This window comes from Actinomadura luzonensis (genome assembly GCF_022664455.2).
Taxonomy (GTDB): domain Bacteria; phylum Actinomycetota; class Actinomycetes; order Streptosporangiales; family Streptosporangiaceae; genus Nonomuraea; species Nonomuraea luzonensis.
In genome coordinates, this window is the sequence record NZ_JAKRKC020000001.1 from 1,132,499 (window position 1) to 1,242,376 (window position 109,878).

The 109,878-nt window shown below is 71.8% G+C and carries 113 protein-coding genes, 3 tRNA genes and 2 pseudogenes (2 of these 118 only partly in view); 52 read left to right on the forward strand and 66 right to left on the reverse strand.

The window, feature by feature from the left end; genetic code table 11:
* The 6 genes from MF672_RS05300 to MF672_RS05325 form a co-directional block, all read left to right on the forward strand.
* A protein-coding gene (locus MF672_RS05300; protein WP_242381049.1) for a Wzz/FepE/Etk N-terminal domain-containing protein crosses the window boundary here: on the forward strand, positions 1 to 958 show its 3' portion. Its footprint begins 431 nt before the window's first position; 958 of the gene's 1,389 nt are visible here — the last part of the coding sequence; the start codon falls outside the window, past its left edge; it ends in the stop codon at positions 956 to 958.
* 389 nt (positions 959 to 1,347) lie between these two features.
* Positions 1,348 to 2,592: a hypothetical protein gene (locus MF672_RS05305; protein ID WP_242381050.1), complete on the forward strand. Its 1,245-nt coding sequence runs from the start codon at positions 1,348 to 1,350 to the stop codon at positions 2,590 to 2,592.
* On the forward strand, positions 2,589 to 3,491 hold the full coding sequence (locus MF672_RS05310; RefSeq protein WP_247815167.1) for a hypothetical protein: 903 nt from the start codon (positions 2,589 to 2,591) through the stop codon (positions 3,489 to 3,491). Before MF672_RS05305 ends, MF672_RS05310 begins: the two co-directional genes overlap by 4 nt.
* A complete protein-coding gene (locus tag MF672_RS05315; RefSeq protein WP_242376227.1) occupies positions 3,488 to 4,342 on the forward strand; it encodes a sulfotransferase domain-containing protein in 855 nt (284 codons plus the stop codon). Before MF672_RS05310 ends, MF672_RS05315 begins: the two co-directional genes overlap by 4 nt.
* The gene (locus MF672_RS05320; protein ID WP_242376226.1) at positions 4,330 to 5,625 is read left to right on the forward strand and encodes a lipopolysaccharide biosynthesis protein; all 1,296 of its coding nucleotides are present in this window, start codon (positions 4,330 to 4,332) and stop codon (positions 5,623 to 5,625) included. Before MF672_RS05315 ends, MF672_RS05320 begins: the two co-directional genes overlap by 13 nt.
* Positions 5,622 to 6,548 (forward strand): sulfotransferase, encoded by a 927-nt coding sequence (locus tag MF672_RS05325; RefSeq protein WP_242376225.1) that lies wholly within the window; start codon positions 5,622 to 5,624, stop codon positions 6,546 to 6,548. Before MF672_RS05320 ends, MF672_RS05325 begins: the two co-directional genes overlap by 4 nt.
* Here MF672_RS05325 and MF672_RS05330 read toward each other — a convergent pair.
* The 12 genes from MF672_RS05330 to MF672_RS05385 all read right to left on the reverse strand — a co-directional run bounded on the left by MF672_RS05330 (position 6,481) and on the right by MF672_RS05385 (position 18,220).
* A complete protein-coding gene (locus tag MF672_RS05330; RefSeq protein ID WP_242376224.1) occupies positions 6,481 to 7,347 on the reverse strand; it encodes a WecB/TagA/CpsF family glycosyltransferase in 867 nt (288 codons plus the stop codon). The two genes, MF672_RS05325 and MF672_RS05330, sit on opposite strands and share 68 nt — an antisense overlap.
* Positions 7,348 to 7,751: 404 nt before the next feature.
* On the reverse strand, positions 7,752 to 8,660 hold the full coding sequence (locus tag MF672_RS05335) for a glycosyltransferase family 2 protein (RefSeq protein WP_242376223.1): 909 nt from the start codon (positions 8,658 to 8,660) through the stop codon (positions 7,752 to 7,754).
* Positions 8,657 to 9,559, reverse strand: a complete 903-nt coding sequence (locus MF672_RS05340; protein WP_242376222.1) for a sulfotransferase — start codon at positions 9,557 to 9,559, stop codon at positions 8,657 to 8,659. Before MF672_RS05340 ends, MF672_RS05335 begins: the two co-directional genes overlap by 4 nt.
* Positions 9,560 to 9,684: 125 nt before the next feature.
* Entirely contained in the window at positions 9,685 to 10,947 is a 1,263-nt protein-coding gene (gene cysN, locus MF672_RS05345) for a sulfate adenylyltransferase subunit CysN (protein WP_242376221.1), read from the reverse strand.
* On the reverse strand, positions 10,947 to 11,861 hold the full coding sequence (gene cysD, locus MF672_RS05350; protein WP_242376220.1) for a sulfate adenylyltransferase subunit CysD: 915 nt from the start codon (positions 11,859 to 11,861) through the stop codon (positions 10,947 to 10,949). Before cysD ends, cysN begins: the two co-directional genes overlap by 1 nt.
* A gap of 20 nt (positions 11,862 to 11,881) precedes the next feature.
* Positions 11,882 to 12,646 (reverse strand): 3'(2'),5'-bisphosphate nucleotidase CysQ, encoded by a 765-nt coding sequence (locus tag MF672_RS05355; RefSeq protein WP_242376219.1) that lies wholly within the window; start codon positions 12,644 to 12,646, stop codon positions 11,882 to 11,884.
* The gene (locus tag MF672_RS05360; RefSeq protein WP_242376218.1) at positions 12,646 to 14,085 is read right to left on the reverse strand and encodes a sugar transferase; all 1,440 of its coding nucleotides are present in this window, start codon (positions 14,083 to 14,085) and stop codon (positions 12,646 to 12,648) included. Before MF672_RS05360 ends, MF672_RS05355 begins: the two co-directional genes overlap by 1 nt.
* 117 nt (positions 14,086 to 14,202) lie before the next feature.
* Entirely contained in the window at positions 14,203 to 14,787 is a 585-nt protein-coding gene (gene pth / locus MF672_RS05365) for an aminoacyl-tRNA hydrolase (protein WP_242376217.1), read from the reverse strand.
* 68 nt (positions 14,788 to 14,855) lie between these two features.
* Positions 14,856 to 15,488 carry a 50S ribosomal protein L25/general stress protein Ctc gene (locus MF672_RS05370; protein WP_242376216.1) on the reverse strand — a complete coding sequence of 211 codons (633 nt, stop codon included), beginning with the start codon at positions 15,486 to 15,488 and terminating at the stop codon, positions 14,856 to 14,858.
* Between the two features lie 99 nt (positions 15,489 to 15,587).
* Positions 15,588 to 16,565, reverse strand: coding sequence for a ribose-phosphate diphosphokinase (locus MF672_RS05375; RefSeq protein ID WP_302893162.1), 978 nt, complete (start codon positions 16,563 to 16,565; stop codon positions 15,588 to 15,590).
* Positions 16,562 to 18,013, reverse strand: a complete 1,452-nt coding sequence (gene glmU / locus MF672_RS05380) for a bifunctional UDP-N-acetylglucosamine diphosphorylase/glucosamine-1-phosphate N-acetyltransferase GlmU (RefSeq protein WP_242376215.1) — start codon at positions 18,011 to 18,013, stop codon at positions 16,562 to 16,564. The genes MF672_RS05375 and glmU overlap by 4 nt, the downstream gene beginning before the upstream one ends.
* A gap of 135 nt (positions 18,014 to 18,148) precedes the next feature.
* A tRNA-Gln gene (locus tag MF672_RS05385) sits at positions 18,149 to 18,220 on the reverse strand.
* A 267-nt stretch (positions 18,221 to 18,487) separates the two neighbouring features.
* Here MF672_RS05385 and MF672_RS05390 point away from each other — a divergent pair.
* The 4 genes from MF672_RS05390 to MF672_RS05405 all read left to right on the forward strand — a co-directional run bounded on the left by MF672_RS05390 (position 18,488) and on the right by MF672_RS05405 (position 23,381).
* Positions 18,488 to 19,426 (forward strand): acyl-CoA desaturase, encoded by a 939-nt coding sequence (locus MF672_RS05390; protein ID WP_242376214.1) that lies wholly within the window; start codon positions 18,488 to 18,490, stop codon positions 19,424 to 19,426.
* A 43-nt stretch (positions 19,427 to 19,469) separates the two neighbouring features.
* On the forward strand, positions 19,470 to 20,390 hold the full coding sequence (locus MF672_RS05395; protein WP_407654703.1) for a TetR/AcrR family transcriptional regulator: 921 nt from the start codon (positions 19,470 to 19,472) through the stop codon (positions 20,388 to 20,390).
* Positions 20,391 to 20,497: 107 nt separating this feature from the next.
* On the forward strand, positions 20,498 to 22,558 hold the full coding sequence (locus tag MF672_RS05400; RefSeq protein ID WP_242376213.1) for an RNA degradosome polyphosphate kinase: 2,061 nt from the start codon (positions 20,498 to 20,500) through the stop codon (positions 22,556 to 22,558).
* Positions 22,551 to 23,381 (forward strand): NUDIX hydrolase, encoded by an 831-nt coding sequence (locus tag MF672_RS05405; RefSeq protein ID WP_242376212.1) that lies wholly within the window; start codon positions 22,551 to 22,553, stop codon positions 23,379 to 23,381. The genes MF672_RS05400 and MF672_RS05405 overlap by 8 nt, the downstream gene beginning before the upstream one ends.
* Positions 23,382 to 23,384: 3 nt before the next feature.
* Here the strand turns inward: MF672_RS05405 and MF672_RS05410 are convergent, their stop codons facing one another.
* Genes MF672_RS05410 through MF672_RS05425 form a run of 4 tightly spaced genes read right to left on the reverse strand, consistent with a single transcriptional unit; the run spans position 23,385 to position 27,207 of the window.
* Positions 23,385 to 24,560: a cytochrome P450 gene (locus tag MF672_RS05410; protein WP_242376211.1), complete on the reverse strand. Its 1,176-nt coding sequence runs from the start codon at positions 24,558 to 24,560 to the stop codon at positions 23,385 to 23,387.
* Positions 24,557 to 26,038, reverse strand: a complete 1,482-nt coding sequence (locus MF672_RS05415; RefSeq protein ID WP_242376210.1) for a CYTH and CHAD domain-containing protein — start codon at positions 26,036 to 26,038, stop codon at positions 24,557 to 24,559. Before MF672_RS05415 ends, MF672_RS05410 begins: the two co-directional genes overlap by 4 nt.
* A gap of 51 nt (positions 26,039 to 26,089) precedes the next feature.
* Positions 26,090 to 26,440 carry a VOC family protein gene (locus tag MF672_RS05420; RefSeq protein WP_242376209.1) on the reverse strand — a complete coding sequence of 117 codons (351 nt, stop codon included), beginning with the start codon at positions 26,438 to 26,440 and terminating at the stop codon, positions 26,090 to 26,092.
* Complete coding sequence (locus MF672_RS05425) at positions 26,437 to 27,207, reverse strand: trans-aconitate 2-methyltransferase (protein ID WP_242376208.1); 771 nt, start codon at positions 27,205 to 27,207, stop codon at positions 26,437 to 26,439. The genes MF672_RS05420 and MF672_RS05425 overlap by 4 nt, the downstream gene beginning before the upstream one ends.
* Before the next feature lie 56 nt (positions 27,208 to 27,263).
* Between MF672_RS05425 and MF672_RS05430 the strand changes: the two genes are divergently transcribed.
* Positions 27,264 to 27,776, forward strand: coding sequence for a MarR family winged helix-turn-helix transcriptional regulator (locus tag MF672_RS05430; protein WP_242376207.1), 513 nt, complete (start codon positions 27,264 to 27,266; stop codon positions 27,774 to 27,776).
* 216 nt (positions 27,777 to 27,992) lie between these two features.
* On the opposite strand, the gene MF672_RS05435 is transcribed toward MF672_RS05430, so the two are convergent.
* Positions 27,993 to 29,891: an ABC-F family ATP-binding cassette domain-containing protein gene (locus MF672_RS05435; protein ID WP_242376206.1), complete on the reverse strand. Its 1,899-nt coding sequence runs from the start codon at positions 29,889 to 29,891 to the stop codon at positions 27,993 to 27,995.
* Between the two features lie 112 nt (positions 29,892 to 30,003).
* On the opposite strand from MF672_RS05435, the gene MF672_RS05440 reads away from it, so the two are divergent.
* Positions 30,004 to 31,017 carry a hypothetical protein gene (locus MF672_RS05440; RefSeq protein WP_242376205.1) on the forward strand — a complete coding sequence of 338 codons (1,014 nt, stop codon included), beginning with the start codon at positions 30,004 to 30,006 and terminating at the stop codon, positions 31,015 to 31,017.
* 188 nt (positions 31,018 to 31,205) lie between these two features.
* Here MF672_RS05440 and MF672_RS05445 read toward each other — a convergent pair whose 3' ends face one another.
* Positions 31,206 to 32,108, reverse strand: a complete 903-nt coding sequence (locus MF672_RS05445; protein ID WP_242376204.1) for a 4-(cytidine 5'-diphospho)-2-C-methyl-D-erythritol kinase — start codon at positions 32,106 to 32,108, stop codon at positions 31,206 to 31,208.
* Positions 32,109 to 32,325: 217 nt separating this feature from the next.
* Between MF672_RS05445 and MF672_RS05450 the strand changes: the two genes are divergently transcribed.
* Positions 32,326 to 33,651, forward strand: coding sequence for an arginase family protein (locus MF672_RS05450; protein WP_247815168.1), 1,326 nt, complete (start codon positions 32,326 to 32,328; stop codon positions 33,649 to 33,651).
* On the opposite strand, the gene MF672_RS52030 is transcribed toward MF672_RS05450, so the two are convergent.
* The 4 genes and pseudogenes from MF672_RS52030 to rsmA form a co-directional block, all read right to left on the reverse strand.
* Positions 33,624 to 34,583, reverse strand: a complete 960-nt coding sequence (locus MF672_RS52030) for a C40 family peptidase (RefSeq protein ID WP_407654756.1) — start codon at positions 34,581 to 34,583, stop codon at positions 33,624 to 33,626. The genes MF672_RS05450 and MF672_RS52030 overlap by 28 nt on opposite strands.
* A 21-nt stretch (positions 34,584 to 34,604) precedes the next feature.
* Positions 34,605 to 34,766: pseudogene (locus MF672_RS52035) on the reverse strand (isochorismatase family protein); the annotation flags it as partial.
* A gap of 12 nt (positions 34,767 to 34,778) precedes the next feature.
* Positions 34,779 to 35,087: a hypothetical protein gene (locus MF672_RS05455; RefSeq protein ID WP_242376202.1), complete on the reverse strand. Its 309-nt coding sequence runs from the start codon at positions 35,085 to 35,087 to the stop codon at positions 34,779 to 34,781.
* A gap of 27 nt (positions 35,088 to 35,114) precedes the next feature.
* Positions 35,115 to 35,954: a 16S rRNA (adenine(1518)-N(6)/adenine(1519)-N(6))-dimethyltransferase RsmA gene (gene rsmA, locus MF672_RS05460; protein ID WP_407654757.1), complete on the reverse strand. Its 840-nt coding sequence runs from the start codon at positions 35,952 to 35,954 to the stop codon at positions 35,115 to 35,117.
* A gap of 91 nt (positions 35,955 to 36,045) precedes the next feature.
* On the opposite strand from rsmA, the gene MF672_RS05465 reads away from it, so the two are divergent.
* Together MF672_RS05465 and MF672_RS05470 are read left to right on the forward strand one after the other, a co-directional pair.
* Entirely contained in the window at positions 36,046 to 38,229 is a 2,184-nt protein-coding gene (locus MF672_RS05465; protein ID WP_302893284.1) for a serine/threonine protein kinase, read from the forward strand.
* Positions 38,226 to 39,479, forward strand: coding sequence for an integrin alpha (locus tag MF672_RS05470; RefSeq protein ID WP_242376199.1), 1,254 nt, complete (start codon positions 38,226 to 38,228; stop codon positions 39,477 to 39,479). Before MF672_RS05465 ends, MF672_RS05470 begins: the two co-directional genes overlap by 4 nt.
* 27 nt (positions 39,480 to 39,506) lie before the next feature.
* Here MF672_RS05470 and MF672_RS05475 read toward each other — a convergent pair whose 3' ends face one another.
* The 4 genes from MF672_RS05475 to MF672_RS05490 all read right to left on the reverse strand — a co-directional run bounded on the left by MF672_RS05475 (position 39,507) and on the right by MF672_RS05490 (position 44,522).
* Positions 39,507 to 40,415: a resuscitation-promoting factor gene (locus MF672_RS05475; protein WP_242376198.1), complete on the reverse strand. Its 909-nt coding sequence runs from the start codon at positions 40,413 to 40,415 to the stop codon at positions 39,507 to 39,509.
* Positions 40,416 to 40,515: 100 nt separating this feature from the next.
* Entirely contained in the window at positions 40,516 to 41,370 is an 855-nt protein-coding gene (locus tag MF672_RS05480; RefSeq protein WP_242376197.1) for a TatD family hydrolase, read from the reverse strand.
* A 3-nt stretch (positions 41,371 to 41,373) separates the two neighbouring features.
* Positions 41,374 to 43,155 (reverse strand): methionine--tRNA ligase, encoded by a 1,782-nt coding sequence (gene metG / locus MF672_RS05485; protein WP_242376196.1) that lies wholly within the window; start codon positions 43,153 to 43,155, stop codon positions 41,374 to 41,376.
* Between the two features lie 104 nt (positions 43,156 to 43,259).
* Positions 43,260 to 44,522 (reverse strand): glycosyltransferase family 2 protein, encoded by a 1,263-nt coding sequence (locus tag MF672_RS05490; protein ID WP_242376195.1) that lies wholly within the window; start codon positions 44,520 to 44,522, stop codon positions 43,260 to 43,262.
* Between the two features lie 100 nt (positions 44,523 to 44,622).
* Between MF672_RS05490 and MF672_RS05495 the strand changes: the two genes are divergently transcribed.
* Entirely contained in the window at positions 44,623 to 46,170 is a 1,548-nt protein-coding gene (locus tag MF672_RS05495; RefSeq protein ID WP_242376194.1) for a hypothetical protein, read from the forward strand.
* On the opposite strand, the gene MF672_RS05500 is transcribed toward MF672_RS05495, so the two are convergent.
* Both MF672_RS05500 and rsmI read right to left on the reverse strand, forming a co-directional pair.
* Positions 46,106 to 47,641, reverse strand: coding sequence for a dolichyl-phosphate-mannose--protein mannosyltransferase (locus MF672_RS05500; protein ID WP_242376229.1), 1,536 nt, complete (start codon positions 47,639 to 47,641; stop codon positions 46,106 to 46,108). The two genes, MF672_RS05495 and MF672_RS05500, sit on opposite strands and share 65 nt — an antisense overlap.
* Before the next feature lie 50 nt (positions 47,642 to 47,691).
* Positions 47,692 to 48,531 carry a 16S rRNA (cytidine(1402)-2'-O)-methyltransferase gene (gene rsmI, locus MF672_RS05505; protein ID WP_242376193.1) on the reverse strand — a complete coding sequence of 280 codons (840 nt, stop codon included), beginning with the start codon at positions 48,529 to 48,531 and terminating at the stop codon, positions 47,692 to 47,694.
* A 77-nt stretch (positions 48,532 to 48,608) separates the two neighbouring features.
* Between rsmI and MF672_RS05510 the strand changes: the two genes are divergently transcribed.
* Positions 48,609 to 50,246, forward strand: a complete 1,638-nt coding sequence (locus MF672_RS05510; protein ID WP_407654704.1) for a dolichyl-phosphate-mannose--protein mannosyltransferase — start codon at positions 48,609 to 48,611, stop codon at positions 50,244 to 50,246.
* Positions 50,247 to 50,359: 113 nt separating this feature from the next.
* Complete coding sequence (locus MF672_RS05515) at positions 50,360 to 51,571, forward strand: hypothetical protein (protein ID WP_242376191.1); 1,212 nt, start codon at positions 50,360 to 50,362, stop codon at positions 51,569 to 51,571.
* Here the strand turns inward: MF672_RS05515 and MF672_RS05520 are convergent, their stop codons facing one another.
* On the reverse strand, positions 51,572 to 51,970 hold the full coding sequence (locus tag MF672_RS05520) for a MerR family transcriptional regulator (protein WP_242376190.1): 399 nt from the start codon (positions 51,968 to 51,970) through the stop codon (positions 51,572 to 51,574). It lies immediately after the preceding gene.
* A gap of 49 nt (positions 51,971 to 52,019) precedes the next feature.
* Here MF672_RS05520 and MF672_RS05525 point away from each other — a divergent pair, with 49 nt between their 5' ends.
* Entirely contained in the window at positions 52,020 to 52,811 is a 792-nt protein-coding gene (locus MF672_RS05525) for an MBL fold metallo-hydrolase (RefSeq protein ID WP_242376189.1), read from the forward strand.
* A gap of 13 nt (positions 52,812 to 52,824) precedes the next feature.
* The gene (locus tag MF672_RS05530) at positions 52,825 to 53,754 is read left to right on the forward strand and encodes a DUF5996 family protein (protein WP_242376188.1); all 930 of its coding nucleotides are present in this window, start codon (positions 52,825 to 52,827) and stop codon (positions 53,752 to 53,754) included.
* Positions 53,755 to 53,993: 239 nt separating this feature from the next.
* On the opposite strand, the gene MF672_RS05535 is transcribed toward MF672_RS05530, so the two are convergent.
* The 3 genes from MF672_RS05535 to MF672_RS05545 are packed head-to-tail and all read right to left on the reverse strand — an operon-like array spanning position 53,994 to position 56,322.
* Entirely contained in the window at positions 53,994 to 54,632 is a 639-nt protein-coding gene (locus tag MF672_RS05535) for a TetR/AcrR family transcriptional regulator (RefSeq protein ID WP_242376187.1), read from the reverse strand.
* Positions 54,633 to 54,682: 50 nt separating this feature from the next.
* Positions 54,683 to 55,930: an RNA polymerase sigma factor gene (locus MF672_RS05540; protein WP_242376186.1), complete on the reverse strand. Its 1,248-nt coding sequence runs from the start codon at positions 55,928 to 55,930 to the stop codon at positions 54,683 to 54,685.
* Positions 55,927 to 56,322, reverse strand: a complete 396-nt coding sequence (locus MF672_RS05545; protein ID WP_242376228.1) for a YciI family protein — start codon at positions 56,320 to 56,322, stop codon at positions 55,927 to 55,929. The genes MF672_RS05540 and MF672_RS05545 overlap by 4 nt, the downstream gene beginning before the upstream one ends.
* Before the next feature lie 80 nt (positions 56,323 to 56,402).
* Between MF672_RS05545 and MF672_RS05550 the strand changes: the two genes are divergently transcribed.
* Positions 56,403 to 57,191 (forward strand): alpha/beta fold hydrolase, encoded by a 789-nt coding sequence (locus MF672_RS05550; RefSeq protein ID WP_242376185.1) that lies wholly within the window; start codon positions 56,403 to 56,405, stop codon positions 57,189 to 57,191.
* Here MF672_RS05550 and MF672_RS05555 read toward each other — a convergent pair.
* From MF672_RS05555 to MF672_RS05565, 3 genes are read right to left on the reverse strand one after another with little or no spacing between them, the layout of a single operon-like run.
* Positions 57,172 to 57,831, reverse strand: a complete 660-nt coding sequence (locus MF672_RS05555) for a haloacid dehalogenase type II (RefSeq protein WP_242376184.1) — start codon at positions 57,829 to 57,831, stop codon at positions 57,172 to 57,174. The genes MF672_RS05550 and MF672_RS05555 overlap by 20 nt on opposite strands.
* Entirely contained in the window at positions 57,828 to 58,412 is a 585-nt protein-coding gene (locus MF672_RS05560; RefSeq protein WP_242376183.1) for a TetR/AcrR family transcriptional regulator, read from the reverse strand. Before MF672_RS05560 ends, MF672_RS05555 begins: the two co-directional genes overlap by 4 nt.
* Positions 58,413 to 58,463: 51 nt before the next feature.
* Complete coding sequence (locus MF672_RS05565; RefSeq protein ID WP_242376182.1) at positions 58,464 to 58,916, reverse strand: DUF2000 domain-containing protein; 453 nt, start codon at positions 58,914 to 58,916, stop codon at positions 58,464 to 58,466.
* 115 nt (positions 58,917 to 59,031) lie between these two features.
* Here MF672_RS05565 and MF672_RS05570 point away from each other — a divergent pair, with 115 nt between their 5' ends.
* Complete coding sequence (locus MF672_RS05570; protein ID WP_242376181.1) at positions 59,032 to 59,526, forward strand: Lrp/AsnC family transcriptional regulator; 495 nt, start codon at positions 59,032 to 59,034, stop codon at positions 59,524 to 59,526.
* Between the two features lie 150 nt (positions 59,527 to 59,676).
* Here the strand turns inward: MF672_RS05570 and pip are convergent, their stop codons facing one another.
* Positions 59,677 to 60,639, reverse strand: coding sequence for a prolyl aminopeptidase (gene pip / locus MF672_RS05575; RefSeq protein ID WP_242376180.1), 963 nt, complete (start codon positions 60,637 to 60,639; stop codon positions 59,677 to 59,679).
* 83 nt (positions 60,640 to 60,722) lie between these two features.
* Positions 60,723 to 61,310 (reverse strand): neutral zinc metallopeptidase, encoded by a 588-nt coding sequence (locus tag MF672_RS05580; RefSeq protein WP_242376179.1) that lies wholly within the window; start codon positions 61,308 to 61,310, stop codon positions 60,723 to 60,725.
* 317 nt (positions 61,311 to 61,627) lie between these two features.
* Between MF672_RS05580 and MF672_RS05585 the strand changes: the two genes are divergently transcribed.
* On the forward strand, positions 61,628 to 62,512 hold the full coding sequence (locus MF672_RS05585; protein ID WP_242376178.1) for a hypothetical protein: 885 nt from the start codon (positions 61,628 to 61,630) through the stop codon (positions 62,510 to 62,512).
* Between the two features lie 49 nt (positions 62,513 to 62,561).
* On the opposite strand, the gene MF672_RS05590 is transcribed toward MF672_RS05585, so the two are convergent.
* A complete protein-coding gene (locus tag MF672_RS05590) occupies positions 62,562 to 63,791 on the reverse strand; it encodes a cytochrome P450 family protein (protein WP_242376177.1) in 1,230 nt (409 codons plus the stop codon).
* Between the two features lie 220 nt (positions 63,792 to 64,011).
* Between MF672_RS05590 and MF672_RS05595 the strand changes: the two genes are divergently transcribed.
* The 9 genes from MF672_RS05595 to MF672_RS05635 all read left to right on the forward strand — a co-directional run bounded on the left by MF672_RS05595 (position 64,012) and on the right by MF672_RS05635 (position 70,380).
* A complete protein-coding gene (locus MF672_RS05595; RefSeq protein ID WP_247815169.1) occupies positions 64,012 to 64,605 on the forward strand; it encodes a hypothetical protein in 594 nt (197 codons plus the stop codon).
* On the forward strand, positions 64,602 to 65,390 hold the full coding sequence (locus tag MF672_RS05600) for a phosphotransferase enzyme family protein (RefSeq protein WP_242383641.1): 789 nt from the start codon (positions 64,602 to 64,604) through the stop codon (positions 65,388 to 65,390). The genes MF672_RS05595 and MF672_RS05600 overlap by 4 nt, the downstream gene beginning before the upstream one ends.
* A gap of 40 nt (positions 65,391 to 65,430) precedes the next feature.
* Positions 65,431 to 66,033, forward strand: a complete 603-nt coding sequence (locus tag MF672_RS05605) for a DinB family protein (protein WP_242383640.1) — start codon at positions 65,431 to 65,433, stop codon at positions 66,031 to 66,033.
* On the forward strand, positions 66,030 to 66,539 hold the full coding sequence (locus tag MF672_RS05610) for a nitroreductase family deazaflavin-dependent oxidoreductase (protein ID WP_242383639.1): 510 nt from the start codon (positions 66,030 to 66,032) through the stop codon (positions 66,537 to 66,539). Before MF672_RS05605 ends, MF672_RS05610 begins: the two co-directional genes overlap by 4 nt.
* Before the next feature lie 113 nt (positions 66,540 to 66,652).
* Positions 66,653 to 67,117, forward strand: coding sequence for a hypothetical protein (locus MF672_RS05615; protein WP_247815170.1), 465 nt, complete (start codon positions 66,653 to 66,655; stop codon positions 67,115 to 67,117).
* Between the two features lie 99 nt (positions 67,118 to 67,216).
* On the forward strand, positions 67,217 to 67,879 hold the full coding sequence (locus MF672_RS05620; protein WP_242383637.1) for a hypothetical protein: 663 nt from the start codon (positions 67,217 to 67,219) through the stop codon (positions 67,877 to 67,879).
* Positions 67,879 to 68,244, forward strand: a complete 366-nt coding sequence (locus tag MF672_RS05625) for a bleomycin resistance protein (RefSeq protein WP_242383636.1) — start codon at positions 67,879 to 67,881, stop codon at positions 68,242 to 68,244. Before MF672_RS05620 ends, MF672_RS05625 begins: the two co-directional genes overlap by 1 nt.
* A gap of 169 nt (positions 68,245 to 68,413) precedes the next feature.
* Positions 68,414 to 69,433, forward strand: a complete 1,020-nt coding sequence (locus MF672_RS05630; protein WP_242383635.1) for a polysaccharide deacetylase family protein — start codon at positions 68,414 to 68,416, stop codon at positions 69,431 to 69,433.
* Between the two features lie 143 nt (positions 69,434 to 69,576).
* Positions 69,577 to 70,380, forward strand: a complete 804-nt coding sequence (locus MF672_RS05635; protein ID WP_242383634.1) for a polyprenol monophosphomannose synthase — start codon at positions 69,577 to 69,579, stop codon at positions 70,378 to 70,380.
* On the opposite strand, the gene MF672_RS05640 is transcribed toward MF672_RS05635, so the two are convergent.
* Positions 70,334 to 70,924: a TetR/AcrR family transcriptional regulator gene (locus MF672_RS05640; protein WP_242383633.1), complete on the reverse strand. Its 591-nt coding sequence runs from the start codon at positions 70,922 to 70,924 to the stop codon at positions 70,334 to 70,336. The two genes, MF672_RS05635 and MF672_RS05640, sit on opposite strands and share 47 nt — an antisense overlap.
* 76 nt (positions 70,925 to 71,000) lie before the next feature.
* On the opposite strand from MF672_RS05640, the gene MF672_RS05645 reads away from it, so the two are divergent.
* The 5 genes from MF672_RS05645 (at position 71,001) to MF672_RS05665 (ending at position 74,001) form a co-directional block, all read left to right on the forward strand.
* Positions 71,001 to 71,786, forward strand: a complete 786-nt coding sequence (locus MF672_RS05645) for an ABC transporter ATP-binding protein (protein WP_302893163.1) — start codon at positions 71,001 to 71,003, stop codon at positions 71,784 to 71,786.
* On the forward strand, positions 71,786 to 72,406 hold the full coding sequence (locus MF672_RS05650) for an FtsX-like permease family protein (protein WP_247815171.1): 621 nt from the start codon (positions 71,786 to 71,788) through the stop codon (positions 72,404 to 72,406). The genes MF672_RS05645 and MF672_RS05650 overlap by 1 nt, the downstream gene beginning before the upstream one ends.
* Positions 72,403 to 73,110 carry an FtsX-like permease family protein gene (locus tag MF672_RS05655; RefSeq protein WP_247815172.1) on the forward strand — a complete coding sequence of 236 codons (708 nt, stop codon included), beginning with the start codon at positions 72,403 to 72,405 and terminating at the stop codon, positions 73,108 to 73,110. The genes MF672_RS05650 and MF672_RS05655 overlap by 4 nt, the downstream gene beginning before the upstream one ends.
* Before the next feature lie 93 nt (positions 73,111 to 73,203).
* On the forward strand, positions 73,204 to 73,581 hold the full coding sequence (locus tag MF672_RS05660; RefSeq protein WP_242381798.1) for a helix-turn-helix domain-containing protein: 378 nt from the start codon (positions 73,204 to 73,206) through the stop codon (positions 73,579 to 73,581).
* Between the two features lie 9 nt (positions 73,582 to 73,590).
* Complete coding sequence (locus tag MF672_RS05665; RefSeq protein ID WP_242381799.1) at positions 73,591 to 74,001, forward strand: VOC family protein; 411 nt, start codon at positions 73,591 to 73,593, stop codon at positions 73,999 to 74,001.
* Between the two features lie 10 nt (positions 74,002 to 74,011).
* Here the strand turns inward: MF672_RS05665 and MF672_RS05670 are convergent, their stop codons facing one another.
* On the reverse strand, positions 74,012 to 74,386 hold the full coding sequence (locus MF672_RS05670; protein ID WP_242381800.1) for an SDR family oxidoreductase: 375 nt from the start codon (positions 74,384 to 74,386) through the stop codon (positions 74,012 to 74,014).
* On the opposite strand from MF672_RS05670, the gene MF672_RS05675 reads away from it, so the two are divergent.
* Together MF672_RS05675 and MF672_RS05680 are read left to right on the forward strand one after the other, a co-directional pair.
* Positions 74,352 to 74,720 (forward strand): MarR family winged helix-turn-helix transcriptional regulator, encoded by a 369-nt coding sequence (locus MF672_RS05675; protein ID WP_242381801.1) that lies wholly within the window; start codon positions 74,352 to 74,354, stop codon positions 74,718 to 74,720. The genes MF672_RS05670 and MF672_RS05675 overlap by 35 nt on opposite strands.
* 77 nt (positions 74,721 to 74,797) lie before the next feature.
* Positions 74,798 to 75,736, forward strand: coding sequence for a GlxA family transcriptional regulator (locus tag MF672_RS05680; protein ID WP_242381802.1), 939 nt, complete (start codon positions 74,798 to 74,800; stop codon positions 75,734 to 75,736).
* Positions 75,737 to 75,927: 191 nt separating this feature from the next.
* Here the strand turns inward: MF672_RS05680 and MF672_RS05685 are convergent, their stop codons facing one another.
* Positions 75,928 to 76,830, reverse strand: coding sequence for a LysR family transcriptional regulator (locus MF672_RS05685; RefSeq protein ID WP_242381803.1), 903 nt, complete (start codon positions 76,828 to 76,830; stop codon positions 75,928 to 75,930).
* Positions 76,831 to 77,060: 230 nt separating this feature from the next.
* On the opposite strand from MF672_RS05685, the gene MF672_RS05690 reads away from it, so the two are divergent.
* Complete coding sequence (locus MF672_RS05690; RefSeq protein ID WP_242381804.1) at positions 77,061 to 77,372, forward strand: EthD family reductase; 312 nt, start codon at positions 77,061 to 77,063, stop codon at positions 77,370 to 77,372.
* 287 nt (positions 77,373 to 77,659) lie between these two features.
* Positions 77,660 to 78,364 carry a PhzF family phenazine biosynthesis protein gene (locus tag MF672_RS05695; protein ID WP_242381805.1) on the forward strand — a complete coding sequence of 235 codons (705 nt, stop codon included), beginning with the start codon at positions 77,660 to 77,662 and terminating at the stop codon, positions 78,362 to 78,364.
* A 437-nt stretch (positions 78,365 to 78,801) separates the two neighbouring features.
* Here MF672_RS05695 and MF672_RS05700 read toward each other — a convergent pair whose 3' ends face one another.
* The 12 genes from MF672_RS05700 to MF672_RS05760 all read right to left on the reverse strand — a co-directional run bounded on the left by MF672_RS05700 (position 78,802) and on the right by MF672_RS05760 (position 91,882).
* On the reverse strand, positions 78,802 to 78,999 hold the full coding sequence (locus tag MF672_RS05700) for a hypothetical protein (RefSeq protein WP_242381806.1): 198 nt from the start codon (positions 78,997 to 78,999) through the stop codon (positions 78,802 to 78,804).
* A 168-nt stretch (positions 79,000 to 79,167) separates the two neighbouring features.
* Positions 79,168 to 79,893 carry an ABC transporter permease gene (locus MF672_RS05705; RefSeq protein WP_242381807.1) on the reverse strand — a complete coding sequence of 242 codons (726 nt, stop codon included), beginning with the start codon at positions 79,891 to 79,893 and terminating at the stop codon, positions 79,168 to 79,170.
* Between the two features lies 1 nt (position 79,894).
* Positions 79,895 to 80,686, reverse strand: a complete 792-nt coding sequence (locus MF672_RS05710) for an ABC transporter permease (protein ID WP_242381808.1) — start codon at positions 80,684 to 80,686, stop codon at positions 79,895 to 79,897.
* The gene (locus tag MF672_RS05715; RefSeq protein WP_242381809.1) at positions 80,683 to 81,411 is read right to left on the reverse strand and encodes an ABC transporter ATP-binding protein; all 729 of its coding nucleotides are present in this window, start codon (positions 81,409 to 81,411) and stop codon (positions 80,683 to 80,685) included. Before MF672_RS05715 ends, MF672_RS05710 begins: the two co-directional genes overlap by 4 nt.
* Before the next feature lie 61 nt (positions 81,412 to 81,472).
* Positions 81,473 to 82,150: a response regulator transcription factor gene (locus MF672_RS05720; protein WP_242381810.1), complete on the reverse strand. Its 678-nt coding sequence runs from the start codon at positions 82,148 to 82,150 to the stop codon at positions 81,473 to 81,475.
* Positions 82,143 to 83,276, reverse strand: a complete 1,134-nt coding sequence (locus MF672_RS05725; protein WP_242381811.1) for a sensor histidine kinase — start codon at positions 83,274 to 83,276, stop codon at positions 82,143 to 82,145. The genes MF672_RS05720 and MF672_RS05725 overlap by 8 nt, the downstream gene beginning before the upstream one ends.
* 261 nt (positions 83,277 to 83,537) lie before the next feature.
* On the reverse strand, positions 83,538 to 84,704 hold the full coding sequence (locus MF672_RS05730) for a hypothetical protein (protein WP_242381812.1): 1,167 nt from the start codon (positions 84,702 to 84,704) through the stop codon (positions 83,538 to 83,540).
* 1,040 nt (positions 84,705 to 85,744) lie between these two features.
* Positions 85,745 to 86,368 carry a hypothetical protein gene (locus tag MF672_RS05740; RefSeq protein ID WP_242381813.1) on the reverse strand — a complete coding sequence of 208 codons (624 nt, stop codon included), beginning with the start codon at positions 86,366 to 86,368 and terminating at the stop codon, positions 85,745 to 85,747.
* On the reverse strand, positions 86,271 to 88,916 hold the full coding sequence (locus tag MF672_RS05745) for a S8 family serine peptidase (protein WP_242381814.1): 2,646 nt from the start codon (positions 88,914 to 88,916) through the stop codon (positions 86,271 to 86,273). Before MF672_RS05745 ends, MF672_RS05740 begins: the two co-directional genes overlap by 98 nt.
* Before the next feature lie 347 nt (positions 88,917 to 89,263).
* Positions 89,264 to 90,145 (reverse strand): hypothetical protein, encoded by an 882-nt coding sequence (locus tag MF672_RS05750; protein ID WP_242381815.1) that lies wholly within the window; start codon positions 90,143 to 90,145, stop codon positions 89,264 to 89,266.
* A gap of 97 nt (positions 90,146 to 90,242) precedes the next feature.
* A complete protein-coding gene (locus tag MF672_RS05755) occupies positions 90,243 to 91,298 on the reverse strand; it encodes a CU044_5270 family protein (RefSeq protein WP_247815173.1) in 1,056 nt (351 codons plus the stop codon).
* Entirely contained in the window at positions 91,298 to 91,882 is a 585-nt protein-coding gene (locus MF672_RS05760) for an RNA polymerase sigma factor (protein ID WP_242381817.1), read from the reverse strand. The genes MF672_RS05755 and MF672_RS05760 overlap by 1 nt, the downstream gene beginning before the upstream one ends.
* 29 nt (positions 91,883 to 91,911) lie before the next feature.
* Here MF672_RS05760 and MF672_RS05765 point away from each other — a divergent pair, with 29 nt between their 5' ends.
* On the forward strand, positions 91,912 to 92,094 hold the full coding sequence (locus MF672_RS05765; protein WP_242381818.1) for a hypothetical protein: 183 nt from the start codon (positions 91,912 to 91,914) through the stop codon (positions 92,092 to 92,094).
* On the opposite strand, the gene MF672_RS51930 is transcribed toward MF672_RS05765, so the two are convergent.
* From MF672_RS51930 to MF672_RS05780, 3 genes are all read right to left on the reverse strand, one after another.
* Positions 92,095 to 92,415, reverse strand: a complete 321-nt coding sequence (locus MF672_RS51930; RefSeq protein WP_328517121.1) for a hypothetical protein — start codon at positions 92,413 to 92,415, stop codon at positions 92,095 to 92,097.
* Positions 92,416 to 92,822: 407 nt separating this feature from the next.
* On the reverse strand, positions 92,823 to 92,996 hold the full coding sequence (locus MF672_RS05775) for a response regulator transcription factor (protein ID WP_302893164.1): 174 nt from the start codon (positions 92,994 to 92,996) through the stop codon (positions 92,823 to 92,825).
* On the reverse strand, positions 92,939 to 93,736 hold the full coding sequence (locus MF672_RS05780; protein WP_247815174.1) for a sensor histidine kinase: 798 nt from the start codon (positions 93,734 to 93,736) through the stop codon (positions 92,939 to 92,941). Before MF672_RS05780 ends, MF672_RS05775 begins: the two co-directional genes overlap by 58 nt.
* A gap of 24 nt (positions 93,737 to 93,760) precedes the next feature.
* On the opposite strand from MF672_RS05780, the gene MF672_RS05785 reads away from it, so the two are divergent.
* Both MF672_RS05785 and MF672_RS05790 read left to right on the forward strand, forming a co-directional pair.
* A protein-coding gene (locus tag MF672_RS05785; RefSeq protein ID WP_247815175.1) for an IS5 family transposase occupies positions 93,761 to 94,575 on the forward strand; the annotation gives its coding sequence in 2 pieces (ribosomal slippage) (positions 93,761 to 94,121 and positions 94,121 to 94,575; 816 coding nt in all).
* Positions 94,576 to 94,686: 111 nt separating this feature from the next.
* Positions 94,687 to 95,409, forward strand: coding sequence for a hypothetical protein (locus MF672_RS05790; protein WP_242378853.1), 723 nt, complete (start codon positions 94,687 to 94,689; stop codon positions 95,407 to 95,409).
* A gap of 244 nt (positions 95,410 to 95,653) precedes the next feature.
* On the opposite strand, the gene MF672_RS05795 is transcribed toward MF672_RS05790, so the two are convergent.
* From MF672_RS05795 to galU, 7 genes are all read right to left on the reverse strand, one after another.
* Positions 95,654 to 95,730 (reverse strand) — tRNA-Ala (locus tag MF672_RS05795).
* A gap of 49 nt (positions 95,731 to 95,779) precedes the next feature.
* Positions 95,780 to 96,382 carry a divisome protein SepX/GlpR gene (sepX, locus tag MF672_RS05800; protein ID WP_242378855.1) on the reverse strand — a complete coding sequence of 201 codons (603 nt, stop codon included), beginning with the start codon at positions 96,380 to 96,382 and terminating at the stop codon, positions 95,780 to 95,782.
* A gap of 124 nt (positions 96,383 to 96,506) precedes the next feature.
* Positions 96,507 to 97,160, reverse strand: coding sequence for a GNAT family N-acetyltransferase (locus tag MF672_RS05805; RefSeq protein WP_242378858.1), 654 nt, complete (start codon positions 97,158 to 97,160; stop codon positions 96,507 to 96,509).
* Between the two features lie 48 nt (positions 97,161 to 97,208).
* Entirely contained in the window at positions 97,209 to 97,694 is a 486-nt protein-coding gene (locus MF672_RS05810) for a MogA/MoaB family molybdenum cofactor biosynthesis protein (RefSeq protein WP_242378860.1), read from the reverse strand.
* Complete coding sequence (gene moaC, locus MF672_RS05815) at positions 97,691 to 98,170, reverse strand: cyclic pyranopterin monophosphate synthase MoaC (RefSeq protein WP_302893165.1); 480 nt, start codon at positions 98,168 to 98,170, stop codon at positions 97,691 to 97,693. The genes MF672_RS05810 and moaC overlap by 4 nt, the downstream gene beginning before the upstream one ends.
* On the reverse strand, positions 98,167 to 99,354 hold the full coding sequence (gene glp, locus MF672_RS05820; RefSeq protein ID WP_242378941.1) for a molybdotransferase-like divisome protein Glp: 1,188 nt from the start codon (positions 99,352 to 99,354) through the stop codon (positions 98,167 to 98,169). Before glp ends, moaC begins: the two co-directional genes overlap by 4 nt.
* Before the next feature lie 58 nt (positions 99,355 to 99,412).
* A complete protein-coding gene (gene galU, locus MF672_RS05825) occupies positions 99,413 to 100,315 on the reverse strand; it encodes a UTP--glucose-1-phosphate uridylyltransferase GalU (RefSeq protein ID WP_242378862.1) in 903 nt (300 codons plus the stop codon).
* Positions 100,316 to 100,339: 24 nt separating this feature from the next.
* Here galU and MF672_RS05830 point away from each other — a divergent pair, with 24 nt between their 5' ends.
* The 3 genes and pseudogenes from MF672_RS05830 to MF672_RS51755 all read left to right on the forward strand — a co-directional run.
* On the forward strand, positions 100,340 to 100,909 hold the full coding sequence (locus MF672_RS05830) for a 5-formyltetrahydrofolate cyclo-ligase (protein ID WP_242378864.1): 570 nt from the start codon (positions 100,340 to 100,342) through the stop codon (positions 100,907 to 100,909).
* A gap of 23 nt (positions 100,910 to 100,932) precedes the next feature.
* Positions 100,933 to 102,438 (forward strand): potassium/proton antiporter, encoded by a 1,506-nt coding sequence (locus tag MF672_RS05835; protein ID WP_242378866.1) that lies wholly within the window; start codon positions 100,933 to 100,935, stop codon positions 102,436 to 102,438.
* A 69-nt stretch (positions 102,439 to 102,507) separates the two neighbouring features.
* Positions 102,508 to 102,600, forward strand: a pseudogene (locus MF672_RS51755) (FmdB family zinc ribbon protein); the annotation flags it as partial.
* 62 nt (positions 102,601 to 102,662) lie between these two features.
* On the opposite strand, the gene MF672_RS51760 reads toward MF672_RS51755, so the two are convergent.
* Both MF672_RS51760 and MF672_RS05845 read right to left on the reverse strand, forming a co-directional pair.
* Positions 102,663 to 102,836, reverse strand: coding sequence for a hypothetical protein (locus MF672_RS51760; protein ID WP_308210537.1), 174 nt, complete (start codon positions 102,834 to 102,836; stop codon positions 102,663 to 102,665).
* A 446-nt stretch (positions 102,837 to 103,282) separates the two neighbouring features.
* Entirely contained in the window at positions 103,283 to 105,250 is a 1,968-nt protein-coding gene (locus MF672_RS05845; protein ID WP_242378868.1) for an MFS transporter, read from the reverse strand.
* 116 nt (positions 105,251 to 105,366) lie between these two features.
* Between MF672_RS05845 and MF672_RS05850 the strand changes: the two genes are divergently transcribed.
* Genes MF672_RS05850 through mscL form a run of 3 tightly spaced genes read left to right on the forward strand, consistent with a single transcriptional unit; the run spans position 105,367 to position 107,236 of the window.
* Positions 105,367 to 106,173 (forward strand): S-methyl-5'-thioadenosine phosphorylase, encoded by an 807-nt coding sequence (locus MF672_RS05850; protein WP_242378869.1) that lies wholly within the window; start codon positions 105,367 to 105,369, stop codon positions 106,171 to 106,173.
* Complete coding sequence (locus MF672_RS05855) at positions 106,170 to 106,814, forward strand: RcpC/CpaB family pilus assembly protein (protein ID WP_242378871.1); 645 nt, start codon at positions 106,170 to 106,172, stop codon at positions 106,812 to 106,814. The genes MF672_RS05850 and MF672_RS05855 overlap by 4 nt, the downstream gene beginning before the upstream one ends.
* 23 nt (positions 106,815 to 106,837) lie before the next feature.
* On the forward strand, positions 106,838 to 107,236 hold the full coding sequence (mscL, locus tag MF672_RS05860) for a large conductance mechanosensitive channel protein MscL (RefSeq protein WP_242378872.1): 399 nt from the start codon (positions 106,838 to 106,840) through the stop codon (positions 107,234 to 107,236).
* A 6-nt stretch (positions 107,237 to 107,242) separates the two neighbouring features.
* On the opposite strand, the gene MF672_RS51240 is transcribed toward mscL, so the two are convergent.
* Positions 107,243 to 108,328 carry a D-alanyl-D-alanine carboxypeptidase family protein gene (locus MF672_RS51240; protein WP_302893166.1) on the reverse strand — a complete coding sequence of 362 codons (1,086 nt, stop codon included), beginning with the start codon at positions 108,326 to 108,328 and terminating at the stop codon, positions 107,243 to 107,245.
* A gap of 995 nt (positions 108,329 to 109,323) precedes the next feature.
* Here MF672_RS51240 and MF672_RS05870 point away from each other — a divergent pair.
* A tRNA-Arg gene (locus MF672_RS05870) sits at positions 109,324 to 109,396 on the forward strand.
* A gap of 367 nt (positions 109,397 to 109,763) precedes the next feature.
* Positions 109,764 to 109,878 carry the 5' end (the start) of an HAD hydrolase-like protein gene (locus tag MF672_RS51765; protein WP_308210527.1) on the forward strand. 149 nt of this gene lie beyond the right edge of the window, so only the first 115 of its 264 coding nucleotides appear in the window; the start codon lies at positions 109,764 to 109,766; its stop codon lies beyond the right edge, outside the window.

Consider the following 109,878-nt stretch of genomic DNA (forward strand, 5'->3'; position numbering starts at 1 on the left):
CCTCGCCCACCGCCGCGAGAGCGCCCTCGCCGCCCTGACCGACCAGCAGCAGGCCGTGCTGGGCAAGCTCAAGCAGGTCAACGCCGGCCTCGACGCCGCCTTCCGGCAGCTCGGCCGGCTGCGCAAGGGCAGCGCGGAACGGGCCATCGCGCTGCAGCGGCAGAGCGTGCTCAGCCGCCAGGCCGCGAGCCTCGCGCTCAAGTACGACGCCCTCCGCACGGTGGCCGTCACGCCCGGCGCGATCATCAGCCGGGCCGCGCCGCCCGCCGCGCCCAGCTCCCCCAGCCTGCCGCTGCACCTCGGCACCGGCCTGATGGCGGGGCTGCTCACCGGCTCGGCCGCCGCCTACGCCCGCGACCGGCTCGACACCCGGCTGCGCCGCGCCGCCGACGTCGAGCGGCTCACCGGCCTGCCGGTGCTGGCCGATCTGTCCGGCGCGCGCGAGCCGGGCGTGCTGCACGAGCTGGCCTGCGCGGTCGTGGCCGCCTGCCCCGGCAAACGGCTGCTGGTGCGGGCGCTGCCCGCCGACCTCTACGCCTCGTCGCTCGCCGAGCCGCTGGCCGTCAGCGCCCCGCTCGCCGTGCTCGACGGCACCGACGTCCGCGACCTGGCCAGGGCGGACGCGGCCCTGCTGCTCGTCGGCCTCGGCCGGGTCACCGCCCCGCAGGTCGCCGCCGCCGCCCGCCACCTCGGCCGCCAGGACATCCCGGTCATCGGCGTGGTCACCGCCACCGACGCGATGCCGGAGTTCGTGCCGCTGCTGGAGCCGCGTCCGCACTCGCCGCTCGGCAAGCTGGTCGCCACCGGGGAGTTCCCCGTCCCGGGCGAGCTGGCGGCCGGCGACTTCGCCGGCGCCGGGGGCGCCGCCGCGGGCGCCGAGGGCTTCGGCGTCAGCCTGTCGGCCGAGACCACCCCCATGCAGCCCCTCCGCCGCCCCCGCCCAGGCCGCCCCACATGACCGCACGTCCCCACGAGCCCGCCGACCCGCCCCGACGAGCGAGCGGCCCGGCCGCCCGCCCCCCGGGTGACCCGGCCGTCGGGCCCCTGGGCGGGCCGCCCCCCGCACTCCCCCAGCCCGAGCCGCCCGCCACCCCCCCGGGGCTCACCGACCACCCCCTCACCAGGTCCCTGGACGCATCGACGGGGCACCGCCTGGACGCACCCACCGGCCCTCCGGGGCTCGCCAACCGCCCCCTCACCGGGTCCTTGGGCAAGTCGACGGGGCGCCGCCTGGGCGCACCACCCGCCGGCCCTCCGGGGCTTGCCGACCGCCCCCTCACCAAGTTCCTGGGCGCATCGGCGGGGCGTCGTCTGGGTGGGCCCGCGTGGCCGATCGGGGCGTTGCTGGTGGGTTATCCGGTCTGGTGGGCGCTCGGGTTCGGCGGGCTGTCGGTGATCGTGCTGGCGGTCCCGATGGCGGTGGTCCTGTGGCGGCGGCGGCCCGTCAAGGTGCCCCCCGGATTCGGCCTGTGGTTGTTGCTGCTGGCCGGCTACCTGCTGAGCGCGCTGATGCTGGGCGAGTCGCCCCCCGGCACGTACGGCGAGCTGGGCCCCGGCCGGCTCGTCGGCTACGGGATGCGCCTGGCGCTCTACGCCAGCGTCCTGATCATGGTCCTCTACCTGGGCAACCTCACCGAACGCGAGCTGCCGCAGCTCCGCCTGGTGCGCATGCTGGGCGCGCTGTTCGTGACGACGGTGGCCGGCGGGCTGCTCGGCGTGCTGGCCCCCGGCTTCACCTTCACCTCGCCGGTGGAGCTGCTGCTGCCCGACTGGCTGGGCGGCAACGCGTTCGTCCAGAACCTCATCCACCCGACCGCCGCCCAGACCCAGAAGGTGCTCGGCTACGCCATGCCGCGCCCGGAGGCCCCCTTCGAGTGGGCCAACGCCTGGGGCAGCAACGTGTCGGTGCTGCTGGTCTGGGCGGTGGTCGGCTGGTGGGCGCACGGCGGCGCCCGGCAGCGCGCGTTCCTCGCCGTGCTGGCCGCCCTGGCGGCGGTCCCCGTCGTGTACTCGCTCAACCGGGGGCTGTGGATCGGGCTCGGGCTGGCCGCCGTCTACCTGGTCGTGCGGGTGGGCGGGCGGGCCAGGATCGTGCTGTGCGCGGTGGCGGCCGGGGCGGCGGTGGCATTCGCGCTCAGCCCGCTCGCCGGGCTGGTGGCGCAGCGGCTCGACCGGCCGCACTCCAACGACATCCGGGCCTTCACCGTCACCGCCACGCTGGCCGCCGCCGCCCACTCGCCGGTGATCGGCTACGGCAACACCCGCAACGCGATGGGCAACCACCGCACGATCACGACCGGCCGGACGAGCTGGTGCGGCTCCTGCGGGCACCCGCCGCTCGGCAGCGACGGGCAGCTCTGGCTGCTGATCATCACCCAGGGGTTCACCGGGGCCGCGCTGTACGTGGCCTTCTTCGCCGGCGCGATCCGCCGCCACTGGGCCGACCGCAGCCCGGTCGGGCTGGGCGGCGTGCTGGTGATGGGGCTGGTGCTGTTCTACATGTTCGTCTACGACGGCCTGGTCACCCCGCTCACCCTGTATTTCGTCTCCTTCGCCCTCCTGTGGCGGAACGCCCAGCGGAGTGCCGCATGAACGACGCCGCCGTCCGTCTCGACTACCTGGCCGACACCGTCCGGCTGCTCTACCCCGGCTCGGGGGCGCCGCGGGCGTACAGTGTGCTGCCGCACGCCGCCGTGCCCCGCAGGCTCGCGCCCCGGCGCTGGTGGCACGTGGGGTCGCCGGTCGTGGTGCCCGGTGAGGGGTCGATCGCGGCGCACCTGGGCGAGGTCTTCGGGCGGCCGGTCGAGACGGTCCTGCACGTACGTCCGGCGCGGCGGGCCAACCGCAAGCCGGTGCTGGAGGTGCGGGCCGGCGGGCGGCTGCTGGCGTTCGTGAAGGTCGGCGACGGCGACCGCTCGCGCGCGCTGGTCGCGGCCGAGGCGGCGACGCTGGGCCGGCTGGCCGGGCACGGCCTGCGTACCGTGGTCGTGCCCGAGGTGCTGCACTTCGGCGAGTGGCGCGGGCTCGCGGTGCTGGCGCTGTCGCCGCTGCCCGTGCGGCGCCGCGCCCGCGCGCCCCGCCCGCTGCTGCTGGCCGCCGTGAGCGAGATCGCCGCCACCGGCCCCGGCGCGGCCCCCGCCTGGCACGGCGACCTCGCGCCCTGGAACCTGTGCCCCGCCCCCGGCGGGCGGCTGCTGGTCTGGGACTGGGAGCGCTACGCGGTCGGCGTCCCCTACGGCTTCGACGCGCTGCACCACTTCTTCCACCGCGCGCTGCGCAGGATGCCGCCCGCCGAGGCCGCCCGCGCCCTGGTGGCCAGGGCCGCGCGCGAGCTCGCCCCGCTCGGCCTGACGGCGGCCACGGCCCGGCAGAGCGCCCTGCGCTACCTCATCGCCCTGGCCGACCGGCACGCCGCCGACGGCCACGAGCCGCTCGGCCCGCCGCAGACCTGGCTCAACCCGGCCGTCGACCACGAGGAGCTGCTGGTATGAGGACGATGAAGCGGTCGGTCCTGTCGTTGTCGCGGGCCGCGGGCCGGTTCACCTCGGGGGCGCGGCTGCTGCCGGCGTTCCTGCTCACGGGCGCGCAGCGGTGCGGCACCACGTCGCTGTACCGGGCGCTGGCGCAGCACCCGCTGCTGCTCAAACCCGTGCTGCACAAGGGCGTGCACTACTTCGACGTGGCCTATTGGCGCGGCCCGGCCTGGTACCAGGCGCATTTCCCGCTGCGGGCCGGCGCGGCGCTGCTCACGCACCGGTACGGCGGGCGGTCGCTGGCGTTCGAGTCGTCCCCGTACTACCTGTTCCATCCGCTGGCGGGCGAGCGCATCGCGGCCGACCTGCCCGGGGTCAAGCTGGTGGTGCTGGTCCGCGACCCGGTCGAGCGGGCCTGCTCGGCGCACGCGCACGAGCTGGCCCGCGGCTACGAGCAGGAGCCGCGCTTCGAGCGCGCCGTCGAGCTGGAGGCGACCCGGCTGGCCGGGGCGGAGGAGCTGCTGCGCGGCTCGCCGCACGCGCTGCACCACTCCCACCGCCACCACTCCTACCTGGCCCGCGGCCGCTACGCCGAGCAGCTCGACCGGCTGGAGCCGCTGTTCGGGCGCGACCGCATCCTGGTTCTCGACAGTCACCGGTTCTTCGCCGAGCCGGAGCACGTCTACGACCGGGTGCTGGAGTTCCTGGGCGCGCCGCACCTGGGCTATCCGGTGTTCGAGCGGCACAACGGCCGGCCCAGGACCCGCCCGGTGCCCGAGGTGCTGGGGCGGGCGCTGCGCGACCACTTCGAGCCGTACGACGCGCGGCTGGTCCGCTGGCTGGGCGAGGAGCCGTCGTGGCGGCGGTGACCCCCGCCCACCTGGTCGCGGGCCTGCTGCGCAGGGGCGGGGCGGCGCGCGGCGGGGTCGCGGGCGTGGCGGCGGCCGGGGCGGCGGCGGCGGCGCAGTTCGGGCTGGTCGTGGTCGTGACGCGGACGGTCAGCGCGGCCGGGGCCGGGACGTTCTTCGCGGCCACCGCCGTGGCGCTCATGGCCGCCGGCATCACGAAGCTGGACGCCGGGAACGGGCTGGTGTACTTCATCGCCCGGGCGAAGACCTATGGATATCGCGGCATGACCGGATATATCCGGGCCGCGACCGTTCCGTGCGTGGTGGCGGCCTGCGCCGCCGCCGCGCTGCTGTGGCCGCGGGTGGGGCCGGTGGCGGCGATGGTGCCGGTCATCGTGCTCGGGGACGTGCTGCTGGCCGCCACCCGCGGCTTCGGCTCGCTGCGGCCGACCGTGCTCCTCGACGGCCTGCTGCTGCCCGTCGCCCAGTTCGCGCTGGTCGCCGCCGTGGCCCTCGCGGGGCGGCCCGGCTGGCTGGCGGCGGCGTGGGGGCTGCCGTACCTGCCGGTGCTGGTGCTCGCGGCCGTCGCGGTGCGGGGGCGGGCGCCGCGGTGCCCGTACCTGCCGGGGACGGGACGCGACCTGTGGCGCTACACCGCTCCGCGGTCCCTCGCGGGCGCGGTCCAGGCGGTCCTCCAGCGGCTCGACGTCGTGGTCGTCGCCCTGCTCGCCGGGCCCGCGCAGGCCGCCGTGTACACCGCCGCGACCCGGTTCAAGGTCGTGGGCCAGCTCGCGAACCAGGGGCTCGCGCAGGCCGTGCAGGCCCGGCTGGTGAGCGCGCTGGCGGGCGGCGAGCTGGCGCGGGCCAGGGAGCTGTACCAGGCGGCGACGATCTGGCTGGTGCTGCTGACCTGGCCGGTGTGGCTGGCGTACGCGGTGCTCGCGCCGTGGCTGCTGACCGTGTTCGGCCCCGGCTACGGCACGGCGGCGCCCGTCGCGCTGGTGCTCGCGGCCACCATGATGGTCGCGACGGCCTGCGGCATGGTGGACGTCGTGCTCACCGCCGCCGGGCACACCGGCGCGAGCCTGCTGAACCTGCTGGCGGCCGTGGCCTGCACGCTGGCGCTCGACCTGGCGCTGGTGCCCGCGCACGGCGCGCTCGGCGCGGTGGCGGGCTGGTCGGGCGGGGTGCTGGTGAAGAACCTGCTGCCGCTCTGGCAGCTCCACCGCCGCTACGGCCTGCACCCGTTCGGCCGCCACACGCTGCCGGCCCTCCGCCTCCGCACCTGGGCGGCCCCGGCATGACCGCCGTCCCCGGCCCGGTGCTCGTCACCGGGCTGCCGAGGAGCGGCACGTCGTGGGCGGGCAGGATGCTGACCGCGGGCGGCTCCCTGGTCTACGTCAACGAGCCGCTCAACCCGCAGCACCCGCCCGGCCGCTGCCCCGGCGTGCTCGCCGCCGAGGTCACCCACCGCTTCCAGTACATCTGCGACGACAACGACGACCTCTGGCTGCCCGCCTTCCGCGACACCGTGGCGCTGCGCTACCGCTGGCCGGCCGAGCTGCGCGCGAACCGCCGGCCGTACGACCTGGCCCGCCTGCTCCGCTACGGCACGGCCTTCGCGCACGGCCGGCTGACCGGGCGGCGGGCGCTGCTGGACGACCCGTTCGCGGTGCTGAGCGCGGGCTGGTTCGCGCGGCGGCTGGGCTGCCGGGTGATCGCGCTGGTGCGGGAGCCGGTGTCGTTCGTGGCGAGCTGGCAGCGGCTGGGCTGGGACGCCGACCTCCGCGACCTGCTGGACCAGCCGCTGCTCGTCCGAGACCACCCTGAGGTCGCGGCCCTCGGCCCCGCGCTCGACCGCGCGCTCGATCCCGTCGCCAGGATCGCCGCGCTCTGGCGGGCGACCCGGGCGGTCCTGGCCCGCACGCCCGGCATCCTCGTCGTGCCGTACGAGTCGCTGGCCGCCGACCCACTGGCCGGCTTCCGCCGCCTGTACGCCCACGCCGGCCTGCCCTGGACCCCCGCCGCCGAGCGCCGGATCCGCCGGGCGTGCACGGGCCCCGCGCGGGCGGGCGGCGCGTTCCGGTGGTCGGGCCTGTCGCGCACGGCCTACCGCCGCATGGACTCCCGCCAGGCCCTGGCCGACCCCGCGCGCGGCCTCACCCCGGACGACGCGGCCCGCGTCCGCTCGCTGACCGGAGCACCCGGACCGGCGACACCGACCTGAGCACCCGGGCGGCGAGGCACCGGCCGAGCAGCCGGGCCGCGAACGGCAGGTCGTCCACCAGGTAGCGGCGCGCGAGCCGGGCGGGCTCGGCCATGAGCCGGTAGGCCCATTCCAGCCCCGCCCGCCGCATCCATCCCGGCGCCCTCGGCACCACGCCCGCCGCGAACGCGATCGCCGCCCCGCACCCGAGGAACCACGCGCGCGGCAGGTCGAGACGCAGGTCGGCGATGAGGCGGTCCTGCCGGGGGAAGCCGAGCCCGACGAGGACCAGCCGGGGACGGGCCGCGACGACCTTGCGCCGGACCGCCTCGCGCCCCTCGCGGCCGGCGTCGAAGCCGTGGGACGGCGCGTGGGCGCCGCAGACCCGCAACCCGGGGAAAGCCCGGACGAGTGCCCGGGCGGCCCGCTGGGGGGCGCCCAGGGGGCCGCCGAGCAGGTAGACCGGCCAGCCCCGGCGGGCCGCCAGGCCGCTGAGCGACCACAGCAGGTCCGCGCCGGTCACGCGCGCGGGCAGCGGCGTGCCCAGCAGCCGGGACGCCCACACCAGCGGCATCCCGTCGGCCACCACCAGGTCCGCCGACGTCACGAGGTCACGTAGGGCGGGGTCGGTGGCGGCGAGGCGGCAGATGTCGACGTTGGGGGTGACGATCCGGCCGCCGCGTCCCGCCGCCAGCGCGTCCGCCACGCGGTCCACGACCTCCTCCTCCCGCACCGCGTCGAACCCCACCCCGCCCACCCGGACCCGCCCCTGCCGCACGGCCCCGGCAGGGCCGCCTCCACCCGGGACGAGACCCCGCATGGCAGCAAGCGGCCGCCCGTCCGTGGGAGCGCCCCCGCCGAGCCGCCCTCCGCCGAGGGCGCGGGCCCGCGAGGCACCGGCTCGCGTCGCGACGGCCCTCTCCCGAGGAACCGGGACGGGAAGCACACGGACATGCCCACGCGGCGCGGGCGGCACGAAGGACGCTTCGCCTTCCTCACCCCGAAGGGGCGGCGGCAGGGCGATGGGCGCCCGCAGCGAACCGGCCGGCGTCACGGCGCGCGCGACGGCCCGCGTTGCTTCCGCGGGCGGAGCGGGCGACGGCGTGGCGGCGGGCGCCACGACCGCCTCCGGCGGTCCGGGCGGTCGGGACGGTTCGTGCGGATCATGCGGATCATGCGGATCATGCGGATCGCGCGGATCGCGCGAGAAGGAGCGAGAGGTGGTCATATGCCGTGTCCTCGGTCGTGCAGACGGGCCAGGACCGCCGGCGCGGAGATCAGCCCCGCCGCGACCGCGAGCGCGATCGGGGCCCGGGGCTCGGCGAGGCGGCTGGCGAGGGCGCGGGCGGCCCAGCGCAGCGCCTCGCGCCGGTGGCCCAGCGCCGCGTGCCCGAAGGCGAGCTGCCCGTAGACCCGCGCCGCGCCGTGCGCGTCCACGGCGAGCTCGGGGTGGCGGTCGAGCATCCAGTCGAGCCCGGCGATGCGGTCGGCCCAGCGGGCGGCGTAGTGGGAGGAACCCCATCGGACCCGGACGAGCGGCCGGTCGACGTACACGATGGGGTGGCGTTTGGCGGCGCGCAGGGCGAGGTCCCAGTCCTCGTTCTGCCCGCCGGGCGCGCTCTCGTCGGGCCGCACCGCGCCGCGCCGGAACAGGAACGTCGAGGAGTGCACCATCACCATGCGCGAGCGGACGAGGTCGGCGGCGGTGACCGTGGCCGTGCCGGCCAGGCGCGGCACCCGGTGCCCGGCGTGCTCGACCTCGATGCCGCAGCTCGCGAACTCGCCCCCGCCGCGCCGCAGGGCCCGCAGCTGGGCGGCCAGCTTGCCCGGCAGCCAGACGTCGTCGTCGTCGCAGAAGGCGACGAGGTCGGTGCCGAGGGCGTCGATGCCGGTGTTGCGGGCTCCGGGCAGGCCGGGCGTGCGGGTGTTGGGCAGCACCAGGACACGCCGTCGCGCTCCGTCGCCCAGCCCCGCCACCTGTCCGGCGGCCTCCTCGACGGGCGCCCCGCCGTCCACCACGACGGCCACCGCCAGCGGGCCCCAGTGGCCCTGCCGTAGCACGGCCTCGACCGCCTCGCGCAGCATCCCCGGCCGGTCGCCGCGCGTCGGGACGACCACCCCTACTGACGTCACGCTGTCCCCCAGTAGCCGTAGCGCACCCGCAGCGGCCAGGTGAGCAGGTTGACCACGCGCCGGTCGCCCTGGGCCATGCCGGTGGCCCAGGAGTCGTCGCGCCGCAGCTCGACGCGCCCGACGTGGAAGCGCATGGGGTTGCCCGAGACGGTGTGGGACGGCCCGAGCCAGGCGGTGCGCCCGTCGAGGAACGGCAGCTCGGCGACGGCCTCGCGCAGCCCCAGCTCGCGGCCGAGCGCGGCGAGCGTGGGCGCGGGCGCGGCCAGCAGGTCTTCGTAGCGGACGGTGGTCACCCGGGCGCCGCGCCGCGCGAGCAGCTCCAGCGCGGCGTTCTGGGTGCTCCAGTGCAGGGCCGTGCGAGCGGGCCCCCACCGGGTCATCGGCCGGCCGTCCTCGGGGCGGGCGACGGTGCGGCTCCAGGAGTGGGCGACGGCGCGCGGGTCGCGCACAACTTGGACGATCCGGACGTCCACCCCGCTGCTCACCAGGCAGCAGGCCAGCGAGGCGTGCTTGCTGGAGTCGACGACGACGTCCGCGCCGGTGGCGGCGTAGAGCAGCCGGTAGGCCCGGACGTAGTCGGCGAGGTCGGGATGGGCGATGCGCGGGATCCGCCTGGTCCGGTCCACCCGGCGACGCAGCGCGAGCACCCGCTCCGCCAGCCGGACGGACCATCCTCCGAAGGCGCGCTCCCCCACCCGGCCCCAGAAGGGGCAGGCGGGGAAGGGCGCCCCGCACCCGCAGAGTTCTTCTGCGAGCACTCCCCTTTCCCACAGATGCACGACCTCGCCGAGGGCGATCACGCCGGGCAGCTCACCGAGGAGCCGTTCGAGCAGCGTGGTGCCGCTGCGTCCCAGACCGCCCAGGTAGATCACCCGGGGGGCGTGCTCGTGATCGGACAACGGAAGGGCCTTCGCATCGAGGCAGTTGCTCAGCGTGGACTTTGAGCACCTACAGCGACGACCCTATCGCGCTCGGTAATCATCAGGTCAATGAACAGCCAAAAGATCTACCTGAGGCGGTCGCGTCAGCGCGCGTCGAGGACCATGCCCGCGCCGACCGTGCCGTTGGTGGCCTCGTCGATGAGGATGAAGCCGCCGGTGAGCCGGTTGCGCGCGTAGTCGTCCACGAAGAGCGGCTGGGTGACCCGCAGCGACACCCGCCCGATCTCGTTGAGGCCGAGCGAGGTGGCCTCCTCGTCGCGGTGCAGGGTGTTGACGTCGAGCCGGTAGTGCAGGTCGCGGACGAGCGCCCGCGCGGTGCGCGTGGTGTGCTTGATCGTCAGCTTGGAGCGCGGGCCCAGCTTCACGCCGTCGGCCATCCAGCAGACCATCGCCTCCAGCTCCTGGGCGGCCTGCGGCTGGTTGTTGGGACGCGCGATCATGTCGCCGCGCGAGATGTCGAGGTCGTCCTCGAAGCGCAGCGTCACCGACATGGGCGGGAACGCCTCCTCCACCGGCCCGTCGTAGGTGTCGATGGAGGCGATGCGGGTGCTCAGGCCGGAGGGCAGGTGCACGACCTCGTCGCCGGGCTTGAGCACGCCGCCCGCGACCTGGCCGGCGTAGCCCCGGTAGTCGTGGAAGGCGTGGTCGGTGGCGCGCTGCGGGCGGATGACGTACTGGACGGGGAAGCGCACGTCGGTGAGGTTGCGGTCGGAGGCGATGTGCACGTTCTCCAGGTGGTGCAGCAGCGAGGTGCCGAGGTACCAGGGCATGTTCTCGCTGCGGGAGACGACGTTGTCGCCGTTGAGCGCGGAGATCGGGATGAAGGTGAGGTCGGCGACGTTGAGCTTGGACGCGAACGCCGTGAACTCCTCCCTGATCTCCTCGAAGCGCTCCTGGGAGTAGTCGACCAGGTCCATCTTGTTGACGGCGAGCACCAGGTGGGGCACGCGCAGCAGCGAGGTCAGGAACGCGTGCCGCCGCGACTGCTCCAGCACGCCCTTGCGGGCGTCGATGAGGATGATCGCCAGGTCGGCCGTGGAGGCGCCGGTGACCATGTTGCGGGTGTACTGGATGTGCCCTGGGGTGTCGGCGATGATGAACTTGCGGCGCGGCGTGGCGAAGTACCGGTAGGCGACGTCGATCGTGATGCCCTGCTCCCGCTCGGCGCGCAGGCCGTCGGTGAGCAGCGACAGGTCGGTGTACTCGGTGCCCCGGTCGCGCGAGGTGCGCTCGACGGCTTCGAGCTGGTCCTCGAAGATCGCCTTGGAGTCGAAGAGCAGGCGTCCGATGAGGGTGGACTTGCCGTCGTCGACGCTTCCCGCCGTGGCAAAGCGGAGAATGTCCATTAGAAGTAGCCCTCTCGCTTGCGGTCCTCCATGGCGGCCTCGGACGAGCGGTCGTCGGCCCTGGTGGCCCCGCGCTCGGTGATCCGGGTGGCCGCGATCTCCTCGATGATCTCCTCGACCGTGGCGGCCGTCGACTGCACGGCGCCGGTGCAGGTCATGTCGCCCACCGTGCGGTAGCGCACCACGGCCTCGAACAGCGGCTCGTCGTCGCCGCGCTGGACCACCTCGGAGTCGGGCAGCAGCATGCCGTCGCGCTCGAACACCTTGCGGGTGTGGGCGAAGTAGATGGAGGGGATCTCGATGCCCTCGCGCCGGATGTAGTCCCAGACGTCGAGCTCGGTCCAGTTGGACAGCGGGAAGACGCGGATGTGCTCGCCCTTGCGGATGCGCGCGTTGTAGAGGTTCCACAGCTCGGGACGCTGGTTCTTCGGGTCCCACTGGCCGAAGTCGTCGCGGAAGGAGAACACCCGCTCCTTGGCGCGCGCCTTCTCCTCGTCGCGGCGGGCGCCGCCGAAGACCGCGTCGAACTCGTGCTCCTCGATGGCGTCCAGCAGCGTGGTGGTCTGCAGGCGGTTGCGCGAGGCGCGCCGCCCGGTCTCCTCCACGACCCGGCCCTGGTCGATCGACTCCTGGACGCTGGCCACGATCAGCCGGGCGCCCAGCTCGGCCGAGCGGCGGTCGCGGAAGTCGATGACCTCGTCGAAGTTGTGGCCCGTGTCGACGTGCATGAGCGGGAACGGGATGGCCGCGGGCCAGAACGCCTTCTCCGCGATGCGGAGCATCACGATGGAGTCCTTGCCCCCGGAGAAGAGCAGACACGGACGCTCGAACTCGGCCGCCACCTCGCGCATGATGTGGATCGCTTCGGCTTCGAGTACGTCGAGCTGCGACGTGGTGTAGTCGCGCTGGAGCATGGGAGCTTCCTCCGGCGGTTTCAGCGGTGCAGGTCCCGAATCCCGGCGAGCAGGGATGCCGCCAGCTCCGGTAGGGAAACCAGAATATCTGGTAGTGACGGGTCGGCTTGGTTGTAGGTCAGCTCCGCGCCGTCGACGCGGCTGGCGTGCGCCCCCGCGGCCTGGGCCACGGCGACCGGCGCGGCGGAGTCCCACTCGTACTGGCCGCCGGCGTGCACGTACGCCTCGACCTCGCCGGTGAGCACGGCGGAGATCTTGGCCCCGGCCGAGCCGATCGGCACGAGGTCGGCGCCGAGGAGGAAGGCCAGCTTCTGGACGAACTCCGGCGGCCTGGTGCGGCTGACCGCGATGCGGAAGCGCCCGCCGGCGAACGGGGGCAGCTTGGGCGGCGCGGCGGTGGTGAGCGTACGGCCCTGCGCGGGCAGCGCCACGGCGCCCGCCGTCAGCCGGCCGCGCTCCCACAGCGCCACGTGCACGGCCCAGTCGGCCCGCCCTTCCTCGGAGAACTCCCGGGTGCCGTCAAGAGGATCGACGATCCACACCCGCTCGGCCTGGAGGCGGCGCGGGTCGAGCCGCTCCTCGCGGGTGGCCTCCTCCGACAGGACGCTGTCGGAGGGCCGCAGCCGGGCCAGCGACTCCATGAGGAAGACGTGCGAGCTCCGGTCGCCCTCGGCCTTCAGCGCGGCCGCGTCCCCGAACCCCATCCGCTCGCGGACCTTGAGCAGTCTCTCGCCTGCCTCGTTCGCCAGGTCTGCGGCGACTGCGTGGTCGTCGCGAATCGTCATCAATATGCTCCTTGCCCGCGGGCGACGGCCGACCAGGTCTTCCACAGGATCTGCAGGTCCAGGGTGAGGGACCAGTTCTCCACGTAACGCAGGTCGAGACGGACGGATTCCTCCCACGATAGGTCAGATCTACCACTCACCTGCCACAGACCCGTGAGTCCGGGCCGCACCAGGAGCCGCCTGCGCACGTCGTCACCGTAACGCGCCACCTCCTCCGGCAGCGGGGGGCGCGGCCCCACCAGGGACATGTGGCCCAGCACGACGTTGATGAGCTGCGGCAGCTCGTCCAGCGAGTGGCGGCGCATCCGGGTGCCGAGCGGCGTCACCCGCGGATCGTTACGGATCTTGAACAGCAGCCCGTCGCGGTCGCTCACCAGCGTGACCTTCTGCCGCTCCGACCCGCGCCGCATGGTGCGGAACTTCAGGATCGTGAACAGCCGCCCGCCCCGGCCCACCCGGGTCTGCCGGAACAGCGCCGGGCCCGGGCTGGTCAGGCGCACCGCGACCGCCAGCCCGGCCAGCAGCGGGGCCAGCAGCACCAGCAGGGCCATGGCCACGAGCCGGTCGAAGACGTTCTTGAGCAGCTGCCGGACCCCGGTCAGCTCGGGGTGCTCGACGTGCAGCAGGGGCAGCCCGGCGGCCGGCCGGATGGTGGTGCGCGGCCCGGCCACGTCCATCAGGGCGGGGGCGACGACCAGCTCGGTGCAGGTGCGCTCCAGCCGCCAGGCCAGCCGGCGCAGCGCCTGGCCGTCCATCTCGGGGCAGGCCAGCACGGCGACGGTGTCGGCGTTGACCTGCTCGACCACGATCGGCACGTCGCTGAGGTCGCCGGCCACCGGCACCCCGGCCACGCGCCCGCCGGGAGCGCCGTCGGGCAGGCAGGCCGCCACGACGTCGAGGCCGTGGTGGCGCTCCGCGCGGAACAGCTCGACCAGCTCGGCGACCGAGGCGGCGTGCCCCACCGCGACCACCTTGCGCATGCAGCCGCCGGCCGCCCTGCTGCGGTGCAGCGAGCGGCGCAGGGCGTGGCGCAGGAGCAGGGAGAGCAGCGTGACCAGGGGCAGCGCGAGCACCACGTAGCCGCGGGCGACGTCGGTCTTGGTCGCGTAGGAGCCGATCGCGGTGCCGGCGGTCAGGGCCAGGCCGGACTGCAGGACGCGGCGGAACTCCTCGGGGCCGACGCCGAGCATGCGCGGCTCGTACGCCCGGTGCAGCGCCACCGTGCACGTCCACACGACCGGCAGCGCCAGGCTGACCAGCAGGTACGGCAGCGCGTACGGCGTGAACCCGCCGAAGCGCACCCAGAAGGCCGCCGCCGAGCCGAGCCCCGCCCCGCACAGATCGGCCGCCACGGCCTTCATCCGGTAGGCGTGCACCCAGGCCGGCGTGCGCGGGCTCACCCGCCACGAAGCGACATGACCGGAGCCGACGACGGTCATGAGGCCCTCACCATGGCCGCGCAACGCTAGTTCCTCCGGGTGACCATTCTGGAACGGACAGTCACAGATCGTAGCGGCGCGGAGGGCGGCCGACCGGCGAACGACTCTATGCGGGGATCAGCGAGGAGGGCCGGAAATGTTCAGATCAGCCCGGTGGAACTCGTTCTGGGCTACTTCGAGGCCGCGGGTCATGAGCGTCTCCACGACGTCGGCGGCCCGGTCCACCAGGAACGGCAGGTCCTTGCGCTCGGCGGTGGCGAAGTCCTTCAGCACGAAGGCGGCCGGGTCCATGCGGCCGGGCGGGCGCCCGATGCCGAAGCGCACCCGCAGGTAGTCGCGGGTGCCGAGGGACTTGGTGATCGACTTGAGACCGTTGTGGCCGTTGTCGCCGCCGCCCAGCTTGGCGCGCAGCGCGCCGTAGGGGACGTCGAGCTCGTCGTGCACGACGATCAGGCGCTCAGGCGGGATCTTGTAGAAGTCGCACAGCGCCTTGACCGGTCCGCCGGACAGGTTCATGTACGTCAGCGGCTTGGCCAGGACGGCGGCGCGGGTCTCGCACGCCTCGGCGCGGCTCTTGTGCGCCTTGAACCGCCCGCCCGCCCGCGCGGCCAGCTCGTCGAGCACCATGAAGCCGGCGTTGTGCCGGTTGCCCGCGTACTCGGGCCCCGGATTGCCTAGGCCGGCGATCAGCCAGCGGTCCATTCGCACCCCTCACGAGCGGAACGGGACGGCTCGAACCGGGCCGCCCCGTTCACGTTGGGAACCCGTCGTCACTCGGCGGCGGGGGCCTCGGCGGTCTCGCCCTCGGCGGCGGCCTCGGCCGTCTCGCCCTCGGCGGCCTCGCCCTCGCCCTCCTCCGGAGCCTCGGTCGGCCTGGCGATGACCTGGACGACGACCGTCTCGGCGTCGGTGGCCAGGGTGGCGCCCTGCGGCAGCTTGAGGTCGCCGGCGGTGACGGCCGCGCCGACCTCCAGGCCCTCGACGTCGACCTCGACGCCGGTCGGGATGTGGGTGGCCTCGGCCTCGATCGGCACCGCGACGAGCTGCAGGTCGAGCAGGCCCTCGCTGTTGACCTCGCCGACGGTGGTGACCGGGATCTCGACGGTCACCTTCTCGCCGCGCTTGACCAGCAGCAGGTCGACGTGCTCGACGAAGCCCTTGATCGGGTCACGCTGGACGCCCTTGGGCAGCGCCAGCTCGTCGACGCCGTCGCCCTTGAGGTGGATGAGCACGTTGGGCGTGCGGAGCGCGAGCAGGACCTCGTGGCCCGGGAGGGTGAGGTGCTTGGGGTCGATGCCGTGCCCGTAGAGGACGGCGGGCACCTTGTCGGCGCGGCGGATCTTGCGGGCGGCGCCCTTGCCGAACACGGTGCGCGGCTCGGCGGCGATACGTACTTCGGACACGACATCTCCTAGGGATGCACGGGGATCGGTTTCGTCGGCGCTCACCCTCACCCGCCCTAGCGGAAGGCGTTACGAGCGCAACCTGCTAAGTGTATCGGCTTACGTGTCGCCCTCGAACAAGCTCGTGACCGACCCGTCGTTGAAGACCTCGGTGATCGCGCGGGCGATCAGCGGGGCGATGGACAGCACGGTCAGCTTGTCGAAGCGAGCGGCCTGGGCCAGCGGCAGCGTGTTGGTGACGATGACCTCGCTGATGCGCGAGTTCTTCAGCCGGTCGACCGCGGGGTCGGAGAAGACCGCGTGGGTGGCGGCGGTGATCACGTTGGTGGCGCCCTGCTCGTAGAGCGCGTCGGCGGCCTTGCAGATGGTGCCGGCGGTGTCGATCATGTCGTCGATGAGCACGCAGGTGCGCCCGCGCACCCGGCCGACGACCTCGCTGACCTTGACCTGGTTGGCCACGTCGAGGTCGCGGCGCTTGTGGATGAAGGCCAGCGGGGTGCCGAGCGTGTCGGCCCAGCGCTCCGACAGCCGCACGCGGCCGGTGTCGGGCGAGACGACGGTGGTGTTCTCCAGGTCGAGCTTGTTCTTGAGGTAGCTCTCCAGGACGGGCATGGCGAACAGGTGGTCGACCGGCCCGTCGAAGAAGCCCTGGATCTGCGAGGTGTGCAGGTCGATCGACATGAGCCGGTCGGCGCCCGCGGTCTTGAACATGTCGGCGACGAGCCGGGCGGTGATCGGCTCGCGCCCGCGGCCCTTCTTGTCCTGGCGGGCGTAGCCGTAGAAGGGCATGACCACGGTGATGCGCTTGGCGGAGGCCCGCTTCAGCGCGTCGACCATGATCAGCTGTTCCATGATCCACTTGTTGATCGGGCCGGTGTGGCTCTGGATCACGAAGGCGTCGCAGCCGCGGACGGACTCCAGGTAGCGGGCGTAGATCTCGCCGTTGGCGAAGTCGATGAGTTTGGTGGGGGTGAGGGAGACGCCCACGTGCTGGGCGACCTCCTCGGCCAGCTCGGGGTGGGCCCGGCCGGAGAAGAGCATGAGGTTCTTCTCGCCGGGCGATTTGATGCTGGTCACTGCTGTTTCTCCTGCTGCTCTCGCTCCGCCAGCGCCCGTTCGGCGGCGGCGGCCGACTTCGTGCCCGCGCGCCTGCGCAAGACCCATTTCTCGATGTTGCGCTGCCGCGCCCGCGCCACCCCGATCGCGCCCGGCGGCACCTCGTCGGTGATCACCGAGCCCGCCGCCGTGTAGGCGCCGTCGCCGACGGTGACCGGGGCGATGAGCATGGTGTCGCAGCCGACGAACGCGCCGTCGCCGATCGTGGTGGGGCTCTTGTTGACCCCGTCGTAGTTGACGAAGACGGTGGACGCGCCGATGTTGGCGTCGGCGCCGATCGTGGCGTCGCCGGCGTAGGTGAGGTGCGGCACCTTGGAGCGCTCGCCGACGGTGGCGTTCTTCATCTCGACGAAGGTGCCGGCCTTGGCCTTGTGCTTGAGCACGGTGCCGGGCCGCAGGTAGGCGTAGGGGCCGACGCTGGCCTCGGGGCCGATGTCGGCGTGGTCGCAGACGGCGTTGCGGACGACGGCCCGCTCGCCGACGCGGGTGCCGGTGAGCGTGGTGGCGGGGCCGACCTCGGCGCCGGCCTCGATCACGGTCTCGCCGTGGAGCTGGGTGCCGGGGTGGATGACGGCGTCGGGCGCGATCCGCACGCCGACGTCGATCCAGGTGCTGTCGGGGTCGACGATGGTGACCCCGGCGCGCATGTGGTGCTCCAGCAGGCGCCGGTTGAGCACCTTGCGGGCGGCGGCGAGCTGCACGCGGTCGTTGACGCCCTCGACCTCGACGTGGTCGCCGGCGGTGCAGGCGCCGACGCGGTGGCCGTCGCCGCGCAGGATGGCGAGCACGTCGGTGAGGTATTCCTCGCCCTGGGCGTTGTCGGTGGAGACGCGCTTGACGGCGTCGGCGAGCAGCTCGCCGTCGAAGGCGTAGATGCCGGAGTTCATCTCCCGGATCGCGCGCTGGCCGGGCGTGGCGTCCTTCTCCTCGACGATCTCCAGGACGGCCCCGGACTCGTCGCGGACGATGCGCCCGTAACCGGTCGGGTCGGGCACCTCGGCGGTCAGGACGGTGACCGCGTTGCCGTCGGCGGCGTGCCGGTCGAGCAGCGCGGCGAGGGTCTGGGTGCGAAGGAGCGGCACGTCGCCGTAGGTGACCAGGACCGTGCCGGAGATCGTGCCCACCTCCTCCAGCACGGTGCGGACCGCGTGGCCGGTGCCGCGCTGCTCACGCTGCACGACGGCGCGCGCGTCGGGGCTGGTGGCGGCGAGGTGGCCGCCGACCTGCTCCAGCGCGTGGCCGATGACGACGATGAGCTGCTCGGGACCGAGGTCGCGGGCGGCGGCGAGCATGTGGTCGACCAGGGCGCGGCCGCACAGCTCGTGCAGGACTTTCGGGGTCTGGCTCTTCATCCGGGTGCCCTCGCCCGCGGCGAGGACGATCACGGCTGCCGGGCGCGGCACACTCACGGACTGAGGCTCCCTGTGACTGGACGATCAGGGCCATTGGCACGGCTCTTGTACGACTACCGCACCGCTACCCTCCCGACACCGTGAGGATACCTGCCCGACCTCTGGACGACTGCCCCGGGTCTGGCCTCAAAGCTCCCGGAAGAGGACTCGAACCCCTACAAAGTGGACCAAAACCACTTGTCCTGCCGATTAGACGATCCGGGACGGATCGGACACGTGGTGTCCGACACATTCCTACGATACCGAGCCCTCGCCCCGCCCCGCGCCGGTAATTCGCATCGCCCCTGGTGACACGCCCGCGACGTATAGCAGAACGCACCAAAACGCACAAGGCGCGATTCCCACGCACCTTGCGGGGTAGAGCGTCACCTCCCGTACATCCAAGCCTTAGGGCTTCCTTACTTACGATGGCGTAGGTTACGGTTGCGTAGCCCGGACATTCAACATCAATCGTGACTTTGGAGGTCGCCCATGACCGTGGTCGCCGAGCGTTCCGCCCCCGCACCCAAGCCCGAGTTCGAGCCCGAGCCGAAATCCCGCGGCGAACTGATCACCTTCGGCCTCGTCGTCGGACTCCCTCTGGTCGCGGTCGCCGCGGCCGTGCCGTTCGCGTGGGGCTGGGGTCTCGGCTGGACGGACATCGCGATCGCCTTCGTCTTCTACGTCGTCTCCGGCCTCGGCGTGACCGTGGGCCTGCACCGCTACTTCACCCACGGCTCGTTCAAGGCCAAGCGCTGGCTGAAGATCGCCATGGGCATCGCCGGCAGCCTCTCGCTGGAGATGTCCGTGCTCGACTGGGTGGCCACGCACCGCAAGCACCACAAGTTCTCCGACAAGGAGGGCGACCCGCACTCGCCGTGGCGCTTCGGGCCCGGCTTCAAGAACATGTCGAAGGGCCTGCTCTACGCCCACATGGGCTGGCTGTTCGAGAGCGAGCGCACCAACCGCGAGAAGTACGCCCCGGACCTGTGCAAGGACCCGGACGTCATGAAGCTGCACAAGTGGTTCGGCCCCATCGCCCTCGCCTCCATCCTGCTGCCCGGCCTGCTCGGCGGCCTGATCACCTGGTCGTGGCAGGGCGCGGCGACCGCGTTCTTCTGGGGCTCGCTGATCCGCATCGGCCTGCTGCACCACGTGACCTGGTCCATCAACTCCATCTGCCACGTCTTCGGCGAGGAGGACTTCCAGGTGCGCGACAAGTCCCGCAACGTGTGGTGGCTGGCCATCCCGTCCTTCGGCGAGTCGTGGCACAACCTGCACCACTCCGACCCGACCTGCGCCCGCCACGGGGCGCTGAAGGGCCAGATCGACCTGAGCGCCGGCCTCATCAGGATCTTCGAGCGCCTGGGCTGGGTGTACGACGTCCGCTGGCCGACGCCGGAGCGGCTGGCGGCGAAGCGCGTTGCCTGACGCGACCGACGCGATGAACGGCCACGCGAGCGTGGCCGTCATTATGGAACCTGTGACCGAACCCCGATCGCGCAGGCGCATGTCCGGCAGCGAGCGACGTGAGCAGCTGATCCACATCAGCCGCACGCTGTTCGCCGAGAAGGGGTTCGACGGGACCTCGATCGAGGAGATCGCGGCCACCGCACAGGTGTCCAAACCCGTCGTGTACGAGCATTTCGGCGGCAAGGAGGGTGTCTACGCGGTGGTCGTCGACCGTGAGATGCAGAAGCTGCTCACCATGATCACCGAGGCGCTGGCCGCGTCCCACTCGCTGATCAAGCTGGAGCGCGCGGCGCTCGCCCTCCTCCAGTACATCGAGGAGAGCAGCGAGGGCTTCCGCATCCTGGTGCGCGACTCGCACGCGGCCTCGGGCACCGGCACGTTCGCCAGCCTGATCAGCGAGATCGCCAGCCAGGTCGAGGACGTCCTGGCCGACGAGTTCGCGGCCAGGGGCTACGACCCCAAGCTCGCGCCGATGTACGCCCAGATGCTGGTCGGGATGGTCGCCCTGACCGGCCAGTGGTGGCTGGACGTGCGCAAGCCGGGCCGCGAGGAGGTCGCGGCCCACCTGGTCAACCTGGCCTGGAACGGCCTGACCGGGCTCAACCACGACCCGGTCATCAGCGCCGCCACCCGCGAGCGCGTGCCCGCCCTGCCCAAGCCCCGGCCGGGCAGCGAGAAGGAGCTGCGCGAGCTGGAGAAGGCGCGGGAGAAGGAGGCCAAGGAGGCCGAGAAGATCCGCCAGCGGGAGCTCAAGGAGGCCGAGAAGGCCCGGGTGCGCGAGCTGAAGGAGCGCGAGCGGCTGCTGAAGGAGGCGGAGAAGGCCCGCGAGCGGGAGGAGCGGATCCGCCAGCGCGAGGCCAAGCTCGCCGAGCGCGCGGCGCGTCTCGAACAGGTAGATCAATCCGAGTCACGCCTTGAATAAATCCGTCGCTCTGGGTGACGATGGAGGCAGACGGGGGATGATCAGCTAAAACGAGCGTTGCGGTCCCGTTAACGTTGCGTTCAATCAAACGGGGCAATATAGGCGATATGTCCGCAGAACCGGTGCATCCTGCCAACGACCTACCACTACCGCAGGAGCGCTTCCTCAACCGGGAGGAGAGCTGGCTCCAGTTCAACGAGCGCGTGCTCGAACTGGCCGAGGACCCCTCTCTCCCGCTGCTGGAGCGGGTGCGCTTTCTGGCGATCTTCGCGAGCAACCTGGACGAGTTCTTCCGCGTCCGCGTCGCCGGGCTCAAGCGGCGCATGGCCACCGGGCTCCTCCTGCGGACCAAGAGCGGGCTGAAGCCCCGCGAGGAGCTGATCAGGATCGCCGGCATCGCCGACGAGCTGGCCAAACGGCACGCGGCGGCCTTCCACGACAAGATCTGCCCGCAGCTCGCCGCCGAGGGCATCGAGATCGTCCGCTGGGACGACCTCGACCGCGAGGAGCGCACCGAGCTGCGCAAGCTGTTCAGGGAGCGCATCAGGCCGGTGCTGACGCCGCTGGCCGTCGATCCCGCGCACCCGTTCCCGTACATCTCGGGCCTCAGCCTCAACCTGGCCGTCCTGGTGCGCAACCCGGCCACCGACCACACGGTCTTCGCCCGGGTCAAGGTGCCCTCCCAGCTCCCCCGGTTCATCCTGGCGTCGAAGGACCGCTTCGTCCCGCTGGAGGACGTCATCGCGGCCCACCTGGGCCAGCTCTTCAAGGGCATGGAGATCCTCCAGCACCACGTCTTCCGGGTCACCAGGAACGAGGACCTCGACGTCGACGAGGACGTCACCGAGAACCTCATGCAGGCGCTGGAGAAGGAGCTGCTCAAGCGGCGCTTCGGCCCGCCGGTGCGGCTGGAGGTCGAGGAGACGATGACGCCCGAGGTGCTGGCGCCGCTCGTGGAGGAGCTGGAGCTGGCCCCGCACGAGATCTACCGGCTGCCCGGGCCGCTCGACCTGTCGGGCCTGCACGCCATCGCCGACCTGGAGCGCGGCGAGCTGAGCTACCGCCCGTTCGTGCCGGCCGAGGCCATCAGCGCCGAGGACGACATCTTCGCCACGCTGCGCGAGCGCGACATCCTGCTGCACCACCCGTACGACTCCTTCGCCACGAGCGTGCAGCGCTTCATCGAGGTGGCCGCCGCCGACCCGAGGGTGCTGGCGATCAAGCAGACCCTCTACCGCACCAGCGGCGACTCCCCCATCGTCGACGCGCTCATCGACGCCGCCGAGGCCGGCAAGCAGGTCGTGGTGGTCGTGGAGATCAAGGCCCGCTTCGACGAGCACGCCAACATCTCGTGGGCGAGGAAGCTGGAGCGGGCCGGCTGCCACGTCGTCTACGGCGTGGTCGGCCTGAAGACCCACTGCAAGCTGGCCCTCGTCGTGCGCCAGGAGCCCTCCGGCGAGCTGCGCCGCTACTGCCACATCGGCACCGGCAACTACAACCCCAAGACCGCCCGCCAGTACGAGGACTTCGGCCTGCTCACCGCCGACCCGCTGGTCGGCGAGGACGTCACCGACCTGTTCATCCACCTGACCGGCTACTCCAACCACTCCGCCTACCGCCGCCTGCTGGTCGCCCCCCACTCGATGCGCAGCGGCCTGGTGGCCAGGATCGAGCGGGAGATCGCCCACCAGCAGGCCGGGCGGCCGGCCCGCATCCGCATCAAGACCAACTCCCTGGTGGACGAGCCCACCATCGACGCCCTCTACCGCGCCTCGCGGGCCGGGGTGCCGGTCGATCTGTGGGTGCGCGGCATCTGCCTGCTGCGTCCCGGCATCCCGGACCTGTCGGAGAACATCCGGGTCCGGTCGGTGCTGGGGCGCTTCCTGGAGCACTCCCGGGTCTACGAGTTCGGCCTCGGCCGGCGGCCCGAGATCTGGATCGGCAGCGCCGACCTCATGCGCCGCAACCTCGACCGCCGGGTCGAGGCCCTGGTCAAGGTCACCTCGCAGCAGCACAAGGCGTACCTCGTGGAGCTGATGGACCTCGCCATGGCCGACACCACGAGCACGTGGTGGCTCAACTCCGACGGCTCCTGGGTCCGCCACCCCGGGGAGGACCTGCAGACCCACCTCATCAGCACCCGCCGGTGGAGGACCGTTGATGACTGACCTGCTCCGCGCCGCCGGAGCCGTGGTCTGGAGGGGCGAGGCGAGCCGTCCCGAGGTCGCCGTCGTCCACCGCCCGGCCTACGACGACTGGACGTTCCCCAAAGGCAAGCTCAAGACCGGCGAGCACGTGATCGCCGCCGCGCTGCGCGAGGTGCGCGAGGAGAGCGGCCTGACGATCACGCTCGGCCGCGCGCTGCCGCCCGTCCACTACATCAGCCGGGGCCGGCTCAAGCGGGTCGACTACTGGAGCGCGCGGGTGGCCGGCGACGCCGGGTTCACACCCGGCGAGGAGGTGGACGAGCTGCGCTGGCTGCCGCCGGAGCGGGCCAGGGAGCTGCTGACGTACGAGTGGGACGCCGGGCTGCTGCGGGCCCTCGCCGTGGCGCCGCTGGAGACCGTGCCGCTCGTGCTGGTCCGGCACGCCACGGCCGGCTCGCGCGCCGAGTGGCAGGGCGACGACGCCCGCCGCCCGCTCGACGCCGGCGGCCGCGCCCAGGCCGCCGTCCTCGCCACCGCGCTGCCCGCCTACCGGCCCGAGCTGCTGGTCAGCTCGCCCAGCGCGCGCTGCGTGCAGACACTGGAGCCGTACGGGGCCGAGATCCGGCTGGAGCCGCTGCTCAGCGAGGAGAGCCAGGACCCGCAGAAGACCCCCGTCCTGGTGCGCGAGATCGCCGTCCCGGCGGCCGTGTGCAGCCACGGCAAGGTGCTGCCCGGGCTGATCCGCGCCCTCACCGGCAAGGAGGTCACCCTCCGCAAGGGCGCGTTCGCCGTGCTGCACAGGGCCGGCGACCAGGTCGTCAGCGTGGAGCGCTACCCGGTCTGAGCCTCACCAGGTGACCGGGAGCGCGGCGATGCCCTCGGTGACGCGGTTCTCGTTGCGCGGCAGGTCGGCGAGGGGCACCGCGAGCCGCAGCCCGGGGAGGCGCTGGAACAGGCGGCTGAAGACGGCCACCAGTTCCACCCTGGCCAGGCTGGCGCCGATGCAGAAGCGCGGCCCGTAGCCGAAGGCCAGGTGCGGGTCCGTCACCGGGCGGCGGATGTCGAACCGGTCCGGATCGGGATAGACCCGCTCGTCCCGGTTGGCCGCGCCGGGCATGAGCGCCACCGCCTCGCCCTTGCGGATCGTGACGCCGCCGACCTCGATGTCCTCCTGGGCGTAGCGGGGCACGCCGTGCAGGCTGGGCGCGGCCACGCGCAGGATCTCCTCCACCGCGCCCGGCGCCAGGCCGGGGTCGGCCTTGAGCAGGTCGAGCTGGTCGGGGTGGGTGAGCAGGAGCAGCACGCCGTAGTCGATGCGGTTGACCGTGGTCTCGTGCCCGGCGAACAGCAGCCCGCCGGCGAGCTGCGCGATCGCGCCGTCGTCGTCCAGCTCGCCGGCCAGGTCGGACAGCACGTCCTCGGCCGGCTCGCGGCGCTTGCGCTCGATGAGGCCCGCCGTGTACGCCGCCATCTCGTCCCTGGCGGCCTGGCTGCGCTCCTGGTCCACCAGGTCGCCCATGCGCTCCGAGACGCCGCTGAAGTACTCCCTGTCCTCGTACGGCACGCCGAGGAGCTGGCAGATGACCAGCACCGGCAGCGGGAAGGACAGCTCGGCGTGCAGGTCGGCCGGCGGGGTGAGGCCCGCGAGGTGGTCGAGCCGCTCGTCCACCAGCGTGCCGACGTGCCCGGCCAGCGCCTTCATCCGGCGGGCCGAGAACGACGGCGCGAACAGCCGGCGCATGCGGTCGTGGTCGGCCTTCTCGGTGCCCGGCTCGCCCTGGGGGCCGCCCAGCAGCGCCGAGGCCGACAGCCGGGCCGCCCTGTCCGGCTCGGGGTGCGAGCGGCCGAGGCGCGGGTCGGTGAACAGCCTGCGGGCGTCCTCGTAGCCGCTGACCAGCCAGACCTCGTCGCCGGTGCGGGTGCGCACCCGCGCGACGCCCTCCTCGGCCCGCAGCTCGCGGTAGGCCGCGGGCATCTCCAGCAGGTCGCCGCGCGCGAACGGGATGACCGGAAGAGTGCTCATAGAAGCTTCTCCACTGCCTTGACGGTTTCCGTCCATACCCTGGGGAAGTCGGCGTGCGCCCGCTCCGCGCTGTCGCGCTCGATCCCGACGAGCAGCCCGTACGTGAAGGTGTCCTCGCCCGCCTGCCGGGCGCTCTCCGCCTCCTTCGTCAGCGTCTCCTGCGCGACCACGCCGTCCTGGTGCGTCCCCAGTATCTCCTGGATGTCCTCGGCCAGCTTGGCGAGCCTGCCCATGTCCTTGCCGAGGGTGGGTTCGAGCGCTTCGGCGGTGTAACGAGCGCGTTTGGCCGCCTTGCGCACGTCGTGCATGGCGATCTCGCGGCGTTCCGGGTCCTGGACGGCCTGGGCGGTGTCGTACGCCTTGGTCACCCGGCTCCAGTTGTGCGCCGCGATCGTGACGAGCTGGTCCTGGGCCGGCTTGCCCGCGGCCTTGCCGAGCTTCGGGCCGGCGACGAGCGCGTCGAGGGAGTCCAGCAGGGCGTAGTAGCGCTCGCCGCTGAGGGCGTCCCTGATGCGCCCGTACGCCTCGTGCTCGCGGGCCAGCAGGTCGGCGCCGAGGCGGTCCCGGACGGGGCCGACGATCAGCTCGGGCGGCAGCCCGGCCAGCTCCTTGCCGAACCTGTCCCGGATCACCTCCAGGTCGCGGGCCTCGCCGAGCACGTTGCCCAGCCACCGCAGCTCCTCCTGGACCCGCTCGGTGTCCGTCACCACGGTCTTGAACGCCTTCAGCGCGCTGCGCAGCCGGCGGCAGGCCACGCGCATCTGGTGCACGGCGTCCTGCTCGGCGCGGCGCACCCGCGGGTCCTGGGCGAGGAGGGCGTCCGCCTGGCCCGCGAGGTAGGCGAGCACGGCCTCGCCCGCCGAGCCCGGCTTGCAGCTCGCCCTCGGCGGCGGGGCGGGCTGGAGCACCTTGGCGAGCTTGCTCGCGGCCGCCGAGGGCTTGGCGCCGGCTTTCCTGAGCCGCTTGCCGACCTTGGCCAGCAGCGCCCGCCGGCTCTCGTCGAGCAGCTCGGCCTCGACCTCGCGCCAGCGCACGACCCGGCCGCCCTCCCGGCGGTCGGTGGCCTTCACCCGGTCGTCGGCGACCTCCAGCAGCTTGACGTCGCCGTCGCGGAGGACGGTGACGCTCCTGCGGGTGTCCAGCTCGGCGACCACGTCGAGATCGGCGCCCCTGGTGTAGGCGCGGACGAGTTCGGCCAGGTCCGGGGGGACGACCCTGGTGCTGCGGGTGAGCGGGAGCTGGATCTCCTGCCGCACGCCCTTGGCCTTGGGCAGCTTGAGGTGCCAGCCCGCGTCGTCGCCGCCTCTTCGTCGCCTGAGCGTGACGCCCCGGGCGGCCAGCCGCAGGTCGGGGGTGTCGTAGTAGAGAGCGACGAGCTGGTGGCTCTTCGGGCCGGTGACGGAGGCGGCCAGGTCGCTCAGGTCGGGCAGCGTGTAGTCCTGGGTGACGTCGAACTTGTCCTCGATCTCGATGCCCACTGCACCTCGCAAGACTCGATTTCGGACAATTCTGCCACCCTTGGGTGAACATCAAAGGGGCTGGAGGAGTTCGATCCTGTTCCCGGCCGGGTCGTGGACGTAAACGCGGCGGTAGCCGGGGAACAGGTGGTCGGGCACGGCGTCGGGCAGCCTCGCGACGCAGGCGTCGAGATCGTCCACGAGGAAGGCGGGGTGCGCCTTGCGCGCCGGCCGGAAGTCCCGCTCGATGCCGAGGTGCACCTCCACGCCCTCGCCCCGGAACCAGACGCCGCCCCTGGCGGCCAGCTCCGGCGGCTTGGGCACCTCGCGCAGGCCGAGCAGGCCCGCGTAGAACGCGCGTAAGGCGGGCTCGCTGCCGGGCGGCGCGGCGAGCTGGACGTGGTGCACGGCGAGGATCGTCATTTCTGGGCCACCACGAAGATCCGGCGGAACGGGAACGGCGTGCCGTAGCTCCTCGCCGGGTAGAGCCGGGCCAGCATCTCGCCCAGCTCCGAGGTGAACCGCCGCCGGTCCCCCTGGTCCAGCCGGTCGAGGATGGGGCGGAGAGCCGTGCCCGACACCCAGTTGAGCACGGGGTCCTCGCCCTTCAGCACGTGGATGTACGTGGTCTCCCAGGCGTCCACCTGGGTGCCGCCCTGGTTGAGCAGGTCGACGTACTCGACGGGGTCGTCCACCGGCACGCCTCGGCCGTAGTCGCCGAGCTGGTCGGACCAGGTGCGCGAGGCGCACAGCTCGCGGATGGCGAAGTGGCTCGGGGCGTCGAAGTTGCCCGGCACCTGGAACGCCAGCCAGCCGCCCGGGGCCAGCGCCTCCATCCAGTGTTCGAGCACCGACCGGTGGTCGGGCACCCACTGGAGGACCGCGTTCGAGACGATCACGTCCACGGGCCGGTCGGGACGCCAGGTGGCCACGTCCGCGACGGCGAAGCGCACGGACGTGTCGAGCTGGCGGGCCTTCGTGATCATGGCGGGCGAGGAGTCGAAGCCCTCCACCGTGGCGCGCGGCCAGCGCGTGGCGAGCTGGGCGGTGAGTTCGCCGCTGCCGCAGCCGGCGTCCACGACATAATCGGGATCGACCGCGCCCACTCTGGAGATGAGCTCGATGAACGGCCGGGAGCGCTCGTCGGCGTACACCGCGTAGGTCACCGGGTCCCAGATATCTCTCGACATGAAGATAATTGATATCGAGAGAGATATCTCGATGTCAAGACAGTACACTTGGTGTCATGACGGAGGATGCTAGGGACGAGGTCGACAGCCTCGTCGCCGCTTGGCGGACGGAACGCCCCGACCTCGACGTCGAGCCGCTCCAGGTGCTCTCCAGGGTGTCACGCCTCGCCAAGCATCTCGACAGGGCGCGACGGGCGGCTTTCACCGAACACGACCTCGAACCGTGGGAGTTCGACGTGCTGACGGCGCTGCGCCGCGCCGGGAAGCCGTATGAGCTGAGCCCGGGCGCCCTGCTCCGGGCCACGCTGGTCACCTCTGGGACCATGACCAACCGCATCGACCGCCTCGCCCAGGCCGGCCTCGTCCGCCGCCGTCCCGACCCGGAGGACCGGCGCGGGGTCCTCGTGTCGCTCACCGACACCGGGCTCGCGCGGGTCGACGCGGCCTTCGCGGATCTGCTGCGGCGGGAGCGGGAGCTGCTGTCGGGGTTGGGGCCGGCGGACCAGCGCACCCTCGCCGGCCTCCTCCGCACCCTCCTCGCCCCCTTCGACTCCCCCGCCTCCTCCTGACGCCCACGGCCGACCGACACTCCCCCGCCGACCGACGCTCCACGGCCGACCGACGCTCCACGGCCGCGCAGCGTGCCGTGTTGGCTCACCGCGTACCCGGCTGCCGCTCACCCGGCCGCTCATGCCGTGAGCCCGGCCAGGGCATCACGCCACACCCTGAGCCCAGGCCCGCCACGAGGAGACCGACCCGTCGCCCCGGAGGGCGCGATCACCCGCTCAGTCGCCGAGCCGGTCGGCGACCTCCAGCCACTCCGCCTCGATCGTGTCCTTCTGCGCCGTCAGCTCCCGCAGCTCCGCATCCAGAGCCCCGAGCCGGGCGTAGTCGCTGGCCGCCTCAGCCATGGCCGCGTGCAGCCGCGCCTCCTGCCCCGCCAGCTTGTCGAGCTGACGCTCCAGCCGGTTGAGCTCCTTGCGCAGCTCCCGCTCCTCCTTGGCCGACAGCTCCCCGGCCGCCGCCCCGCCGTTGGCGGCACCCCTGTCGGGAGCCACGGTGGACACGACCGACGACACACCACCGGCCCCGGCCCCGCCGCCGGCCCCTCCGGCCCCGGTGGCGCCGTCGCCACGGCCCTGCGCCCCCGAACCGCCGCCGCCACCCACCCGGGCGGTCAACGCCGTGCCGGCGGCCCGCCGTTCGAGGTATTCGTCCACGCCCCCGGGCAGCATCGACAGCCGCCCGTCCCCCAGCAGCGCGACGCACCGGTCGGTGACCCGCTCCAGGAAGTACCGGTCGTGGCTGACCAGGATGAGCGTGCCGGGCCACCCGTCGAGCAGGTCCTCCAGCTCGTTGAGCGTCTCGATGTCGAGGTCGTTGGTCGGCTCGTCGAGCAGCAGGACATTGGGGTCGTCCATGAGCAGCCTGAGCAGTTGCAGCCGCCGCCGCTCGCCGCCGGACAGGTCGCCGATCACCTTCCACTGCGCGTCGCCGCGGAAGCCGAGCCGTTCGAGGAGCTGGGAGGCGGTCCACTCCCGCTTGCCGAGCTGCAGGTACTTGCGCACCTCCTCGACCGACTCCAGCACCCGCCGGGTCGGGTCGAGCTCGGCCAGCTCCTGCGACAGGTGGGCGAGCCGCACCGTCCGTCCTCGTACCACCCGGCCCGAGTCGGGCTTGACCGTGTCGGCGAGCAGGCGCAGCACCGACGACTTGCCGGAGCCGTTGACGCCGATCAGCCCGATGCGGTCACCCGGCCCGAACTGCCACGTGCACCGCTCCAGCACCAGCGGCCCGTTGTCCGGCCCGCCGGCGTGCAGGGTGACGTCCTCGAGGTCGTACACGGTCTTGCCGAGCCGGGCCGCGGCGAAGCGCATCAGCTCGACGCTCTCGCGCGCCGGCGGCTCGTTCGCGATGAGGGCCTGGGCGGCCTCGATGCGGAACTTCGGCTTGGACGTGCGGGCGGGCGGGCCGCGGCGCAGCCAGGCGATCTCCTTGCGCATGAGGTTCTGGCGGCGTTCCTCGGCGGCCTGGGCGATGCGCGCCCGCTCGGCCTTGGCCAGGACGTAGGCGGCGTACCCGCCCTCGTAGCGCTCGACGCGCCCGTCCACGACCTCCCAGGTGCGGGTGGAGACCGCGTCCAGGAACCACCGGTCGTGCGTCACCACGAGCAGGGCGCTCTTGCGCGCCGACAGGTGCCCGGCGAGCCACGCGATGGCCTCGATGTCGAGGTGGTTCGTGGGCTCGTCGAGCATGATCAGGTCGTGGTCGTCGATGAGCAGCTTCGCCAGCGCCGTACGCCTGCGCTCGCCGCCTGACAGGTCGGCGGCCGGGGAGTCGAGGTCGAGGTCGCCGACCAGGTTGGCGAGGATCTCGCGGACCTGCTGGTCGCCCGCCCACTCGTGCTCGGCCAGCCCGCCCAGCACGATCTCTCGTACGGTGGCGGCCGGATCCAGGGCGTCGTGCTGCGACAGGAACCCGATGCGCAGGCCCCGGGTGTGCGTGACCCGCCCGCTGTCGGGGCGCGTCTCGCCCGCGATCACCGATATCAGGGTCGTCTTGCCGCCGCCGTTGCGTCCGACGACGCCGATGCGCTCCCCGGCCTCGATGCCCAGGGAGACGTCGGCGAGGAGCGGCTTGGGCCCGTAGGCGTGGGAGACCGACTCGAGATTGACCAGATTCATGACGTACTCAGGGTATCGGCTCCGCACCCACCTCCCTGCCCGTCCGGGCCCCGGCCGCCACCCGCTCCCGGCCCCGAACGAATTGTGCGGCGAAATTGCGTACCCGCCGTTCGTGAGCAGAATGAACAGAATTACGCCTCACCGGGCCGTCAATATTTTAGCAATCGATCGGCGAGAACAAACGCTCACATTGATCCCGGCATTCCGACGAGACAAAGCCTGGGAGGCACGGATCATGAGCGAACAGCCCTTTACCCTGGAGCCGGGTTCCGGTACCAAACTCCTCACCGCCGAAGGATTCATCGAGCTCCTCATCGAGTACGCCGACAACAACCTCGACACCATCGCCAAGTTCTGGGCGATGCCCGGCGAGGGGTGGGAGGACTCCTTCCGCACCGGCCTCGCCGCCTACATCGAGCGGGCCCACCCGTGGGCCGACCTGGGCGAGCCGGGCAAGCGCCAGGTCTACACCACGACGGGCACCAAGCCCAAGGTCGCCGACTTCGTCCTGAACGGCACGGTCGCCCGCTACTGGGACGACGAGGTCATCGTCGAGGTGAAGACACAGTCGCTCGGCCGGCTCGCGAACTTCAGAGGCGATTTCCAGAAGGATATCGCCAAGCTCGACGAGGTGGACGACAATCATCTTCCTTCGCAGCGTCTCGCCGTCGGCATATTCTTCACGAGAGATTTCTCGACCGCTCAGAAGGACGCGGACGAGCCGCTGGAAACCCCCAAGGTGTCGATGAGCTTCACCAAGTGGCTCGAGGATTACGACCACGTCTACCTCTCCGAGGAATACAAGGCGATCAGGCGTTCGCCGGGGAAGCTGCCGCCGTCGCAGATCCGCAAGGCCGGCGCGATCCGCAGCAACGTGAAGCCCACGGACGTCGTCCGCACCGGGAAGGCCGAGAAGCTGCTGCCGCAGGACGTCCACGAGCTCGGCATCGTCTACAAGCTGCTGGGGCCGAAGCGGCCGCCGGCCCCGGAGCCGTCCGAGTCCTCCTCGTCCTCCTCGTCCTCCGAGTCGGAGGCCGAGAGCTCGGACAGCGTCTTCCAGACCAAGCCGACGAAGAAGCGCAAGGCCGAGAACACGGGCGGCAAGGACCCGAAGAGGTCTAAGTAAGCACGCCCCGCCACAGCGTGCTGACCGCCCCGCCCACCCGAAGAGAGCCGCCCGCCCACCGCCACCCCGGTGAGGCAGGCGGCTCTTCCGCATCCACCCGCCCCTCACGCGCGAAAGACGGGGAACGAACCCCAGAACTGCAGGAGCCGCCCGGCGAACCCCGCCTCACCCCCCGACGGCGATCACCATCAGGCCAGAGTGGCACCCTGCACCGGACCATGAGCCGGAACGGCGGTGTGGGCGGCGCCCGTAGCGGTAAGACTGCCCGCCAGATCCCGGGCATGCAGGGCATCGATGGCGAGGAAGGCGCAGGTGGGCCCGGAACCTGACACGATGGCGCCCAGCGCGCCGTGCTGGCGTCCCGCCTCCAGCGTCGGGCCGAGCTCCGGCCGCAGGTTGAGCGCGGCGCGCTGGAGGTCGTTGCTGAGGTGCGAGCCGAGGGCGTAGGCGTCCCCGGTGCCCAGCGCCTCCAGCAGGGAGTCGTTCAGCTGCGGCCAGGGCACTTCGGCCGCCTCGGCGGCACGCAGCCGGTCGCACTCGGCGTACACGCTGGCCGTGGACAGACCGCCTCGGGCCAGCGCGAACACCCAGTGGAACGTGCCGCCCGTGGGCAGCTCGCTCAGCTGCTCACCGCGCCCGGTGCCGACGGCGGTGCCGCCGAGCAGGGAGAACGGGACGTCGCTGCCGAGATCTCCGGCGATCTCCATCAGGTCGTCGAACGGCAGGCCGAGGCCCCACAGCTCGTTGCACGCCACCAGCGCGCCGGCGGCGTCGGCGCTGCCGCCCGCCATGCCGCCCGCCACCGGGATGTCCTTGTTGATGATCAGCTCAGCGCCGTACGTCCGGCCCGCGTGCTTGGCCAGGGCCCGGGCGGCGCGGATGGCGAGGTTGCTGTCGTCGACCGGCACCTGGTCGGACCACTTGCCGTTGACCGTGACCGTGATGGACTCGGACTCCCTGGCCACCACCTCATCGAAGATCGACACGGCGTGGAAGACGTTGACCAGGTCGTGGTAGCCATCTTCCCGGAGCGGGCCGACAGAAAGCTGCACGTTGACCTTCGCGGGCACACGTACGGTCACCGAACTCATCGATCTTCTGCCACTCTCATCACTTGCCGGGGTCAAGGACACTCGATGTTATCGGTGCCCGCAGCCCTGACATGCGGTTCTCGAAAGATGACCCTCGGAACGACCGAATCCCCGACACGTAGAGTCAGGTTGATGGTCATTTACCCACGTACGACCCCGTTACGTCGAGTAATAGCGAACGTGGCCCACCGTGAGGGCGAAGAGAGGGTTTGTGACGATGTTGCGCAAGGTGGCGATCGTTGAGGTTCCGCAGTGGCGAGGCTCCGGGTCGCGTACGGCGGAACGCCTGCGCGAAGGAGCCCGCGTCGTGGCCGACCTGGCCGAAGACGCGGCGAGAGAGACCGGGACGAGAGCCGAGGCCGGAGCCGGCGCCGCGGCCCGGGGTGAGCATGCCCGGGGTGAGCATGGCGGTGTGGTGAGGGTCGCGGTGACGGTGAATGACGACGACCTCGTGGCCACGGCAGCCGAGGTACGGGATGCGCTGGAGGGGGTTGCCCGGGACGCGCTGGTTGTCGCCGTAGGCGGTGACTGCGGGGTCGAGCTTGAGCCCATAGCAGCGGCGCGACGCCGGTACGGGGATCGGCTGGTGGTGGTGTGGTTCGACGCCCACGGAGACCTGAACACTCCGCAGTCGTCGCCGTCGGGGGCTTACCACGGGATGGTGTTGCGGGCGCTCACGGGCGAAGGGCCCGAAGGGCTGGTCGCCGAAGCGCCGTTGCAGCCAGGGCGGATCGTGCTGGCCGGAGTGCGGGATCTCGACCCGGCGGAGGCGGCCTTCGTCGAGAGCGCCGGGGTTCGTTGGGTGAAGGTGGCGGAGACCGGGACGGAGGACGCCCTGCTCCAGGCGATCACAGCCGCCACCAGCACCGGCACGGTCTACCCTCACACGGGCTGTGCGCAGCCGGGTCACACGAGCGGCGTGAACACAGGCGGCACGGACGGCACAGACGCGGGCGACACGGACACAGGCGGCACCGGCACGGGCGGCATGCACGCGGGCGGCACCGACACAGGCGGTATCGATACGGGCGGCGTGGATGCCAGCGGCGCGAAGGACGGTGGCATGGACGGGCCGAAGGTCGGTGGTGCAGGTGGCGGGAATGCTTACGCCGCAAGCGCGGGAATAGGGACCAGCGCGAGCGCGGGCAACGGGACCAGCGCGGGGATGGGGACGGGCGCGGGCGCGGGGATAGGGACCAACGCGGGCGCAGGGATAGGGATCGGCGTGGGCGCGGAAGGAGGGCGCGGGGGTGCTGCGGCCGACACGGGACCGGTCGTCTATGTGCATGTTGATCTCGATGTGCTCGATCCGGAGATCTTCGGGAGCGTGGGGTGCCCGTCGCCGGGAGGCATTCATCCTGAGCGGCTGCTTTCCCTGGTGAGGGCCGTTGCAGGGCGGTTCGAGGTGGCGGGGCTCGGGCTCATGGAGTACGAGGCCATGGGTGGCCGGGACGGGGATCGGGACCGGGAGTTGCTGGCGGAGCTGGTCAGTGGATTGGTGCGGGCGGCCGCGGGTCAGCCTGGGCGGACGGTGCCGCGGTAGACGGTGCGGTAGTACGGGGATCTCAGGAAGTTGGTTCTTCGTACGACGTCGCCTGTCTTGGGTGCGTGGATCATCAGGCTGCCGCCAAGGTAGAGGGCCACGTGGGTGGGGGTGCCTCTGCCGCCGCCGAAGAAGAGCAGGTCGCCTGGGCGGCGGGCCTTGAGAGTGATCCTGCGGCCCTGGCGGAACTGGGCTCCCGTGTGGTGGCTCAGAGCTATGCCTGCTCTGGACCAGGCGTAGAGGGTCAGGCCGCTGCAGTCGAAGCCCTCGGTGGTCGAGCCTCTGCCGATGCCGCGTGTCGGGCCCCTTCGTGAGCCGCCGCCCCAGGAGAACCGTACGCCCAGCTGGGTGAGGGCGGCGGTGGCGGCGATCTCTCCGCGGGTGGGGGTCTTCTTTCTTGCTCTGGGATGCGGGTGCGGGGCGGCTTCAGCGGCAGGGACGGTCGCCGCTCGGGCTTGGGGGGAGAGGAGGGGTGTGAGGACGGTGAACGTTGCGAGGAGGGCGCAGGTCAAGGCCAGAGGGAGAGGCAGGGGTGGCTGGCGGCGGGCCGAAGCGGAAGTGCTGCCGTGAGTGGGCATGGTGGTGCGGCGGGACATTGGGGCCTCCCGGGTCAGTTGACGGGGTGAGGCCAGGGTGCTGCGGGACGGCGGGCTTCGTGGAGCCGAACTCCGTTCTGGGGATAAGGCGGGCTGTGGGTGGGTGGGGCTGTGGACGACCGGAGACCGGAGTGGCTTCGCGGGTTTGTGCGGTGGTCGGGCCGCGGATTGGTCGGGAGGGCCAGGTAGACGGAGGGCCGGGCGGCGGGGAGGTCGGGGCGACGGGGAGGAGGGGCGGGGGGTGCTTTGGGTGTGCGGCAGGGTGGTTGGGGGCTCAGTGATGCGGTGGTTGGAGGGGGTGAGGACGTCGGGGGTGTTCAGGCAGGCGATGCCCATGGCGGGCAGTTCGTGGTCCGCGTCGGCGGTCCAGCCGGAGAGGGCGTCGCGTACGGCGACGGTGCGCAGGTCGCGTTCCGTCGCGTCGACGAGCGTGGCCCGCGGGCAGTTCGGGTAGTTGCAGCCGGCGACGACCACCGTGCTCACGTCGCGCTCGGCGAGGTGTTCCAGCAGGCGGGTGCGGAAGAAGGCGCTTCAGCGGGGTTTGTACAGGATGTGCTCGTCGGTGCCGATCTGCTGCGCCTGGCCCGAGAGGAGCAGGTCCGGGTCGAGGTCGACGGCGGGTACGAGGCCGTCGGCGAGCTGGGAGCCCGGCGAGTACGGGTTGACCTTGCCCCGCGGCGTCCGCCGGCACAGGTCGGCGTTGCTGCCGCCAGGCAGGCGCTCGATGGCCGCGACGGCGTACTCGCTGTGGGCGTGGGGGACGAAGTGGTGGGTGCGGAAGGAGGCCGTCACCAGTCGCATGCCGTCCCGGCCGTAGCGGTGTTCGACCGTGTTCTGCATGGTGTTCCGAGTTTTCCTGGGCCAGGCTCAGGGTTTCAGTTCGGCTATGCGGGCGAAGGCCGTGATGTCGAGTTGTTCGCCGCGGGCCGAGGGGTCGACGTCGGCGGCGCGCAGGATGCGTTCCGCTTCGGCGGCGGTGCCGGCCCAGGTGGACAGGGCGGCGCGCAGGGTCTTGCGGCGCTGGGCGAAGGCGGCGTCCACGACGGCGAAGACCTGCTCGCGGGTGGCCGTGGTGGACGGGGGCTCGCGGCGGGTCAGGGAGACCAGGCCGGAGTCGACGTTCGGGACGGGCCAGAAGACGGTGCGGCCCACCGGCCCGGCGCGGCGGACGTCCGCGTACCAGGCGGCCTTGACCGACGGCACCCCGTACACCTTGGAGCCGGGCCCGGCGGCGAGCCGGTCGGCGACCTCGGACTGCACCATGATCAGGCCCTTGGCCAGGGACGGGAGTGCCTGGAGGAGGTGGAGGACCACGGGGACGGCCACGTTGTACGGCAGGTTCGCGACCAGGGCGGTCGGCACGTGACCGCCGAGGTCGGCGGGTGCGATCTTCATGGCGTCGGCGTTGACGACAGTGAGGCGGTCGGACAGGCCGCGCTCGGCCACCGTGGCGGGAAGCTGGGCGGCGAGCACCGGGTCGATCTCGACGGCCACCACGTGCGCGGCCGTCGGCAGCAGGGCCAGGGTGAGCGAGCCGAGCCCCGGGCCGACCTCGATGACCACGTCGTCGGCCGAGAGGCCCGCGACGCGGACGATGCGGCGGACGGTGCCCGCGTCGATCACGAAGTTCTGGCCAAGTTTTTTTGTCGGACGAAGATTTAGCTTGTCCGCCAAAATACGTATTTCTGCAGGGCCCAACAGCCTCATCATCCAACCAGTCTCCCGCATCGAAGAACCTGAGATGGCGGATGGGGAGACCAAAGGAGAGGATGGCGTGGAACAGGAAGGGACGTCCCTCATGGAGCCAACGGGCGCCGCGCCGCTTCGCCCCACGGATCTGCGGGAGATAGGTCCGTACCGTCTGCTGGGGCGACTCGGCGAGGGCGGTATGGGGACCGTCTTCCTCGCCCGCGCGCCGACGGGCCGATTCGTCGCGCTCAAGGTGGTCAAGGCGGAGTTCGCCAACCAGGAGGGGTTCGCGGCCAGGTTCCACGCGGAGGTGGAGAACGCGCGCCGGGTGGCGTCGTTCTGCACCGCCCAGGTGCTGGACAACGGCAACACCGGCGACGGCCGCCCCTACATGGTGACCGAGTACATCGCCGGCACCCCGCTGTCGGAGCAGATCGCGAAGTTCGGATCACTCGAACCGGGGCCGTTACACGGCGTCGGCCTGGGCGTGGCGGCGGCGCTGGCAGCGATCCACGTCGCCGGGCTGGTGCACCGGGACCTCAAGCCGGCCAACGTCATCCTCTCCCTGTCCGGGCCGCGCGTGATCGACTTCGGCATCGCCCGGGCCCTGGACAGGGAGACCGGGTTCACGATGTCGGGCGAGCTGCTGGGCAGCCCCGGATGGTGGGCGCCCGAGCAGGTGCGCGGTGAGATGATCACCCCGGCCGTCGACATCTTCGCCTGGGGCTGCCTCATCGCCTACGCGGGCAACGGGCGGCACCCGTTCGGGCGCGGCGACCCCATCACCATGGCCCACCGCGTGCTCAACACCCCGCCGGACCTCGGCGCGCTGCCCGCGCCGCTCAACGATCTGGTACGCCTGGCCACCTCGATGGACCCGGCGCTGCGGCCCACCGCGCAGGACCTGCTGATCGCGCTGGTCGGCGGGAACACGCCGGCTCCGTCGATCAACCCGCCGACGCTGGTCGCGACCGAGATGCTCAGCGAGTGGGAGCCGCCGCGCAACGTGGTGGACGAACCCGACATCACGGCCACGTTCACGACGCCGCCGCCGAGTGACACCTTCGGGAGGAGCGCCCCCAGTGGGCCGCCTCCGGCCGGGTCGTCTCCTGCCGGGTCGTCTCCTGCCGGGTCGTCTCCTGCCGGGTCGTCTCCTGCCGGTTCGCAGGTGGCGTTCGAGGAGCTGGCGCGGCGGGAGGAGCTGGCGGCCAAGGAGGAGCTGGCCCGATGGCCCGCCGGCGCGTCCGGCGCCGAGGGCGCGGACGGGGCCGGGCAGGCGCGCGGACGGGCCCGCGGCCTGTTCAAGCGCGGCAAGGACGGGGATCAGGCCGGCTCCCAGGACGCCAAGGACGGTAAGGACGGTAAGGGGCAGGATCACCTGGAGCCTGGGCCCGTGAGCGGAGGCCAGGAGCGCCGCCAGGACGGCGGGACAGGCCCCCGCAGCGGCGTGAGCCGGCAGCCCGGTAAGGGCCCGCACCCAGGCACAGGCCCGCACCCAGGCACAGGCCCGCACCCAGGCACAGGTTCCCAGCCCGGCACAGGCCCGCAGGCCGCCGCGAGCCCGAACACCGCCACAAGCCCCCAGGCCGGTCTGGACGCGAGGAGCGGTACGCAAGGCGGCCCCTGGGGTGCGGTGCCGGGGCGGGAGCAGTTGCATCGGATGGCGCACTCCGAGCAGCGCGGCGCCGACACCCAGCCCGGCGACCGCCGGCAGAGCGCCGCCGCCCCCGAGCTCCTGCCCAGCGAGCCCGACACCCTGGGCGGCACCCGCACCGCCGGCACCCGCTGGCTGATCGCGGCCGCGGCGGCCGTGCTGGCCATCGTGGTCACGGTGGCGGTGCTGATCGTCACCTCCGGCCGCGACCTGGTCACCACGTCCGGCGGCGGCGGCCCGTCGCGGACCGCCGCGACCGGCGGGCAGCCGAGCGACGTGGGCCGCAGGTTCCCGCTGGGCGCCGACTTCGACGACCCCGTGGCGATCGTCTCGGCCGCGCCCCAGTGCGGGCTGAAGGAGTACGAGGGCAAGGTGGCCACCCAGGGCCAGCTCTGCGTGGTCCGCTGGACCATGCTCAACCCCGGCGGCGAGCGCCGGACGCTGATCCAGCCAGTGGTCACGATGGTCGACGACCGCGGCGGCGAGCACGACCCGGCCGCCGTCACCCTGCCCCCGGCGATCCTGCCGGGCGCGCGGGTGGACAGCGCGTTCGTGTTCGACCTGGCGACGTACCGCAGGCCGGTGAAGCTGACGGCGACGATGCTGGAGAACGGCCGGCAGATCGAGGTGGCGTTGTGACGCTCCGGAGGACGCCCCCGGCGCGGCTCGGGCTCGGGCTCGGGGCGCTGCTGCTCGTCGCCGGGACGGCGGCGACGCCCATGTCCGGCGCCGCGGCCGCGGCCGCGCCAGAGCTGGCCGCGCGGGCGTCGGCCTGCGCGACGCCCGCCGACTTCGACGGCGACGGCGTGGACGACGTGGCCGTCGGCGACCCGTTCGCCGACGACGACAAGGGCTCGGTGTACGTGGTCTCGGGCCAGAAGGTGGTGCCGGTGGCCGTGCCCGGCCTGGCCCGCGGCGACGGGTTCGGCTGGTCGGCGCGGCTGGCGAAGGTCGACGGCGACGCCTGCGCCGACCTGCTGGTCGGGGCGCCGTACGCGGACGTGGACGGCGAGCAGGACGCGGGCGCGGTGTACGTGGTCTACGGCGGCGGCACCCGCCCGCCGCTGCGCCTGACCGCGCCCCAGCCGCAGCGGCTCGCGCATTTCGGCTGGTCGCTGGCCGTGCGCGACGACCTGCTCGCGGTCAGCGCCCCGTACGAGGACGACGGGCAGCTCACCGACGCGGGCGCCGTCTACGTGCGCAAGGGCGCCGGCCAGTTCCGCCGCATCAGCCAGGAGAGCGACGACGTGCGCGGCAACAGCGAGGTCGGCGACCAGTTCGGCTGGTCGATGGCGTGGGGGCCGAAGAACGCGCTGCTCGTCGGCGTGCCGTACGAGAACGACGACGGGGCGGGCCGCCAGGTCGAGGCCGGGAAGATCAACTCGGGCTCGGCGGTGTTCATCGACGACGTCTTCACCTCGAAGATCACCAGCCTGAAGCTGGACTCGCCGAGCGACCGCAACGGCGACCGGTACGGCTACGCGGTCGCCTACTCCGAGGGCTCCGGCTACGCGATCAGCTCCCCGGGCAGCGGCAGCGTCCAGTTGCTCAACCCCGCGAGGAAGGTCGTCAGGACGGTCACGCAGGGCGGCAGGCAGGCGTTCGGGTTCGCGCTGGCGGCCTCGGCGGACGGCCGGCTGGCGATCGGCGCGCCGTACGGGGGCGGCGTGCGCGTCGTGTCCTGGAAGGACGCCGCCGAGGATCGCAAGCTGACGGACGCCGACGGGCTGTTCGGCTGGTCGGTGGCCTTCAGCGGCAACAAGCTGTTCGTGGGGCAGCCGGACGCGCGGCCCGCCGGGAAGGTGGCGGTGGCCGGGCGCAACGCCGAGGCGCTGGAGACGTTGCAACCGCCGGAGGGCGCCGAGTTCGGGGCCGCCGTGTCCGGGTGACGGCAGGCCGGACGAACCGGCGCGGGGTCAGCCGAACAGGTCGGCGCCGCAGGCCGGCCACTGCCCCTGCCAGCGCCCCTCCACCTGCTGGTAGAGGAGCTGCGCGCGGTAGGTCTGCTCCTCCTCCGGCCAGTCCGTCGGCAGCCCCTGCCCGCCGACGGCCTTCCACATGGGCAGGCTGAACAGGTACATGCCGTAGTAGGGGCCCTCGGCGTTGTACGCCTCCGGGTCGGCCCGCGACTCGCACTCGGCCAACGCCCGCCAGTTGAGCGCGGCCACCTCCGGCTCGATCTCGTCGGCGCGCGGCGGCGTGACCGTGATGACCATGCCGTCCTCGGGGAAGCTGCCGAGCGGCGGCTGCACCTGGTAGCCGCGTCCGAGCTCGACGTGCTGCTGCCGCAGCACCTCCCGCACCGTCCGCGCCGTGGTGCGAGAGGCGCGGCGGGTGGCCCCGGCGACCACGTACACCTTGCGCCGGGTGTAGACGGTCAGCGCCATGCCCGACAGCGGCACCGCCTCGTCGCGGGGCGCGGAGACCTTGCCCGCGGTCGGCGGGATGGCCAGCTCGGCGAGCGCGCCGGCCACGTCGGTGCTGGTGACCAGGTGCTCGCTGGTGCGGCCGTCGAGGGTCAGCCTGATGGGACGGGCGCGGCGCACCTCGATCGTGTCGCCGTCGGCGAGGGCCTGGTGCACGGGCGGCCGGACCACGTCGCCGACGCCCACGGAGATCCCGGCCTCGCCGAGCGCGTCGCGCACGGACCCGGCGAAGCTGCGCAGGGCCGTCTGCCTGCCGTCCACGACCACGACGACGTCCTTGGCCATGGAGGAGGCGACGACGATCGCCGCCACCGCCAGGCCGCCCGCCAGGCACACCACCGGCGTCCAGGGGGAGCGCCACGGGATCGGCGGGCGCGGCTTGCGTCTCCTGCCACGCACGTACCACCTCCGGTCACGCGCCACCTCCGTTGACGGAGAGTGACGGCCCGAACGCTAACCGCGCGGCGGGGCCGGTGGCCACCGCTTCACCGAAAAATGGTCACCACTCGCCGAAGACCGTGACCCCGTTCGTGCTGATCGCCGCGCACACGTCGTCCGGCTGGACTCCCTTGACCTCGGCGAGGCAGCGCAGGGTGAGCGGGATGAGGTAGGGGGCGTTGGGCTTGCCGCGGTGCGGGACCGGCGGCAGGTACGGCGCGTCGGTCTCGACCAGCAGGAGCTCCAGCGGCGCGACGGCGGCGGCCTCGCGCAGGTAGCCGGCGTTCTTGTACGTCACCGGCCCGGAGAATGACATGAAATATCCGGCGTCGGCGCACTTCTTGGCCATCTCGGCGTCGCCCGAGTAGCTGTGGAAGACCACCTTGTCCGGCGCGCCCTCGGCGGCCAGCACCTTGAGCACGTCGTCGTGCGCGTCACGGTCGTGGATCACCAGGGCCTTGCCGGTGCGCTTGGCGATCTCGATGTGCGCGCGGAAGCTCGCCTGCTGGTCGTCCTTGCCCGCCCAGTCGCGGAACCAGTCGAGCCCCGTCTCCCCCACCGCCCGCACCTCGGGCCGCCGGGCCAGCGCCTCGATCTCGGCCAGCGCCTCGGGCGTGGCCTCGTGGGCCTCGTTGGGGTGGATGGCCACCCCGGCGTAGACGCCCTCCTCGGCCGCCGCCGTCTCGGCGCCCCAGCGCGAGGAGGCGAGGTCGTAGCCGATCGTGACCAGCCGGGTCACGCCGACCGCCCTGGCCTCCTCCAGGATGCCCCGCACGGTCGCCGAGGCCGCCTGCGCGGCCTGGGCGACCGGGTCTCCCGAGGACGCCTGCCGGTTGCCCACCATGATGTCGAGATGGCAGTGGCTGTCGAAGACGGGCGCGGACAGCGGCTCCGGCGCCGTGGGGAGCTTGCTCATGACCTAGCCCTCCAGCCGGGCCAGCTCTTCGTCGACGACCTTCGGGTCGAGCTTCTTGAACAGCGGCACCGGCGCGGTGAGCGGGGTGCCCGGCTTGATCGGGCGGTGCTCCCAGCGGGCCGCGCCGTCGTACTCGCCGGTGATCACCGGGTACGGCTCGCCGCCGTCCTCGTCGACCTCGCGGATCTCCGGCATGCCGGACCAGACGCCCTCGCCGCCCAGCATGGCGAAGACCTTGTTGGAGGAGGTCGGCAGGAACGGCGTGAGCATCGTCTTGGCGTCGTCGACCACCTGGAGGGCGACGTGCAGGATCGACTTCTGCCGCTCGGGGTCGTCCTTGAGCTTCCACGGCTCCTGCTCGGCCAGGTATTTGTTGGCCTCGCGGACGACGTCGAACGCCTCGGTGATGCCGTTCTTGAAGCGCGACCTCGCCAGCTCACGCCCCACGGGGCCGAACGCGGCCCGCGAGCGCTCCAGCAGCGCCCGGTCGGCGTCGGTCAGCTCGCCCGGCTCGGGCACCGCGCCGAAGTTCTTCGCCGCCATCGAGATGGACCGGTTGACCAGGTTGCCCCAGGCCGCGACCAGCTCGCCGTTGTTGCGGTTGACGAACTCCTGCCAGGTGAAGTCGGTGTCCTGGGACTCGGGGCCGGCCACGGCGATGTAGTAGCGCAGCGCGTCGGCGTCGTAGCGGGCCAGGAAGTCGCGCACGTAGATGACGATCTGCCGCGAGGAGGAGAACTTGCGGCCCTCCATCGTCAGGAACTCGCTGGAGACCACCTCCGACGGCACGTCGAGCGCGCCCAGCGAGCCGGGCTTGCCGTCGCGGGCGCCCTGGCCGCTGTAGCCGAACAACATCGCCGGCCAGATCTCGGCGTGGAAGACGATGTTGTCCTTGCCCATGAAGTAGTAGCCGCGGGCCTCGGGGTTCTGCCACCACTGGCGCCAGGCGTCGGGGTCGCCGGAGCGGCGGGCCCACTCGATGGAGGCCGACAGGTAGCCGATGACCGCGTCGAACCACACGTACAGGCGCTTGTTGGGCTGGTCGCGCCAGCCGTCGAGCGGGATCGGCACGCCCCAGTCGAGGTCGCGGCTGATCGCCCGCGGCTGCAGGTCGCCGAGCAGGTTGAGGGCGAACTTCAGCACGTTGGGCCGCCACTCGCCCTGCTTGGACTGCAGGTAGGAGCCCAGCACCTCGGCGAAGGCGGGCAGGTCGAGCATGAAGTGCTCGGTCTCGGCGAAGACCGGGGTCTCGCCGTTGATGCGGCTCTTGGGGTTGATCAGCTGGATCGGGTCGAGCTGGTTGCCGCAGTTGTCGCACTGGTCGCCGCGTGCGCCGTCGTAGCCGCAGATGGGGCAGGTGCCCTCGATGTAGCGGTCGGGCAGGGTGCGGCCGGTGGAGGGCGAGATGGCGCCCATCGTGGTCTTCGGGAAGATGTAGCCGTTGTCGTACAGGCCCTTGAAGATCTCCTGCGTGACCGCGTAGTGGTTCTTCGTGGTCGTGCGGGTGAACAGGTCGTAGGACAGGCCGAGCCCCGTGAGGTCCTCGGCGATGACGCGGTTGTAGCGGTCGGCGAGCTCGCGGGCGCTGACGCCCTCCTTGTCGGCCTGCACCTGGATGGGCGTGCCGTGCTCGTCGGTGCCGGACACCATCAGCACCTTGTTGCCCGCCATCCGCTGGTAGCGGCTGAAGACGTCGGACGGCACGCCGAACCCGGAGACGTGCCCGATGTGGCGGGGGCCGTTAGCGTACGGCCACGCGACGGCGGTCAAGATGTGCTGGGACATATTCCTAAGCCTACGGGGACTCGTGTCCGGCTCGGGCCCGATCCCCCGTTACGACACGACGCGCCGGGACGTGGCGCCCCGGCGCGTCGTTCGGCAAAGAAACGTTAGGCGGTCGTTTCCGAGGGCCTGACCGTCCCGGGCTCCAGCGCGGCCGCGCCGGCCGCCCTGGTGACCGCCTCGGCGGCCTCCTCGGCCGCGGCGGCGGCGTAGTCGATCGGCGTCTCGCGGGTGCGGCGGATGCCGAGGATGCTGACGAACAGCGAGGCGAAGATGGTCTGGAAGCTCATGATGAGCGCCGTCGCGGACGGCACCACCAGGCGCAGCGACTCGCGCGGGTCGAGCTCGCCGAAGCTGCGCACCTGCCAGTGGACCAGCGACATCACCAGGCCGACCACGCCGGCCAGCGCCAGCAGGCCGCCGACCACGAGCCCCTTCTCCAGGGTCACGATGTCGATGATCTTACGGATGCGCGGCGACTCGGGCAGGAAGCCCTCCTCGGCCGCGTAGACCTTCGTGAACAGCGCGAACAGCGCGGCCTGGAAGCCGATGACCACCAGCGCCGACGACCCGACCAGGGTGTCGACGTCGAAGGCCAGCTCGCCGATCTCGACCGGGCCGAAGGTCAGCGCGGTGCCCGCGACCATACCGATGATCATCATCAGCACGCCGGGGTAGAAGAACAGCCACTTCGGGCTGTAGAGCAGCAGGAAGCGCAGGTGGCGCCAGCCGTCGCGCCAGGAGCGCAGGTGCGGCGGGCGCGAGCGGCCGTCGGGCGAGAGCGTGGTGGGCACCTCGCGCACGTCGAGCCCGGACAGCGTCGAGCGGACCACCATCTCGGAGGCGAACTCCATGCCCCCGGTCTGGAGCTGCAGCTTCAGGATCGAGTCGCGGCGGAAGCCGCGCAGGCCGCAGTGGAAGTCGCCGATGGCGGACGGGAAGAACAACCGTCCGATGAACGACAGCACCGGGTTGCCCAGGTAGCGATGCAGCGGCGGCATGGCGCCCGGGGCGATGCCGCCCTTGAAGCGGTTGCCCATGACCAGGTCGGCGCCGTCGCGAAGCTGCTCCACGAACGGCAGCAGGGCCGTGAAGTCGTAGGAGTCGTCGGCGTCGCCCATGATGACGTACTTGCCGCGAGCGGCCCTGATGCCGCCCATGAGGGCGTTGCCGTAGCCCTTCTCGTCCACGTGCACCACGCGGGCGCCGGCGTCGCGGGCGAGCTGCTGCGAGCCGTCCGTGCTGCCGTTGTCGGCGATCAGCACTTCGCCCTCGATGCCGTGCTCCTCCATGCACGCCAGGGCCTTGCGCACACAGACTTCCACGGTCTCCGCCTCGTTGAGGCAGGGCATGACCACCGTCAGTTCCACGTGTCTACCCTTCAAGTTAAGGCTCTTCCAGTGAACCATCATGCACTCTGCCCTGGCATGCTCGGGTCAAGACCGAAAAACGACTGGCATTCTTTACAGCATGGTGAGCGTCGCGGAGATTACCCCTGTGGACCACTCCGCTCCTGGCCGGGCAGCGCGCCTGCTGTCCTTCGTGCACCGGCATCGGGTGTTCGCCGCGGCCTTCGGCGTGGGCGCCGTGCTGCGGCTCGTCACCATGCTCGGCTACGGCCCGGCCATGTGGTTCAACGACTCCTACGAGTACGTCTCGGTGGCGCTGCACCCGCGCCCGCACCCGATCAGGCCCGACGGCTACAGCTTCTGGCTGATGCTGCTCAAGCCGTTCCACAGCTTCGCGCTGGTGACCTTCACCCAGCACCTGATGGGCCTGGCCACGGCCTGCCTGATCTACGCGCTGCTGCGGATCAAGTTCCGGCTGCCGAAGTGGGGCGCGACGCTGGCCGCGGCGCCGGTGCTGTTCGACGCCTACCAGATCCAGCTCGAACAGCTCGTGATGTCCGACACGCAGTTCACGCTGCTCGTGGTCGGCGTGATCACGCTGGTGCTGTGGAAGCGGCGCCTGACGTGGAAGGCCGGCGCGGTGGTCGGGTTCCTGCTGGCGCTGACCTGGCTGACGCGCTCGATCGGGCTGCCGATCCTGGCGCTGGTGGTGCTCTACCTGCTGGTCAAGCGCACGGGCTGGAAGCCGATCGCGGCGCTGATCACCGCGTGCGCGATCCCGGTGGGCGCGTACATGGGGTGGTTCGCCTCGGCGTACGGCAAGTTCGCGATGACCAACAGCGACGGACTCATCCTGTACATGCGCACGGCGATCTTCGCCGACTGCGAGAAGATGCGCTTCGACAAGTACAAGGAGGTCCAGCTCCTCCTGCTGTGCGTCACCGACCCGGTCAACCAGCGCAAGGACTACGCGCAGTGGTACCTGTGGGGCCAGGGCAACGGCGACGGCACGGGCACCGGCGAGGTGCTGCACCGCTGGGGCGTCAACAAGAAGTGGAGCGAGATCACCAACGACGCGGCCAGCGCGTTCGCGACCCGGGCGATCCTGTCGCAGCCGGGCGACTACCTCCAGGTGGTGGCGCGCGACTTCTTCCGCTCGTTCAACTGGTCGCGCCCGCGCTTCCCCGACGAGAACACCTACAACATGTACGAGTTCAAGCCGTACGTGGAGCTCGACGAGAACGGCCAGCCGAAGCGGCTGCCGAAGTGGTCGTCGTACGCGGGCGGCCGCACCGACACCGACGCCTTCAGCTACGAGCAGGGCCCGCCGGAGACCAGGATCGTACAGCCCTGGGCGGACGTCATGGCGGGCTACCAGAAGGTCTTCTACCTGCGCGGCATCATGCTCGGCGGCATCCTGCTGATCGGCCTGTACGGCGTCGTGGTGCGCTGGCGCACGTTCGGCGGCCCGGTGGTGCTGCCGTGGCTGGGCGCGGTGGGGCTGCTGCTGGCCCCGGCGGCGACGGCGGAGTTCGACTACCGGTACGTGCTCCCGGCCGTCCCGCTGGCCTGCGTGGCCGCCGCGATCACGCTGCGCAGGGGCGTCACCTGGGGGCGACGGTCACCCAGGAACGCATCAGCATCCGAGCCCACCACTCTGCGTGTGTGATCGTCTCGGCGGTCAGCACCGGGTAGAGCCACCAGAAGTCGACCAGCACCACCAGCGCGAACGCCCCGGTGACGGCGGCCCCCACGGCCCGCCGCCCGCCGGGGGCGCCTCCCGGGCCGAGCAGGAGCCCGGCGGCCAGCACGACCGCCAGCACCATGAACGGCACCACGGGCAGCAGGTAGAACAGGTACATCGTGCGGTCGTCGGCCAGGGCGTAGTAGAACCACGGCAGCCAGCCGGCCGCCACGGCGAGCAGCACGGCCCCGGCCCGCCAGTCGCGCCGGGCGCTGTACCAGGCGACCAGGGCGAGCACGGCCAGGAGGGCGCCGTACCAGAGGGCGGGGGTGCCGACGCCGAGCACGGCCTGCGAGCAGGCGCTCGCGCCGCACGCGGACGGCGGCAGGTTCGGCGGGTAGTAGAACGAGACCGGGCGTAACAGCAGCGGCCACGACCAGGGCTCCGACATGTACGGGTGGTACTCCCGCAGCCCGCTGTGGTAGCCGAGCACCTGGAACTGGTAGCCGAGCCAGGAGCGCAGCGAGTCGAAGACGAAGTAGAACGGCCCGGACGAGGTGGCCCGCGCCCAGTCGCGCCCCCAGCCGAGCGGGCTCGCGAACCAGCCGGCCCAGCTCGCCAGCAGCACCGCCGCGGGCAGGAGGCCCATCGCGGCCGCCCCGCCGGGCAGGTCCCGCGCCAGCGTCGCCCGGTACGGCCGCCGCGCGCCCAGCACGCGCCTGGCCCCGGCGTCCCACATGAGCGACAGCACGGCGAACGCGATGAGGAAGAAGATCCCCGACCATTTGACCGAGCAGGCCGCGCCGAGGCAGGCCCCGGCCGCCAGGCGCCACGGCCGGAGTCCGGGCCGCGGGTCCGGCCCGCCGGGCTCGAAGAGGGCGAGCAGCCGCTCGCGGGTGCGGTCCCTGTCCACGACGAGGCAGGCGAACCCGGCGAGCACCCAGAACATGAGGAAGACGTCCAGCAGCGCGGTCCTGGAGAGCACCAGGTGCAGGCCGTCCAGGGCGAGCAGCAGCCCGGCGAGGCAGCCGAGCAGCGTGGAGCGGGTCATCCGGCGCGCCGCCCGGGCCAGCACCAGGATCGACAGCGTGCCGGCCAGCGCCGCGCTGAAGCGCCAGCCGAACGGCGTCATGCCGAACAGCCACTCGCCCACGGCGATCATCCACTTGCCGAGCGGCGGGTGGGCGACGAACGCGGCGCAGTCGGCGGGCTCGGCGCAGTGCCGGAAGATGTCGAGGTTGCCGGCGATGAGGTTACGGTCGGCGACGGGGTTCTTGGCGTCGCCCTGCATGGCCCGCTCGACGCCGTGGCGCAGCAGCGAGTAGGCGTCCTTGGCGTAGTAGGTCTCGTCGAAGACCACGGCCCTCGGGACGTCGAGCCGGGCGAAGCGGAGCACGCCGCCGAAGACGGCGACGAGGAGCGGGCCGAGCCATCCCGCGAGGGCGGAGCCCGGCATCGGAGGGACCAGCCGCTGCCGCGAGACGCCCCAGTTGCTCACGAAGCGCACTATAGGCGCTTGTGAACCAGCTCATACAGCTCCCTCTTGGGCAGGCCCGCCTCCTTGGCGACGTCGGCGATGGCGAGCTTGCGCTGGACGCCCTCGGCGACCCGCCGCTCCACCTCGGCGACCAGGTCGTCGGGGTCGCGCTCGACCGCCGCGGGATCGTGCCCGGCCACCACGACGGTGATCTCGCCCTTGACGCCGCCGGCCGCCCACTCGGCCAGCTCGGCGAGCCCGCCGCGGCGGATCTCCTCGTAGGTCTTGGTCAGCTCGCGGCACACGGCGGCCGGCCGGTCGGCGCCGAACGCCCCGGCCATCGCCTTCAGCGACTCCGCGAGCCGGTGGGGGGCCTCGAAGAAGACCATCGTGCGCTCCTCGGCGGCCAGCGCGGCGAGCCGGCGGGAGCGCTCGCCCGGCTTGCGCGGCGGGAAGCCCTCGAAGCAGAACCGGTCGCTGGGCAGCCCCGACACGGCGAGCGCGGTGGTGACGGCGCTCGGGCCGGGCAGCGCGGTGACCGTGACGCCGGCCTCGACGGCGAGGCGGGTCAGGCGGTAGCCGGGGTCGGAGACGCCCGGCATGCCGGCGTCGGTGATGACGACGACCGTGCGGCCCTCCTTCAGGCTCTCCAGCAGCTCCTGGGCGCGGGCGGCCTCGTTCTGGTCGTAGTAGGACACGACCCGGCCGGTGATCTCCACCTCCAGGTCGGCCGCCAGCCGGCGCAGCCGCCGGGTGTCCTCGGCCGCCACCACGTCGGCGCGGCCCAGCGCCTCGCGCAGCCGGGGCGACACGTCGCCCGTCCGGCCTATGGGGGCTCCTGCCAGCACCAGCCTGCCGTCTCCAGTCACCTGCCCATTCTGGCAGGGCCATCCGATTAGACCGTGTTTCTACTTACCTACCGGCTTGAGCCCCGTACGATGTCCGAATGGCGGTGACCGATTCCCCGTACCAGGCCTACGACGAACCGGAGGCCGGCGAGAGCCTTCCTGCGCCGCGGTCCGTGCGTGATCGGATGATTCCCCCCATGCGCGGCAGCGTCCTGTGGGGGTGGGTCGGCCCGCTGCTGGTCACGCTCTTCGGCGGGATCCTGCGCTTCTGGAACCTCGCGCATCCCAAGGCCGTGGTGTTCGACGAGACGTACTACATGAAGGACGCGTTCTCGCTGATCAGCTGGGGGGTCGAGCGGGTCGCGGTCAAGGACGCCGACAAGGCGATCCTGGCCGGCAACACCGACATCTGGGAGAAGTGCGCGCAGAACGCGCTCGACAAGTGCGCCTCGTACGTGGTCCACCCGCCGCTCGGCAAGTGGATGATCGGCGTCGGCGAGTGGCTGTTCGGATTGACGCCGTTCGGCTGGCGCTTCAGCGCGGCGCTGGTCGGCACGCTGTCGATCCTGGTGCTGGCCCGGGTGGCGCGCCGGATGACCCGCTCCACGCTGCTCGGCTGCTTCGCCGGGCTGCTGCTGTCGCTGGACGGCCTGCACTACGTGCTGTCGCGCACCGCGCTGCTGGACGTCTTCCTCATGTTCTGGGTGCTGGCCGCGTTCGCCTGCCTCGTGGTGGACCGCGACCAGGCGCGCGAGCGGCTGGTCGCCTGGTACGAGACCTCGCCGGCCTCCGCGTACGGGCCGCACCTGGGCGCCCGGCCGTGGCGGCTCGCGGCCGGGGTGTGCCTGGCCTTCGCCATGTCGGTCAAGTGGTCCGGGATCTTCTTCCTGGCCGCGTTCGCGGTGTTGTCGCTGCTGTGGGACTTCGGCGCGCGGCGGGCCGTGGGGCTGCGCAACCCGTACGTGGGGGCGCTCAACAGGGACGTGCCCCAGGGGCTGCTGTCCTTCGCGGCCGTGCCGTTCGCGGCGTACATGCTGACCTGGACCGGCTGGTTCGCCTCGGCCTACGGTTACGGGCGCAACTGGGCGCAGGCCACCTCGCCGGGCAACCCGCTGTTCTTCGTGTTCGACTCGATGCGGTCGTGGGTCAAGTACCAGTGGCAGGTGTTCACCTTCCACAGCGGGCTGGAGAGCACGCATCCGTACATGTCGGAGCCGTGGTCGTGGCCGCTGCTGCTGCGCCCGGTCGCCTTCTTCTACGAGGGGCGGCAGAACTCCTGCGGCGTCAAGGACTGCTCGGAGGCGGTGCTCGGCGTCGGCACGCCGGTGATCTGGTTCGGCGCCCTCGCGGCGCTGGTGGCGCTGATCGCCTACTACGTCTCCTCGCGCGACTGGCGGGCCGGCGCGGTGCTGCTGGCCTACGCCATGGGCTGGCTGCCGTGGTTCTACTGGGCCATCGCCGACAACCGGACCATGTTCCTGTTCTACGCCATCCCCATGGTGCCGTTCATGGTGCTGGCCGTCACGCTCTGCGCGGGGCTGCTGATCGGGCCCGCCCGGGCGGCGGCGGCGTCCGGCGCGATGCCGGTGCGGCGTACCGTGGGGGCCGCGGTCGTGGGAGCCTTCGCCCTGCTAACGTTGATCAACTTCTGGTGGCTGCATCCGATCCTGTCCGCCGAGCTGATTCCGTACACCGAGTGGAAGGCCCGCATGTTGTTCGAAAAACGATGGATCTGAGCTGCTCACAGTCCGGTCAATAGTGCTTTCTTAGGGTAGTCACTGTGCAAGACCCAATACGCACCGGATTCGGTCATCGTCAGGCCAGGGGTCGATACGGCAAACTTCGAGGCATGAGTGCACCGGATGTCACCGCCCTGCTCGCCGAGTTGGAGCGCTCTGAGCCGGACATCGCCGAGGAGGCCAGGACCGCCGTCGAATGGCTGACGGGCGGTGAGCCGCTGGAGAGCGTGACCCAGCTCGACGTCTGCGAGTTCCTCTGGTACACCCTGCCGCTCAAGGTCGGGCCGCTCCGTCCCGAAGGCGACCATGAGCGGCTGGCCCGCTCGCTCGGCCGCCTGCTGCAGCTCGGCGGGCTGGAACGGTACGCGGCGCTGTGCGTGTCGCCGACCACCGCCCAGATCCTCCGGACGTACGCGCGCGAGGGCGAGGACGCCGGCACCAGCGCCTACCAGAAGGCTCTGGAGGCCACCGGCGTGCTCCCGCCCGACGTGCCCGAGCTGCAATGGAGCATGATCATGGGGCCGGAGGAGCTGGGCGCGCACCTCGCCTGCTCGGCCGCCCTGGAGCTGGCCATCGTGGCCGGCGAGCAGATCGACCGCACCGCGCTCACCCGGCGCTGGCTCACCGAGCCGCGCGCCGAGCTGGGCGGCGACAGCTGGCTCAACCGGGTGCACGGCGAACGGCTCAACCGCTGGGTGCTGGGGCGGGGCCCGGCCAGGCGGGAGCTGGCGCAGCCGTTCGAGGTGCGGCTGCACGCGCCGGTGGCCCCGCAGCCGCTGCCCACCCTGCACAAGCTGCTCTCGCTGGCCGCCAGGGAGGGCACGCTGCCGCTGCGGCTGGCCCCCTCGCCCGAGGCGCTGCGCCTGCGCGAGCTGGCCGAGCGCGAGCTGGGCGCGATCCGGCGCGAGGGCGCCCGGCTCACCATCACCGAGCACGGACGGCGGCTGCTGGCCTCGCCGGAGGCCATGTGGGCGGCGGTGACCCGGCTGTTGCTGGCCACGGGCGAGCACGAGTTCGACGTCTCGGCCAGGGAGGCGGCGCTCATGCTGCTGGCCGACGGCACGCTGATGTCGCCCGCCCAGCTGCGCGAGCGGGTGGCCGAGGTGGTCGGCGGCGAGGGCTGGCACCCGGCGGCGGGCATGGAGGACGTCGCCGGCCCGGTGGCCGACCTGGTGTCCCAGCTCACCGCGCTCGGCCTGGCCTACAGCGACGAGCTGGTGGTGCGCATGGACCGGCCCGGCCAGCTCGCCGCCCTGGCCGCGCTGCGGGCCCACGCCCTGCGCCCGCGCAAGTACGTCAGCTCGGGCCGCCCGGCCACCTGATCAGCCCCGGGGCACCCGCCCCAGGGCGCGCTTGAACTCGGGGCACTCGACGAGCGGGTCGTGCTCGCACCCGGCCGCGTGACGGAGGCTGTCGCGCAGCCGGGTGAGCTGCGCGATCCGCGCGTCCACCTCGCGCTCCTTGGCCGCCATGCGCTCGCGCACCCGCGCGTCGGCGGGCCGGGCGCGAACGAACGCGGCGATCTCCGACAGCGTGAACCCGGCGTCGCGGGCACAGGTGATCATCGCCAGCAGGTCCAGCGTCTCCGGCCGGTACGCGCGCCGCAGCCCGTTGCGCCCCTCCGCCTCGATGAGCCCCTTGCGCTCGTAGAACCGCAGCGCGGACGGCGCCAGCCCGCTGCGCCTGGCCACCTCGCCGATGTCGAGCAACGCCTCCGCCATGATCGGGCTCCTTGACTTGAACCACGCTTCAAGTCGCAGTCTATCCCGCATGAGAATCCACCACCTGAACCTCGCCTCCATGCGCCCGGTCGACGCCCTCGACGGCGGCCCCGCACTGCCCGCCGTCTGCCACGCCCTGCTGGTCGAGACCCCCGCCGACGGGCTCGTGCTGGTCGAGTCCGGGCTCGGCGCCGACGACGTGGCCCGCCCCGCCGAATTGCTCGACCGCGAGTGGGCCGAGCTGACCGGGCCCGCGCTCTCCCCCGCCGAGACCGCCGTGCGGCAGGTCGCCGCGCTCGGCTTCGACCCGGCCGACGTGCGCCACATCGTCCTCACCCATCTGGACGTGGACCACAGCGGCGGCCTGCCGGACTTCCCGCAGGCCCGCGTGCACGTGACGGCGGCCGAGCTGAAGGCGGCGCTGGCCGAGGCCCCGAGCCGCCGCTACCGGCCCGGCCACTGGGCGCACCGCCCCGACTGGGTGCTCTACGACGGCGACGGCACCCACTGGCTCGGCGTGGCCGGTGTCCGCCCGCTGACCGGCCTGCCGGAGGACTTCCTGCTCGTGCCGCTGCCGGGGCACACCCTGGGCCACGCCGGGGTGGCGGTGCACGACGGGGAGCGCTGGCTGCTGCACGCCGGGGACGCGTACTTCTACCACGGCGAGCTGGAGCCCGAGCCCCGCTCGCACCCGATGTTCGACGTCGTGCAGCTCGGCTCCCAGGTGGACGCGGATCAGCGGACCGGGACCCAGGAGCGGCTGCGCGCCCTGAGCCGCGAGCACGGCGTACGCGTGATCTCCGCGCACGACCCTTGGGAGCTGGCGCGTCACGCACGGTAGTTACCATGCGGCTATGGAGACCTTCCCTGCCATCCCGTTGGCGGACTGGGCCGAGGCCAAGGACACCTTCCACCGCTTCGCGCAGATCGTCGGCAAGATCCGGCTGGCCGTCAGCAACCGGCGCAACCACTGGTGGCAGGTGCCCTTCCACCTGACCGGGCGCGGGCTGACCACCCGGCCGATGGGCGGGCTGGGCGAGCAGCCGCTGTTCTGCATCGACCTCGACCTCGTGCGGCACCGGCTGGTCGTGGACGTGCTGGACGGCCGCAGCGCCGGGTTCAGCCTGATCGGGCGGTCGGTGGCGGGCTTCCACGAGCGGCTGTTCGGCACGCTGGCCGGGCTCGGCATCCGGCCGGAGATCGTGGCGGTGCCGTTCGACCTGGCGGACGCGACGCCGTTCGCGGAGGACACCCGGCACGCCCGCTACGACCCCGCGGCGATCAACCGGTACTGGCGGGTGTTGTCGCAGGTCGCGCAGGTCCTCGACCGGTTCGCCGCGGACTTCGCGGGCAAGACGAGCCCGGTGCACCACTTCTGGCACACCTTCGACATCGCCGTGACCCGCTTCACCGGGCGGCGGGCGCCGGTGACGGCGGAGACCGATCCGGTGACGCGGGAGGCGTACAGCTGGGAGGTGATCAGCTCGGGGTTCTGGTTCGGCGACGAGGAGCGGCCCTGGCCGGCGTTCTACTCCTACACCGCGCCGGAGCCCGAGGGGCTGCATCTGGAGCCGCTGCGTCCCGAGCGGGCCGAGTGGATCCCGGCGCGCGGCGGCCACCTGGCGATCCTGCGTTACGACGACGTGCGGGCGATGAGCGACCCGGTGGCGGCGGTGCTGGAGTTCCTGGACAGCGCCTACCAGGCGGGGGCGCGGCTGACCGGGCTCGATGCGGCGGCGCTGGCCTGCCCCGGCGGGGTCACCGACCCGATCCCGGGGGCCTGACGCGTCGAGCGCCCGCCCTCTGGGAGGGCGGGCGCTCGACGTGCAGGTGTACCGGTGTGCAGGTCGCCTCTCGGCGAAAGGCACAACACGGCTCCAGCCGAACGGTATTCCGTGAAGGCGATAGGTGAGGCCCGGGGACACTGGACACACCGGCCACGATCTATGTAACCACACCCGCCCCCCATGCATTCCCCACCTGCGGCCACAATTTTCCCCAGGTCTCAGGGGGGCGGGGCGGGCTACCCGGTGGTGAGCGCGCCGTGCAGGAACAGGTCGACCAGCTCGGCGGAGCTCATCGGGTCGGGATGCCGGCCGCCCGCCATGACCAGCATCTGGAACGCCTGGGCGAGCCGTTCCGGCGGCAGCCTCAGCGTGTCGCGCTCCGGGTCGAACAGGCCCGCCAGCGCCTCGCGGTGCGCGGTCAGCGAGGCCTCGCGGGCGTCGGCGCCGCGCCTGAGCCGGTCCTCGCGGCTCTCGCCCTCGGCCGCCGCCGGGGCGGTGGGGTCGCCGCGCCGCAGGCCGCCGGAGGCGGCCATCGCGCCGGCGACCGCGCCCATCCTGGCCAGGTAGCCGCGCAGCGCCTCGGCGGCCTCGATGAGGCGTTCGGCCAGCGGCAGCTCCAGCGAGATGGACGCGATGTGGGCGAGGGTGTCGTCGGGCCGCAGCGCCTCGGCCATGCAGGCGGCGAGCAGGGCGTCCTTGTCGCCGAACGCGCGGAAGACGGTGCCCTCGCCGATGCCGGCCGCGCGGGCGACCTGCGCGGTGGTGACGGACGTGCCGTACTCGACGACGAGGGGGAGGGCCGCGCGGACGATCATCTCGCGGCGTTGTTCGGGGGTCATCGCCGGCGCTCGCCGCCGGCCTGTCGCTTCTGTCATGCTTCGACAGTACGGAGTGAGGGCTCACTCCGTCAAGTGGGAATGAGTGCTCACTCCGCGACCCGGAGCGCGGCCGCGCGGGTGCGCAGGTACCGCTGCTGCGGCAGGCTCGTGGTGCGGCGGGCCGCCTCCTCGTACGCCGCCAGCGCCGCCTCCCGGTCACCGGCCATCTCCAGCAGGTGCGCCCGCACCGCGTGCAGCCGGTGGTCGCCGGCCACCCGCTCGTCGCCGGCCAGCCGGTCGAGCCGGGCCAGCCCGGCGGCCGGGCCCCTGGCCATGGCCACCGCGACGGCGTGGTTGAGCGCCACCATCGGGTTCGGCGACATGCGGAGCAGCACGCCGTACAACGCCTCGATCTGCGGCCAGTCGGTCTCGGCCGCGCTCGGGGCCTCGTCGTGCACGGCGGCGATGGCCGCCTGGATCTGGTACGGCCCCGGCCGCCCCTGCCGGAGGGCCGCGGTGACCAGCGCGACGCCCTCCTCGACGCGGGCCGCGTCCCACAGGGCGCGGTCCTGCTCGGCCATGGGGATCAGCGCGCCGTCGGGGCCGGTGCGGGCCGGGCGGCGGGCGTCGGTGAGCAGCATCAGCGCGAGCAGCCCGGCCACCTCGGGGTCACCGGGCAGCAGCCGGCGCAGCAGGCGGGCCAGCCTGATCGCCTCGGCCGCCAGCTCGGCGCGCTGGAGGTCGGGGCCCGAGGTGGCGGCGTACCCCTCGTTGAAGATCAGGTAGAGGGCGTGCAGGACGGCGGCCAGCCGGTCGGCGCGCTCGGCCGGCCCGGGCATCCGGAACGGCACCCCGCTGTCCTTGATCCGCTGCTTGGCGCGGGTGATGCGGCGGGTCATGGTCGCCTCGGGCACCAGGAACGCGCGGGCGATCTCCGCCGTGCTCAGGCCGCCGACCGCGCGCAGCGTGAGCGCGAGCTGCGAGGACGGGGTGAGCGCCGGATGGCAGCACAGGAACAGCAGCACCAGCGTGTCGTCCTCCGGCTCCGGCGGCCGGTCGGCGGGCGGGGCGAGCCATTCAGCGGGCAGCGCCCGCGCGGCCACCGCGTCCTCCCGGCGGCGGCGCGCCTGCTCGGCCCGCAGCAGGTCGGTCAGCCGCCGCGCGGCCACGGTGATCAGCCAGGCGCGCGGGTCGTCCGGCACGCCCTGCTCCGGCCACTGGACGGCGGCGGCCAGCAGCGCCTCCTGCACGGCGTCCTCGGCGGTGTCGAAGTGGCCGTAGCGGCGCACGAGCGCGCCGAGGACCTGCGGCGCGAGCGCGCGCAGCAGGTCCTCGGCCGGTTCACCGGCGATCACAGCTCCAGGTCGGCGCTGGAGTCCATGATCGGGCGGACGTCGGCGTACATGGTGTCGGACGGGTCGCCGGGGTACGGGCACTGGCCGAGGCGGGCGGCGATGCCGCAGGCCCGGTCGAAGCTCTCGCACTCGACGATCCAGTAGCCGGCCAGCACCTCCTGGGTCTCGGCGTACGGGCCGTCGGTGACGAACGCCTCGCCGCCCCGCGACCCCATCCGGCGCGTGTGCACCGGCGCGGCGAGCGCGCGGGTCTCCACCAGCTCGCCGGACTCCGCCAGCTCCTTGTTGAAGGTCTCCATGAACTGGTGCATGGCCGCCACGGCCTCCCCGGACCAGTCGCCGGCGCCGCTCATGGCGTCGTAGTCCCGCTGCGACGCGTACGAGAGGATCATGTACTTCACGGTGTTCCCCTTTCTCTCAGCAGGGACGTCGGAGCCGCGGCCGTGTTCCGGACATCGTTACCATCGAAGGCGTGCCTTATGCGACAACCGGCGGCGGAGTGAAGCTGTCCTACCAGGTCAGGGGCGACGGTCCGGCGCTCGTGCTGCTCCAGGGCCAGGCCAACGGCCACCGGTGGTGGGACTCCGTCCGTGCCGACTTCGCGGCCGCTCACCGCACGATCACGCTCGACTGGCGGGGCACCGGCGACAGCGACAAACCGGACGAGCCGTACAGCACCCGGGGGTTCGCCGCCGACGTCGTGGCCGTGCTGGACGAGCTGGAGGTGCGGCGGGCGCACGTGTACGGCACGTCGATGGGCGGCCGGGTGGCCCAGTGGCTGGCCGCCGACCACCCCGGCCGGGTGGGCGCGCTGGTGCTCGGCTGCAGCTCCCCCGGCGGCGCGCACGGCGTCGAGCGCGGCCACGACGTGCGCCGCTCGCTGGCCCAGCCCGACCGCGCGGCGGCGGAGCGGGCGCTGCTGGAGCTCATGTACACCCCCGACTGGCTGGCCACGCATCCTGGCCCCCACCTCACGGTCGGCGACCCCGGCATGCCCGCGCACGCCCGCCGCCGCCACCTGGCCGCGAGCGCCGGGCACGACGCCTGGGACGCGCTGCCCTCGATCACCGCGCCCACGCTCGTGGTGCACGGCACCGACGACGTGTTCAACCCGGCGGCCAACGCGCCGCTGCTGGCCGGCCGCATCCCCGGCGCGGAGCTGCGGCTGATCGAGGGGGCCCGGCACGCCTACTTCGAGGAGTTCCGCGAGGTGGCGAGCCCGACGGTGCTGGAGTTCCTGGCTAGCCGGCCGCTCGGGTGAGCGCGGCGGCCAGCGCCGGCAGGTCGGGGGCGCTGACCCGCGGCGCGCCCAGCACGCTCGGGTACGGCGTGCCGCGCCGGTCCAGGTAGGCGCCCACCAGCCCGGCCCGCTGCGCGCCCTCGACGTCCCAGGGATGGACGGCGACCAGGGCCGCCTCGTCCGGCCGCACCCCGGCGCGGGCGACGGCGTACTCGTAGGCCGCGCGGGCGGGCTTCCAGGCGCGGGGGCCGCTCACGTCGAGCCGGGCCTCGACCAGGTCGAGCAGCCCTTCGCGGGCCAGGATGCCCTCGGTCATGGCGGCGGCCCCGTTCGTCATGGTGAACAGCCGGACGCCCGCAGCGCGCAGCATCCGCATGCCCTCGGGCACGTCGGGGTGCACCCGCAGCGCGGCGAAGCCGCCCAGCACGTGCGCGACGCCCTGCTCGGCGAGGCCCATCCCGGTCAGGACGTCGCGGGCGACCTCGGCGAACCCGGCGTACCCGCCGGCCGCCGTCAGCGCGAAGCCGTCGCGCAGCACGCTCGCGAACCAGGTGTCCATGAGGTGGCCGGGCAGCCCCGCCTCCTCGAACCTGGCCCGCAGCGGCTCCATGTCGGTGAGCGTCTCGTTCACGTCGAAGATCACGGCCTGGGGCGGGGTCATGGGTGCTCCTCAGTGCGTAGGGAATCGAGCGCGGCGGACACGCCCCGCCGCAGGTCGTCCGGGTGCGCGCCGGCGCGCGAGCGCAGGTTGACCCCGTAGGCCAGCAGGGTGAGCAGCTCGGCGGCGCCGTCCGGGTCGAGGCCCGGGCGGAGCGCGCCGGGCTCCAGCGCGGCGCGGAAGGCCGCGCGGAGCCGGGCCTGGTGGCCGTCGAGCACCGCCCGGACCTCGGGGTCGCCGCCCTCGGCCTGGGCGTGGGCGTTGGTCACCAGGCAGCCCCAGCGGGCGTGCTCGCCGGTGCAGCGGGAGGCGATCAGCCGGTCGAAGAACGCCTCGACGGCGGCGAGCCCGCGCCCGTCGGCCGCCAGGGCGTCGAGGACGGGGGCCGAGCGGCGTTCGACGTAGCGGCGCAGGGCCTGGACGTACAGCTCGCGCTTGCCGCCGAAGGTGGCGTACAGGCTGGAGCGGCTGATGCCGGTGGCGGCGACGACCTCGGCGATGCCGGTGGTGGCGCCGCGCTGCCAGAACAGGCGCTCGACCTGCTCCAGCACCTCCTCGGGGTCGAAGTGCTTCACGTCCGGCATCAGGCGGGCTCCTTATTTTGGAACGACCATTCCAAGATAGCACGCCGCCGGTCAGCGCAGCAGCGGGAGGCGTCCGGTGAGCCGTTCCACGATCGGGCGCGGCCCGAACAGGCTGACCGCGTAGTACGACGGCTCCTCGGCCCGGGCGAGCGCGGCGAGGTAGTCGTCGTACGCGGACGCCCGCTGGGCGATGTCGGCCATGTCCGCCATGACCAGCTCCGCCTCCCCGGCCGCCTCGTCCCGCACGCGGCGGACGATCGCGGCGGGCGCGGCCAGCACCGTGCAGCCCGTCCAGGGCAGGCCCGCGTGCGCGGCCCCCGCCGCGTCCAGCCCGCCCGCCCCCACGATGGCCGGCACCGCGACCCCGACGGAGGCGGCCAGGCAGGCGGCGGCGTTGGCCTGCAGCCCGCGCGGCAGGTCGCGGTCCACGACGATGACCCACTTCACCGGCAGTTGTCCGGTCGGCAGGTCGCCACGGCGCTCCAGGTCGGCGAGGACGCTCATCACTACGATCCCTTCTCCGAAGTTCGGTCGTCAGATTCGCAGTGACACCGTCGTTCCGCCAAGGCGAGGCGACGATTTCCGAAGATAGTTCGGCGGCTCGTGGCAGGATGGCGTCGTGGACGAACTTGATACGGCGATCCTGGCCGAGCTGCAACGCGACGGCCGCCAGACCAACCGCGAGCTGGCCGAGCGCATCGGCCTCGCCCCCTCGACCTGCCTGGAGCGGGTGCGCTCGCTGCGCGCCGCCGGCGTGATCGAGGGCTTCCACGCCGAGGTCAATCTCGACGCCGTGGGCCGCCCCGTCCAGGCGCTCATCAACGTGCGGCTGCACCCCAAGATCCGCGAGGCCGTCGAGGGCTTCCGCGACCACGTCGCCGCGCTGCCCGAGACGCTGGCCGTCTTCGTCGTCTCCGGCGGCGACGACTTCATCATCCAGGTGGGCGTGCGCGACGCCGGCCACCTGCGCGACTTCGTGCTCGACCACGTCGCGCGGCACCGCAACATCGCCGACGTCCGCACCTCGCTGGTCTACGACCACATCCGCAAGACGTCGGTGGAGGTGCTGCCGCCGCAGGCGCCCTCCCGGCCCCGCACCCGCCGGCCAGGGTAAATGGGTGGTCACCAGGCGGGGGCTCCGGTTACCGTCATGATCGTGCGGACCCGCGGCCCACCGTACGGCATCGACCGACGGCGCGGCGATGGTCACCGGGCACCGTCCTGAAAGCTCGCGAACGATCGCGGGCCGCGGGTTCCCGCACGTTCACCGCCGCCCGGCGAACGCCTCCTGGGCGGCGAAGATCTCCTTGCGCATCGTCTCGCTGCCGGTGTGGCCCGAGTCGCCCACCATGACCAGCCGGGCGTCCGGCCACGCCCTGGACAGCTCCCAGGCGGTGTCGGGCGGGCCGCCCATGTCGATGCGGCCGTGGATGAGCACGCCCGGGATGCCGGCCAGCCGGTGCGCCTCGCGCAGCAGCACGCCCTCCTCCAGCCAGGCGGCGTTGGAGAAGTAGTGCGAGCAGATGCGGACGAGCGCCAGCCTGGCCTCGTCCGGGCGGTCGCTGTAGGCGTTCGGCTTGCCGTTGGGCTCGGCGGAGATCACCGCGTCCTCCCAGGCGCACCAGTCGAGGGTGGCCTTCATCCGCACCTCGGGATCGGGGTCGGCGACCAGCTTCGCGTACGCGGCCAGCAGGTGGAAGGTGTCGCCGCCGCGCTCGCTCTCCGGCACCCCCTGCCGGAAGCGCTCCAGCGCCTCGGGGAAGAACCGGCCGGCGCCCCGGTAGAGCCAGTCGATCTCGTAGCGGCGGGTGGTCGTCACCGCCACGATGATCATCTCGGACACCCGTTCCGGATGGGTCTCGGCGTAGGCCAGCATGAGCGTCGAGCCCCACGAGCCGCCGTAGAGCAGCCACCTGTCGACGCCCAGGTGCTCGCGCAGCAGCTCCATGTCGGCGATGAGGTGCTGGGTGGTGTTGGCGCTCAGGTCGGTCGCCGGGTCGGCGGCGTGGGGGCGGCTGCGGCCGCAGTTGCGCTGGTCGAACAGGATGATGCGGTAGCGCTCCGGGTCGAACGTGCGCCGCATGCCCGTGGAGCAGCCGGAGCCGGGGCCGCCGTGCACCACCAGGGCGGGCTTGCCGTCGGGGTTGCCGCAGACCTCCCAGTACACGAGGTTGCCGTCGCCGACGTCCAGCATGCCGTGGTCGTACGGCTCGATCGGGGGATACAAGCGCGGCTCCTTCCGCGGGGCGAATGTAACAGCGCTTGTATATCAGCCTCGCGGCCGGCCGCTCCAACCGTTTCCCGCCGCGCTCACGCCACCTTGGACGACGGCGCCGTCCAGGTGTTGCAGGAGGCCGGGTCACCGGTCCTGAACCCGGCCCGCATCCAGTTCTTGATCGAGCCCGTCCGGCCGTACCAGCGCTCCTCGCCGCGGAGGTCGCCCTGGATGAGGCCGAGCAGGGCGTACCAGTCCTCCTCGGCCCGGTTCTTCAGCGGCCAGACGCTCTTCAGGAACGCGCCGGCGAAGCAGTCGCTCTGAAGGCTCTCGCGCCGCGCCTGCTCGTGGAGCTCGGACTTGTTCCGGTACGGCAGGTCGTCGTAGGCCGCCGCGATGGCGACGAGCTTCTGCACGTGGTAGGCGTACGTGGCCGCCGCCGTCCGGAACAGCCAGAGGTCGGAGGGATCATCGAGCCACGTCTTGCCGATCTGGAAGACCAGCGTGTTCGTCCGGCCGCAGTACCACGCCTGGGAGTCGGCCTTGTCGATGTCGAAGCCGCAGTACTTCTTCGGAATGCGGTCCAGGTGCAGAACCTTGACCTTCTTGTAACCGAGCTCGGCGTTCGTCAGGTGCTGTCCCCAGGTCTTTTCCAGGCACCGGACGATCGCGTTGACATACACCCTGGCCTGCGCGAGATTTCCGCGCTTGACCCGGGGCTCGGTGCAGGTGGTCCTGGGCAGCGGGCCTGCCGTATAAAGCGGATTTTCTGTGAGTTGACGCTCTTTAACGGGATACGCGGCAGCGTGGGCGGCCGGTGCATTGGCGGCAACAGGGGCCAGCAGGGCGCACGCCAGCGTAGCGATCTTCAGGGTTTTCACGACGGGCGAGAATAGGGCCCCTCCGGTAAAGAGCGCTAGATCCAACTATGAAGTAATTCAAACACCACTAAGGGTAATGATCACTGCGGATGATCGAATAACCACCCGCAGGGAGCATCATGTACAAGCACGCCATCGCGGCCTTCGCCGCCGCCTCGGGCCTCCTCATGGCCGCCGAGCCGGCGCTGGCCGAGAGTCAGCCCGTCCACGTCACGCTCTGCGGCGACAAGGACGCCATCAGCATCAACGTCTCGCCGCCGCCGCCGCTGAACGGCGCCGTCACCGCCGAGGACTTCCGTGAGCTGCTGCGGGCGATCGCCGCCGGCGACTGGTCGTCGGCCACACAGCCGATGTCCGCCGCCGCCGCGCCCGCCGCCGCGTCCGCCCCGGCCGCCGCGCAGGCCGCCGCGGACGACGCCGAGCAGGCCAAGCCGCTCTCCCCGGGCCGGGCGCTGTACGAGGAACTGCTCGGCGAGGTCCGCGCCTGCCTCGGCGACCGGCAGGCGCAGGCCGCGCCCGGCGACGGCCCGGTCGTTCCCCCGGGCACTCCCCCGGCCGCCGGTGCGGGCGCGTACGCGGGCGCGGACGCGCGGCAGCCGGGATGGCTCGGCTCGCCCGACCTCGCGGCGATGCTCGAAGCCCTGGTCTCGGGGCCGGTGACCTGCACGCCGGGCCAGCAGGCGCAGCCCGGCGAGCAGGCCATTGCCCCGGCCCCGGTCGCGGGCGTCGCGCCCACCCCGGCGGCGGCGGCCCCGGCCGCGGCCCAGGGCCCGGCGGAGGCCAGGCAGCCGCTGCTCGACGCCGTCAACCTGAGGGAGCTGGTGGACAGCGTCCTCGCCGGGCCGGCGACCTGCTCCACGAGCACCGCCGCCGTCACGACCGCCGGCGCCGCGCCCACCACCGCGGGACCGCCTCCGTGGATGCCCGCCCCCGCGCCGCAGAAGCGCTCGTTCCTGGACAGCATCGGGCTCGGGGGCCTGTTCGGCGGCATCCTGGGCGGCTGAGCTGAGCCGGCGGGGTCGCCGGCCCAGGACGAACCACCCTGAACCCCCCTCACTCTTGAGGATCGAGCACCACGGGCAGGGCCACCGGGCCCTCGGTGATGAGCGAGGACGTGTACCGGATCTCCCCGGGAGGGACCGCCAGCCGCAGCCGCGGGAAACGCGCGAACAACGACGACAGCGCGACGCGCGCCTCCAGCCGGGCGAGCGGCGCGCCCAGGCAGAAGTGCGGGCCGCGGCCGAAGGCCAGGTGCACGTCCGGCACGCGGGCCAGGTCGAAGCGGCCCGCGTCGGGGCCGAACTTGGCCGGGTCCGTCCCCGTGCTGCTCAGGCTGACCATGATCGGCTCGCCGGCTCCGACCGTCGTCCCGCCGAGCCGCACGTCGCGGAGCGGGTAGCGGAACATCACGCCGACCACCGAGTTGCGGCTGCGCAGCGCCTCCTCCACCACCTGCTCCCAGGCGTCCTTGTCGCGGGCGAAGGCGAGCTGCTCGGGGTCGGCGCAGAGCGCGACGACCGCGTTGGCGATCAGGTGCACGGTGGTCTCGTGGCCGGCGATGAGCACCAGCCAGAGGATCCACAGCAGCTCCTCGTCGGACAGGCGGTCGCCGTCCTCCTCCTGGGCGCGGATCAGGGCGGTGGTGAGGTCGTCGCCGGGCTCCTCGCGCCTGCGGCGGATGTAGTCGCCCAGGTAGCCGAGCAGTCCCGCGCCGGCAGCCGCGACCTGCTCGGGGCCGGCGGCGTGCGAGAGCAGGGTGTTGCTCCAGTCGCGGATCTGGAACTGCTCCCCCTCGGGGACGCCGAACAGCTCGCAGATCACGATGACGGGCAGCGGCTCGGTGAAGAGCGGGACGAGGTCGACCTCGGGGGCGTGCCGGGCCTCGCGGGCGACCTGGCGGAGGAGGTCGTCGGTGATCTGCCGGACGCGGGGTTCGAGGCGCTGGACGCGGGCGGGGGTGAAGGCCCGGTTGATCAGGCCGCGCAGCCGCCGGTGGTCCTCGCCGTCCTTGGTGAGCAGGTGGTCGCCCTCGATGAGCTGGCGCAGCGGCCAGTCGGCGGGGATCGAGCCGTCGTGCAGCGCGGTGAAGTTGCGCGGGTTCTTGCTGTAGAGGACGCCGTCGTTGGTGAGGACTTCGTTGACCAGCTCGTACGAGCTGACGAGCCAGGCGGGCACCCGGCCCGGCAGCTCGATGCGGACGACGGGGCCGCTCTGGTCGCGGTAGCGGCCGATGGTCTCGGAGGTCCGCTCCGCCGGTGCGGGCAGCGGGAGTGGATTAGCCATGAGGTTTCCTGACATGGGCGAATGACTTCTTCACTCTCCGCGTTCCGGTCGGCCGGGCCAAGTGACCGAACCTGTCACCGCCAGGCCACATCCCCGTCCCCTGACCCACCATCACCACAAACAGTGACAAAAGGTACGAGGACCAGCGCCTATCCCAACTCCGGCGTACCCTCACGAATGTGACCTCCCTGTCGCAACCGCCACTTCCCGGAGGCGGCGCATGACCGCTCTTGGCCCGCGCGCCGTCCTCGTGCCCGATCTCGGCGAGGACCTGGCGCGGGCGGTGGAGGAGCTGGAGACGCTGCTGCTGACGTTGCGGGCCGCCGAGGAGGCCGGCCACACGCTGCCCGGCTCACTGGCGAACGGCACCGCGCTGACCGCCCTGCGCCGGCTGTGGCGCGCGCTCGCTCCCACGCAGGGCCGCCGCGCCGCCGCCGCCCGGCTGGCCGGCCGCCTGTACGGCCCCGGCCGCCGCCGCGAGCACCTGCCGCCGCTGCGCCTGGTGGACGTGGACCCGCTCGACGTCGCCACGCTGTCGGCCGCCGCCGCGGCGCTGGGCAGGGGCGCCGCCCGGTCCGGCGTCGTACGCGAGGCCCTGCGCGCCGGCGGCGCCCGCTACTCGGGGTCCGACCTGGTCAGCGTGGCCGCCGGGATCAGCGGCCTGCTCGACCTCGCCGACACGGCCGAGTCCATCGTGCTGCGCGAACGCCTCGCCGAGGCCGGCCCCGGCGCCGACGTGGTGCTGACGCCGGCCGTCGAGCAGGCCTACCACGCCACCGCCCACCGCCTCAACGCGATGTGGCCCCGCCCGTGACCCACCCCCCGCCCGGGCACGGGACCCGCCCCCGCCGGGCGTCCCCGAAGCCCGCGCGCCACGCCCTCACCCGCCGGGCGACCGCGGCGGCCCTCGCCCTCGCCCGCCGCCACGGCCTCCCCGCCGGCGACGATCCCGCCGTCCTCGGGAACGTCTTCTCGCTGACGCTCCACCTCCGCCCGGCCCCGGTCGTGGCCCGGGTCGCGACCCGCATGCCCCGCCTGCGCAGCCCGATCGGCGACTGGCTGCGCATGGAGCTGGAGGTGACCGCGTACCTGGCGGCCCAGGGCGCGCCGGTCGTGTCCCCGAGCGCCGAGCTGCCGCCCGGCCCCCACCTGGAGGACGGCTTCGCGATCAGCTTCTGGACCTGGCTCGAACCCGACCCCGACCGCGTCGCCACCACCGCCGACTGCGCCGCGATGCTCGGCGACCTGCACGCCGTTCTCCGGACGTACCCGGGCGAGCTGCCCCTGATGTGCGCCAACGACGTCCCGCGCGGCCTGGCCCTGCTGGACGCGACCGGCGACGTGCTGAGCCCCGCCGAGAAGGACCTGGTGCGGAGCGCCGCCGCCGAGCTGGCCCCGTTCATGGCGGCGCCGCCCGGCGACCTCCAGCCGCTGCACGGCGACGCCTACCCCGCCAACCTGCTCGCCACCCGGCGCGCCGGCCTGGTGTGGATCGACTTCGAGGACGTCTGCCGCGGCCCGGTCGAGTGGGACCTGGCGACCATGATGGACGCCGGCGTGGTCCGCGACCTGCTGCCCGCCCTCGCCGCCCACCGGTGACGTGCCCCGGTGGCATCTCCTCGGTGACACAATGTCCGGCATGATGGCATCGGACCAGAAAGCGGATCTCCACCGTTACCTCAAGACCGCCCGCGAGTCGTTCCTGTGGAAGCTCGACGGCCTGTCCGAGTACGACGTCCGCCGCCCGCTCACCCCCACCGGCACCAACCTCCTCGGCCTGGTCAAGCACCTGGCCAGCATCGAGCTCGGCTACTTCGGCGCCACCTTCGGCCGCCCGTCCAACGAGCCGCTGCCGTGGCTGGCCGACGACGCCGAGCCGAACGCCGACCTGTGGGCGACCCCGGAGGAGTCCCGCGAGGAGCTGATCGCCCTCTACCACCGCGCCTGGGCGCACGCGGACGCCACGATCGAGGAGCTGGCCCTGGACGCGACCGGCCACGTGCCCTGGTGGCCGCCGCACCGCAACCCGGTCCCGCTGCACCTCATCCTCATCCACGTGATCGCCGAGACCAACCGGCACGGCGGCCACGCCGACATCGTCCGCGAGCTGATCGACGGCGCGACCGGCCTCCGCCCCGAGAACAGCAACCTGCCCGACGCCGACCCGGCCTGGTGGGCCGCATACCGCGACCGGCTCGAACGCGCCGCCCGCGAGGCCGCCGGGCTGCGCCCGCCCGCATGAGCGGCGGCCGGCGGGCCGGCGACCGGGTCATCGCCGCGGTCCGCCCGTTCTTCCAGTGGCTGGCGGGCACGAGGGGCTTCGCGCTGGCCGGCTCCCGCGTCGTGCCCGCGCTCGACCGCGCGCTCAGCCGGCTGAGCGGCGGCCGGCTGCTCATGGGCGACCGCCTCATCCCCCACCTGCTGCTCACCACGACCGGCAGCAGGACCGGCCGCCCCCGCGAGACCCCGCTGGCCTGCCTGCCCGCCGGCGACGGCACGTTCCTCGTGGTCGGCAGCAACTTCGGCAAGGAGCGGCACCCGGCCTGGAGCGGCAACCTGCTCAAGACCCCGCAGGCCACGGTCACCTTCCGGGGCCGCGTCGTCCCGGTCACCGCGACCCTGCTCACCGGCGCGGAGCGCGAGCGCGTCTGGCCGGACCTCATCCGCTTCTGGCCCCTCTACCAGGGCTACACCGAACGTTCGGGCCGCGAGCTGCGCGTCTTCCGCCTCACCCCGCGATCCCCCTGAGCGCGACCGTGACCTTCCGGACACGCTGAGTAGAGGTACGGTGTGGAGGTGTCCCGCGGCACCTCCCTGCCCAGGCCCCCGCCGGCCGCCGCGGGCCCGAGAGGGTGATGACCGTGCCCGCCCACCTGGTCAGCCTGCTCCTGCCCGGGGTGCTCGGGCTCGTGCTGGGCGAGGCGTTCCTCCGGCACCAGATCGAGGCGCTGCAGCGGGCGCTCGGCAGCATGACGTTCATCGTCGTGGAGGCGCTGGGGGCGCTGCTCATCGATTTCCCCCTGGCCTTCCTGAGCTCGCTGCTCTACCTGGCGCTGACGCCCGGGACCGGTCCCGCCAGGGAGGGGATGCTGGCCGGGGCCCGCTTCCTCACCACGTTCCTGCTGCTGGTGGCGCTGATGGCGGTGCTGCGGAGGTTCACCGGCAGGTTCGACGTCGCCGGTCTGCACGCCGCCGTCCGTACGTCGATCATCGCCGCCCGCGACGGCCTGTCCTGGCGTTTCCCTCTCATGATGGGCCTGTTCCTGGTCGCCGACTACCTCCTGTGCATGCTGGCCGGCCTCCTCGCCTACCAGACCCTGACCTGACCCGCCCGCACCCCCTAACCTCGATGACCGATAAAGACGGCCACATCCTGCCTGCGCCGCCCTCGTCCCCGCGCCCTTTTTCTCGTTCATCATGACGGCATGTCCCAAGAGGTGATTCACGAGAACCCCGAGCTCGCGGAGCCCGCCGAGCCCGGCGAGGACACCCGGACGCGCCGGGACGGCCGCCGGCGGCGGTCCCTGATCGCCGGCCTCGCCGCCGTCACGCTCGCCGCCGCCGGCCTCGGCGCCTACCAGTACGCGCGGGCGCACGCCCCGCGCCCCGCGGACGGCGGCACCCCGCCGTGGCCGATCCCCGCCGACCCGCTGCCCGGCATCCGCGCCGCCGGGCTCGCCCCCGGCCCCATGGGCCACGCCGAGCACTACCACGCCCATCTCGACGTCTTCGTGGACGGCGAGCAGGTGGAGGTCCCCGCCGACATCGGCATCGTCGGCGAGGAGATGGCCCCCGTGCACACCCACGACGACCGCGGCGTCATCCACATCGAGTCGCACCACAAGGGCGACGTCTTCACCCTCGGCCAGATCTTCAAGGAGTGGGGCGTCACCCTGTCCGCCTCGCAGATCGGCGCGCTGAAGGCCGGCGGCGGCAAGGTGCTGACCACGGTGGTCGACGGGCGGCCGTACGCCGGCGACCCCGCGTCCCTCGTGCTCACGGGCCACCAGCAGATCGCCCTGGTGTACGGCACGCCGGACCCGTCCTTCCGCCCGCCGGCGAGGTTCACCTTCAAGTCCGACGAATAATGGAGCACGTGACGTTCGAGGAAGTGGCTCCCGTGGTGCCGGTGCGGGACCTGGACGCGGCGCTCGACCGCTACCGCCGGCTCGGCTTCGCCGTACGGGCCTATCAGGGCCCCGCCCGCTACGGGTACGCCGACCGCGACCAGGTCTCGCTGCACCTGAGCGAGTGGGACGAGCACGACCCGGCCCGCACCGGCGCGGTCGTCTACCTGTACGTCTCCGACGCCGACGCCGTGCACGCCGAGTGGACGGCGGCGGGCCTGCCGGGCCGCTTCCACCCGCCGGGCGACACTCCGTGGGGGATGCGCGAGTTCTCCTACGTCGACCCCGACGGCACCCTGCACCGCGTGGGCCACCACCTCCGGTGAAACGTTCACCGCCGAAACATTTCATTCGCCATAAAGCCACCTGAAACCGCACGACGATCCCCCACAAGCGCTTATCGCGCCGAAACATTTCTTTCCATCGTTGACACATTTCTGTGCCCTCTCCACAATGACCGGAGGTGAATCCGCCCCCAACGATCAAGGAATCAGCATGATCGACCGGAAGCGCCGCCCCACCCTGCTCGCCGCCCTGCTCGGCGCGCTCCTCGCCGTCTGCCTGGCCGCCACCGCCACCACCGCGCTGGCCGCCAACCGCGGTCTCGCCGCCGCCGACTGCAGCGCCGGCTACGTCGGCCTGACCTACGACGACGGGCCCAACCCCGGCAACACCATGACCCTGCTCAACGCGCTGACCTCGAACGGCCTGCGCGCCACGATGTTCAACATCGGGCAGAACGCCCAGAACAACCCGTCACTGGTCCGGGCGCAGCGCGACGCGGGCATGTGGATCGGCAACCACAGCTACACCCACCCGCACCTCACCCAGCTCGGCGGCTCGCAGATCCTGTCCGAGCTGCAGCGCACCCAGCAGGCGATCCAGCAGGCCACGGGCACCGCCCCGCGGCTGTTCCGGCCGCCGTACGGGGAGACCAACGCCACGCTGAAGTCGGCCGAGCAGCAGCTCGGCCTCACCGAGATCATCTGGGACGTCGACTCGCAGGACTGGAACGGCGCCAGCACGGCGCAGATCGTCCAGGCCGCCGGCCGGCTGCAGAACGGCCAGATCATCCTCATGCACGACCAGTACGCCACCACGGTGTCCGCCATCCCGCAGATCGCCGCGAACCTGCGCAGCCGCGGCCTGTGCGCCGGCATGATCTCGCCCTCCACCGGCCGGGCCGTCGCCCCCGACGGCGGCACCGGCCCCACGGGCGGCCCGACGTCCCCGACGCCCGGCGGCGGCTCCTGCACGGCCACCGTCCAGCAGGGCCAGCAGTGGTCCGACCGGTTCAACCTGTCGGTCACCGTCTCGGGCACGAACGCGTGGATCGTCACGGTCACCGTGACCCCGCCACAGAAGATCATCGCCACCTGGAACGGCAGCCCGTCCTGGGACTCCAGCGGCAACGTGATGACGATGCGCCCGAACGGCAGCGGCAACACCTTCGGCTTCACCGTGCAGCACAACGGCAACTGGACCTGGCCCTCGGTCTCCTGCCGCACGAGCTGACCCGCACACCGCGCGGCCGGGCGTCGCCTCCGCCCGGCCGCCGGCCCCACAGGATAGCCGCCCCTAGACGCTCACTTCGATCTTGTTCACCCCGTCCCTGCCGCGATAATCGACAATTGCCGGACGGGAATGAGGAGAGCGTTGTGGACGACGTGACCGAACCGAACGAGGCCGTTCCCTGGTCGTTGCCATCGCCGTGGCGGGACACGCGCGTCGCCGTCGTGGTGCCGACGTACAACGAGGCCGGCAACATCGGCGACCTGGCGGCGCGCGTCCTCGCGCTGGACCTGCCGCGCCTGCGGCTGGTCATCGCCGACGACGACTCGCCCGACGGCACCGGCGACCTGGCCGACGACCTCGCCAAGCAGGCCAACGCCGAGCGCCCGGACAGCATGCTGGTGCTGCACCGCAAGGTCAAGGAGGGCATCGGCCGGGCGCACCTCGCCGGGATGAGGCAGGCCCTCGCCCTGGGCGACGAGTACGTCGTGCAGATGGACGGCGACCTGAGCCACCGCCCCGAGTACATCCCGCACCTGCTCGGCACGATCCTGGCCAGCCGGGCCGGCCTGGTGATCGGCAGCAGGTACGTGGTCGGCGGCTCGTTGTCCACCGACTGGGGATGGCACCGGCGGCTGCTCAGCCGGTTCGCCGGCCGCTACGTGAACGCGATTCTCAACCTGTCCGTCCGCGACCCGACGGGCGGCTTCAAGATCTGGCGCCGCGACGTGCTCGAAGGCATCGGCCTCGACGCCATCCGCAGCGACGGCTACAGCTTCCAGGTCGAGATGAACTACCGCTGCAAGCAGCTCGGCCACTCCATCGTGGAGCTGCCGATCCACTTCGAGGAGCGCAGCACCGGCTCCAGCAAGATCAGCTTCGCGGTGCAGGTGGAGTCCATGCTCACCCCGTTCGCGCTGCGTTTCGGCGCCCGCCGCCGGCCGGAGTAGCGGCGAGGGCGGCGAACCGCGCCGCGTCGGGGGCCCGCTCCGGGTCTGCGAGCCATTGCGCGGCGAGCCCGACCAGCAGCGCGAAGTAGTGCGAGCCGACCGCCCGCACCTCCTCCGGGTCGCTGTCCGGGCCGAGCCCGGCGAACGCCCGCGCCAGCGAGGCCCGCGCCAGCTCCTGGCCGGCCGCGAGCATCCCCCGGATCTCCTCGTCCTGGCGGGCGGAGGCGACGGACTCGAAGTTGACGAACCAGAGCGCCCGGTTGGCCTGGACGGAGGCGATGATCCGGCCCCACAGGGCTTCCTGGCCGGGCGTCCCGTCCGCGCCGCCCGGCTCCTCCAAGGCGGCGAACAGCAGCTCTCCCCATTCCTCGTTGAGGTCGCGCAGAGCCCGCGTGAGCAGGTGCTCCTTCGACCCGAAGTGGTAGTTGATCGACGCCTGGTTGGCTCCTGACGCCGCCACCAGGTCCCGCACGGTGGTGTGCGCGTACCCCTTGGTCAGCAGGCACTCCCGTGCCGCCCGCAACAGCTTGTCCTTCGCACTCACCTGCCCTACGGTAGCAAATAAACGTTCGTATGAAACGATCGTCTAAAATCTTCGTTCACATCCGTAGGGAGTCCTCGTGACCTCGCATCTCTCCCCGGCGCTCGCGCCGCCCGTGCTCCGCATCCGCGACCTGCGCTGCGAGTACCCGGGCGAGGCCGGCCCGGTCCACGCCCTGCGCGGCGTCGACCTCGACGTCCCCCGCTCGTCCTTCGTCGCGATCATGGGGCCGTCGGGCTCCGGCAAGACCACCCTCCTGCACTGCGCCGCCGGCCTCCAGCAGCCCACGTCGGGCGGCGTCGAGCTGGACGGGCAGGACCTCCGCGCGCTCGACCAGACGCAGCTCGCCCGGCTGCGCCGGCGCCGCGTCGGCTTCGTCTTCCAGTCCTTCAACCTGCTGCCCGCGCTCACCGCCGTCGACAACGTCGAGCTGCCCCTCCGCCTGGACGCCCGCAGGACCCGGCCCGAGCACACCGCCCGGCTGCTCACCAGGGTCGGCCTCCGCGACCGCGGCTCGCACCGCCCCCACCAGCTCTCCGGCGGCCAGAAGCAGCGCGTCGCGGTCGCGCGGGCGCTGATCACCGACCCCGACGTGATCTTCGCCGACGAGCCCACCGGCGCGCTCGACATCCGCAGCGCCAGGGAGGTCCTGCGGCTGCTGCGCGAGCTGGCCGACCACGGCCAGACGATCATCATGGTCACCCACGACCCGGTCGCCGCCGCCTACTCCGACGTCGTGCTCTTCCTCGCCGACGGCCGGATCGTGGACCGGCTGCCGCGTCCCACCGCGCAGGCCGTGGCGGGCCGGATGGCCGTCCTGGTCGAGTCGGCGGAGCAGGCCGCGAACCGGGCGGCGGCGCAGTGATGCTGAGGATCACCCTGCGCTCGTTCGCGCACCACCGCGCGGGCGCGCTCGCCACCGGCCTGGTCGCGCTCGTCGGCATGATCCTGGTCACGGGCATGACGAGCCTGCTGGGCACCGGGCTGGCCGCGAGCACGGCCGCCGCCGACCGCCCGTTCCTGGTGCAGTTCCCGCTCATCATGGGCGGGTGGGCGGTCGCGATCGTGGTGTTCGCCATGGTCTCGACGGTCGGGGTCGCGCTCGGCGGGCGCGCCGAGGAGATCGCCGGCATCCGCCTGATCGGCGCGACCCCGCGCCAGGTGCAGGGGATGCTGGTGCTGGAGACGGCGGCCGTCACGGCCGTCGCGGCGCCGCCCGGCCTGGCCGGCGGGTACCTCGTCGGGTGGGCGGTGATGGGCGGCATCCGGTCCGCCGGGCTGACCGCGTCGGCGACGGTGTTCGCGCCGGGCGTGGCGCTGCCGGCGCTCGGCGTGCTCGTCGTGCTGGCCGCGAGCGTGCTCGCCGCCTGGATCGGCAGCCGCGCCCCGGCCAGCCGCAGCCCCGTCGCCGACGCGGCGCCGCCCGCGCGCGGCCGGCAGGCCGGCGTCCCGGCCGGCCGCGCCGCGTCGCCGCCGGGATCGTGATCCTCGCCGGCCTGGGCTCGTCGGCCGCGGTGCTCGGCATGGACCCGGCCGACGTGCGCACCACCGCGATGACCGGGCCCGGCTGCGTGCTCGTCGCCGTCGGCCTGTGCGTCCTCGCCCCGGAGCTCGTCGCCCTGGTCAACCTCACGCTCCGGGCCGCGCGCCGCACGGAGGCCACCGCCTCCTCGCACCTGGCCGCGATCAACCTGGCCGCCGCCCCCGAGCGGGTGCGCCCGGCCGTGACCTTCCTCACCCTCTTCGTCGGCGTCGCCGCGGGGACGCTCAGCATGCAGGGCATCGAGAACGCCACCGGCCAAGCGGGCGGCACCGGCCAGGTGCTCGCCTCGATCAACTACCTGGTCGTGGCGCTGATCGCGGCGTTCATGGCCATCGCGCTCACCAACAACCTGGTCGCCGCCATCAACCGGCGGCGCGCCGAGTTCGCGGTCCTGTCCCTGATCGGCTCGACCCCCGTGCAGACGCGGCGCATGCTGACCAGGGAGCTGGCGGCGGCCACGGCGGTCAGCACGGTCGCGGGCGGCGCCGGCGCGTTCCTCACCGTCCTGCCGTTCGCGCTGGTCAAGACCGGCGACCCGGCGCAGGCGGCGGCGCCACTCCCCTACGCGCTCACGATCCTGGTCGGGGCCGGCGTCACCCTCGGCGTCTCGTCCCTGGTCGGCCGGCGGGTCATCCGTACGGCGTGACGGCGCCCGCGCGGACCGGTCAGGAATCGAGAAGCGGCCGGCCCGGCGCCGCGCCTACCGTGATCATGAGGTCCCGGCGGCGGAAGGAACCCCATGTGCCACCCTTCGTGGACGCGCGCGCTCAACGAGGCGCACCGGCTCGGCGAGCTCGCACGCCTGCGGCGGGTCCGCGACCGCATCGACCGCGAGTACGCCCGGCCGCTCGACGTCGAGGCGCTGGCCCGCGACGCGGGCCTGCCCGCCGGGCAGCTCGCCCGCCGCTTCCTGCTGGCCTACGGCCGCACGCCGTACGCCTACCTGATGGCGCGCCGGGTCGAGCGGGCGGTCGCGCTGCTGGGCGCGGCCGGCCGCGACCCCGCCGAGGTGTGCGCGGCGGTCGGGGGCCCGTGCCCGGCCGCCTTCCACCGCCGGTTCGCCCAGATCGTCGGCACGCCGCCCGGCGCGTACCGGCGTGCGGCGGCCGGCGGCTAGCGTGGCGGTATGGACCTGAGCATCCACACGACAGTGCTGCCGCACGACGACCCGGACGCGTCCCTGGCCTTCTGGCGCGACACCCTCGGCTTCGAGGTGCGCAGCGACGTCGGGCACGGCAAGATGCGCTGGATCACCGTCGGCCCCGCCGGGCAGCCGGGCACCTCCATCCTCCTGGCGCCGCCCGGCGCCGACCCCGGCATCACCGAGGACGAGCGCCGGACCATCGCCGCCATGATGGCCAAGGGCACCTACGGCTGGATCCTGCTGGCCACCCCCGGCCTCGACGACGCCTTCGAGAAGGTGCGGGCCGCCGGCGCCGAGGTGGTCCAGGAGCCCACCGACCAGCCGTACGGGGTGCGCGACTGCGCCTTCCGCGACCCGGCGGGCAACCTGGTCCGCTTCCAGGAGGTGCGCTGAGCCAGGACCGTCACCTGGTGAGGTGGCGTCCTCCGGCGACGGACACGACCTCGCCGTTGACGTGGCCGTTCGCCGCCGAGGCGAGGTAGGCGACGGTGGAGGCGACGTCCTCAGGGGTGCAGATGCGGCCGGTCGGCGTCCGGGCCCCCTCGGCGTCGATGGCCTCCTGCCCGAAGCCCGGGTGGGTCAGCGCCCGTTCGGTGCGGGTGAAGCCGGGTCTGACCACGTTGGTGAGGACGCCGTGCCGGGCCTCGCGGACGGCGAGGACCAGCGCGGCCGCCTCCAGCGCGCCCTTGGCCGCCGGGTAGGTCGCCGCCGCGGGCATGGGCTGGCCGACCACGTCCGACGAGATGAGCACCACGCGCCCCCATCCCGCCGCCCGCATGCCGGGAAGGGCGGCCTCGATCACGGACAGCGTTCCCGTGACGTTCCGGCTCGGCGTCGAGCAGCCGACCGCCACCCGCAGCCTGGCCCGGCTGGAGACCGGCGGGTGGTTCCGCCGCGAGCCGGTGCCCGCCGACCGCCGGCAGGTGCGCATCGTCGTCACCGACGCCGGCCGCGAGCTGCTGCCCGCGATCGAGCGCGCTTGGGCCGAGCTCGCCGACGAGGCCATGGGCGAGGTGTCCGAGGAGCAGCGCCACGTCGTGCTGACCGTCCTCGAACAGGCCAACGACACGCTACGGGCCCTGGTCGGGGAAGCCGCCCTGGCCGACGGATGACCCTCCGGGGGTGGCAGGATCAGCGTGCACCGACGCACGCAATCTCGCCGACCGACCGACGGAGCCGTCGTCCCGCCATGCACATCGTCGCCGTCCTCGCGCTGGACCAGGTGATCCCGTTCGACCTCGCCACCCCCATCGAGGTCTTCACCCGCACCCGCCTCCCGGACGGCCGCCCCGCCTACGAGGTGCGCGTGTGCGCCGAGCGCCGGCAGGTCGAGGCGGGCGCCTTCGCCATCCAGGCCCCCTGGGGCCTCGACGCCCTCCAGGACGCCGGCACGATCATCGTCCCCGGCACCACGGCCCCGCAGGCCCCGCTCTCCCCCGAGGTACGCGACGCCCTGCGCGCGGCCGCCGCGAACGGCGCCCGCATCGCCTCCATCTGCTCGGGCGCCTTCCCGCTGGCCGCCACCGGCCTGCTCGCCGGCCTCCGCGCCACCACCCACTGGGCCGCCGCCGGCCTCCTGGCCGCCGCCCACCCCGACATCGACGTCGACCCGGACGTCCTCTACGTCGACAACGGGCAGTTCCTCACCTCGGCGGGCGCCGCCGCCGGCCTGGACCTGTGCCTGCACCTGATCCGCCGCGACCACGGCTCGGCGGTCGCCGCCGACGCCGCCCGCCTGTCCGTCATGCCGCTCGAGCGGGAGGGCGGCCAGGCCCAGTTCATCGCCCACGACCACGCGCCCGACCCCCGGGGCTCCGCCCTCGAACCCCTGCTGACCTGGCTCCAGGACAACCTCGGCCGCGACCTCTCCCTCGCCGACATCGCCGCCCAGGCCGGCGTCAGCACCCGCACCCTGATCCGCCGCTTCACCGAGCAGACCGGCACCACGCCCCTGCAATGGCTGCACCGCGCCCGCGTCCGCCGGGCCCAGCACCTCCTGGAGACCACCCGGCACTCCGTCGAGCGCATCGCGGCCGAGGTCGGCTTCGGCTCCCCCACGTCCTTCCGCGAACGCTTCAAGCGCACCACCGGCGTCACCCCCCACGCCTACCGGCGCGCCTTCACCTGACGCCGCCCCCAGACGGCGAGCGGCCCGCGCACCGCGGCGTCCACCAGCCCGTGCGGCATGGCAGTCGCGGGCGATCGTGACCTCTTCCCTGGCCGGCCGCTGGAGGAAATCGCGTGGGCGAGCGGGCAGGCGCGGCCGGATGACCACCCGCTGGTGCCGCAACCGCATGGGCGGTGGCGACCTCTTGGGCGTCAGTCCGGCAGCCAGCGCAGCTCGTGCGCCAGGGTTCTGGCGACGGCACGGACGCGGCGGTGCAGCGGCGACTGCTCGCGTGGGAGGACCAGGTGGTACGTCAGGCTGGGCGCGCCCCGCAGCGGTCGCCAGGTGAGACCGGCCGGAGCTGCCGTGACCGCGGCCTCGCCGGCCGGGGCGAGCGTGACCCCGTCGCGCAGGTCGCGCTGGGACAGGTCGAAGGAGACTGCGGGCGTGTGGAACCGGGGGCGCGGCCGGGCGTCTCGGAACAGTGCGGACAGTTGGTCGTGGATCACGGGGTTGGCCGCACGGTCCGGGATGCGCAGCGGGTACGCGGCCGCGTCGGCGATCTCGATCTCCGGGTGTGCGGCCAGCGGGTGGTGCTCCGCAAGCTGGACCCCGAGGCGCTGACGCCGCAGCAGGAACCGGCGCACGCCACGGCCCGGCTGTTCGCCGCGGGTGATCCCGGCATCGAGGCGGCCGTCGGCGACCGCGGGGGAGATCTCCGGTGTCGCCATCGGCATCGCGCCGACCTCGATCCCGCTGTTACCGCGCATCAGCCTGTCCACCAGGGCCGGTGCGGTCTCGGCCCCGGCGCTGAGGCTGTATCCGATGCGCAGCGTGCCCAGTTCACCGGCCGCCGCGCTCCTGGCGGTGTCCCATGCCCGCTCCAGCGCCGCCAGCGCGGGCGGCGCGGACTCCGCCAGAGCCGCCCCGGCCGCGGTCAACGCGACGCTACGCGTGTTGCGGACCAGCAGGGCCGTGCCGAGCTCCGTCTCCAACCGGCGCATCCGGGCGCTGAGCGCGGGCTGCGCGATACCGATCCGCGCGGCGGCGCGGGTGAAGTTCAGCTCCTGCGCCAGCACCAGGAAGTACCGCAGGCTCACCGTGTCCGGCGCCACGTGCCCTCCCCGCCGATTGATAACGATCCGTTCTGAGTCTATCCCGGACCGATCTTTCCCTAGACCGCACATAAAGCCCTAACCTGCGCATATGACGAGTCAACTGACCGCCGTACCGGACATCGCGCTCAGGCACACCGCCGAACTCGAGTCCGCCCCCACGGCACTCCCACGCGCTCCTCGAAACCACCTCCGCCCGCACCCGGCCCCACCTCTGGACGGACGTCGTCATGCATAAGCTGCTGGTCCTGTATCCCAAGCCCGCCGACCCCGACCACTTCCGCGACTACTACGTGACCAACCACCTTCCGCTGGTCATGGACTGGCCCGGCCTGCTTGCGTGGCGCTACAGCTTCGACGTGGCGGCGCTCGAAGGAGAAGCGCCGTACTTCGCGGTCTTCGAAGGCGAATTCGCCGACGCCGCCGCCATGGCCGCGGCGCGGTCGTCGCCGCACGGCCGGCGGGTGTCCGCCGACGTCGCCAACTACGCCAGCGGCGGCGTGGTCGTCATCCACTACCCGGTGCCGGACAGCGCCGCATGAGGCGGCCCGCCACGCTCCGGGACGCGTCCGGCCGGCCGTCGCGGCCAGGTCCGGCCGTCGTCGGACGCCGTTCGCTGTCGCCGGTCCGTTGAGCGCCCAAGGCAGGCCCATGACCTGGCCGGATGTCACCGTGGTCGATGCGTGCGTGCGACGCGACGGCCGGGGCGGCAGCCCCACGGCCGTCACCGACGACGACCCGGCGGCGACGGACGCGGACCGGCGTGCGGTCGCCGCCGCGGCCGGCACCTCGCACGCGGCGTTCCTCGGCCCGGGGCGGACGCCGGACAGTGGCCGGCCGGTCCGGGTTCTTCACCGCCACCGCCGAACTGCCCGGCTGCGGGCACGGCACCGTCGCCGCGCAGGCCGTCCTGCTGACCCGTACCGCGCTGGGCGAGCTGACCGACCGCCAGCACACCGGCGAGCGGACGTTCGACACCGTCGCGACCCGCCGCCCCGCCGGCGTCGAGGTGTGGTTCGACCAGGGCCTCGTCGCACTGCGCCACCCTGAGCCGGACGAACGCGCCGCGATCGTCGCCGCACTCGGGCTCACCGCGGACGACCCGCATCCCGCCGACGCGCCACGGATCGCCGCGCCGGGCGCACCACGCATGCTGGTACTGGTCCGCGACCGTGCGGCGCTGCTCGGAGTCCGCCCACACCTCGGCAGGCTGGCAGCGGCGTGCCGGCGGTACGGGCTCCTCGGCTGCTTCGTGCACGTCCCGCCGGCGGGCGACCGACCGGGTGCGGCGCGGATGTTCGCGCCGGCGATCGGTGTCGACGAGGACGTCGCCAACGCCAACAGCACCGGCTGCCTGGCCGCCCACCTGCTCGACACGACAGGAGCACAGACGGTCGCGATCGAGGTGGAGCAGGGAGACAGCCTCGGCCGACCGGCCAGCGTGCTCGCCTCTGCCCGGCGCGGACCGGCGGGCATCACGACCCGGGTCGGCGGATTGGCGGCGATCCGCGACGGCCACCGAAGCGACGACTAGACCGTCCTCTTCCGCGATCCGCGCCCGGAGCTGCGGCTGCAGCGCGGTGCGTCCGAGCAGCCGCCCAGACCAGGAGGCCCTGCCGCTCTCTGGCCCTCCCCTGCGCTACGCGGAAGCCCTCAAGCTCACCGTGAACGCCAGGACGTGGCCAAGAAGGCGGCGGGCGACCGCGACACCACCGTCACTGAGACCGATCAACGCAAGCAGTCGCGTCCCGTGCTTCTCGATGGCGCAGAGGCGATGGACAAGACCCTCCGGGACACAGTCACTCAGGAATGCGAATGGCCGCTACCAACCTCTTGATAGCGGCCATCAACCTGGTGAGGCGTTCACGAATAGGGCCGGCCTGGGGCGGAAGAGAGGTTGAGAAGATCGCTTCCCGAGAAGGGAATGATCGCTTCCCGCGTACGCAGCCCAGGCGCTGACCGGTTCAGGGGTCAGCGGGTCGCCTCGGGCATGCGGACCATCACGTAGGGGTGCGGCGGCTTCAGCCATTCGCCGGTCAGCGGTGCTCCGGTGGTGTGGTCGATGACTGCGAGGCAGGCGGCCCTCCAGTCGTGGTCGGAGCGGTCATCGAGGTCGTCCTCGTCCTCGTCGCGGTCCTCGGACACGGGCGCGGCGAAGAAGTCCGTCATCGCCTGCTACTCGGGCCATCGAGTCAGGCCGGCATGGTGTTCCTGCTGCCCAGGGAAGAGCGCGTCGATCGCCGGAGTGCTCCCCTCCAGGTCGAGCTGGGCGACGTCGTGGGCGACAACGACGTCCTACACGCCGGCACCGGGATCGGCGACGAGGTCGAGTCGCCGCTATGTGTCCCTCTTGACGAAGGAGATCACAGCGGTGGCGAGCGCGAGTACCAGCCACCCGGTGAGAATGCCCGCGCCCTGGACGGGTGTGAGGTCCTCCTGTAGCGCCGGTCCGATCTCGTACATGCGCATCCCGGCGCGGCTGGGCAGGTAGGCCGCCAAGGTGGTGTGGCCCGTCAGAAGAGGCGGCACGACCAGTACGAGCGCCAGCATGGTGACCAGTGCTGCGATGAGGTCTCGGACCAGGGCGGCGACGGCGTAGCCGAGCAGACCGATCAGCACAAGGTAGGCACCGGCCCCGGCCAGTACGCCGAGGCGCCCCCCGGCCCAGCTCATGCCCGGCGTGAGCCGGGCCCCCAGAAGGGATATGCCGATGGTCAGCAGCGCGGTCAGCGACGCGGCCACCACGTAGGCGATCGTCTTCCCCGCCATGAGCAGCGTACGGCCCGGGACGGCGGCGAGGCTCGTGCGGATCTGGCTGCCGCCGTACTCGGTGGCGACAGCCAGGATTCCGAGCAGGATGAACCCGACCTGCCCATACTCGAGGACGCCAAGCGCGGCCTCGGCCGCCGAGGGGGAGCCACCGAGCCGATCCCGCCCCGCGGCGAAGACGATCGCGAGCGTGGCCGTGCCGGTCACGGTCGTGACGGTGGTGATCAGCGTTGCGGGCAGGGTGCGGAGCTTGACGAGCTCCGCCGCCACGATGTTCCGGAAACCGTTGGTCATGTCAGGCGTCCCGCCGGACGAACAGGCGAGCGGCGACGGCGAGCAGCCCAGCGGCCCAGGCGGTCATGACGAGGCCGCCAGGCAACGGATCGAGCATGCCTTCCCTGGGCATGAAGACCCCGATCATGGCGGCCCCTGCCACGTCGGGCAGGTAGTTCGCCAGCGGGGTGAGTCTGGTCAGCAGGAAGGTGACCGACACCAGCGTGGTGTTGGCGATGAACGCGATCAGCGGCACGATGCCGCTGCGGGTCATGACGGTGACAGCAAAGGCGATCACCCCGATGAGCACCCAGTATGCGACGCCCCCTGCTGCCCGCCAGCCGAGGGCTGTCAGCACCTCACCTGGAGGGTTGCCATGCGCGCCGAGCAGGACCTGTGACAGCGCGATGGTGACGGAAATCGTGACGGCGGAGAGCGCGCCGGTGACGAGGATCAGCACGATCGTCTTGGCCGCGAGCAACATGCCGCGCCGCGGCGTGCAGGTGAGGCTGGTCAGGATCTGCCGACCGCCACCGGCGTCCTTGCTGTTGGGCGCGTACTCGCTGCTGACGATGACGACGCCGAGCACGATCGCGCCGATGGTACCCACCGGGATGAGGTTGAAGCCGACCTCCATCGTGGAGGTGTGAGTCAGCGCGGTGGGGTCGCCGAGGTCGAGCTTGTTCCGCATGGAGTTGGCGGACATGGCGGCGAAGCCGAGCGTGGACAGTGCGCTGAGGGCGAGGGCGAGCAGGGCCGAGGGCAGGGCGAGCAGCTTCCTGAGTTCGGCGGCGATGGCGTTCCTCAAGGTCACGATCTGCTCCGTGCGGCACGCGAGGGGTGGCCGGGATTCGTCAGGGCGAAGAACGCCTCCTCCAGTGAGGCGTGCCCGGCGGTGACCTCGGTGAGCGGGCCTGTGGTGACGATCCTGCCCCCGCTGATCACCACCAGGTCGTCGGCGGTCTCCGCCATCTCGCTCATCAGATGGCTGGAGACCAGCACGGTGCGCCCTGCCTTCGCGTACTCCTTCAGCAGCCGCCTGATCCAGCGGATGCCGTCCGGGTCGAGGCCGTTGACCGGCTCGTCGAGAATGAGCACCTCCGGCTCGCCGAGCAGGGCCGCCGCCACACCGAGCCGCTGTCCCATGCCGAGCGAGAACGTGCCGACGCGCTTGCCCGCGACGTCCGCCAGCCCGGTCTGTTCCAGCACCTCGCCCACCCGTGACTTCGGGATGCCGTTGCTGCGCGCCACCCATGACAGGTGAGCCCGTGCGGTCCTGGACCGGTGGGCGCCGCTCCCCTCGAGCAGCGACCCGACCGTGCGCAGCGGGTCGCGGAGTTTCCGGTACGGCCTGCCGCCGATCAACGCGGCCCCGGAGTCGGCGCGGTCCAGGCCGAGCAGGATGCGCAGCGTGGACGATTTTCCGGCGCCGTTCGGGCCGAGGAACCCGGTCACGCGGCCCGGGGCGGCCGTGAAGTGGGCGTCGTCCACAACGAGCTTCGCCGCGCGGCGTTTGCTGAGTCCAACTATCTCGATCACGGTCTCCAGCGTTCCAAGCGCGCCGTGCCGGGCGCATCGGCCAAAGGTTGACACCAGGCCGTCAGCCGAGACCGTCCACGTAGCCGGACTCGTAAGCAAGGATGACGAGCTGGGTTCGGTCCCGTACGCGGAGCTTGAAAAACAACCGGCTCATATAGGTCTTTACCGTGGCTCTGCTGAGAAAGAGTGCCGCGGCGATCTCCTCGTTCGACATGCCCTGGACGATGGCCGCCACGACGTCCCGCTCGCGCTCGGTCAACACGTCGAACGGGGACGGGCCCGGCCGCGGCCGGCTCCTGCCCTGGGAATGGTCCGCGATCAGGCGCCTGGTCACCTCGGGGGCGAGCATGGCGTTGCCGTCGTGGAGGGTGAGGATCGCCCGCAGGATGTCCTCTGGGAGGGCGTTTTTCAGGAGAAACCCCGAGGCGCCCGCGCGCAGCGCCTCGTAGACGTACTCGTCGAGGTCGAACGTCGTCAGGACTGCGACCTTGGCGGCCGGCTGCCGCTCGCAGATGATGCGGGTCGCCGTGAGGCCGTCCATGACGGGCATGCGGATGTCCATGAGGACCACGTCGGGAAGAAGCCGCTCTGCCGCGTCGACCGCCTCCTGTCCGTCGCGCGCCTCACCTGTGGTGACCAACCGTGGGTCGCTGTCCACGAGCTCATGCAGCGAGGCCCGCAACAGGTCCTCGTCCTCGGCGATCAGCACCCCGATGCGCCCAGCCGCATGCTCACTCATGTGCCACCGCCTCTGGCAACGGGATGGTCGCGCGCACCTCGAACCCGCCGCCGGGGCGCGGCCCGGCGGCGAAGCCGCCGCCGAGCAGTTCCACCCGCTCCCGCAGGCCGACCAGTCCATACCCTGGCTCGCCGTGAGGCGTCCGCGGCCCTGCACCGTCGTCGGCGACGGTGACCAGGACGTCGCCGCCCCGACCGCACACCGTCACGGCGCAGTGCGCTCCAGAAGCGTGCCGAACGGCGTTCGTCAGCCCTTCCTGCACGACGCGGTACACGGCCAAGCCGATACTCGGCGACACGGTGTCGACACCCGTCACCGTCATGCTCACCCTGACACCCCCGCCTCTCGCACGCTCGGCCAGGTCCAGCAGATCCCCGACGCCCGGCTGGGGCCGGCGCTCGGCGCCTTCCTCTCCGACACGGACGAATGTCAGCGTGGTACGCAGCTCATCCAGCGCCTGCCGGCTGACCACCTCGATCCGCTCCAGCCTGTCCCGCAGCCGGCCGGGGTCATCGGCGCCCACCCGAGCCGCCACCCCCGCCGTCACCGCGATCGTGCCCAGCGAGTGGGAGACGACGTCGTGCAACTCCCGCACCACACGCAGCCGCTCGGCCGCCACCGCCGCCTGCGACTCCGCCCGCGTCGCGTGCTCGGCTTCCAGCACCGCCCGCCGCGTCGTGCCGCCCAGCAGCCATGACCCGGCCAGTGCGAGCAGGCTCAGCATGATGAACCGCAGCACGCCGCTCGCGCCGTCGGCGGTGCCGAACAAGGCGATCGCGATCACAACCAGGCCCGCCGCCGCCTTGACGATGGACAGCGACCTCGGAGTACCCCACGTCACCGCCACGGGATAAAGCGTCCATGCAACGGCGACGAACGGATCGGCGGCCAACCCCAGAGCCAGCCCGGTGATGGTCACCACGGTGACGACGCCGACCGCGACAAGCGGCAACAGCGACCGCAGTAGCATGCCGCCGAAGAACAGCACGATCAGCCCGCCCGACATGTACGGTCCGGGCCGACCGTCCAGAGGCAGCCAGAAGGCCAGGACGCATACGCATGCCGCACCGGCATCCAACCCGACGGAGCCTAACCTGCTGCGCGACGTCGACGGACGCTCGGCCATTCACTCAGCCTAGCCCCAGTGCCAGGACGCTCGACCACCTCGTCACCGACCACTTCCTCGACCAGTGGCGCCACACCCACCAGCCCCCAGACGAGCCCGACACATCCGCCGACATCCCCGAGATCCCAGCAGAGCGCCTCGACCGCTCGCCGCTCACGGGCCGCAGCAGGCCACCACCTGCCCCATGACCCGCACTTCAGATCACCGTGTCGCACCATCAACTTCAGTCCAGCCGTTTAGAGAACGGCCCACGACCGAGGCTCAGGGATTCTGCTCATCCTTGAACACGATGTACATCGCCTCCTCCGGACCAAGGATCAAGAGCCTGCGCCCATGGCCGTACCGGTAGACCTCGTCTGTCGCATCCCGCCAGAAACGGCCCTCCTCGTCGGCATCGGCCCACACCCGTAAACGGCGTTCCGGACCGCCCACGTGGCGGATGGGGCGGTCGAGAAGCTCGTCCAGGAGATACGGCACCAGCTCTGCCGCCTCCGCGCCAACTGCTTCCTGCAGGCAGGCGGCACGGAAGGACTGCAGCTCCCGGAAGAACTCCGTCGTGTCCAGAGGCTGGAGCCCGGCGCCGACCTCCCCTCCCCACCATGCCCGGCCGTTGTCCGGGTCGCCCAGTTCGAGCGGATCACGCTCCTCCGTCAAATTGTCCGGATCGTCGAAATACGCCTGCGGATCGTCAGGGACGGGCAGCTCGTCGAGCAGGTAATCCTCGAGATACCGTCGGCTCCACGCGCTACTTCTCCACCACGTACGGATGGCGTCCACTCCGGCTGAGGACGGCAGCCCATGCCGCATCCATTCGATCTTGAACGGGCCGTAGCCGAAGAGGTCCAGCGGGGCGCGAAGAGCACTTCCCGCGCAGATGGCCCGCAGCCCCGCCTCGGTGAGCGGGTGACTCCCCTCCCCCGGCCGGGCTCCGCTGTCGCACCAATGCCCCGCGAAGGAACAGGCCGGGTCACGGTCAAGCCCGCGATCGTCCACGCGCACGACACTGAGGCGCATCAGGCTGGAGGAGGACAGAAGCACGACATGCGTTTCCCCCTGGACGTCGCCACCGGCCGGGTCGGCGACTTTCACCAGCGCCGCCTCCTCGGCCCAGTCTTCGATCGACGCCCGAAGAGCGGCGGCCATCAGTTCGACGCGCCGTGACGCCGGCGTGCCGAACAGGGCGCGCTCCACGGCCGTGGCCACCCCGGGGAGAGGGATCGGCTCGCAGGAGAGCGGCTCGCGCACCGGCCCATAGGGTGACAAGGCCGGAAACACCCCGGCGTTCACGAGGGAGGCGGTCTCCGGCCCGGCGGGGGCCTGCGTCACTTCACGAACATCGACGAGGAGGCGAATGCCGACCGCTTCCTTGTCAGGGGTGTCCTCCTGCAGCCACTCATTCAGCAGATGCGCACATGCCGCCACCTGCATCTGCGCATGCCAGATAGGCGAGTCCCGGCCGTCTTCGCATGTGTGCCCCAGAAACTGGCAGATCGTAAAATCCACGAAAGCCTCTCAGTTCGTATGACTTACTTGAGGCCGCACGCCGCGCCGTGCGCCTTCCGCGCCTCGGCTGCTCTCGCCAACGCCTTCGCGCGCCACTCCCCCGCATCAGTCACCACCGGCAGGGCCATCAGGCACCTCTCCTCCAGGGGGTCGGCTGGTCAGTGACTCCCGTCAGAGATCACGACGGGGCGACGTCGATCATCATCCCGCACAGGGTCAATGCATGTGACACCAAACCCGGTTCACCGGTCCGCTCCTACTGGCAGGCCATGATCAGGTAACCGCTGCCGTCCGTGTGCTGATCAATCAGTACGCCCCGGCGATCGTTACAGGTCGCGCGGGGTCCGCGCCGGACAGCAGAGACCGAGTTTTCGGCACCGGATGCTAGCGCTGGGATGCGCTCGAATCCGCATGCAGAGCGTCTCGGATGCGCTGACCTGCGACTCAGTCATTCCGGAACCGGACGGAATAGGCGTTCCGTCCGATCAGCGCTACCTGACGGCTGGGGACAGCTTCGGGAGAAGGACGCCTGGACCAAGACCTTCACCGAGCAGCGTCTCTGCGCCGCGATCGTCGACCGCCGCACCTTCGACGCCGCCATCATCGACACCGGCACTCGCTCCTACCGGCTCGCTCAGAGCGAGGCCCAGCACTCCACCCACAGCTGACGGCGGTCAACCCGTTGTTCGGTGCGTGAGTGCCTGATTCACATCTTCAGCTCGCCGCCCAGCGCGACTGGCAAGATCAGCTTGTGATTCGATCGGTGACATTGAGCAAGATCGAAGTTTCAGACTGGCGGGCTGTCCATTCCTGGGCTTCTCTCGCCGAGGTCTGCAGGGGTTCGGGGACGGCAGTCCCCGAACCCACAGACGGACTGAACCCTCGAACCGGGATCTCACCCAGGTGGGGCCAGAACTCGTGCGTGATCAAGGCGGTCCAAGATCGCTACCGCCCTGCGGGGAGGGTTATCCGACCGCGTAGGCGTGGTGGATGGTCTGGCTGACGGTGTTGCCCGCGGTGTCGGTCGACGTGGCGCGCAGGGACACGAAGCCCACCGTGCGCGGGTTGGTCATCTGCGCCGTCCAGTCCGAGCCCTTGGCTCTGACCCGGATGTCGCGCCAGGTCGCTCCGTCATCGACGGACATCTGCAGGTGGATGGACTTCACGGCTGCCGCGGGAGCGCCGGGATTGCGTTCGATCCAGATCGGCAGCCGGGTGGACGATCCGGGCTTGGCGCGGTTGTACTCGTCCAGCCCCTCCGGGGCGAAGCGAACCGCCGCCAGGGCGAGCGCTTCCCGCTTGGCAGTGCTCGCCGAGCGGAACGTCCACGTCGATTCCACTTTCGTGGACAGCGTGGAGTGCGGCACCTGTCGGCGGGCCGTCGCGCTGAGCGTGTACCTGGCGGGCTCCGCCGGGAGACCGGTGCTCAGCCGGCAGGAATCGGCCTCCCACAGCCCGCACCTGGTGTAGTCGATCGTCGAGATGACCTGATCACCCTTGGCGAGGCTGATGGTGCCGGTGGCGGCGCCGTCCATGCCGACCCGGCCGGGCATGCCCTCGGAGAACAGCCGGGCGCCGTCGAACGTCACGGTGTTCCCCTCCCGCCAGGCGCCCGAGGCGGAGAAGGACGGGCCGCTGACCGCGACGCCCCACGTCTGCCGATCGCGGCCGTCGCCGGTGGGTTCCCGTGGCCCCCGTGACCACGGATTCGCCGACGCGCAGCGCGCTGGACCACTTGTGCCCTCGCGTCCGGTATTCCGTGAGCTTGCCCGGCAGAGGCACATCGTTCGTGGGGGTCAGGAATCCGTCAGAAACGCCTTCGATGGCGTTCGCCACGAAGTAGGTGCCCTTCGCGGCCGTTCCGGCACCGCGGAAGGTGGTGGTCACCTTGTCGAGGTCCTTCACCCTGGCCGCGTACGTGGGGTTTTCGGGCACGCCGTCATGGCGTTCGTCCACCAGGTCGTAGCGGACGGGGGTGGGAGAGGCGTCCTTGTGGAAATGCATTCTGGTGACGTATTTCAGTCCGGGCTGCTTGGAGCCGAGCACGAAGTACACGGCGCTGGGGTCGGGCCTGCCTCCGGCCCAGCCGAGGTACCACGAACCGTTGATCACCCACATCTCGGTCCACCCGCTGATGACAGCCGTGGGCTCGTCCAGGGTGAATCTGATCGGTTTGGCCTGGCGCGTGTCCAGGACGATCTCCGCGCCCTGTCCGCCGACCTTGACCGGCAAGTGCGTGGTCGTGATGCGCGTGCCTTCGTAGATGTCCACGTACAGGCTCCACTCGCCGGCGGGGAGCCGGTAGGTGTCCGGCGCGCCGCGAAGGACCATCCGGAGACTCTCGCCCTTGCCGTTGTAGAACTCCCCGACCGCGTCGACGGGCTGGCCGCCGGTACCCAGTGCGCTGATCTTCACGTCGTAGGCTTCCGGCTCCACGTACGCGGTGGCGACGGTACGGACGAGAAGGTCACTCGATCGGGCCGTGATGGTGCCCGGATGATCGCCGGGTTCCTTGCCGGTCCCGTCGATCGTCACGGTGACCGATGCCGTGCCCTTGGCGGGCACCTCGACCCGCTGTGCCGAGGTGCGCAGCACGTCGCCGTCCACGGTGAGGTCCAGCGTGACCGCAGAGTCGCCGGCGTTGGTGTACGTGATCTCCTTGGTCGCCTGCCGTTCGCCGGATCTGCCCCAGCGGAGGACCGTGCCGATGTTCGCGGGACTGGCATACACCTGCTGACCGACCGCGCGAACCAGGTCGACGCGCCCGGCGCCCTGGTCGAAGTGCGTGGCGCCAGCCTGCGGCGCGGCGCTACCGATGAGCGCGGCCTTGAGCTGCTCGCCGCTCCAGTCCGGGTGCTGCTGGGCGAGGATCGCCGCCGCACCCGCGACGTGCGGCGCCGCCATGGAGGTGCCGCTGTGGGCGACGTAAGGGCCGTCTGCCGTGCCCTGCGCGGCCGCCGCCATGATGTCGACGCCGGGTGCGGTCACGTCGGGCTTGATCGCGTGATCGCCATTTCTCGGGCCGCGGCTGGAGAATTCGGCCATCTTGTCGGACTTGTCGACCGCGCCGACCGTCAACGCCGCATCGGCGCTGCCCGGGCTGCTGACCGAGCCGGGTGCTCCGTCGTTGCCCGCCGCGATGACGAACAGCGCTCCCGTACGCGCTGACAGGGTGTTGACGGCCTGCTCGATCGGGTCGATGCCAGGTGTGTCCGGGCCGCCGATGCTCATGTTGATGATCTTTGCTTTGACCTCGACAGCGGCCCATTCCATGCCTGCCAGCATCGCCGATTCGCTGACGTTCTCTCCGCCGACCTTGCCAAGCGCGATCTTCGCGCCCGGCGCGACACCCCGATACTTCTCTCCGGCGCCCGCCACGATGGAGGCGACATGGGTGCCATGCCCCACATTATCGGTGATGTCTGGTTCGTCGGAGAAATTCCGCGACTGCGTGACCACGTCCTTGAGATCGGGGTGGGTGGCGTCGTAACCGGAGTCGAGCACGGCGACCGTGACACCGGATCCGGTCAGCCCCTGTTGCCACGCCTGTGGCGCCCCGATCTGCTTGACGCTCTGGTCAAGGGTGATGGGCCGCTTCCCGTCCAGCCAGATCTTCGACTTGCCGGCGGCCAGTGATCGGGCGCCGCCGACCAGGCTCTGCCAGGTCTGGCCCGCCGTCGCCTTGGACACGCTCGTGCCGGCCAGCCCCAGCCCGGCGAACTCCTTCGCCTTGCGCGTTCCGCTGAGCGCCGGTGCCGCCTTCCCTTCGGCGGACTGGACGATCAGCGGTATGTCCGCCTTGTAGGCGTCGCCGTACCGCCAGGTGAGCAGCTGCGTGACGTCGAACAAGCGCTCGTCCAGCAGGCCCTGGGCCAGCAGCCGTTTGGCATCCTCTGGAATGACGTGAAGGTGGCCCTGACGGCGCTGGACATCGAAGCGATGGTTTCTGCCCGGACCAGGCTCGATCCGGTGGCCGTTCGCTGTGACAGTCACCCGGTCGCCGGTCAGCAGCGTCACTGAGCCCGACACCCCGGTCACGGGAGATGCCGCCTCGGCTGCCTGTGCGGCACTCGTGGTACCGCCTGCGATGAGCGATCCCGCCACGATCACGGCGAGGGTTGCGTGGGTTAATTTCATCTGCTCTCTCGTTGTCGATGTGCGGAGAGTTGACATCAGTTCTCGGCGCCGAGGCGCGAGATCACCATGTGCCGGGAAGGCGATCACCCCGGTTGGCGTCGGGGCAATGGCCGGATCAGGAGAGTCCGCGATCATCACCACCGCCCTCGCTCACGGAAGCCCTCCGATGGGGCAGAGACGCTGCTGGCCTGGGAAGTGGCTCTGCTCTACCTTCTGGTCAGCAGGGGAGCTTGGAGGTGGGCGCGGGCAAGGGGCGCCCAGGCCGGCCCGTGGGATCCGAACTCGTGCGTCATTCGTTGCGAGGGGTGCCGCTCACGCGCCACGAGCGGCACCCCGGGAGCGCTGCGTCAGACGAGCTTGCCGTAGATCCGGGACGGGACCGCCTGGGCCGCGCCCTCCCTGCCGAACTCCTGGTAGACCCGCGACGTGATCTCCACTGCCTTGGGCAAGTAGGCGGGGTAGAAGGCCTTTCCGCACTCCAGGTCCCGCAGCGCCGTCTTGATCTCCTTGTCCAGGTACGGCCTGGCCTGCGCGGGCTTCAGGTTCGGCCGGAAGATAACGGTCTTACCCTCGGTCTCCTTGGGTAGTTCGCCCTTCCACGCCTTCTTGGCGACGTCCGAAGCCTGCCGCACGATCTTCGTGTGGCTCAGACCGTCCAGCGCGGTCGGCCTGGTCTCGCCGACCCCCAGGCACATGGCGAACTGCTTGCCCAGCTGGACGAGCTGCTTGTCCTGGTCGAGGACGCTCAGCGACTTGTCCACCGCCGCTTCGAGCTGGTCGTAGTAGTCCTCCTGGGAGGTGACGGTCTTGCCCAGCACCTCCTTGACCGCCTGGGAGAAGCAGGCGTCGTCGGCGGCGCGCCACTTCTTCAGCTGGCCGGCCGAGAGCGACATCAGCATCTTGTTGTTCGGGTCCTCGTGCTGGACGGGGTTGACGACCTTGTCCTTGGGATAGACGTTCGGGGACCAGACGCCGAAGCCGTACTTGGCCCGGTACTCCCGCAGCGCCTCCAGGTCACCCGCGAGCCGCTCCTGCTCCCCGGGCTGCCACGTGTACCGAGGCTCCGGGGAGGCCACGTAGTCCAGGCCCCGCTCCATCATGCAGGCGACGCGCTTGGCCTCCTGTTGTGTCTGCTTCTCGTACGCGGTGGCGTCCCCCGACGGCGGCGAGGTGAGGCCGCCGAACGAACCGGCGAGCAGGGTGACCGCGACGGCCTTGGCGATGAACATGCAGGTTCTCCTTTTCCTTGAGGGCATGCCGGATCGATCTGAGGGCATGCGAAACAGAACTCACGGCCCGAAAGGCCGGATCAGCCGGGGAAAGGTCTCAGCAGGGGATCTTCATGCGGGACGCCTTCGGCGACACCTCGGGCAGGCCGGGGGCGAGATCGGCGGCGAGCACCGCGGTGCCGGTCACCGTGCCCTTCTTCTCGATGTACTCGCCCTTGGGCAGCTCCACCCTCTTGCCCTTGGTGACCACCGTGCGCTCGCCCAAGTAGTGATAGGTCTGCCGGTCGAAGATCAGCTCGGACCGGGTGCCGTTGCCCTCGTCCATGGCGACGGCCAGCCCGGGGCGGCCGGAGACGTCCGCCGCGTCACCGATGAGCACGATGCCGTCCAGCCCGGCGGCCACCTGGTAGAGCGCGGCGCCCAGGCTGGGCCGTACCACGGACTCGCGGATCAGGCCCTGGAGGGAGGACCAGATGCGCAGCGGCTCCTCGCCCGTGTCGGCCACGATCTTCGCGCGCACCTGGGCGGGGTCCGTCGGCCAGGTGCGCAGCCGGGCGTAGGCCGGTTGGCCAGGGCAGCCCGACGACTCGGAGAGGATGTCCTCGACGCCGTGGTCCCAGAAACGCCGAGGCGCCGGTCCCGTGGCTGACAGGCTCTGCTTGCGGCTCAGCCAGGGCTTACCCACGTCGGCGGCCTCCCAGCGCTCCTCGTTGACCATCACCTTGGTGTACTGCATGGTGCCCGCCTTGTCCCTGGTGTACAGGCTGTGCTGGGCCAGCGTCTTGGTGTGAACGTACTGGCCGCGGGCCGGCACCGTGTCGGGCCGGTCGGCAGCGGCCCGCGCGGCCAGGGTGAGCAGCGCCTTGGCGTCGGCCGGAGGGGCAGCGATCAGGTACCCGGGGGTACGCGAGTCGGAGCCGCCCAGACTCACCTGGCTGACGATGATTCCGCCGGTGAGCATCACCGCCATGGCGCCGACCAGGGCGACGCGCCGGATCGGCAGCGCGGTGGGCCACCAGCGGCGCGGACAGTCCAACCGTGACGCCTGTGCCTGGCGGGTCAGGCGGAGGAAGCGGTCACGCCCCCTCGCTGCCGCCTCCGGCGTCGGCTCGGGCTCCGCGAACACGGCCTCGATCAGCTTCAACTCGTCCATCACCACTCCCCGATCGGGTTGACGTCGCCCAGGGCCTTTCGCAGCTTCTTGCGCGCCCTGTTGAACCGGGACCCGACGGTCCCCACCGGTACGTCCAGGGCGGCGGCGATCTCCTCGTAGCCCAGCCCGCCGAACACGAGCAGGAACACCACGTCGCGATCGCCCTTTGACAGGCCCTTCAGCCCCCGTATGAGCTCCGGCCGGCTGGCCTGCGCCGCGAGCTGCGAGGTCACTCGATCCTCGTGCCCGTCACCGGAGTCCTCAGCCGCGATCTTGCTGAGCGCGTTCAGGCGGCGGCCCTCCCTGCGGCGGTGCCGGGCCACGACATTCGTGGCGATGCCGAATAGCCACGACCGCACGGTGCCCCGCTGCGGATCGAAGCCGCACCTGCCGTCGAACGCGAGCAGGAAGGCCTCCGCGACCAGGTCCTCGACCTGCTCGCCGCCGAGCCGGGCGGCCAGGTAGCGGTAGACCTCCTGGAAGTACCGGTCGTACAGGAGGGCGAAAAGCTCGGGATTGTCCATCGACCGCTCGACCATGGTGACGTCTTCCAGCACATCGTTGGCGTCAGGTGGTGCAGCCATGGCGTCCTTCCGAAGGCGACTGTCTCCCAGTGTTCGCCGCTCGGCAGATTTTCTTCACGCCAATTTCCGGCGCGGCCATCGAAGCGAACCAGCGGGAACGCGCCCTCAACGCCGAGGACGCGCTGAAGGCCGCCCACACCGAAACCGTCCAGGATCGGCGTGGTGCCGGACCGTATGCGGTCCAGACATGGGCGCCCGTCCAGGACATTTAGCTAGCTTCTGTCCGGTCGGGCAGGCCAAGGCCTCGGGTACCTGAACAAGCGGGCGGTCTGCGCGGCGATGTCGTAGCACACCTCGCAGACGCCGATCAGCCCGGCGGCGATGACCACGGCGAGCGGCAGGTGAAGCTGGCGGTCGAGCCTGCCCAGGCAGTCGAAGTCGCCCGACGGCAGCAGTCGGGCGCCGTCACCCGTGCGATATCCACGGCGGCCGTACTCCTGGGGCAGCGAGATGAAGCGCGCGGAGGTCAGGGTCTCGTCCCCGACATAGCCGTCGGCAAGCCCGCTCCCCGTGACGATGAGCTCGCCGGGCATCCCCGGCGCCACCGGGTGCAGCCCGTCGGCCAGGACCCCCGCACCTGAGCCGTCACGAGGCGGGCCGATGGGCAGCTTCCGCTCGTACCCGTGGGCCGGGTCGTACCGGTAGCAGCCACGAGTAGACCGTGTGCTCGGTCGGACCGTAGCCGTTGACCAGGCTCTCCGGCGGCACGGACACCGCCGCCCGCCTGAAGTGCTGAGCCGGCACGGCCTCACCGCCGACGACGAGATGCCGCATGAGCTTCAGCTCGGGCAGACCCGCGCGGCTGTCGGCCGCTGCACCGTTCCTGGTGCTCTCGGACGGCAGCTACGTGATCGTCCTACGCCAGTCGATCCTCCACGGCCGCTGTCGGCGTAGCGAGCACGGTGGCCGGGCATTGCCCGGCGCGGTCAGGCCGGCGCGGTCAGACCGGCGTGGTTAGACCGGAGGCGTGAGCAAGGGCGGCGGCCTCGGTACGGGTGCCCACGCCGAGCTTGGCCAGGATGTTGGCCACGTGGAACTTCACGGTGTGTTCGCTGATCAGCAGGTCTTCGGCGATCTGCCGGTTGCGCAGGCCGCGCGCCAGCCGTTCGAGCACCTCGAGCTCGCGTGGCCTGAGCGCGGCCAGGGCGGCGTCCGAGGCCGGCGGTGCGGGCGGGGTGAGCGGCAGCGCGGCACTGATCGTCGTGCCCCAGCCGAGACGGCGTCGAGGGAGAGACGGCCGTCCACGACGGCTGCCAGCTCGGCCAGACGGCGCAGGGCAAGCGCGCCAGCCGCGAGCGTGCCCGGCCCGTCGTCGCGAACGACGAGGTGGAGCTCGGACTCCTCCGGCTCCCAGGACACGCGAACTCTCGTCAGGCCGTCCTGCTCGAGCATGGCGACCACGGCGCCCCGTACCAGGGCCAGGGCGGTGTTGGCGATGTCGGACGGTAGGGCGCGGTCGCGGTCGCGCGGCCCGCCCAGCTCCAGCGACACCTGGCTGTGGCGGGCCAGGGGTGCCAGCTTGCCTGCCAGCCGGTCGAAGGCCGCCCCGGCCGGCTCCTCGCTCAGCGTGGAATTCAGGTCGGACGCGGCGCGCAACTCGATCAACGCTGACACGGCCAGGTCGGTGGCGGTGCGCCGGGCGGCGGCGTCGTCGAGCGTACGGCTGCGCAAGGTGCCGAGCAGGGATTGCAGTGTGGCGGCGTGAGTGCTGGTGAGCTCAGCGATGACGCGGGCCCGCTCGCCGGCGGCCACCCGGTTGCCGGTCAGGTCGGCGGGGGGCAGGTTCTCGGCGCGGTGCATCAGCTGCAGGGCGACTAAGAGGTCATAACAGAATGAGATGGCCCGCATCCTCATCGTGATGATCGTCGTTGGGCAGGTATGAGGAAGGGTGAGCCGCTGCCGTGGATCGTCTCGGACAGCTTGTGGGAGCGAATCGAGCCATTGTTGCCGAAGGTGCAGCGTCGCACCCGTCATCCGGGACGTAAGCGGCTGGATGACCGGAAAGCGTTGTGCGGGATCTTGTTCGTGCTCTACACCGCGATCCCGTGGGAGTTCCTGCCTCAGGAGCTGGGCTTCGGCTCCGGCATGACGTGCTGGCGGCGGCTGCGGGACTGGCACCAGGCCGGAGTGTGGAACCGGCTGCACCAGCTCCTGCTCGCCGAGCTGCACGCCGCCGGCCGGCTGGACTGGTCCAAGGCGGTGATCGACAGCTCGCACGTGCGGGCGCTCAAGGGCGGCCCAAAACCGGGCCGAGCCCGGTCGACCGTGCCAAGCCGGGCTCGAAACACCACGTCATCGCCGAAGGGCACGGCATCCCGCTCGCGTTGTCGCTGACCGGCGGCAACCGCAACGACGGCACCCAGCTGATGCCGTTGATCAAGGCAATCCCGCCGGTCCGCGGCCGACGCGGCCGGCCCCGTAAGCGTCCTGCCTGCTTATACGCCGACCGCGGCTACGATCACGACCTCTACCGCCGACAGGTCTGGCACGTCGGCATCCGGCCGCACATCGCCCGCCGTGGCACCCCACACGGCTCCGGCCTGGGCATTCACCGCTGGGTCATCGAGCGCACGATCGCCCTGCTGCACTGGTTCCGCCGTCTGCGTATCCGCTGGGAGATCCGCGACGACATCCATGAGGCCTTCATGACCCTCGCCGCCGCGATCATCTGCTGGCGACGCCTCGTCCGATGAGTCCATTGTTAGGACCTCTTAGTCACCCAACAACGGAAAAGGCCGTTTCCAGAACTCTGGAAACGGCCCCCCGGCGCCCTGCTCATCGACGGCTCCCTGGCCTGCCCGCTGATGCCCGCCCGGCTCGCCCAGGCCACCACCGGCTTGGACGACACCGCCATCCGCACGCCATCGCAAGAACTCATCGCGTTGATCGCCGCGCGAGAGCCGTACTTGCTGCGCCTCAAACAGAGCGCGAACGCAGACGGCTCGGTCCGGTTCCAGTGCCCGGCAGCAGGCACCTCCCCGTCGCTCTCCTGCCCTCGCTTCGACCGCCACTACCAGCGCGCACCCAGCAGGCCCGCCGCGGTCGACCTGACCGACGCCCGACAGCGGGCGGCGCACCCGGCGGCGAAACCCCGTATCCTGCCCCCGCATCCCGACCTGAAAGCCGCCGAGCAGCCGAAGATCTGCCGCCAACACACCATCACCCTGCACCCCGGCGACCTCGGGCATCTCGACAAGTTCCGCCAGGATGCCATCTATCTCAGCCCCAGGTGGGAGGGGGTTTACAAGCCTGTCCGCGCCATGACGGAGGGCATTAACGGGCGCCTGAAGGGCCACGATCTCGATCTTGGCGATCCGAAAGCCCGGCTCGCCCGCGGGCGTGTCGCCCAAAGCATCCTGGTCGCGCTGCTCGTCACCGTCGCCAACGACCACTTCCTCGACCAATGGCGCCACATCCACCAGCCCCCAGACGAGCCCGACGTGGTCGCCTCCACTCCGCAGACTCCAGCCGCGCTCTTCGATGGCACCCCACCCGCAGGCCAGAGCAGGCCACCACCCGCCCCATAAGCCGCAAAACCCACCATCCCACCGCAGCGCCCCGCTCACCGCCGGCTTCGCCATGCCCAACGGCCGAATCCTGGTCCTCCACCAGCGGCCTGACACCATCCGGGCCTTCCCAGCCGCCAACTCCGCAGTTCCCAAACCAGGACGAATCAGATTCGGAAACTCCTGAAACGACAAGATCCCGCCTGATCGCGATGATCAGACGGGATCCCGTCAACTTCAGTCCAGCCGTCTCAAGAACGGCCCCTGGTGGAGATGAGGGGATTCGAACCCCTGACCCCTTCGATGCGAACGAAGTGCGCTACCGGACTGCGCTACATCCCCAAGGACTCGTTTAGACTAGCATCCCCTCACGGGTCCTCGCGCCACCCTTTCAGTCCCCCACGGCCCGCCTGGGCGGCTCCGCGTACTGGTCGAACAGGACGTCCTCGTGCAGCGCCGCGAGCTCGACCACCTCGGCCGACGGCTCCTCGACGACCTGGCGGCGCTGGCGGGCGCGGCGCTGGCGTTCGGCGGCGCGCGCCTGGCGGGCGCGTTCGCGGCGCTCCCGGTCCACGTGGACGGCGACCCGCAGCGAGCACAGGTAGCCCGCCGTCACCAGCACGGACGGCGCCACCCCCCACCACGGGATCATCTGCACCGCGGCCGTGACGACGGAGGCCACCACCAGCAGCGCGCAGAAGAACAGCAGCCGGCGCCGCCGCGCCACGATGATCGCCCGCCGCCGCAGCCGGAACTGCCGGACGTCGACCTTCTCGAACTCGCCGGTCATCGGGCCGGCGCCGTCGTCCTCGTAGCCTTCGGCCGCCGCGGCGGCCGCCAGGTTCTCGAGGTCGGGGAGCTGGTGCTCGCCGGTGTAGTACTCCTCGAGCTCGGCCAGCTCGGCGAGGTTGGTCTTGTCCTTGCGCAGCCACATCGGGATGAGGACGCACAGCCACATCACCACGATGGCGAGGTAGAGGAGGACGCTGCTCACGACCACCTCCGGGCAGCATGAAGACGCGTGTGGGTTCGTTGCGTCTTCAATCTGCTCACGTCACGCACCGTAAGACCGCGTGTCACTGATTGACGAGCATTCGGTGCGGTGTGTCGCGAGATCGTCAAACCTCTTCGACGGAGGACCCCCCGCGAGCCGCTGACTCGCGCGCGCGACGCCACTGCACGAGCAGCCCGCCGGGTACGTCCTCGACGGTCAGCGCGTAGCAGATGTGGTCGCGCCAGGCTCCGTCGATGTGGAGTTGGCGACGCCGAATGCCTTCTTCCCTGAATCCGAGTTTCTCAACCACCCTACGGCTGGCGTGGTTCTCGGGGCGGATGTTCGCCTCCAGCCGATGCAAACCGGTGGTGAAAAAGCAGTGGTCGACGGCCATGGCGAGGGCGGTGGGGGTGATCCCGCGGCCGGCCATCTTGCCGTCGATCCAGTATCCGACCTGGGCAGAACGGGCGGATCCCCACACGATGGCGCCCACGGTGAGCTGCCCCGCGAAGCGCCCCTCGTACGTGACCACCCACGGCAGCGCGAGCCCCTGCCGCGCCTCCCGCCGCAGCGTGCCGACCATGGACACGTACGGACCGAGCCCCGTCCTGAACAGCGGCGTCTCCGGGTTGCTCGGCTCCCAGGGACGCAGCCAGTCGGCGTTGCGCAGCCTGGTCTCGCGCCACACGCGTACGTCGCCCAACCGCAGCGGCCGGAGGCCCACCGGCCCTTCGTTGAGGTTCACCGGCCAGCCACGAAGTCGATCCACAACACTCATCATCCCCCCAACGGGCACGATGTCGCCACGCGCGGATCGAAGTCGCGCTCAGCGCGGGTGATCTCCGCCCCGGATCTGCTCGACGGCGTGCCGCAGGATCGGGGCGAGCACGGCGACGCCGTCCCGTACGCCGCCGGACGAGCCGGGCAGGTTGACCACGAGCGTGTCGCCCGCCTGTCCGGCGAGCCCGCGCGACAGGATGGACGTGGGCACCTTCTCGCGGTTCGCCTGCCTGATGGCCTCGGCGATGCCCGGTATCTCCCGGGAGATCACCCGGGCGGTCATCTCGGGCGTGAGGTCCATCGGCGTCAGCCCGGTGCCTCCGGTGGTCACGACGACCTCGTAGCCGCCGAGGACCCCGTCGCGCAGCGCCATCTCCACGGGCTCGCCGTCGGGCACCACGACGGGGCCGTCGACGACGTCGCAGCCGGCCTCGTCGCGCAACAACCGGACGAGCAGCGGCCCGGATTTATCCTCATAAATCCCGGCCGACGCCCGGTTCGACACCGTGATCACCAGTGCCCGTATGATCATTCCGGCTGCTCCCGCGTCCACCGGCCGGTCTTGCCGCCCAGCTTTTCCTCCACCCGCACGTCGGTGATCACCGCGGCCGGGTCAACGGCCTTGACCATGTCGATCAACGCCAGCGCCGCCACCGACACCGCCGTCAGCGCCTCCATCTCCACGCCGGTGCGGTCGGCCGTCTTCACCCGGCACGTGATCGCGACCCCCCAGTCCTCGACGTCCAGCGTGACCTTGACGCCGTGCAGCGCGATCGGATGGCAGAGCGGGATCAGGTCCGGCGTACGTTTCGCCCCCATGATCCCCGCGATCCGCGCGACGCCGAGCGCGTCGCCCTTGGGCACCTCGCCCGAGCGCAGCAGCTCGACGGTCTCGGCCGACAGCAGCACCCGGCCGGTCGCGACGGCGCTGCGCGCGGAGACGTCCTTGGCGGAGACGTCCACCATGCGGGCGGCTCCGCTCTCGTCGACATGGGTCAGGCCGCTCACAGCCGGATCACCTCCACCTGGGCCCCGCCGGGCACCTCGGTCACGTCCTCGGGCACCACGATCAGCGCGTTGGCCGAGGCCAGCGCGGCGAGCTGGTGCGAGCCCTGCCCGTGGACCGGCGACACCGTGCCGTCGGCGGCGAGCACGCCCCGCAGGTACGACCGCCGCCCCGCGGGCGAGCGCAGCGCCCCGGTGACGTACGCGGCGACCGTCTCCGGCATCCGCGCCGGCAGCCCGCGCATCTTGTCCAGAGCCGGCCGGACGAACAGCACGAACGACACGAACGACGACACCGGATTGCCGGGCAGCGCGAAGATCGGCACCTGGTCGTCCCCCAGCACGCCGAACCCCTGCGGCATGCCGGGCTGCATCGCCACCTTCTCGAAGCGGACCGTGCCGAGCGGCGACAGGGCCTCCTTGACGGGCTCGTACGCGCCCATCGACACCCCGCCGCTGGTGATGATGGCGTCGGCCCGCACCAGGTCGGTGTCGAGCCGGTCGAGCAGCACGGCCGGATCGTCGCCGACCGCCCCGGCGCGGAACGCCTCGCCGCCCGCCTCCCGCACCGCGGCGGCCAGCGTGAAGCTGTTGGAGTCCCAGATCTGGCCGGGGCCGAGCTGCCCGCCGGGCTCCACCAGCTCGGCGCCGGTGGCGATGACCACGACCCGGGGCCGCGGGCGCGCCAGCACCCGCCGCCGTCCCACTCCCGCGATGATGCCGAGCTGCGCGGCCCCGATGAGGGTGCCCGGCTTGAGCACGACCTCGCCGGCCTGGACGTCCTCGCCGGCCCGGCGGATCGCGTTGCCCGGCCGGGCGGAGCGGTCGATGCGGACGGAGACCGTCCCGCCGTCCGTCCACTCCACCGGCACGACGGCGTCGGCACCGGCCGGCAGCGGCGCTCCGGTCATGATGCGGACGGCGTGACCCGGTCCGACGGCACGCAGCTCGTCGGACCCGGCCGCGACGTCGTCGATCACCGGCAATGTCACCGGAACGTCGGATATATCAACAGCCCGAACGGCATAGCCGTCCATGGCCGAATTGTCGAACGGCGGCAGCGGAACCGGCGAGGACACCTCCTCGGCCAGCGTCGCCCCCAGCGCCTGCTCCACGTCGAGCTCGATGGGCGCCAGCGGGCGCACGGTGGCCAGGATGTCCGCCAGATGCGCCTCCACCGGCTTCAGCGGACCTGCGGCCCCGTGGTGATCACCCGCGTGCGGCGACCCGCCCGTCCCCGACGGATCAGCCGACCTCATCGAGGAACTCCCGCAGCCACGGCACGAACTCCGACGCCAGATCCTCCCGATCCGCCGCGAACTTCACCACCGTCCGCAGATAGTCCAGCTTGTCGCCGGTGTCGTAACGCCGGCCGCGGAACAGCACCCCGTGCACCGGGCCGCCCTCCTCCGAGCCGCGCCCCGCCAGCGTGCGCAGCGCGTCGGTGAGCTGGATCTCGCCGCCACGCCCCGGCTCGGTGTTCTCCAGCACCTCGAACACGGCCGGGTCGATGACGTAACGCCCGATGATGGCCCAGTTGGACGGCGCCTCGTCGGCCGGCGGCTTCTCCACGAGGTCGGTCACCCTGACGACGTCGTCCTCGGCCGTGGCCTCGATGGTCGCCACGCCGTACAGGGAGACCTGCTCCTTCGGCACCTCCATCAGGGCGATCACGCTGCCGCCGTACGTGTCGCGTACCTCGATCATGCGCTGGAGCAGGTGGTCACGGCGGTCGATGAGGTCGTCACCGAGCAGGCAGGCGAACGGGTGGTCGCCCACGTGCTGCTTGGCGCAGAGCACGGCGTGGCCGAGGCCCTTGGGCTCGCCCTGTCGCACGTAGTGCAGCGTGGCCAGGGACGCCGGCTCGCGGACCTGGGACAACCGGTGCTCATCGCCCTTGGCCTCAAGGACCTCCTCCAGCTCGAACGCGCGGTCGAAGTGGTCCTCGATCGAGCGCTTGTTCTTGCCGGTGACCATCAAGACGTCCAGGAGCCCGGCGGAGGCGGCCTCCTCGACGACATACTGGATCGCGGGCTTGTCGACGATGGGCAACATCTCCTTGGGTGTCGCCTTGGTCGCCGGAAGGAACCGGGTGCCCAGACCCGCGGCGGGCACGACGGCTTTCGTCACAGGGTCGAAGTCAGCCATGAGTAGACCCTAGTGGAGGGACCTGTGAACAAGACGAACCTCCGTCGTCAGGTGAATGCGGCGCGCGCCTCCCTCTCCCCGGAGCAACTGCGCGCAAACGCCATCAAGACCCGCGAAACGCTGCTCGACCAGCCGTGGGTCCAAATGGCCGGATTGGTGGCCTGCTACTGGTCGACGGGGGTGGAGCCGGAGACGCACGGGCTCGTGTTCGCTCTCTGGAAACATGGAGCCACCGTCATGCTGCCGGTCCTGCGTGCCGACAATGACCTGGATTGGGCGGTGTACGACGGGCCGGACACCCTCGCGCCCGGCCGCTACGGGCTCATGGAGCCGGTGGACACCCGCCGCGGCGTCGACGCCGTCCGCACCGCCGCGCTCGTGATCGTGCCCGCGCTGGCCGTCGCCCGCAAGAGCGGCGTGCGCCTCGGCCGCGGCGGCGGCTCCTACGACCGCGCCCTGGCCCGGGTCGGCCCGAACGTCCCCACCGTGGCCCTGCTGCACTCCGGCGAGCTGCTCGACGACGTGCCCGCCGAGCCGCACGACCAGCCGGTCCGCTTTGCGATGACCCCCGAAGGACTCACTACTCTTATGTGAACACAGGGACGAGAGGGGGGCGGATGACGCATGATGTCTGGCTACTCGTCGGCGCAGCAATCGTCATCGCGGCCATCGCGTCCGTCCGCGTCGCGCACCTCAGTGGGCTCCCCAGTCTCCTTCTCTTCCTCGGGTTCGGCCTGGTCCTGGGCGACTTCGGGTTCGGGCTGTCGTTCCAGAGCCCGCTGCTCGCCCAGCAGATCGGGCTGACCGCGCTCGCGCTGATCCTGGCCGAAGGCGGTCTGACCACCACCTGGTCGCACGTCCGGCGGTCGGTGCCGATGGCGTTGATCATGGCGCTGCTCGGCGTGACGGTCAGCATCGTGGTCGTCGCGCTGGCCGTCCAGGGGCTCCTCGGCCTCGACACCAACACCGCGCTGCTGCTCGGCGCGGTCCTGGCCTCCACGGACGCGGCCGCGGTCTTCTCCGTGCTGCGCCGCCTGCCGCTGCCGTCGCGGCTCGCGGGCATCTTGGAGGCCGAGTCGGGCTTCAACGACGCCCCCACCGTCATCGCCGTGACGCTGCTCAGCAGCGCCGCCGGCCACGCGCCCGACGTGGGAACGTTCCTGCTGGAGACCACACTCGAGCTCGTCATCGGCGCCGGGGTAGGCCTCGCCGTGGGGCCCGCGGGCGCGTACACGCTGCGCCGCGTCGCCCTGCCCGCCTCCGGCCTCTACCCGCTCGCGGTGCTCGCGCTCACCTTCGTCTCGTACGGCGGCGCCGTGCTGCTGCACGGCTCGGGCTTCCTGGCGGTGTACCTGACGGCCTTGATCCTCGGCAACTCGCGGCTGCCGCACCGGGCGGCCACCCGCGGGTTCGCCGAGGGCGCAGCCTGGCTGGCGCAGATCGGGCTGTTCGTGATGCTCGGCATGATGGCCAGCCACAAGGAGATGCCGTCCGCGGTCGTTCCCGGGCTGATCACCGGGACCGTCCTGGTGCTTCTCGCCCGGCCGCTGTCCGTGCTGGTCAGCTCCGCGTTCGCGTGGGCGGTGCGGCTGGGCTGGGTGCCCTGGCGCGAACAGGCGTTCCTGTCCTGGGCGGGGCTGCGCGGCGCGATCCCCATCGTGCTCGCGACCATCCCCTGGGCGGCCGGCGTCGAGGGCTCGAAGGAGATCTTCAACCAGGTCTTCGTGATCGTCATCGTGTTCACGCTGCTGCAGGGGCCGACGCTGCCGTTCGTGGCCCGCGTCCTCGGCGTGGCCGCGCCCGGCGAGGCACACGACCTGTCGGTGGAGTCCGCTCCCCTGGAGGAACTCAAGGCGGACCTGCTGCAGGTCAAGGTGCCGCCCGGCTCCCGGCTGCACGGCGTCGAGATCTTCGAGCTGCGGCTCCCCGCCGGCGCCCAGGTGACCCTGGTCGTGCGTGACGGCAAATCGTTCGTGCCCGGCGACACCACCCGCATCCGCTCCGACGACCAGCTCCTCCTCGTCACCACGGCCGCCTGCCGCGAGCAGGTCGAACGCCGCCTGCGCGCCGTCAGCCGCAGCGGCAAGCTGGCGGGTTGGTACGGGGAGCGGGGGTTGGAATAGGTGTTTGACCGCATCGGTTACCATTAGCAGTCGCAACGCTCGAGTGCCAGAGTCTGTAGGAGGAGCCGCGTGCCGACTTACCAGTACGCCTGTAACGACTGCGGTGAGCAGCTCGAGGTCGTCCAGAAGTTCACGGACGACGCGTTGACGGTGTGCCCGAAGTGCGAAGGCAACCTGCGGAAGGTCTTCTCTGCGGTGGGCATCGTGTTCAAGGGCTCCGGCTTCTACCGGACCGACAACCGCACGTCGTCCCCGTCTTCGTCGGCCTCGTCGTCGAACGGGTCGTCGTCCGGCAACGGGTCGTCGAAGTCGTCGGAGAGCAAGTCCTCCTCGGACTCCTCCAGCTCGTCGTCCAGCTCCACGCCGGCCCCCGCCGCCGCCTCCAGCTGACCCACCACCCCGCCGACCACCCCGAACGCGGCACACCGGCACCGGCACGCCCACCCTGCAGGGGCACCGCCACCCTGACGGCACCCTGACGGCACCTGACGGCAGCCGCCACCCGCCGGGGCGCCGCCGCTGCCGCGATGACCGGCAACCGCCACCGGCAGGGGCGCCGCCGGTGCCACGCGGACCCGCACAGCCGCCACCCGCGGGGCACTGCCGCCCCGCGGACCGGCCCTGCCCCGGACCGGCCCTGTCCACGGACCGCCCGCGTTCCAGGTCGGGCCCTGCCCGCGGACCGGCCCCGCTCTGGACCGGCCTCCTGCTCCGGACAGGCCCCGCTCTGCACCTCGCCCCTCACCCGGACGGGCACCGCTGATCCCCCTGCACGGCCCCACTCAGCCACACCCCGCCACCCCCCCCATGGCGATCACCACAAGCGAGCCTCGCCACGAGCCCCTCACCGAGGCCGATCGACGCGCGCCCCCAACAACTCCGGCGCCACCCGATCAACCATCCGCTCAAGCTCCGTACTCTCCCCCCAATCCTCGACCAGCCGCCGCAGCCCTTCCCGCGAGCACCCCACCAGCCGCATGGCCGCCCGCCTCCCCTCATCGGTCAGCCGCAGTTCCTCCCCGTCCTCAGAACGCCGCACCAGCCCCACCACCACGAGCTGATCGACATAAGGCCGCCCCCACTCCCTACTCACTTGCGCCCGCTCGGCCAGCGCCCCGGCCCGGACCCACCCCTCCCCTGCCAGCCGGGTCAGCACCCACACCCCCTGCGGCGTGATCCCGTCCAGCCCCGCCGCCGCCCCGAGCCGCTCGTAGTACCCGCGTCGCAGATCGGCGTCCGCCAGCCGCATCAGCCCCCGCTCCACCTCCTCCAGCGACGACCGTTCGGCGGACGCCGCCCCCAGCCCCTCCCCGAGGTCCGCCGCCTTGGTCGTCTCCCGCAGCCGCGCCTGCGGGATGAACCAGCTCAGCACGAACGCCCCCAGCATGATCGGCGCCGCCACCCGGAACACCGCCGCGATCGCGTCCGCGTAGACGTGCAGGAAGCCGGCCGCGAGCTCCGGCGGCAGCCGCTGGATGACCGTCGGATCCTCCTGCACCCGCGCAGGATCGAACCCCGCCGGCAGCCGCACCCCTCGCAACGCCTCCCGCAGATCGTCGTTGAGCGTGGCCGCGAACACCGCCCCCAGTGTCGCCACCCCGAACGACCCCCCGATCGACCGGAAGAACGTCGCCCCCGACGTTGCCACCCCCAGGTTCTCGAAGGACACCGCGTTCTGCACCACGATCACCAGCACCTGCATGGTCATCCCGAGCCCGACCCCGAGCACCAGCAGGTACGCGCCCATGATCAGCAGGCTGCTGTGCTCCGTCATCGTCGACAGCAGGAACATCCCGGCCGACGCGCACAACGTCCCCGCGATCGGCAGGAACCGGTACTTCCCGGTCCTGGAGATGATCTGCCCGCTCACGATCGACATCGTCAGCATCCCCGCCATCATCGGCAGCAGGTACACCCCCGACAGCGTCGGGCTGACCCCGTGCACCACCTGCAGGAACAGCGGCAGGTACGTGAGCGCCCCGAACATCCCGAACCCCACCACGAACCCCACGACCGACGCCATGGAGAACGCCCGCAGCCGGAACAGCCCGAGCGGCAGCACCGGCTCGGCCGCCCGCCGCTCGGCGAACCCCCACATGACCAGCAGCGCCGCCGCTGCCGCCACCAGCCCGATCACCACCGGCGACGTCCACGCGTACGTCGTCCCGCCCCACGTGGTGACGAGCACCAGGCAGGACGTGGCCGCACCCAGCAGCACCACCCCGCCGTAGTCGATGGTGTGCCTGGCCCGCGAGCCGTCCCCCGGCAGCACCGCCACGATCACGAACAGCGCGACGGCCCCCAGCGGCAGGTTCACGTAGAACACCCAGTGCCACGACAGCCGATCGACGAACACGCCGCCGAGCAGCGGCCCCACGATGCTCGACACAGCGAACACCGCCCCGAAGAACCCCTGGTAGCGCCCCCTTTCCCGCACCGACACCACATCGCCCACGATCGCCTGCGCGAGCACCATCAGCCCGCCGCCCCCGAGCCCCTGCACCGCGCGGAACGCGATGAGTTCCCCCATGTTCCGGCTGAGCCCGCAGAGCGCGGAGCCCGCCAGGAAGATGACGATGGCCCCGATGAACAGGCGTTTTCGCCCGTACTGGTCGCCGAGCTTGCCCCAGAGCGGCGTGGACACGGTCGAGGCCAGCATGTACCCCGTCACGACCCATGCCAGTTGCTCGAGCCCGCCCAGGTCGCCCACGATCGTCGGCAGCGCCGTGGACACGATCGTCTGATCGAGCGCCGCCAGCAACATGCCGAGCATGAGCGCGACGATGATGAGCCCGAGACCCCGTTGTCGCATGCCGCGATCCTACTCTTCGTACTGATGTTCTCACGCACCGCGACGAAGACCAGGTTATCCACAGAACGTCGCTCGGCCGACCCGGCCCCGCGAGCGATCCGGCTACTCTCTGCGCCATGGTCACTCGCGCAGACATCGGCGTCATCGGCGGCTCCGGCTTCTACTCCCTCCTCGACGACGCCGAGGAGATAGAGCTCGCCACCCCGTACGGCCCACCGAGCGACGTCGTCACCGTCGGACGCATCGGCTCCCGTTCGGTGGCGTTCATCCCCCGGCACGGCCGCGATCACCGTTTCCCGCCCCACCGCATCCCCTACCGCGCCAATCTGTGGGCGCTGCGCTCCCTCGGCGTCCGCCAGGTGCTCGCGCCGAGCGCCGTAGGGTCCCTGCGGGCCGACTACGGCCCCGGCACCATGGTCATCCCCGATCAGCTGGTCGATCGCACCTCAGGCCGCGTCCAGACGTACTACGACATCGACGGAGCCGTGCACGTCTCCTTCGCCGATCCGTACTGCCCGTCGGGCAGAGCCGCGGCCGCTGGCACAGCCCGCGCCACCGGCTGGCCGACGGCCGACGCGGGCACCCTCGTCGTCATCGAGGGCCCCCGCTTCTCGACCCGCGCCGAGTCCCGGTGGTTCGCCTCGAACGGCTGGTCGATCGTCGGCATGACCGGTTTCCCCGAGGCGATCCTGGCCCGCGAGCTGGCTCTCTGCTACACGTCCCTCTGTCTCGTCACCGACCTCGACGCGGGCGTCGAGACGGGCCAGGGCGTGACCCACGACGAGGTCCTCGAGTTCTTCGCCCAGAACGTCACCCGCATGCGCTCCCTGGTCGCCACCACCGTCGAGGCCCTCCCCAAGGAACGCACCTGCCCCTGCGGCAGCGCCCTCGACGACCTCAAGCTCCCGTTCGACCTACCGTGATCACGTCCTGGCTCGCCCGCTACGGCCGTCGCCGCCGCCTCATAGCGGCGGCGCTCGCCGCCCTCGCCGTCCTGTCCGCGTACGTGGCCACCCGCCCCACCCCGCCCACCACGGTCCTGGTGGCCGCGCACGACCTCCCCGCCGGCCCGGTAACCGCGGCCGACCTCACGCCGGTCGCCCTCGACCACCCGCCCGCCGGCGCGATCCGCCGCCTCTCTCCCGCGACCCCGCACCACCTGACGTCCCCCATGCGCCGCGGCGAGCCGCTCACCGACGCCCGCCTCCTGAAAACCGCCTACACCCGCCTCCCGCCAGGCATGGTCGCCACCCCCATCCGCATCGACGACCCGGAGGTGGCCGCCCTCCTCTCCCCCGGCTCCACCATCAACCTCCTGGCCACCTGGCCCGACGCCACCGCCCCCGTGCCCGCCCGCACCGTCGCCGAAGCCGTAACCGTCATCACCATCCCGCCACCCCCACCGCCACGCCGGACGCCCATGGCCTCGTCCACCACCCCCCGCGGCACGCTCCTCCTCCTCGCCACCACCACGACGACCGCAGCCGCCCTGGCGACGGCCCAGGCGACCGCCCGCCTCTCCATCACCTTGCCGGCTCCCACCACCACAACTAACTCTGGGTAATCATTCGACTACCATTCATCCTCATGAACGGTTTCAAGAAATTCCTCATGCGGGGCAACGTCATCGACCTGGCCGTCGCCGTCGTCATCGGCGCCGCCTTCAACGCGATCGTGCAATCCTTCGTGGCCGACCTGCTGACCCCGCTGATCTCCGCCTTCGGCGGACTGCCCGACTTCTCCTCACTGAAGATCACTGTCGGCCGCTCGAACTTCATGTACGGCAACTTCCTCAACGCGATCGTCTCGTTCCTGCTGATCGCCGCGGTCGTCTACTTCCTCATCGTCAAGCCGTACACGCACTTCAAGGAACGCGCCGCCGCCAAGGTCGAGGCCACCACCCGCGACTGCCCCGAATGCCTGTCGGAGATCCCGAAGGCCGCCTCCCGCTGCGCCTTCTGCAGCACCCAGTTGACGGCGGCCTGACGTACCTCAGTCGAGCAGCGAACCCAGCTTGGGGTCGTACTCCCAGTGCCACGGCTCGAACGGGCTGCTGTAGGCCCACGACGGGTGGAACCAGCCGAACTTCTTGGAGTTCTTCTCCATCCACACGAACTCCACGGACCCTGACCGCTCCACTCCGCCGCACAGGTCCACAGCCAGCCCGAGCCCGTGGTTGCTCCGCCCCGGCACCGCCGCGAACCCCGGCCGCCGGTAGTAGACGGCCTGCTGCTCGGCCAGGCTCCGATAGGCGTCCGTCACGCACATCTGCCTGCCGAAGCGCTGCCGGTAGGCCTCGTTCAGGCTGACGAACGCGATCGTCGCGTCCGCCCGCAGGCTGAACCCCTTCTGCTGCAACGGGCACAACATGCCCTTGGGGATGAGCCCGTTGGGATACTCGCCGGCCGTGGCGGCCCGCAACGGGTCGCACCCGAGCGCCGCCCGCCCCACCTTGTCGATCTTGATGCCCAGCTTCACCAGCGCCGCGGTCAACGACTTGACGATCTTGTCCGACCGCTGCCGCAACGTGTCGACCTCGGCCGCGAGCTGCGCCTCCGCCAGCAGGTTCCCCGCCCGCAGCTCCTGCGCCTCGCTCGCCAGCTTCTCGGCCTGCGCGTACAACGCGCTCGTCTGCTCCACCGCCTGCTGCCGCGTCGCCACCATCTGATTGGCGTCACTCAACGCCCGCAGCGTCCGCTCATCAGCACCGCCGGCCAGGAACGGCAGCACCCCGCCGCCGTTGAGCGGCTGCACGTACAACAACTCGGCCATCTGCGACACGGGCTGCCGCATCACCGCGAGCCGCCGCTCCAGCTCCTGCAACGACGTCAGCTTGCCCTTGAGCTCCCTCTCCGAGGCCGCGATCGTGGTACGCCGCTTCTCCAGAGCCTTGGTGGCCTCCTCCAGCTCCTTGGCCGACCGCTCCGCCTCTTTCCTGAGCTCCGTCAGGTTCCCCGGATCCCGCCACTCCCGAACCTGCACCTCGCGCACCTGGCTCGCCTGCACCCGCCCGGCCAGCACCAGTCGCTCACCCTGCGCGGACGCCTCCGCCGAGGACACACCAAGAGAAGCCACCATCGCCACGACAACCGCGATCAGACCCGCTGATCGAGGGGCTGGCACGTTCGACTCCTCCGTATGCAAACTCGTTACCCGGGTCAGGCACGCACGTTACTACAGCCCTCTGAGTGTCCGGACCGAACTCCGGAGAGCTGTTATGAGACATAAAGCCCACTTTGCTCAATCACCCCGCCCCACCAGCCACATCGCTCCCCCACCCACCCAACCTGGAGTCCCAGCACCGCCCACCGCAAACGCAGACCATCACCCCGGCTCCCCGCACCTCAACCCCCAGAAATCACCCCACCCGCAAACCCCTGAACCTCTTCCTGCCGCCCCCCATCCCGACAAACCTCCCACAACCACGTCTCCTCCCACTCCCCCGGACACCCCCCGCCACCCCGCGGCCGCACCGGCACAGGCGTATAGGGCTCCTCCACAACGTCCCGCCCACCCTCCGCCGCCCGATCAGCACCAGCATGCCGAGCAGCACCGCCAGAGCCACCCTCACCCTCCTCCGACCGCCCCTCCCCCACACCCCGCCGCTCCCGCGTCCGCACGTCTCCTCCACCCCCTCCCACAGCCAGAACCGGCCCCTCCCCGACCTCAGCACTCCCCACCCCGACCACAAAGCCCCCATACTCCCGCCCAGGCCGATCCGGCGCCGGCACGAACACCGGCTCGAACGCCACCACCCCGCCCTCATCACCACCAGCACCGCCCACACCAGTAACACGAGAGAAGTCCCCGAACCCCCGCGCCTGCCCCGCCAGCAACCCCCCGGCCAGAATCGCCGGCGCCAACAACGCCCCGAACAACACAACCGGCCGCCGCCGAGCCCGCCTACACCGCCTGATGGTCACGCCCAGAAGCTACCGACGCCCGATGCACAGCAATCCGACCAGTTGTCATGCCTTTACCGCAGCTCAGACCACCCATAACCAACCCCGCCCAACTCCTCCCCGCCCCACGTCCCACGCAGCCCCAGACTTTCGCTAGGCTTACAAGCGTCCGCCTCCGTAGCTCAGGGGATAGAGCACCGCTCTCCTAAAGCGGGTGCCGCAGGTTCGAATCCTGCCGGGGGCACGCTTCTCGACCAGGTAATTTGGCCTCTGACCTGCGGTTTCGCTGCCGCAGGTCTTTTGTTTTCCAGACCCTTGACAGGCCACCGAAGGCACCCGAATGCAGCCGTAGGACAGCGTCCCGGGGACATACGGGGGATGATCTTGAGGGCGTCTACCGAGGTCAGCCCCCAATACGTGAAGCCGAATGCCACGACCGAGCCTCTGCTTTCAAGGTCCGCGAGCACTTCGCCCTGCGGGAGTCGGTCGAGGAACTATAGGCCGAGCACCGGCACCGTGTGCCCGACCTCGTGCAGTGCTACTCCGGCGTCGTCACTGGATTGGCCGAGCTGCGTGCCGCAGGGTCGCGGGTGGGCATGGTCACCAGCGGCATGGCCGACAACCAACTCGGCAAGCTCCGCCGAACCGGCCTGTTCGAGATCGCCGCTCAGCGATGCGGAACCAGCCTGGCCCAGGGCGGCTGGATGGTCGGCGACAGCCTCATTG

What these genes read in the sequence shown, in the direction of transcription:
- MF672_RS05565 (WP_242376182.1), bottom strand. Translation starts at nt 58,916, where the DNA reads ATGAGCGTCCTCGCCGACCTGGAGCGCCGTGGCGACCTGCCGACCGGA.
- MF672_RS05555 (WP_242376184.1), bottom strand. Translation starts at nt 57,831, where the DNA reads ATGACCCCGCCCCAGGCCGTGATCTTCGACGTGAACGAGACGCTCACC.
- MF672_RS05835 (WP_242378866.1), top strand. Translation starts at nt 100,933, where the DNA reads ATGACGCATGATGTCTGGCTACTCGTCGGCGCAGCAATCGTCATCGCG.
- cysN (WP_242376221.1), bottom strand. Translation starts at nt 10,947, where the DNA reads ATGGACATTCTCCGCTTTGCCACGGCGGGAAGCGTCGACGACGGCAAG.
- MF672_RS05630 (WP_242383635.1), top strand. Translation starts at nt 68,414, where the DNA reads ATGATCGACCGGAAGCGCCGCCCCACCCTGCTCGCCGCCCTGCTCGGC.
- MF672_RS05430 (WP_242376207.1), top strand. Translation starts at nt 27,264, where the DNA reads ATGACGGAGGATGCTAGGGACGAGGTCGACAGCCTCGTCGCCGCTTGG.
- MF672_RS05610 (WP_242383639.1), top strand. Translation starts at nt 66,030, where the DNA reads ATGAGCGGCGGCCGGCGGGCCGGCGACCGGGTCATCGCCGCGGTCCGC.
- MF672_RS05625 (WP_242383636.1), top strand. Translation starts at nt 67,879, where the DNA reads ATGGAGCACGTGACGTTCGAGGAAGTGGCTCCCGTGGTGCCGGTGCGG.
- MF672_RS52030 (WP_407654756.1), bottom strand. Translation starts at nt 34,583, where the DNA reads ATGGGCATCGCCTGCCTGAACACCCCCGACGTCCTCACCCCCTCCAAC.
- pth (WP_242376217.1), bottom strand. Translation starts at nt 14,787, where the DNA reads ATGGACCGCTGGCTGATCGCCGGCCTAGGCAATCCGGGGCCCGAGTAC.
- MF672_RS05545 (WP_242376228.1), bottom strand. Translation starts at nt 56,322, where the DNA reads ATGATCCTCTCGTACGCGTCGCAGCGGGACTACGACGCCATGAGCGGC.
- MF672_RS05805 (WP_242378858.1), bottom strand. Translation starts at nt 97,160, where the DNA reads ATGAGTGTTGTGGATCGACTTCGTGGCTGGCCGGTGAACCTCAACGAA.
- MF672_RS05530 (WP_242376188.1), top strand. Translation starts at nt 52,825, where the DNA reads ATGGAGACCTTCCCTGCCATCCCGTTGGCGGACTGGGCCGAGGCCAAG.
- MF672_RS05790 (WP_242378853.1), top strand. Translation starts at nt 94,687, where the DNA reads ATGCCCGCCCGGCTCGCCCAGGCCACCACCGGCTTGGACGACACCGCC.
- MF672_RS05660 (WP_242381798.1), top strand. Translation starts at nt 73,204, where the DNA reads ATGTGCCACCCTTCGTGGACGCGCGCGCTCAACGAGGCGCACCGGCTC.
- MF672_RS05445 (WP_242376204.1), bottom strand. Translation starts at nt 32,108, where the DNA reads ATGAGTTCGGTGACCGTACGTGTGCCCGCGAAGGTCAACGTGCAGCTT.
- MF672_RS05560 (WP_242376183.1), bottom strand. Translation starts at nt 58,412, where the DNA reads ATGCCGGACGTGAAGCACTTCGACCCCGAGGAGGTGCTGGAGCAGGTC.
- cysD (WP_242376220.1), bottom strand. Translation starts at nt 11,861, where the DNA reads ATGCTCCAGCGCGACTACACCACGTCGCAGCTCGACGTACTCGAAGCC.
- MF672_RS05400 (WP_242376213.1), top strand. Translation starts at nt 20,498, where the DNA reads ATGTCCGCAGAACCGGTGCATCCTGCCAACGACCTACCACTACCGCAG.
- MF672_RS05670 (WP_242381800.1), bottom strand. Translation starts at nt 74,386, where the DNA reads ATGCGGGCGGCGGGATGGGGGCGCGTGGTGCTCATCTCGTCGGACGTG.
- MF672_RS05725 (WP_242381811.1), bottom strand. Translation starts at nt 83,276, where the DNA reads ATGGCCGAGCGTCCGTCGACGTCGCGCAGCAGGTTAGGCTCCGTCGGG.
- galU (WP_242378862.1), bottom strand. Translation starts at nt 100,315, where the DNA reads ATGGCTGACTTCGACCCTGTGACGAAAGCCGTCGTGCCCGCCGCGGGT.
- MF672_RS05355 (WP_242376219.1), bottom strand. Translation starts at nt 12,646, where the DNA reads ATGACGATTCGCGACGACCACGCAGTCGCCGCAGACCTGGCGAACGAG.
- MF672_RS05690 (WP_242381804.1), top strand. Translation starts at nt 77,061, where the DNA reads ATGCATAAGCTGCTGGTCCTGTATCCCAAGCCCGCCGACCCCGACCAC.
- MF672_RS05810 (WP_242378860.1), bottom strand. Translation starts at nt 97,694, where the DNA reads ATGATCATACGGGCACTGGTGATCACGGTGTCGAACCGGGCGTCGGCC.
- MF672_RS05450 (WP_247815168.1), top strand. Translation starts at nt 32,326, where the DNA reads ATGTTGCGCAAGGTGGCGATCGTTGAGGTTCCGCAGTGGCGAGGCTCC.
- mscL (WP_242378872.1), top strand. Translation starts at nt 106,838, where the DNA reads ATGAACGGTTTCAAGAAATTCCTCATGCGGGGCAACGTCATCGACCTG.
- MF672_RS05585 (WP_242376178.1), top strand. Translation starts at nt 61,628, where the DNA reads ATGTACAAGCACGCCATCGCGGCCTTCGCCGCCGCCTCGGGCCTCCTC.
- MF672_RS05500 (WP_242376229.1), bottom strand. Translation starts at nt 47,641, where the DNA reads ATGCCGGGCTCCGCCCTCGCGGGATGGCTCGGCCCGCTCCTCGTCGCC.
- MF672_RS05315 (WP_242376227.1), top strand. Translation starts at nt 3,488, where the DNA reads ATGAGGACGATGAAGCGGTCGGTCCTGTCGTTGTCGCGGGCCGCGGGC.
- MF672_RS05360 (WP_242376218.1), bottom strand. Translation starts at nt 14,085, where the DNA reads ATGACCGTCGTCGGCTCCGGTCATGTCGCTTCGTGGCGGGTGAGCCCG.
- MF672_RS05395 (WP_407654703.1), top strand. Translation starts at nt 19,470, where the DNA reads ATGGAACCTGTGACCGAACCCCGATCGCGCAGGCGCATGTCCGGCAGC.
- MF672_RS05515 (WP_242376191.1), top strand. Translation starts at nt 50,360, where the DNA reads ATGAGTGCACCGGATGTCACCGCCCTGCTCGCCGAGTTGGAGCGCTCT.
- MF672_RS05750 (WP_242381815.1), bottom strand. Translation starts at nt 90,145, where the DNA reads ATGTTCATCGCCAAGGCCGTCGCGGTCACCCTGCTCGCCGGTTCGTTC.
- MF672_RS05720 (WP_242381810.1), bottom strand. Translation starts at nt 82,150, where the DNA reads ATGAGTGAGCATGCGGCTGGGCGCATCGGGGTGCTGATCGCCGAGGAC.
- MF672_RS05675 (WP_242381801.1), top strand. Translation starts at nt 74,352, where the DNA reads ATGAGCACCACGCGCCCCCATCCCGCCGCCCGCATGCCGGGAAGGGCG.
- MF672_RS05605 (WP_242383640.1), top strand. Translation starts at nt 65,431, where the DNA reads ATGATGGCATCGGACCAGAAAGCGGATCTCCACCGTTACCTCAAGACC.
- MF672_RS51930 (WP_328517121.1), bottom strand. Translation starts at nt 92,415, where the DNA reads ATGCCCGGCGAGCTCATCGTCACGGGGAGCGGGCTTGCCGACGGCTAT.
- MF672_RS05435 (WP_242376206.1), bottom strand. Translation starts at nt 29,891, where the DNA reads ATGAATCTGGTCAATCTCGAGTCGGTCTCCCACGCCTACGGGCCCAAG.
- MF672_RS05465 (WP_302893284.1), top strand. Translation starts at nt 36,046, where the DNA reads ATGGAGCCAACGGGCGCCGCGCCGCTTCGCCCCACGGATCTGCGGGAG.
- MF672_RS05480 (WP_242376197.1), bottom strand. Translation starts at nt 41,370, where the DNA reads ATGAGCAAGCTCCCCACGGCGCCGGAGCCGCTGTCCGCGCCCGTCTTC.
- MF672_RS05845 (WP_242378868.1), bottom strand. Translation starts at nt 105,250, where the DNA reads ATGCGACAACGGGGTCTCGGGCTCATCATCGTCGCGCTCATGCTCGGC.
- metG (WP_242376196.1), bottom strand. Translation starts at nt 43,155, where the DNA reads ATGTCCCAGCACATCTTGACCGCCGTCGCGTGGCCGTACGCTAACGGC.
- MF672_RS05535 (WP_242376187.1), bottom strand. Translation starts at nt 54,632, where the DNA reads ATGACAGAAGCGACAGGCCGGCGGCGAGCGCCGGCGATGACCCCCGAA.
- MF672_RS05325 (WP_242376225.1), top strand. Translation starts at nt 5,622, where the DNA reads ATGACCGCCGTCCCCGGCCCGGTGCTCGTCACCGGGCTGCCGAGGAGC.
- MF672_RS05410 (WP_242376211.1), bottom strand. Translation starts at nt 24,560, where the DNA reads ATGAGCACTCTTCCGGTCATCCCGTTCGCGCGCGGCGACCTGCTGGAG.
- MF672_RS05590 (WP_242376177.1), bottom strand. Translation starts at nt 63,791, where the DNA reads ATGGCTAATCCACTCCCGCTGCCCGCACCGGCGGAGCGGACCTCCGAG.
- MF672_RS05595 (WP_247815169.1), top strand. Translation starts at nt 64,012, where the DNA reads ATGACCGCTCTTGGCCCGCGCGCCGTCCTCGTGCCCGATCTCGGCGAG.
- MF672_RS05705 (WP_242381807.1), bottom strand. Translation starts at nt 79,893, where the DNA reads ATGACCAACGGTTTCCGGAACATCGTGGCGGCGGAGCTCGTCAAGCTC.
- MF672_RS05700 (WP_242381806.1), bottom strand. Translation starts at nt 78,999, where the DNA reads ATGACGGACTTCTTCGCCGCGCCCGTGTCCGAGGACCGCGACGAGGAC.
- MF672_RS05405 (WP_242376212.1), top strand. Translation starts at nt 22,551, where the DNA reads ATGACTGACCTGCTCCGCGCCGCCGGAGCCGTGGTCTGGAGGGGCGAG.
- MF672_RS05425 (WP_242376208.1), bottom strand. Translation starts at nt 27,207, where the DNA reads ATGTCGAGAGATATCTGGGACCCGGTGACCTACGCGGTGTACGCCGAC.
- MF672_RS05665 (WP_242381799.1), top strand. Translation starts at nt 73,591, where the DNA reads ATGGACCTGAGCATCCACACGACAGTGCTGCCGCACGACGACCCGGAC.
- MF672_RS05455 (WP_242376202.1), bottom strand. Translation starts at nt 35,087, where the DNA reads ATGCAGAACACGGTCGAACACCGCTACGGCCGGGACGGCATGCGACTG.
- MF672_RS05525 (WP_242376189.1), top strand. Translation starts at nt 52,020, where the DNA reads ATGAGAATCCACCACCTGAACCTCGCCTCCATGCGCCCGGTCGACGCC.
- MF672_RS05310 (WP_247815167.1), top strand. Translation starts at nt 2,589, where the DNA reads ATGAACGACGCCGCCGTCCGTCTCGACTACCTGGCCGACACCGTCCGG.
- MF672_RS05390 (WP_242376214.1), top strand. Translation starts at nt 18,488, where the DNA reads ATGACCGTGGTCGCCGAGCGTTCCGCCCCCGCACCCAAGCCCGAGTTC.
- MF672_RS05420 (WP_242376209.1), bottom strand. Translation starts at nt 26,440, where the DNA reads ATGACGATCCTCGCCGTGCACCACGTCCAGCTCGCCGCGCCGCCCGGC.
- MF672_RS05495 (WP_242376194.1), top strand. Translation starts at nt 44,623, where the DNA reads ATGGTGAGCGTCGCGGAGATTACCCCTGTGGACCACTCCGCTCCTGGC.
- MF672_RS05650 (WP_247815171.1), top strand. Translation starts at nt 71,786, where the DNA reads ATGCTGAGGATCACCCTGCGCTCGTTCGCGCACCACCGCGCGGGCGCG.
- MF672_RS05780 (WP_247815174.1), bottom strand. Translation starts at nt 93,736, where the DNA reads ATGAGGATGCGGGCCATCTCATTCTGTTATGACCTCTTAGTCGCCCTG.
- MF672_RS05510 (WP_407654704.1), top strand. Translation starts at nt 48,609, where the DNA reads ATGGCGGTGACCGATTCCCCGTACCAGGCCTACGACGAACCGGAGGCC.
- MF672_RS05730 (WP_242381812.1), bottom strand. Translation starts at nt 84,704, where the DNA reads ATGCAGGTGGCGGCATGTGCGCATCTGCTGAATGAGTGGCTGCAGGAG.
- MF672_RS05520 (WP_242376190.1), bottom strand. Translation starts at nt 51,970, where the DNA reads ATGGCGGAGGCGTTGCTCGACATCGGCGAGGTGGCCAGGCGCAGCGGG.
- rsmA (WP_407654757.1), bottom strand. Translation starts at nt 35,954, where the DNA reads ATGAGGCTGTTGGGCCCTGCAGAAATACGTATTTTGGCGGACAAGCTA.
- MF672_RS05745 (WP_242381814.1), bottom strand. Translation starts at nt 88,916, where the DNA reads ATGAAATTAACCCACGCAACCCTCGCCGTGATCGTGGCGGGATCGCTC.
- MF672_RS05755 (WP_247815173.1), bottom strand. Translation starts at nt 91,298, where the DNA reads ATGGACGAGTTGAAGCTGATCGAGGCCGTGTTCGCGGAGCCCGAGCCG.
- MF672_RS05620 (WP_242383637.1), top strand. Translation starts at nt 67,217, where the DNA reads ATGTCCCAAGAGGTGATTCACGAGAACCCCGAGCTCGCGGAGCCCGCC.
- MF672_RS05760 (WP_242381817.1), bottom strand. Translation starts at nt 91,882, where the DNA reads ATGGCTGCACCACCTGACGCCAACGATGTGCTGGAAGACGTCACCATG.
- MF672_RS05680 (WP_242381802.1), top strand. Translation starts at nt 74,798, where the DNA reads ATGCACATCGTCGCCGTCCTCGCGCTGGACCAGGTGATCCCGTTCGAC.
- MF672_RS51240 (WP_302893166.1), bottom strand. Translation starts at nt 108,328, where the DNA reads ATGGTGGCTTCTCTTGGTGTGTCCTCGGCGGAGGCGTCCGCGCAGGGT.
- MF672_RS05330 (WP_242376224.1), bottom strand. Translation starts at nt 7,347, where the DNA reads ATGCGGGGTCTCGTCCCGGGTGGAGGCGGCCCTGCCGGGGCCGTGCGG.
- MF672_RS05850 (WP_242378869.1), top strand. Translation starts at nt 105,367, where the DNA reads ATGGTCACTCGCGCAGACATCGGCGTCATCGGCGGCTCCGGCTTCTAC.